Raw genomic sequence first — 114,981 nt, 5'->3', positions numbered from 1 at the left:
CTCTCCTCCTCCAAAAAAGACCGCGGTAAAGGCGCGCTGATTGGCGCAGCGGCAGGCGCAGCGCTCGGCGGCGGCGTGGGTTATTACATGGATGTGCAGGAAGCGAAGCTGCGCGACAAAATGAAAGGCACAGGCGTGAGCGTCACGCGCAGCGGTGACAACATCATCCTGAATATGCCTAACAACGTGACCTTCGACAGCAGCAGCGCAACGCTGAAACCTGCCGGTGCGAATACCCTGACCGGCGTGGCGATGGTGCTAAAAGAGTACAACAAGACCGCCGTGAATGTGATTGGCTACACCGACAGCACCGGCAGCCAGGAGCTGAACATGCGTCTGTCTCAGCAGCGTGCGGATTCCGTGGCCAGCTCGCTGATCACCCAGGGCGTTGAAGCGAACCGTATCCGCACCAGCGGTATGGGCCCGGCAAACCCTATCGCCAGCAACAGCACGGCGGAAGGCAAAGCGCAGAACCGCCGCGTTGAGATTACGTTGAGTCCTGTGCAGTAGGTGGAAGCAAAACGGCAACATTCGTTGCCGTTTTTAGTGTTTGCGCCCTCTCCCGTGGGAGAGGGTTAGGGTGAGGGCATCAAGCAGCACCTTCCATAATGAACCACTTGCCATCGTTGATTTTCCCGCTAAGGTATTCTCACTAAAGTCAGGGAATTCAGTGATGAGCAAACCAACGCGGGCCACCATCAGCGACGTGGCGAAAGCAGCCAGAACCGGTAAAACCAGTATTTCACGCTATCTCAACGGCGAGAAACACCTGCTTTCCGATGCGCTGCTGGCACGTATTGAGCAGGCCATTGCCGATCTCGACTACCGCCCCAGCATCATGGCGCGCGGACTTAAACGTGGCCGTACCCGCCTTATCGGGCTTATCATCGCCGATATTACCAACCCCTACTCGGTAAACGTGCTGAGCGGTATCGAAGCCGCCTGTCGCGAGAAAGGTTTTACCCCGCTGGTCTGTAACACCAACAATGAGGTGGACCAGGAGCTGCATTATCTCGATCTGCTGCGCAGCTACCAGGTGGAAGGTATCGTGGTCAATGCCGTGGGTATGCGTGAGGAAGGGTTAAACCGGCTGCAACAGTCTTCCCTGCCGATGGTGCTCATCGATCGTAAAATCCCCGAATTCGCCTGCGACGTCGTCGGGCTGGATAATACCCAGGCGGCCACGACTGCAACCGAGCATCTGATCGAACAGGGCTTCGAAGCAATTCTGTTCCTGAGCGAGCCGCTGGGCATGGTGAATACCCGTCGCGAGCGCCTGAACGCATTTCGTGCCACCCTGGAGCGTTATCCCGGTGTGATCGCCGAAAATGCCGAAACTCCGCTTCATGAAGCCGACCAGCTCGACAATACCCTGCGTCAGTTCCACACGCGCCATCGCGGGATGCGCAAAGCTGTGATTTCTGCCAACGGGGCGCTGACGCTTCAGGTCGCCCGATCGCTCAAACGCATTGGCCTGCACTGGGGCAGCGATATCGGTCTGCTGGGCTTCGATGAACTGGAGTGGGCAGAACTGGCCGGGGTTGGCATCACCACGCTCAAACAGCCGACCTGGCAAATCGGCTATGCCGCTGTTGAACAAGTGGTTCGTCGCATTGAAGGGATCAGCGATGCCGTACGCGAGCAGGTCTTTTCCGGCGAGCTGATTGTCCGCGGCTCCACCGCCCGTTAATTTCCCCTTGTGATGACGATCATAAATTCAACATCCTGAACTTTTCTTTGGAACCGGTTCCATCTAGCGTAATAGTATCGATGTACGTTTGATGGAGTTCCTGAATGGGCAGAAAAATAATGGTGGTCACCGCCGCGTATGGTGCGGATCAGGTGCGACAGGCTGGCGGCCAACGGGCGATGCTGCCCGTAATTGCCGGTGCGGGTGCCGATGGCGTAGAGATCCGCCGGGAGCTGTTCAACAGCGAAGAGCTACAGGCGCTGCCTGCGCTGGGAGAATCCATTGAGCTGCTGGGCCTGCTGGCGTGTTATTCCGCCCCCGCCCCCCTGTTTATGCCCGACGGTGCCCTCAACCCCGACCTTCCCCGCTACCTTTCCGAAGCCAGCACGCTCAACGCGCTGTGGCTGAAGGTATCCCTGGGACATTTCAGCGGCACCCGGCCGCTTACCGCCCTGCGCACTTTGCTCAATGAGAGCGGCATGGCACTGGTGGTTGAAAACGACCAGACCGACTGCGGCCAGCTTGCGCCGATGCTGCGTTTCCAGGCCGCCTGCCGGGAAATGGCGCTCCCCGTCACGCTGACCTTCGACATGGGTAACTGGCTGTGGGTCGGCGACTCACCGGAAGAAGCGGCAACCCGTCTGGCTCCGGCGGTCAGCTATATCCATGTGAAAGCCGCCGTACCGCATAAAGCGCAGTTCCGCGCCGTCGCGCCGGATCGCGCCGATGCGCGCTGGCTGGCCCTGCTCAGTCAGTTGCCTGCCGATGCCCCACGCGGGATCGAGTTCCCGCTGGAAGGGGCGGACTTAACCGCTGTCACCCGGCATTACGTTAACCTGCTGCGCGAGGAGTAAACCATGCACAAGACACTGGATGTGATCACTATCGGTGAAGCCATGGCGATGTTTGTCGCTACCGAGACCGGTGAGCTGAGCACGGTTGAGCACTTTATCAAACGCGTGGCAGGCGCAGAGCTGAATGTGGCAACGGGGCTGGCACGCCTCGGCCTGAAAACAGGCTGGGTCAGCCGCGTGGGTGACGACAGCTTTGGTCACTTCGTTCTTGATACGCTGAAAAAAGAGGGGATTGATGCCGCAGGCGTGACGCTCGATGGCCGCTTCCCGACCGGCTTTCAGCTTAAATCTAAAGTCGAAAATGGAACCGATCCCATCGTGGAATACTTCCGCAAAGGGTCGGCGGCAAGCCATCTCTCGGTGGAAGATTATCACGCCGACTACTTTGCGAGTGCACGCCATCTGCACCTGAGTGGTGTGGCAGCCGCGTTGTCAGCCAGCTCGTATGAGCTGCTCGATCATGCCGCGACCACCATGAAGGCTCAGGGGAAAACGATCTCTTTCGATCCTAACCTGCGCCCGGTGTTGTGGAAAAGCGAGGCGGAGATGGTCGAGAAGCTGAACCGTCTGGCATTCCAGGCGGACTGGGTTCTGCCGGGGGTGAAAGAAGGCGTGATCCTCACCGGTGAAAATACGCCGGAAGGGATTGCCGATTTTTACCTGAATAAAGGGGTAAAAGCGGTGGTACTGAAAACCGGTGCCGATGGCGCATGGTTTAAAACCGCGGATGGTGAACAGGGCGCGGTCGCGGCCGTGAAGGTTGAGAACGTAGTCGATACCGTCGGCGCGGGCGATGGCTTTGCTGTCGGGGTCATTAGCGCCCTGCTGGAAGGCAAACCGCTGCCGCAGGCCATCGCCCGGGGCAATTGGATCGGCTCGCTGGCCATTCAGGTGCAGGGCGACAGTGAAGGATTGCCGACGCGCGCGCAGCTTAACGAATAAATCCCTTCTCCCGTGGGAGAGGACCAGGGTGAGGGCAACGACCCGCACATATAATTAAACCACCGTGTACCCTACAGACAACGGCGGTAACCACCTCAACAACAGAGGCAAGCCTATGAACAGTTCGACCAATGCAGTAAAACGCTGGTGGTACATCATGCCAATCGTGTTTATCACGTACAGCCTGGCGTACCTTGATCGTGCCAACTTCAGTTTCGCATCCGCCGCGGGGATCACCGAAGACCTCGGGATCACCAAAGGTATTTCATCTCTGCTGGGTGCCCTTTTCTTCCTGGGCTACTTCTTCTTCCAGATCCCCGGCGCGATCTACGCCGAACGCCGCAGCGTGCGTAAGCTGATCTTCGTCTGTCTGATCCTGTGGGGCGCCTGCGCGTCGCTTACCGGCGTGGTCAATAATATCCCTGCCCTGGCCGCTATTCGCTTTATCCTTGGGGTAGTTGAGGCGGCGGTGATGCCCGCAATGCTGATCTACATCAGCAACTGGTTTACCAAATCTGAACGTTCCCGTGCGAACACCTTCCTGATCCTCGGTAACCCGGTCACCGTACTGTGGATGTCAGTGGTGTCCGGCTACCTGATCCAGTCTTTCGGCTGGCGTGAGATGTTTATCATCGAAGGGGTGCCGGCAATCATCTGGGCCTTCTGCTGGTGGGTGCTGGTAAAAGATAAGCCTGCTCAGGCGAAATGGCTCTCCGAAGATGAAAAAGCCGCACTGCAGGCGCAGCTGGATAAAGAGCAGCAAGGGCTGAAGGCGGTGCGTAACTATGGCGAAGCCTTCCGCTCCCGCAACGTGATCCTGCTGTGCGCGCAGTATTTTACCTGGAGTATTGGCGTGTACGGTTTCGTACTGTGGTTGCCGTCAATTATCCGCAGCGGCGGGGAAAATCTCGGTATGGTGGAAGTCGGCTGGCTCTCCTCCGTGCCCTATCTGGCGGCAACTATCGCGATGATCATCGTCTCCTGGGCATCGGACAAACTGCAAAATCGTAAGCTGTTTGTCTGGCCACTGCTGCTGATCGCTGCCTTTGCTTTCATCGGCTCCTGGGCCGTGGGCGCAAACCACTTCTGGGTCTCCTATACGCTGCTGGTGATTGCCGGTGCGGCGATGTACGCCCCGTATGGTCCCTTCTTCGCCATCATCCCGGAGATGCTGCCGCGTAATGTGGCAGGCGGCGCGATGGCACTGATTAACAGTATGGGTGCGCTCGGTTCGTTCTGCGGCTCCTGGTTCGTCGGTTACCTTAACGGTGCAACCGGCAGCCCGTCAGCCTCATACATCTTTATGGGAGTGGCACTTTTCGCCTCAGTATGGCTTACTCTGATTGTTAAGCCTGCTAATAATCAACAACTCCCCGTCGGCGCACGCCACGCCTGAATCATTAAAAATCAACGGAGATAAGCATGAAGCCGTCCGTCATTTTGTATAAAGCACTGCCTGATGATCTGCAAAAACGCCTGGAAGAACACTTCGCCGTCACGCAGGTGAAGAACCTAAGCCCGGAGACGGTGGCACAACACGCCGGGGCGTTCGCCCGGGCCGAAGGCCTGCTGGGTTCAAGCGAAAAAGTGGATGTCGCGTTGCTGGAAAAAATGCCGAAGCTTCGTGCTACCTCAACCGTTTCCGTGGGTTACGACAATTTTGACGTGGACGCCCTCAACGCGCGCAACATTCTGCTGATGCATACGCCACATGCCCTGACGGAGACCGTGGCCGACACGCTGATGGCGCTGATGCTCAGCACTGCCCGCCGCGTGGTGGAGGTGGCCGAGCGCGTCAAAGCGGGCGAGTGGACAAAAAGCATCGGCCCGGACTGGTTCGGTGTGGATGTTCATGGCAAAACGCTGGGGATTGTTGGCATGGGCCGGATCGGCCTGGCGCTGGCGCAGCGTGCGCATTTCGGTTTTAACATGCCGATTCTGTATAACGCGCGTCGCCATCACAGCGAAGCCGAAGAACGCTTCAACGCCCGCTATTGCGAGTTGGATACGCTGTTGCAGGAAGCGGATTTTGTCTGTCTGATCCTGCCTCTGACGGACGAAACCCGGCATCTGATTGGCAAAGCGGCGTTTGAAAAGATGAAGAAATCCGCCATTTTCATCAATGCGGGTCGTGGCCCGGTCGTGGATGAGAAGGCGTTAATTGAGGCGCTACAAAACGGTGAGATCCATGCGGCCGGTCTGGACGTGTTTGAACAGGAGCCGCTGCCGGTGGATTCGCCGCTGCTTTCGCTGCCTAACGTGGTCGCGCTGCCCCATATTGGTTCTGCGACGCACGAGACGCGTTACAACATGGCGGCCACCGCGGTGGATAATCTGATCGCCGCGCTGAACGGAAACGTGGAGAAAAACTGCGTCAATCCACAGGTCCAACAGTAGAAACGAAAAAACCCGCCAGAAGGCGGGTTTTTAAATTCTTTGCTACTGGGTTGGAAGCTTACAGGCTTACAACGTTACCAGCTGCTGGGCCTTTAGCGCCGCTTTCGATGGTGAAGGACACTTTCTGACCTTCGTCCAGAGATTTGTAGCCATCGTTCTGGATAGCAGAGAAGTGTACGAACACGTCTTTAGAGCCATCGTCAGGAGTGATGAAGCCGAAACCTTTATCAGCGTTGAACCATTTTACCAGACCAGTCATTTTAGCAGACATAGAATTACCTTAATTAACAAATATATTGTGCCTTCCGGCTTGATGGGTTGCGTTACAGATTTTTAAGCGATGAAGGAAGGGTCACTACGAAGGGTATCTATGGATAACAATCTGGACTGCTTTACTAAACTGCTTTAGGTCTGTGTAACAAACCGACGCGAACAGTTATACCGATGTGGTAGAGGAATGACAAGCGTTATTTTAGTCATAAGTAAAAAACCCCGCCTGAAGCGGGGTTTTTTCGGTTTATTCTGTGGCAGCGACGGCTGCGCTCCACGCCTGGCTAAAGGCCTGGTGCTGGGAGGCCAGCGGCCCAATCAGCGTATTGTACTGACTCGCCTGCTGCGAGGTTGGGAACTGAATACCGTTGGCAACAAAGCTCACCTGCGTTCCCTGCTGGGAGATAAAATCCCCTACCTGAACCAGTTGCTGCGTGAAGATCTGCGCGGCGGGGATCAGCGGTTGCAGGGCATCCGAAGGTTTGGTCACCACTTTCTCATACACTTTGTCGAAGACCGGTTTGAGATCGTCGCCCTGTTTCAGCGCGGAACGTGACGCGTCAGCCTGCATTTTCGCGTTCTGCAATTGCTGGCTCAGCACGCCGAGCGCACCGTTAGACTGGCGAAGCGGTTCACGTTGGGTGACATAATCCTGCGGGACACGGATGGCGTTAACGCTATCCACAACCGGACGAATGCCGGAGTCCATCGCCTGGCTTACCTGCTGTGAATAACCATACAGAATGGCGTAATCAGACACGAAGGGGCCAAACTGTTTTTTCTGATCCGCAGTCAGCGTCGGCAAACGCTCGCCGCTGCGCATCACTGTATTCTGCAGAAAATCGATAAACGCTTTGCGCTGATCGCCTTCTTTATCAAAACACCCACTCAGGCTAACAACCATCAACAACGCCGCAATAGGCGCAAACCAGCGAGAGCAGGACTTTCCTGTCGCCATTTCATTACTCCTTTCACCCAAAAAAGCGCACATCGGCACACGCGTGCCCAACGCTGACAAGGATAGTCCAGGTCAGCGCTGCAAGATACTCTTTTCATGCAAAACGGCTATTGCCATTTTATTTCTTACTCTTTACAAAAAAATACCTGGCGAAGCCGACATATGGTTAATCAGGTAATTAGCATAACTATCCGCATAGCTGAAACGGATAAAGCGATCGTTACCGCACGATTAATCACAAGCGTGATGATCCTTCGTTTGTATTAGGGACTATTCTTAATGGGCTCTCTGATGTTCTTGATCCCGGTGTGTGATTTAAGAGGAGTTCTCAATGGAATATAAAGATCCTGAGTTTGAGCTGCTGAGCAGCCTGGAACAGATTATTTTTAAAGATGTACCGCAGACAGTGACCCTGCAACAGAAATCCAATCCCTTTACAGAATATGAGCAATTGCGCAAAGGGACAGGTTTAAAAACAGATGAATTCGCCAGAGCGATGGGTGTCAGCGTAGCGATGGTGCTGGAGTGGGAGTCGAAACGAGAGAAACCCACGCCAACCGAGTTAAAGCTGATGCGCCTGATTCAGGCCAACCCTGCACTCAGCAAACAGATAGCGTGATGCAGTACCGTGAATTACCGCCCCCGCTTCTGCGGGGGTTTGTGTTTTAAAGGCCTTCACAATGCCAGCCCGTCTCCTCCCACACCAGTTCATGCGTTAACGCCAACCCTTGCAGAAAGCTTTCATCATGGGACACCACCAGCAGTGCTCCGGGGAAACCGGCCAGCGCCGCTTCAATCGCCTGGACCGATGCCAGGTCCAGATGGTTGGTCGGTTCATCAAGCAGTAAAAGCTGCGTGGCGTGCTCGCGCCACAACACGCAGGCCAGGGCGGCTTTCAGACGCTCACCTCCGCTCAACTCTGCCAGCGGCAGTGAGACTTTATCCGCCCCCAGTTGAAGCTGTGCCAGGCGGGTACGCAACATCCCCTCTTCCAGCGGCGTATTGCTCAGATTGAGATGTGCCATCACCGACTGCGTCAGATCCAGCTGCGACAGGTGCTGATCGAGATACGCACACGTCACCGATACCTTACAACTGCCTGCACGGGGTGCGGTTTCACCGAGGATAACTTTTAACAGCGTTGATTTACCGCAGCCATTGGGCCCCCTGAGCGCCACGCGCATCGGGCCGTCCATCCGCCAGTTCATAGGTGGAAGTGAAACATGCGGCAATTGCAGTTCCTCCAGCACCAGCACCTGTTTTCCCTCAGCAATCTGGCTTCCCGGCAGGGTAAACATGATCGGGGCGTCTTCTTCAACCCGTTCCCGCGCCTTGTTTACCGCGGCATTCAGCGCATCGTTTTGATCGCTGTGCTGTTTTTTCCACGAGCCGATACGCTCTTTTGCCGCCGCTTTATATTTGACCCGCTCAAACGACGCGATATTCAGGGTATCGACCGTGCGTATGGTCTTCGCCGAACGCCGCTGGCTGTCATCATGCTCTTTTTGCATTCGCGCGCGGGTGCGTTTGCGCTCCGTTGCCGCATGCTCCAGCGCCGCGCGGGCAGCCTGCTGTTCGGCATCCCGTTGCTGTTTATAGTCTGCATAATTGCCGCCGTAGCTGCGCAGCCCGGAGGCGCTCAGCTCAAGAATACGTGGCACCTGCGCCAGTAACTCACGATCGTGAGAGGCAACCAGCACGCCGCCCTGATAATGGCTCAACTGGTCGTAAAACCACGCCCGGCCTTGTCGATCCAGATGGTTGGTGGGTTCATCCAGCAACAGGAAATTCGCCTCAGCCGTAAATGCACCGCACAACAGGGCACGGATCCGCTCGCCACCGCTGAATTCGGCGGCAGGTTTATCGGGGTCAAACGGTGGCAGTTTCGCCTGGAGAAACGCCTCGTTCAGGCGTTCTGCTAAATCCCAGTAGCCGTCGAGCATCTCCAGATCGTCAGGCTGGTAATCGCCGCGATCGATGCGCTTACGCGCTGCAAAAATCGCCTCATAACCAAGCAGTTCAGCAAGCGTTGTCTGTGGGGAGATATCCTGCTGTTGTGCCACATAGACATGTGAGGCAAAACGCTCAATATGACCACTGGCAGGTTCATCCAGCCCCGCCAGCATGCGCAGCAGACGCGTTTTCCCGCTGCCATTACGACCAACGAGCGCACACAGGGATGTCTCCAGAGAGAGGTTCAGCGGGCCAAAAAGAATATTGCCCGTCGCAAACTGACAGGTGACCTGATGCAAAATAAAAGAAGGGGACTGCGCAAAATGAGCCATAAGCACTCCTGAATGAAATCAAAACATCCCCTGCCGACGCGATCGCGTTTAGCAAGGATCGAAATTCATCAGTCGTGTTTGTTCATTTTCGGAATGCGCTCCTGAGGGAGAAAGTTAACGCCGATAAGGATAGCGGTAATATGTTGACCATTTCAAGATTAAATTTTCACCCGCACGCCATAAAAAAACCCGCCGAAGCGGGTTTTTAGCCTGTACATGCCCGGCGGGCACATTACTGCAGCAGCGAGATATCCGCCACGCGCAGGAACAGCTCACGCAGTTTTTCGAGCATAGAGAGACGGTTAATACGCAGATCTTTATCTTCCACGTTGACCATCACTTTCTCGAAAAAGGCGTCGATAACGTCACGCAGTTCCGCCAGTTCTACCAGCGCTTCCTGATAACGGCCTTCTGCGAAGTATGGCTCCAGCTTGTCACGCAGCACCACAACCTGCATCGCCAGGGCGATCTCTTCCGGCTCTTTCAGCGTCGCGGCGTTCACACGCTCGTTCAGCGTTTCGTCAGATTTCGCCAGAATGTTGGAGACACGCTTGTTCGCCGCCGCCAGGGCAGATGCCGCTTCCAGCGTACGGAAGTGAGAAACCGCCTTCATACGCGCATCGAAGTCAGCCGGACGCGTTGGACGACGCGCCAGCACCGCCTGAATGGTATCCACGGTGTAACCTTCGTCCTGATACCACGCGCGGAAGCGACCGAGCATAAAGTCGATCACGTCATCCACCACGTTGGCATTGGTCAGTTTGTCACCGTACAGACGCACCGCTTCTTCAGTCAGAGTCTGCAGATCGAGGTTCAGGTTCTTCTCAACGACGATACGCAGCACGCCCAGCGCCGCACGACGCAGCGCGAACGGGTCTTTGTCGCCTTTTGGATGCTGGCCGATACCGAAGATCCCCGCCAGGGTATCCATTTTATCGGCAATCGCGACCGCACAGGCAACCGGGTTAGACGGCAGTTCATCGCCAGCAAAGCGCGGCTGATACTGTTCGTTCAGGGCGACCGCCACATCTTCCGCTTCGCCATCGTGACGCGCGTAGTGCATACCCATTACGCCCTGGGTGTCGGTAAACTCAAAGACCATGTTGGTCATCAGGTCGCACTTGGAGAGCAGACCCGCACGGGTGGCATGGTTAACGTCCGCGCCAATTTCACGGGCGATCCAGCCGGACAGCTCCGCGATACGGTCGGTCTTGTCGCGCAGCGTACCCAACTGCTGCTGGAACAGCACGGTCTGCAGACGCGGCAGGTTATCTTCCAGACGCTTTTTACGGTCGGTATTGAAGAAGAACTCCGCATCCGCCAGACGTGGACGCACCACTTTCTCGTTACCGGAGATAATCTGCTGCGGATCTTTCGATTCGATGTTCGCCACGAAGATAAAGTTTGGCAGCAGCTTGCCGTCGTTGGCATAAACCGGGAAGTATTTCTGGTCACCCTTCATGGTGTATACCAGCGCTTCTGCCGGAACCGCGAGGAATTTCTCTTCAAACTTCGCGGTCAGCACAACCGGCCATTCCACCAGCGAGGTGACTTCTTCCAGCAGGCTGTCGCTCAGGTCAGCGTTACCGCCAATCTTGCGCGCCGCTTCTTCTGCGTCCGCTTTAATTTTGGCTTTACGCTGTTCGTAGTCAGCAATGACTTTACCGCGCTCCAGCAGGATCTGCGGATACTGGTCGGCATTGTCGATGGTGAACTCTGGCTCGCCCATAAAGCGGTGGCCGCGAATGACGCGATCGGACGCCACGCCCAGAATGGTCGCCGGAATAACGGTGTTGCCCAGCAGCAGGGTCACGGTGTGTACCGGACGCACGAAGTGTACGTCGGACGCGCCCCAGCGCATCAGCTTAGGAATGGGCAGCTTAGCCAGCGAAGTGGCGATCATGTTTGGCAGCAGTGCTTCTGCGCGTTCACCTTTTACGTGAGCGCGATACAGCAGCCATTCGCCTTTGTCAGTGGTCAGACGCTCGGCCTGGTCAACGGTAATACCGCAACCGCGCGCCCAGCCTTCTGCCGCTTTGCTTGGCTTGCCTTCCGCGTCGAACGCCTGGGCAATCGCCGGGCCACGTTTTTCCACTTCACGATCCGGCTGAGACGCCGCCAGGTTCGCCACCTTCAGCGCCAGACGACGCGGAGCAGCAAACCACTCAATTTTACCGTGCGCCAGGCCAGCGTTATCCAGCTCGGCAGTCACGTTCGCAGCAAAAGATTCAGCCAGGCTGCGCAGGGCTTTTGGTGGCAGCTCTTCGGTGCCAATTTCCACCAGGAAAGTTTTCTCAGACATGGCCGCCTCTTATTTGTTTCGGTTGCACATCGGGAAGCCAAGGGCTTCACGGGACGCGTAGTAAGCTTCTGCAACGGCTTTGGTCAGGGTACGAATACGCAGAATGTAGCGCTGACGTTCAGTCACGGAGATCGCTTTGCGGGCGTCCAGCAGGTTGAAGCTGTGGGCGGCCTTCAGAATACGCTCGTAGGCAGGCAGCGGCAGCGGAGTCTCCAGCGCCAGCAGTTGCTGCGCTTCTTTCTCGTACTGCTCGAAGCAGGTGAACAGGAAGTCCACATCCGCGTATTCGAAGTTATAGGTGGATTGTTCCACTTCGTTCTGATGGAACACGTCGCCGTAAGTGGTTTTACCCAGCGGGCCGTCGCTCCAGACCAGGTCGTAAACGCTATCTACGCCCTGAATGTACATTGCCAGACGTTCCAGACCATAGGTGATTTCACCGGTGATCGGCTTACATTCCAGACCGCCAACCTGCTGGAAGTAGGTGAACTGCGTCACTTCCATACCGTTAAGCCACACTTCCCAACCCAGACCCCAGGCACCCAGCGTTGGGTTTTCCCAGTTATCTTCCACGAAACGAATGTCGTGAATGGTCGGATCCATACCCAGCTCTTTCAGTGACCCAAGGTACAGTTCCTGAATATTGTCTGGCGATGGCTTAATTACCACCTGGAACTGATAGTAGTGCTGCAGACGGTTTGGGTTTTCGCCGTAACGACCATCGGTCGGACGACGGGAAGGCTGCACATAAGCAGTCGCCATTGGCTCTGGCCCCAACGCGCGTAAGCTGGTCATCGGGTGTGAGGTGCCTGCGCCGACTTCCATGTCCAAAGGTTGAACAATGGTGCAGCCCTGGCGAGCCCAGTAATCCTGTAAGGTCAGGATCAGGCCCTGGAAGGTCTTGGTATCAAACTTTTGCATAGTATTTCGTGCTGGATACGTGTGGTTTTAAATGGAAGGGACCAGTATACCCGCTGGCTGCAAGATATACAGTACGAAACGGGGTTGTTTAGGGAAAATTGGGAAATAAGCGTTCGAGCCAGAACGCGGCGAGCGTCTGGCTGTCGATTATGCGAGCAGATTAGCGCATGGAGAGATGTAAAAACTGGCCGTCCGCATCAAACGAGCAGACAAAGTCCTCTTTACGAGAGGTATGGCCCCGAAGCTCATAGCTGCCCTGAAAACGCTCAAAGCCGGTGACATCAATTTTCTGAGTATCCAGGTTATAGCGGTGAGCCGCCTGATCTTTACACAGCTGTTCCATATTCAGCGAACGTTCCGGGCTCATTTTGCCCTGCTGCGCTTTTTGCGCAGGTGCTTCCTGAGGCGTACTGCATCCGGCCAGTACCACCAGCAGAAAGAGTGACCCCACACGCTTCATCATCATTTTTATTACCGACCCGGTCAGTGGCTGTTATTTTTAGTAGCAAAGCTTTTATAGATTACGGTCTGGCATTCTGCGAATCTCGCGATGGCCAGACAAGTCCGCGTTATAAAACTCAGATTTTTCCAAGGAAAGACTTTTACACAATAGCAGTCACACTCTATTTACAGGGAAAAAGAGGAACTGATGCAGTCAAAAATTAGCTGGATTGATAACCTGCGAGGAATAGCGTGTCTGATGGTGGTGATGATCCACACGACGACCTGGTATGTTACGAACGCACACAGTATCAGCCCTGTTAACTGGGATGTCGCGAATATTCTCAACTCCGCGTCGCGTGTCAGCGTTCCGCTGTTCTTTATGATTTCCGGCTTTCTCTTTTTTGGCGAGCGTAGCGCACAACCGCGACATTTTATTCGTATCGCCGCGTGTCTCGGCTTTTATAGCGCCGTCGCGCTGATTTACATCACGCTGTTTACCTCCATCAGCCCCGGCCTGTCACTCAAATATCTGCTGCAAAAGCCGGTGTTTTACCACCTGTGGTTTTTCTTCGCCATTATCGTTATCTACCTGGTATCACCGTTGATTCAGGTAAAAAACGTCAGCGGAAAGATGCTCCTGGCGCTGATGGTGGTGATTGGCATCATCGCCAACCCGAATACCGTCTCACAGAAAATCGACGGTTTTGAGTGGCTACCGGTAAACCTCTACATCAATGGCGATACGTTTTACTACGTGCTCTACGGCATGCTGGGGCGCGCCATCGGGATGATGGATACCCAAAAGCGGGGTATCAGCTGGCTATGTGGCGCGTTGTTTATCATCGGGGTGATTATCATTTCACGCGGGACGCTGCATGAGCTGCAATGGCGCGGCAATTTTGCCGATACATGGTACCTGTACTGCGGGCCGATGGTCTTCATTTGTGCCGTTTCCCTGCTGACGCTCGTTAAAAACACCCTGAATGCGCGCCCTCTTCCCGTGCTGGGTTTTATCTCGCGGCACTCGCTGGGGATTTATGGTTTTCACGCGCTGGTGATCCACGCACTACGCACGAGAGGCGTTGAACTCAAAAGCTGGCCAGTGCTGGATATCGTCTGGATTTTCTCCGTCACACTGGTCGTGAGCCTGTTGCTGTCGATGCTGCTACAGAAGCTAGACACCCGCCGCTTCGTCAGTTAACGATGCGCTGTCGGGCCCGATGAAACTGGCGCGGGGAGGAAAACCCTGCCGCCAGTGAGGCCTGCTCCACGCCGCGCCCCTGCAATAGCCACTGCTCCGCCACCGCCAGACGCAACTGCTCCAGGTAATCGCGAACGCTTATCCCCAAATGCGTCTGGAAAAGACGGGTTAAATGGCGCGGGCTGACATGCGCCAGCGCGGCAATATCCGGCACGTTCCACGCTTTTTGCGGGTCTGCGGTTAGCGCATCCTGAGCACGGTGGATAGCCGGATGAAGATGATTGCGATAGCGTAACCATGGCGATAGCTGCGGATCGTCCCCGGACCGGCGGAACCAGACCACCATCTCGCGTGCCACGGCCAGCGCCTTTTCTGGCCCGCACAGACGGTTAATCATATGCAGCGCCAGGTCGATACCCGAGGTGATCCCTGCGCTGGTCCAGACATTCTCATCCTGCACGAATATCCGGTTCTCTTTGATCGTCGCCGTGGGGGCGGCAACGCGTAAACGGCCGATAACCTCATGATGCGTTGTGCACTGCCGGTTGTTCAGCAGCCCTGATTTTGCTGCCAGCAAAGCCCCTGAGCAGACGCACATCACGGTGATATCCTGACGCTGAATAGCCAGCTGCAGGCGCATCAGCCAGTGCTGGATCTGCATCGCCTGCGGCGTAGAAAACTGAACGCGGGAGTCGCTTACACCAGGCAGAACCAGCAGGCTCCCTTCCGGAAGCCTTTCCGGTAATGGCGCGATACCGCTCATCATCAAACCAATCGACGTTTGCACCTCAGGTTGCGGACCAATGTAATGCAGACAAAACGCATCGCCTGCCAGGACAAAGGTTTCTGCCGGGCCAGTCATGTCTAATGACAACACCCCGGGCAACATAACGAACCAAACGTCGATGCGCATTACAGTGACTCCAGCGTCTCCGCTACCGTTTTAATCGCGGCAAATCGCCCTGACAGTACCGTTTCGGTACGATGACGAATTTCCGCAGCGCTAAGGGTTATGCCCTTGTACGTCATAGGAAACGTGAGCATTGCCTCGCTAACAAAGGTCACAGCATAACCCAGATCGGATGCCACCCGTGCGGTGGTTTCGCAGCACTGTTCAGTGCGAATACCGCATAGGATCAGCTGGTTGATATCACGCTCGCGCAGCCAGCGATCCAGGCCCGTATCCGTGAAGGCATTATGAACGTGTTTCTGGAAAACCACATCCGGCTGATGACGTAAAAAGGCCATCGGTTTGACATAGCCGCTTTGCAGTGAGAAAGGGCCTTTTTCATCCACATGGAAAATATCGACGACGGGAATACCGCGAGACTGACAGCCTTCTGTCAGCCCCAGCATTGCCTGCTGAAAGGCCGGAACATCTTGCTCCTGCCAGTAATCGCGGTGATGAAAAGACTGTTGGGTATCGATGTTGATTAATGCAATACGTGACATGATGGTGCTCCTCGCCAGTGGGTATAAATACATACTGGCGAGGAAACAGGCACGCGGACAGACCAAAAAAGGACATCCTCATGCCTCTGACAGACAATCACGCTTATGACATCAGCGGCAGCAACTGCTGATAAATTTTGCGGAACACATCGCGCCTTTCAGCATATCGCGCGTGGCGAGTTGCGTCGGGCAGATGAGCCTGTTCCAGCGTGAGCTGTGGCAACAGTTGCGAAAGCGGTTTGTCCGGGTTCATGGCTATCTGCGCCAGCCGCGCGGCACCCAGCGCCGGGCCCACATCGCCCCCGGTACGATAGTCCAGCTGCAATCCACTGATATCAGAGAGCATCTGGCGCCAGTAGCTGCTGCGTGCGCCGCCGCCGATCAGGGTGATGCTTGCTGGTTTCAGGCCGCAGTCATGCACCACGTCCATTCCATCCGCCAGCGCATAGCCCACGCCTTCCAGAACCGCACGCGCCAGTTCCGCAGGACCGTGCTGATGGGTTAAGCCAAAAAATACCCCTTTCGCTTCCGGGTTGTTGTGCGGTGTACGCTCACCGGAGAGATACGGTAAAAACCAGACGGTACCAGCGTTTTCATCCGCCTGCTGTGCTGCGGTAATCAATGCCGGAACATCGGCCATCCCGGTCAGCTTCGCCGCCCAGTCCAGGCAAGAAGCTGCACTGAGCATCACCGACATCAAATGCCATTTTCCTGGCAGCGCATGGCAAAAACTGTGCACCGCACTTTCCGGGTTGCTGCGATATCCGTCGCTGACGGCAAAATAGACGCCAGAGGTGCCGAGAGACAGCATGGCCTGGCCCGCATCAACCATGCCGACACCCACGGCGCCCGCCGCGTTATCCCCGCCGCCAGCCACCACCGGCACAGCAGGCATGTTCCAGCGTTCCGCTATGGCGGACTGTAAGGTGCCGGTAATTTCGCTGCCTTCAAAGAGTGCGGGCATATGCTCACGGGTGAGATGACAGGCATCCAGCATCGCCTCGCTCCAGTCGCGTTTCGCCACGTCGAGCCACATGGTGCCAGCGGCGTCGGACATGTCGCTGGCAAAATCCCCCGTCATGCGAAAACGCAGATAATCTTTTGGCAGTAAGACCTTCGCCACCTGACGGAAAATCTCCGGCTCATGGCGTTGCACCCAGAGAAGCTTCGGCGCGGTGAAGCCGGGCATCATCAGGTTGCCGGTGATGTCACGGGACGCTGGCACTCGCTCTTCCAGGAGCGCGCACTCTTCCGCACAGCGGCCATCGTTCCAGAGGATCGCAGGGCGCAGCACACGATGCTGGCTGTCCAGCAGCGTAGCGCCGTGCATCTGTCCGGCGATACCCAGCGCGGTGACCTCACGCAAACTGTGCTGTTCACCTAACCCCTTGATTGCGCGATCCGTCGCTTGCCACCACTGCTCCGGATCCTGTTCCGACCATAACGGATGCGGACGCGAAACCTGCAGTTTTTCAGTCTGCGTTGCCAACACGTCACCCTGCTCGCTTAAGAGGATGGCTTTCACACCCGATGTGCCAAGATCAATCCCGATATACATTGTGGTGGCTCCTTTGACAGAAATGCCCGGTGGCGCTTCCGCTTACCGGGCCTATGTTTTTACTTGTCGAACAAATAGTGATTGACCAGATTTTCCAGCAGTTCCTGGTGTCCGCTCTGATGCTGCGGCGCCAGCTGATGTTGTTCAGCGTACTTCGCGATTTCCGCAAGCGATAACTGGCCTTTCAAAATTTGCTGGCCCAGCTCACTGTTCCAGCCGCTATAACGCTTCGCGACACGTTTATCCAGCTCACCGTCTTCAATCATGCGCGCAGCGACTTTCAGCGCCAGCGCCATGGTATCCATCGCGCCAATGTGGCCGTAGAACAGATCGTATTTATCGGTGCTCTGACGACGCACTTTGGCGTCAAAGTTCAGGCCGCCGGTAGTGAAACCACCCGCTTTGATGATTTCATACATCACCAGCGCATTCTCTTCCACGCTGTTCGGGAACTGGTCGGTATCCCAGCCCAGCTGCGCATCACCACGGTTAGCATCGACCGATCCGAAGATGCCCAGCGCAATGGCAGACGCAATTTCGTGATGGAAAGAGTGGCCCGCCAGGGTGGCATGGTTGGCTTCAATGTTAACTTTAATCTCTTTTTCCAGGCCGAACTGCTTCAGGAAGCCGTACACGGTCGCGACGTCGTAATCGTACTGGTGCTTGGTTGGTTCCTGTGGCTTCGGTTCAATCAGCAGCGTGCCGCGGAAACCGATTTTATGCTTATGCTCAACCACCATCTGCATGAAGCGGCCAATCTGCTCGCGCTCCTGACGCAGATCGGTATTCAGCAGGGTTTCATAACCCTCACGGCCGCCCCACAGAACATAGTTCTCGCCGCCCAACTGATGCGTTGCATTCATTGCGGTCACGACCTGCGTGGCCGCCCAGCTAAACACTTCTGGATCCGGGTTAGTTGCTGCCCCGGCACCATAGCGAGGGTTCGTGAAGCAGTTAGCCGTGCCCCACAGCAGCTTCACGCCACTTTGCTGCTGCTTCGCCGCCAGCACATCCACCATCTGCGCAAAGTTGTTCAGGTACTCTTTCAGCGATGCGCCTTCCGGCGACACATCCACGTCATGGAAGCAGTAATACGGCACGTTCAGCTTGTGGAAGAATTCAAATGCCACATCCGCTTTGCGCTTCGCCAGCTCGATAGCCTCTCCCGGCTGTTGCCACGGGCGGTCAAAGGAACCCACACCGAACATATCGGCGCCGTTCCAGCAGAAGGTATGCCAGTAACAGGCGGCAAAGCGCAGATGATCTTCCATGCGCTTACCCAGCACCAGCTCATCCGGGTTGTAGTGACGAAATGCTAAAGGATTGGTCGTTTTCGGGCCTTCGTAACGAACACGATCGAGTTGGTCGAAATAAGCTTGCATATTGAGCTCCATAATCAGGGTATGCGGCGAGTCGTTGATACAGGAGTAATAGTGAATAGACATTTTGGGTTGCTCAATTACGTTATTTCACACTGCTATTGAGAGAATGCGCAACTGTGCGCTGGCTCGCAAAATAATGCGCAAGCAAACTATTTTTCGGCGCAGATTCCATAATCAAATGTAATTAAGACCTTACGTATTTTAAAATCCGATCGCGGTCATAAATTCAGAAATAAACCAAATATCGTAATGAGAAGATAAAAATCTGTAATTGCCAGCCCGCCTTTCCGCGTTAAAAATTTGCTGCGTCTAAGCAGTGAATGTTTCTTTTATCTCAGCAACACATACCCCTACAAAAGGCCTAATAATTATGAAGATAAAGAACCTGACCCTAACGCTCTGCACTACTCTCCTCCTTGCAAGCTTTGCAGGACATGCCAAAGAGGTCAAAATTGGCATGGCGATTGACGACCTGCGTCTGGAGCGCTGGCAAAAAGATCGCGATATTTTTGTTAAAAAAGCGGAATCACTTGGCGCAAGTGTGTTTGTGCAGTCTGCAAATGGCAACGAAGAAACGCAGATGTCGCAAATTGAGAATATGATTAACCGTGGCGTTGATGTACTGGTCATTATCCCTTATAACGGCCAGGTATTAAGTAACGTCGTGAAAGAAGCGAAGCAAGAAGGGATTAAAGTTCTGGCGTATGATCGCATGATTAATAATGCGGACATTGATTATTATATTTCGTTCGACAATGAAAAAGTGGGTGAACTGCAGGCAAAAAGCCTGGTCGATAAAGTGCCGCAGGGCAATTATTTCCTGATGGGCGGCTCACCGGTGGATAACAACGCCAAACTGTTCCGTGAAGGCCAGATGAAAGTCCTCAAGCCGTATATCGACAGCGGCAAGATTAAAGTGGTTGGCGATCAGTGGGCGGACGGCTGGTTGCCTGAAAACGCGCTGAAAATTATGGAAAACGCGCTAACCGCGAATAACAACAAAATTGATGCCGTCGTCGCCTCCAACGACGCCACCGCCGGGGGTGCCATTCAGGCGCTGAGCGCGCAGGGGCTGGCCGGGAAAGTGGCCATTTCAGGCCAAGATGCGGATCTCGCCGGTGTAAAACGCATCATTGCGGGCACCCAGACCATGACGGTGTATAAGCCCATCACTGAACTGGCCAACACGGCTGCAGAGATCGCCGTAGAGCTGGGGAACGGTAAACAACCGAAAGCCGACGCGACGCTGAACAACGGTCTGAAAGATGTGCCGGCACGCCTGCTCACGCCAATTGAAGTCAATAAAGAGAACATTGACGCCACCGTTATCAAAGACGGTTTCCACAAGAAGAGTGAACTGTAATCCAGCGCAGCCCCTGCCCTGCGGGGGCGCATCGACTTGTACTGTTTTTACCTCGGGTCATGTGGAGCAGTTATGCCTTATTTACTTGAAATGAAGAGCATCACCAAGCGTTTTGGCGCGGTGAAAGCGGTCGATAACGTGAGCCTGCGGCTAAATCCTGGTGAAGTGGTTTCGCTCTGCGGCGAAAACGGTTCGGGTAAGTCGACGCTGATGAAAGTGTTGTGCGGGATCTATCCGCATGGCAGCTACGAAGGTGAAATTGTCTTTGCCGGCGAGGTCATTCAGGCCACCCACATTCGCGATACTGAACGTAAGGGTATCGCCATCATTCACCAGGAGCTGGCGCTGGTGAAGCATCTCACCGTGCTGGAGAACATTTTCCTCGGGGCCGAAATTTCGCGCCACGGCGTGCTGGATTACGACACCATGACGCTACGCTGTGAAAAACTGCTGGCGCAGGTCAGTCTGGCCATTTCGCCGGATACCCGCGTGGGAGACCTGGGCCTGGGGCAGCAACAGCTGGTTGAAATCGCTAAGGCGCTGAACAAACAGGTCAGGCTGCTGATCCTCGACGAACCCACAGCCTCTCTCACCGAACAGGAAACGGCCGTCCTGCTGGATATCATCCGCGATCTGCAAAATCACGGTATCGCCTGCATCTACATTTCTCACAAACTCAACGAGGTCAAAGCCATTTCGGACACCATCTGCGTGATCCGCGATGGTCAACACATCGGCACACGCGAAGCCGAAGGCATGAGCGAGGATGACATCATCACCATGATGGTGGGCCGCGAACTGACGGCGCTCTACCCGAATGAACCTCACACAACGGGTGATGAAGTGTTACGCGTAGAAAACCTGACAGCGTGGCACCCGGTAAATCGCCATATCAAACGCGTAAACAACATCTCCTTTTCCCTGCACCGGGGTGAAATTCTCGGTGTTGCCGGGCTCGTCGGCGCCGGACGTACTGAAGCCGTGCAGTGCCTGTTCGGCGTCTGGCCAGGGCGCTGGGAAGGCACGGTTTATATTGATGGCAAGCCGGTGAAAATCGACAACTGCCAGCAGGCAATTGCCCACGGAATTGCCATGGTGCCGGAAGACCGCAAAAAAGACGGCATCGTGCCGGTAATGGCGGTGGGTAAAAACATCACGCTCGCGGCACTCGATCAGTTCTCCGGCGCGCTGAGCAGCCTTGATGATGCCGCAGAGCAGCAGTGCATTTTGCAATCTCTCGCCCGCCTCAAAGTGAAAACATCCTCACCGGAACTGGCCATTGGACGCCTGAGCGGAGGCAACCAGCAAAAAGCCATTCTGGCGCGCTGTCTGCTCCTCAATCCACGCATCTTGATCCTGGATGAGCCGACGCGCGGCATTGATATCGGTGCGAAGTACGAAATCTACAAACTGATTAATCAGCTTGTACAGCAAGGGATCGCCGTCATTGTCATCTCCTCTGAATTACCCGAAGTGCTCGGCCTGAGCGACCGTGTGCTGGTCATGCACGAGGGCAAACTGAAAGCCAATCTGATTAACCAGAACCTGACGCAGGAGCAGGTGATGGAAGCCGCTTTAAGGAGCGAACGTCATGTCGAAAAGCAATCCGTCTGATATCAAAGTCGCTGTTCAGACGCCCGGCGCATTCGCGGGGTTAAAAGCGCTGAACCTGCAGGTATTCGTGATGATCGCGGCAATTATCGCCATCATGCTGTTTTTTACCTGGATGACCGATGGCTCCTACCTGAGCGCGCGTAACGTCTCTAACCTGCTGCGCCAGACTGCCATCACCGGCATTCTGGCCGTGGGCATGGTCTTCGTCATTATTTCGGCGGAAATCGACCTGTCGGTGGGGTCGATGATGGGCCTGCTCGGCGGCGTCGCGGCCATTTTTGACGTCTGGCTCGGCTGGCCGCTGCCGCTGACCGTGGCGGTGACGCTGGTATTAGGTCTGGTGCTGGGTGCCTGGAACGGCTGGTGGGTTGCCTACCGGAAGGTCCCGTCGTTCATTGTTACTCTGGCAGGAATGCTGGCCTTCCGCGGCGTATTGATTGGCATCACCAACGGCACCACCGTCTCTCCCACCAGCGCCGCCATGTCGCAGATTGGTCAGAGCTACCTCTCCGACAGCATGGGCTTTACCATCGGCGTGGTCGGGCTGCTGGCGTTCGTGGTCTGGCAGTGGCGTGGCCGTATGCGCCGTCAGTCGCTGGGGCTGGCCTCCTCCCCATCAACATCCGTGGTGGGACGTCAGGCACTGACTGCGGTGATCGTGCTCGGCGCGATTTGGCTCCTGAATGACTATCGCGGCGTGCCTACGCCAGTTCTCCTGCTGGCCCTCCTGCTGCTGGGCGGCATGTTTATGGCCACGCGCACCGCGTTTGGCCGCCGTATTTACGCCATCGGCGGTAACCTTGAGGCCGCCCGTCTGTCAGGCATTAACGTAGAGCGCACCAAACTGGCGGTCTTTGCCATCAACGGCCTGATGGTTGCTATCGCCGGGTTGATCCTCAGCTCGCGTCTCGGAGCGGGTTCCCCGTCTGCCGGAAACATTGCCGAGCTGGATGCTATCGCCGCCTGCGTCATTGGCGGTACCAGCCTCGCAGGCGGTGTCGGCAGCGTGGCGGGCGCGGTGATGGGGGCATTTATCATGGCTTCGTTGGATAACGGGATGAGTATGATGGACGTCCCGACGTTTTGGCAGTATATCGTCAAGGGGGCCATTCTTTTGCTGGCAGTCTGGATGGACTCTGCCACCAAGCGGCGTACCTGATAACCGTATTGTGACTTATTTGGGAAGCGAGCCATGTTTGAAAAGCGTCACCGCATTACGTTGTTATTCAATGCCAACAAAGCTTACGACCGACAGGTGGTAGAGGGCGTTGGTGAATATTTGCAGGCGTCGCAATCTGAGTGGGATATCTTTATCGAAGAGGATTTCCGCACCCGACTCGAGAACATCAAAGACTGGCTGGGCGATGGCGTCATCGCTGACTATGACGACCCGGTCATTGAGCAGTTACTGACTGACGTCGACGTCCCGATTGTGGGCGTCGGCGGCTCTTACCATTCGCCCGAACACTATCCTCCCGTCCACTATATCGCCACCGATAACCATGCGCTGGTCGAAAGCGCGTTTCTGCATTTAAAGGAGAAAGGCGTCCATCGCTTTGCGTTCTATGGTTTACCAGCCTCCAGCGGCAAACGCTGGGCCGTTGAGCGCGAACACGCCTTTTGTCAGCTAGTCGCCCAGGAGAAGTACCGCGGCGTGGTCTATCAGGGGCTGGAAACCGCGCCGGAAAACTGGCAGCACGCGCAAAACCGTCTGGCTGACTGGCTGCAGACGCTGCCGCCGCAAACCGGCATTATTGCCGTGACGGACGCCCGTGCGCGCCATGTATTGCAGGTCTGCGAACATTTGCACATTCCGGTGCCGGAGAAACTGTGCGTGATTGGCATCGATAACGAAGAGCTTACCCGCTACCTTTCTCGCGTGGCCCTTTCCTCAGTGGCGCAGGGCACCCGACAGATGGGGTATCAGGCCGCAAAATTACTGCATCGTCTGCTGGATAACGAATCCCTGCCGCTTCAGCGCCTGCTGGTTCCCCCGGTTCGCGTGGTAGAACGTCGCTCAACGGATTACCGCTCCTTAAACGACCCGGCAGTCATTCAGGCGATGCACTTTATCCGCAACCACGCCTGCAAAGGTATCAAGGTCGATCAGGTGCTGGATTCGGTGGGTATTTCCCGTTCAAATCTGGAGAAGCGTTTTAAAGAGGAAGTGGGCGAAACCATTCATGCGGTCATTCACGCAGAGAAGCTGGAGAAAGCGCGCAGTTTGCTCATCTCCACGTCGCTGTCGATCAACGAAATCTCGCAGATGTGCGGCTACCCGTCGCTGCAGTATTTTTATTCGGTGTTTCGTAAAGAGTATGACAACACGCCGAAAGAGTATCGGGAACGCCACAGCGAAGTCATGATGTAGAAAAGAAAACGCCTTCCAGTTGAAGGCGTTATTGGGATTACATATGGGCGGCGATAAGTCGCTGGTTATCCTGGTACATCGCAAACAGATAGTTGTTATAGCGCTGACCTTGGGTGGAATAACCTTTCAGCTTGTGGATCATCGTACTGGCCGTTACTTCCTGATCCGCTTTACGCAGCTGTGCGCGTGACTTACGGAACGACGAGTAGGCCGGATGGGTGTTCAGGTTTACCACATAGGCATTTACTGAGTCTTTCACCGATTCAAACTGCGAGTAGCCCTTCACCTTGCCCGGCGCATTTTTACAACGCCCCTTCACACACTTCATGCCGAAGAGGTTGTTGTTGTTGCGCGCCAGCTTCGAGGTGCCCCAGCCACTTTCGGCTGCAGCCATTGTCGCAACCATGCTGCCCGGGATGATGTCGACACGCTCAAGGAGCGAGTTCCACGGCACACGACGGGTGTTACCGTTCCAGCTTACCTTGTAGCGCTTTGCGATATCTTTCAGGCGCGCGCGCTCGGACGGCGTCCAGCGGCTATCGTACTGTTTGGCGATCAACCAGTTACGATCTGCCGTAATCGCGGCGTTTTGACTTGTGATGTAAGGCATTACTGTCCGGAGAAACGCTTTTTTCCTTGGTGTTCCGGAAGGGTATTTTCGCAAATCAGGAAGTGAACTACTCTTTGCACTATTGCGAGAATACTCTTGTTTACTGCTAACCTTACTGCTTGTCGTCTTTATTACGTGGGCTTTCTTACTCGTTGTATCCGTGTGCGTCTTTGCAAGCACCCCACCCGAAAATGTCGTGGTGAGTAACATGAGTATCGCGGCCCCATATCGTCGAATGGGAGTCGATATCATTAGGTCTCCTGGTCGGATATAAACATTCCAACACCTTATTTTTTTCACAAATTTGAGAGCGGAATCTCAAATCATATCAAAAATAGACTTCAAGAGCACGTATAGAAATAGTCCAATTCCGAAACTATGTCACCTGAAACGTGCTCACTTAAGCATCAATTCTGAAAATTTGTGTGCGATCTCGCAGATAACTGCCTAATTTTGCGCGGGATCACTCATCCTCTCGCGTCATCCTTGTAGAAAGCGCCGGGGGATGAGTTTTTACGCCTCACCTGATGGCACACTGGTCAAAAATGCCGCGACAGGAAGATGGAATGAAACGCACCGCCGTAGCTTTTCTGATGTTACCCGCACTGGCACACGCTGACTGGTCATCGCCGGGATTTAACGCGTTCAGCGCCGAAGGCACCGGAATGTTCACCAGCCAGGCAAAGCTTGCGAAGGGTACGCGTCCTTTAACAGTGAGTTTTGACAACACGTGCTGGCAGCCAACAGAAGCGATAAAACTCAACGAGATGCTGTCGCTCAAACCGTGTGACGGCACGCCGCCGCAGTGGCGTCTGTTCCGCGACGGAGAATACCAGATGCGTGTCGATACCCGTTCCGGCACGCCAACCCTGATGCTGACCATCAAGAGCGCAGCAGAACAACCGGTGGCAAACGTTATCCGCCAGTGCCCAAAATGGGATGGAAAACCCCTGACGCTGGAGGTGGGAAACACCTTCCCGGAAGGCTCCGTGGTGCGAGATTTCTACAGCAAACAAACCGCGACGGTGCAGCAGGGAAAAATTACCCTTCAGCCTGCCGCCAACAGCAACGGCCTGCTGCTGCTTGAGCGCGCCGAAACCGACAAACCCGCGCCGTTTAGCTGGCAAAACGCTACGGTCTATTTCGTGCTGACCGACCGCTTCGTGAATGGTGACCCCACGAATGACAATAGCTATGGCCGCCACAAAGACGGCATGCAGGAGATTGGCACTTTCCACGGCGGCGATCTGAAAGGGCTTGCGAGCAAGCTTGATTATCTGCAGCAACTGGGGGTAAACGCGCTCTGGATAAGCTCCCCGCTTGAGCAGATCCATGGCTGGGTCGGCGGTGGCACCAAAGGCGATTTCCCCCACTACGCCTACCATGGTTACTACACGCAGGACTGGACCAGGCTTGATGCCAACATGGGCACCGAAGATGATTTACGTCATCTCGTCGATGAAGCGCACAAGCGCGGCATCCGCATTCTGTTCGATATCGTCATGAACCATGTGGGCTACGCAACGCTTGCCGACATGCAGGAGTACCAGTTTGGCGCACTCTATCTGCAAGGTGATGAGCTGAAGAAAACGCTGGGTGCACGCTGGACCGACTGGAAGCCGGGCACGGGACAAAGCTGGCACAGCTTTAATGATTACATCAACTTCAGCGATAAAGCCGCATGGGAAAAATGGTGGGGTAAAAAATGGATCCGCACCGATATTGGCGATTACGACAACCCGGGCTTTGACGACCTGACCATGTCACTGGCGTTTTTACCCGACCTGAAAACGGAATCCACCACGCCGTCCGGTTTGCCAAACTTTTATCAGCACAAGCCCGATACCCAGGCAAAAGCTATCCCGGGATACACCCCGCGCGATTACCTGACCCACTGGCTCAGCCAGTGGGTACGCGAGTATGGCATTGACGGTTTCCGTGTTGATACGGCAAAACACGTGGAACTGGCGGCCTGGCAGCAGTTGAAGGACCAGGCAAGCCAGGCGCTGGCGGCCTGGAAAGGTGCTCACCCGGACAAAAAACTCGACAATGCGCCGTTCTGGATGACGGGTGAATCCTGGGGCCACGGGGTCATGCAGAGCGATTATTACCGCCACGGCTTCGATGCGATGATTAACTTCGATTATCAGGAGCAGGCGGCAAAAGCGGTGAACTGCCTGGCCGATATCGATCTGACCTGGCAGCAGATGGCGGAAAAACTGCAAAGCTTTAACGTCCTGAGCTATCTCTCCTCGCATGACACCCGCCTGTTCCGCGAAGGGGGCCAGCGCGCGGCAGAACTGCTGCTGTTAGCGCCAGGCAGCGTACAAATCTATTATGGGGATGAATCAGAGCGTCCGTTCGGGCCGACGGGTTCCGACCCTCTGCAGGGAACACGCTCGGATATGAACTGGCAGGATGTAACGGGCAAACAGGCGTTAACCGTCGCCCACTGGCAAACGCTGGGTCAGTTCCGCGCCCGCCATCCGGCGATAGGTGAAGGCAAGCAAACCACGCTTTCGCTGAAAGAGGGGTATGGATTCGTACGTGAACATGATGGCGATAAAGTCATGGTCGTCTGGGCGGGGAACCAATAGCCCCCTCATCGCGGTTTTCTCCCTCTCCCACCGGGAGAGGGCCGGGGTGAGGGGCACTCACCAGAACTATTCACTACAAAAATCCACACCCGCCACATAAAACCACAAATCCGACCACACCAGCCGATTTGCACCCGCACGGTGCTAGCGTTATGGTTACCCACTTTCAAAACAAGCTCGACAGATCACCTGCTATGACGTTTTCACTTTTCGGCGACAAATTTACCCGCCATTCAGGCATTACCCGCCTGATGGAGGACCTCAACGACGGGCTGCGCACACCGGGCGCCATCATGCTCGGCGGCGGAAACCCGGCTCAAATCCCGGAGATGAATACCTATTTCCAGACGCTGCTCGCTCAGATGCTGGAAAACGGCAAAGCAACCGATGCGCTTTGCAATTACGACGGCCCTCAGGGTAAAACCGAACTGCTGAAACTCCTCGCCGACATGCTGCGTGAAGAGCTGGGTTGGGATATCGAACCGCAGAATATTGCACTGACAAACGGCAGTCAGAGCGCGTTTTTCTACTTGTTTAACCTTTTCGCAGGACGTCGCGCCGACGGCACCACCAAAAAAGTATTGTTCCCGCTGGCACCGGAGTATATCGGCTACGCCGATTCCGGTCTGGAAGAGGATCTGTTCGTCTCCGCGCGCCCGAATATTGAGCTGCTGCCGGAAGGTCAGTTCAAATACCACGTCGATTTTGAACATCTGCACATTGGTGAAGAGACGGGCATGATCTGCGTATCACGTCCAACCAACCCAACGGGCAACGTCATCACCGACGACGAGCTGATGAAACTGGATGCGCTGGCAAATCAGCATGGCATCCCGCTGGTGATCGATAACGCCTATGGCGTGCCGTTCCCGGGTATTATCTTCAGCGAAGCACGGCCGCTGTGGAACCCGAACATCGTCCTGTGTATGAGCCTCTCCAAGCTCGGCCTGCCGGGCAGCCGCTGCGGGATCATCATCGCCAATGAAAAAATCATCACCGCCATTACCAACATGAACGGCATTATCAGCCTTTCTCCTGGCGGTATTGGCCCGGCGATGATGTGCGAAATGATTAAACGCAACGATCTGCTGCGCCTGTCTAATGACGTGATTAAGCCGTTCTACTATCAGCGTGTTCAGGAAACAATTGCCATACTTCGCCGCTATTTACCGGAAGAACGCTGCCTGATCCACAAACCTGAAGGGGCAATTTTCCTGTGGCTGTGGTTTAAAGATCTGCCGATCACCACCGAGCTGCTTTATCAGCGCCTGAAGAAGCGAGGCGTATTGATGGTGCCGGGAGATTACTTCTTCCCGGGGCTGGACAAGCCGTGGCCGCATACGCATCAATGTATGCGCATGAACTACGTGCCCGATCCGGAAAAAATCGAAGCCGGGGTAAAAATTCTCGCCGAAGAGATCGAATTCGCCTGGCGCGAAGACGCCCAGTAAGAACCTACGCCAGATGACGCAACCGCTCGGTGCGTAATCTGGCGGGATCGACACAGCTCAGCGCGTGGGTCGGGCAGGCTTCCACACAGGCCGGTCCGTCCGCGCGGTGCGCGCATAAATCGCATTTCAGCGCCTGAAGCGTATCTCCTGCCCACTGCACCTGCATCGCCCCAAACGGGCACGCCACCATACAGCGTTTACACCCAATACACCGCGCCTGCTCAACCTGCCAGGCTCCCTCGCCACGGCGAATCGCCTGCGTTGGGCAGACATTCGCGCAAGGGGCATCTTCACACTGATGGCAACCCACCGCCGTGGTGAAAGCGTCCCCTTTGACTACCCGAATGCGGGGCGTAAAGGCGTCTGTTGAGATGGCGTCCTGATGCGACACGACACACGCCACTTCGCAGGTGCGACAGCCGATGCATTTTGCCGAATCCGCCATGATGAACCGGTTCATCTGTTATCCCTCGCGCACGTTAAAACCCAGCTCTCTGGAGATCGCGTCCGCCGTTTCACGCAGAGGTGTAAGCAGATTTTTTTCGCCAATCTGCTTCATGCGGGAGGTCGACAGCGAAATTGAGATCGCATACGGCACGCGGCCATGAATATCAAACACCGGCACCGCGATACAGGAGACCCCCAGCTCGTTCTCTTCTTTGTCCATCGCCATGCTGTGCTCGCGGATTTCCGCCAGCTCGTCATACATCGCGCTCAGTTCAGTGATGGTATTGCGGGTCAGCGGCTGGATCTGATCCCGGTGGCTTTCCCAGTAGCTCGCCACATAGTCCTGGTGACCGAATGCCATGTAGATCTTGCCCATTGCCGAGCAGTAAAGCGGCATATGCTGGCCGATATAGGCACGCGTGCGCAGCATACCGGTGGTCGGCTCAAGCTTATAAATCAGGATCGCGTGATCGTCTTCGCGGCTGGAGAAGTTCACCGTCTCGCCGGTGGCGATATTCAGCGACTCAAGATGCGGAGCAGCCACGTGGATGATATTCAGCGACGACAGCGCCTTTTGCCCGACGGCGATAAATTTGGTGGTCAGGCGATAGCTGCCCGCCGCCGGTGCCGGGGTGACGTACCCGCACGACTGCAATCCCTGCAGTAACCGGTGCACGGTGCTTTTATTCAGCCCGGCCAGTTCCGATAAATGGGCCAGAGGACAGCCGTTCGGATAGTTACTGAGGATCTCAATCAGCATCAGACCGCGAAACAAGCTCTGGCTACCTGCTGGCCTCTCTTTTTCTTGCGTCATGTCGCTCTCTTTCATGCTCATCCCATGGCTCCTTTTTATCGCGCCCTGATGGTAGCGCAAAGTGTGGTTCAGTTCACGATCTCAAAAGAAAAAACACAACCGGTTGATTTTAATCGATTTTGAAAATCATGAATGTCGTTGATCTGGCAAAATTTGATCGCTATATTTGAAATCAGATTTCGCATAGTGAAATTTAGCGATAAAAAAGCACTCGCACTTGCCCCTACGAAGAACAGGAGAACAGGGATGAAAGTGACATTCGAAGAGTTAAAAGCAGCGTTCAATCGGGTTCTGCTCGATCGCGGTGTAAAAGCAGAAACGGCGGATGCCTGCGCGGAGATGTTTGCCCGCACCACGGAATCTGGCGTCTATTCCCACGGCGTGAACCGCTTCCCGCGTTTTATTCAGCAACTGGACGCGGGCGACATCATTCCTGATGCCCAGCCAAAACGGGTGACCACATTAGGGGCCATCGAACAGTGGGATGCCCAACGCGCCATCGGTAACCTGACGGCGAAAAAAATGATGGATCGTGCCACCGAACTGGCCTCCGATCACGGTATCGGTCTGGTTGCGCTGCGTAACGCTAACCACTGGATGCGCGGAGGGAGCTATGGCTGGCAAGCCGCAGAGAAGGGCTACATCGGGATCTGCTGGACCAACTCCATTGCGGTGATGCCCGCGTGGGGGTCAAAAGAATGTTGCATCGGCACCAACCCGCTGATCGTGGCGATCCCCTCCTCCCCAATCACCATGGTCGATATGTCGATGTCGATGTTCTCCTACGGCATGCTGGAAGTGAACCGACTGGCCGGACGCACGTTACCGGTCGACGGCGGATTCGACGACGAGGGCAATCTGACCAAAGAGCCTGGCGTGATTGAGAAAAATCGCCGTATTCTGCCGATGGGCTACTGGAAAGGTTCCGGCTTATCGATTGTGCTCGACATGATCGCCACCCTGCTCTCTAACGGCTCCTCCGTGGCGGAAGTTACCCAGGACAACAGCGACGAGTATGGCGTGTCACAGATCTTTATCGCCATCGAGGTCGACCGCCTGATCGACGGCCCAACCCGCGATGCCAAACTGCAGCGTATTATGGACTTTATCACCACCGCCGAGCGGGCAGACGAAAACGTCGCTGTCCGTCTGCCGGGGCATGAATTTACGCGACTGCTTGAAGAGAACCGCCGCAACGGCATCACCATTGACGACAGCGTGTGGGCGAAAATCCAGGCGCTGTAAGGAGTGGGCCATGATATTCGGACATATTTCACAGCCAAATCCGTGTCGCCTGCCGCGGGCGATTGAAAAAGCATTAGATTTTCTGCGTACCACGGATTTCAGCATGCTAAAGCCGGGTGTCGTTGAAATTGAGGGACACAACATCTTTGCCCAGGTGCTTGATCTCACCACCCGGGAACAGCACGAAAATCGCCCCGAAGTGCATCGCCGCTATCTTGATATTCAATTTCTGGCGTGGGGTGAAGAAAAAATCGGTATTGCTATCGATACCGGAAATAACAACATCAGCGAATCATTACTGGAACAACGGGAGATTATTTTTTATCACAACAGTGAAAATGAATCGTTTATCGAAATGATACCCGGCAGTTACGCCATATTTTTCCCGCAGGATGTACACCGTCCTGCCTGTATTAAAAACAAGGAAACTGCAATTCGCAAAATTGTGGTGAAAGTGGCAATCAGCGAATTAGATTAATTTTCTGATATACCCTAAATAATTCGAGTTGCAGGAAGGCGGCAAGAGAGTGAATCTCCAGGAGCTTACATAAGTAAGTGACTGGGGTGAACGAGCGCAGCCAACGCACATGCAACTTGAAGTATGACGGGTATAAATACAGGAACGCGAAATGACCAATACCGGTTTTATTATTGGTGCGTACCCCTGCGCACCCTCGTTTCACCAGAAAGGGGAACAAGAAGAACAAACCTTCTGGCGGGAACTTTCTGACACGCCACACATTCGCGGGCTGGAACAACCCTGCCTTGAACATCTCCATCCTTATGGGGATGAATGGCTGTTCCGCCATACGCCTGGAGACTGGCAAATCGTCGTCACGGCAGTGATGGAAACCATGCGTCGCCGTGGCACAAACGGTGCGTTTGGGCTGGCGTCTGCTGACGAAGAACAGCGTAAAGCGTGTGTGGAATATTACCGCCATCTGCAGCAGAAGATTGCTGCGGTTAACGCCCGTTTTCCCGGGAAAGTCATTGCCCTGGAGATGCAGGCCGCACCGCAGGCGGGCAATGCTTCTGTCGAGCAGGCTATCGAGGCGTTCGCCCGTTCCATTCGTGAAATCGCGGGCTGGGACTGGTCCTGCGATCTGGTGCTTGAACACTGCGATGCCATGACCGGTCCCGCACCGCGTAAGGGATTTTTACCCTTAGAGCAGGTGCTGGAGGTGATAAAAGAGACAGATATCAGCATCTGTATTAACTGGGCGCGCTCAGCCATTGAAGGGCGCAACACCACGCTTCCGGTTGAGCACGTTCAGACCGCCCTTCAGGCCGGAAAACTGGCCGCGCTGATGTTCTCCGGCACCACCATCCGCGGAGAGTACGGTGAATGGCAGGATCTGCACGCACCGTTTTCATCGTACTGTGCCGACAGTTTGATGACCACTGAACATGCAAAAGCACTCTTTACTGCGGCGAGCGCCGCAACATTGAAATTTTCCGGTATTAAATTACTGGAAATAAATGCTAATGCTGATATCAGCCATCGCATCGCTATTTTGCACGACGGCATTAGCCAAATGAAAAAAGCAACGCAATAACAATAAAAAAATCTTATTCCGGTTACCTACACTGAGATATTAAATATGAATACGTCTACTCAAGCTTTACATGCGGACATTCCGCGCCAGCGCTGGCTAAGAATTATTCCCCCGATTCTTATCGCCTGCATTATTTCTTATATGGACCGTGTGAATATTGCTTTTGCCATGCCCGGCGGTATGGATGAAGAGTTAGGTATTTCTGCCACCATGGCAGGCCTGGCGGGTGGGATCTTCTTTATTGGCTATCTGTTTTTGCAGGTGCCTGGCGGCAAGATTGCCGTTCATGGCAGCGGGAAGAAATTTATCGGCTGGTCGCTGGTCGCCTGGGCGGTGATTTCGGTCCTGACCGGGCTCGTCACCAGCCAGTATCAACTGCTGGTGCTGCGTTTCTTACTCGGGGTAGCAGAAGGCGGGATGCTGCCGGTTGTGCTGACGATGATCAGTAACTGGTTCCCTGACGCCGAACGCGGTCGTGCCAATGCGATTGTAATTATGTTCGTCCCCATTGCCGGGATCATCACCGCGCCCCTGTCGGGCTGGATTATTACCGCACTCGACTGGCGTTGGTTGTTCATCATTGAAGGGCTGATGTCCATCGTTGTACTGGTGCTGTGGGCCTTCACGGTGTACGACCGCCCGCAGGAAGCACGCTGGATTTCTGAAGCGGAAAAAAACTATCTGGTCAAAACCCTGGCCGCAGAACAGCAGGCCATTGCCGGTAAAGAGGTGAAAAACGCCTCGCTGAGCGCGGTGCTGTCCGACAAAACCATGTGGCAGCTGATTGCCCTGAACTTCTTCTACCAGACCGGCATTTACGGTTACACCCTCTGGCTACCCACCATTCTCAAAGAGCTCACGCACACCAGCATCGGCCAGGTAGGCCTGCTCGCGATCCTGCCTTATATCGGGGCCATTGCGGGTATGTTCCTCTTCTCTTCGCTCTCTGACCGTACCGGTAAACGCAAGCTGTTTGTCTCCCTGCCGCTGATTGGTTTTGCGCTCTGCATGTTCCTCTCCGTGGCGCTGAAAGAGCATACCTGGCTGGCCTACGCCGCGCTGGTGGGGTGTGGGTTCTTCCTGCAGTCGGCGGCGGGCGTGTTCTGGACCATTCCGGCACGCCTGTTCAGCGCGGAGATGGCAGGCGGTGCACGGGGGGTAATTAACGCCCTGGGCAACCTCGGCGGGTTCTGTGGCCCTTATGCGGTCGGCGTGCTGATCACCTTGTACAGCAAAGATGCGGGAGTTTACTGCCTGGCGGTGTCACTGGCACTGGCCTCTCTGCTGGCCCTGCTTCTACCGGCGAAGTGCGATGCCGGTGCGGAGCCTAATCCTACGGTGAATCCGCATAAGCGTGCGGCCTGATGCCCTCACCCCAGCCCTCTCCCACAGGGAGAGGGAGCAAGACGAGAACCCCCGCCCTCTCCCACGGGGAGAGGAAGCAAGACGAGAGAGTCAAAGATGAGTGAAAAAGAACCCTTCTGGCTGGGTATCGATTGTGGCGGTACTTATCTGAAAGCCGGTTTATACACCCGCGAGGGCAAAGAGGTCTGTATTGAACGCCGCACGGTTGCCACGCTCAGCCCGCGAGCAGGCTATGCGGAGCGGGACATGAACCAGCTGTGGCAGCAGTGTCACACCACCGTCGCTCTTCTGCTCAACAACGCCCGGGTTAGCGGCGAGCAGATCAAAGGCGTGGGCATTTCAGCGCAGGGCAAGGGGCTGTTTCTTCTCGATAAACAGGATCGTCCCCTGGGCAATGCGATGCTCTCCTCAGACCGTCGGGCACTGGACATCGTGCAGCGCTGGCAGCAGGACGGTATTCCCGAAAAGCTCTATCCGCACACGCGACAGACGCTCTGGACCGGGCATCCGGCCTCTCTTCTGCGCTGGGTCAAAGAGAATGAGCCACAACGCTATCAGCAGATTGGCTGCGTGATGATGGCACACGACTACCTGCGCTGGTGCCTCACCGGCGTAAAAGGCTGCGAAGAGAGCAACATCTCTGAATCCAATCTCTACAACATGAACACCGGCCAGTACGATCCGCAGATCACACGCTGGCTGGGTATCAGTGAAATCGACAACGCTCTGCCGCCCGTTGTCGGTTCAGCAGAAATCTGCGGGGAAATCACCGCTCAGGCTGCCGCACTTACCGGTCTCGCGACGGGAACCCCCGTCGTTGGTGGGCTGTTTGATGTGGTTTCCACCGCGATCTGTGCCGGACTGCACGACGAACATACGCTGAACGCCGTCATGGGCACCTGGGCCGTCACCAGCGGGATTGCCAATGCGCTTCGGGACAACGAACCGCATCCCTATGTCTATGGGCGTTACGTCCACCCGCAGCAGTACATTGTCCACGAAGCCAGCCCCACCTCTTCCGGCAACCTTGAGTGGTTGACCGCCCAGTGGGGAGAAATGTCTTTCAGCGAGATCAACCGCGCCGTGGCCAGCCTGCCGAAAGCCGAAAGCGATCTGTTCTTTCTGCCGTTTCTCTATGGCAGCAACGCCGGGCTGGAGATGACGAGCGGCTTCTACGGCATGCAGGCGCTGCATACTCGCGCGCATCTTTTACAGGCAGTTTACGAAGGTGTGGTGTTCAGCCATATGACCCATCTCAACCGCATGCTCGAACGCTTTACCGACGTACAGGCACTACGCGTCACCGGCGGCCCGACCCACTCTGACGTATGGATGCAGATGCTGGCGGATGTCAGCGGTCTGGCGATTGCGCTCCCGCAGGTGGAAGAGACTGGCTGTTCCGGCGCGGCGCTGGCCGCCCTGGTCGGCACCGGCGTTTATCCCGATTTTTACGCAGCGCAGCACGCGCTCAGACACGACATTCGGGTCATTGAACCCGACATGCACGCCCATGCGGCCTATCAGCGCAAGTATCAGCGCTACCAGTTACTGATTTCAGCACTACAGGGTTATCACGCCCGTGTTAAGGAGCACGACCTATGAGCCGACCATTACTGCAGCTGGCGCTCGACCACACCTCACTTCAGGCTGCCCAGCGCGATGTCGCCAGGCTTTCCGATCACGTCGATATTATCGAAGCGGGCACCATTTTATGTCTGACCGAAGGGCTTAACGCCGTGCGTGCGCTGCGCGAGCAGTGTCCAGGGAAAACCCTCGTGGCGGACTGGAAGGTGGCCGATGCCGGAGAAACGCTGGCAGAGCAGGCGTTTGGCGCAGGCGCGAACTGGATGACCATCATCTGCGCTGCGCCGCTGGCCACGGTTGAAAAAGGTCACGCAGTGGCGCTGCGCTGCGGTGGGGAAATTCAGATGGAGCTGTTTGGCTACTGGACGCTGGACGATGCCCGCGCCTGGCACCGCATCGGCGTGAAGCAGGCCATCTACCATCGGGGACGCGACGCGCAGGCCAGCGGCCAGCAGTGGGGTGAGGCAGATCTCGCCCGAATGAAAGCGCTCTCCGACATCGGTTTGCAGCTTTCCGTCACCGGCGGCATCACCCCGGCCGACCTGCCGCTGTTTAAGCAGATCAACGTCAAAGCCTTTATCGCCGGTCGCGCACTGGCAGACGCTGCCAATCCACCGCAGGTGGCCGAGGCCTTCCATTCGCAAATCCGTGACATCTGGGGAGCGTAATCATGCGTCAGCATCCGTTAGGTATTTACGAAAAAGCGCTGCCGAAATCCCTCACCTGGCCGGAGCGCCTGGTGCTGGCAAAAAGCTGTGGCTTTGATTTTGTTGAAATGTCGGTAGATGAAACGGACGAACGCCTGTCGCGCCTGGCGTGGAGCACCACACAGCGTGCATCGCTGGTGGAAGCGATGCTGGAGACCGGTGTGTCGATCCCCTCCATGTGCCTGTCTGCCCACCGCCGCTTCCCGTTTGGCAGTCGGGATGAAACCGTGCGCGCCCGCGCCCGCGAGATCATGTCCAGCGCCATTAAACTGGCGCGTGATTTGGGTATTCGCACCATCCAGCTGGCCGGGTATGACGTGTATTACGAAGAGCATGATGAAGGCACCCGGCAACGCTTCGCCGAAGGGCTGGCATGGGCGGTCGAGCAGGCCGCCGCCGCGCAGGTGATGGTGGCCGTTGAGATCATGGACACCGCGTTTATGAACTCCATCAGCAAATGGAAAAAGTGGGACGAGATGCTGGCCTCGCCGTGGTTTAGCGTTTACCCGGATGTCGGCAACCTCAGCGCGTGGGGTAACGATGTGGCCGCCGAACTGACGCTGGGCATTGACCGCATCGCGGCAATTCACCTGAAAGATACCCAGCCCGTCACGGCACAAAGCCCAGGACAGTTCCGCGACGTGCCGTTTGGCGAGGGCTGCGTCGATTTCGTTGGCGTGTTTAATACGCTCAATAAGCTGAACTACCGCGGCGCGTTTCTGATTGAAATGTGGACCGAAAAAGCAAAAGAGCCGGTGCTGGAGATTATCCAGGCGCGCCGCTGGATTGAAGCCCGTATGCAGGAAGGAGGCATGACATGTTAGAACAACTCAAAGCCGAGGTGCTGGCAGCCAACCTGGCACTGCCCGCCCACCAGCTGGTGACCTTCACCTGGGGTAACGTCAGCGCGGTGGATCGCGACAGCGGTCTGATGGTGATCAAACCGTCCGGCGTGGAGTATGACGTGATGACGGCGGAGGATATGGTGGTGGTGAATATCGCCACCGGTGAGGTGGTCGAGGGCAGCATGAAACCGTCGTCAGACACGCCTACCCATCTTGCGCTGTACCGTCGCTACCCGGAAATTGGCGGCATCGTCCATACCCATTCCCGCCATGCCACCATCTGGTCTCAGGCAGGTCAGGATCTGCCCGCATGGGGCACGACGCACGCGGACTACTTCTACGGCGCGATCCCCTGCACGCGGCGGATGACCACGGCGGAGATCGCAGGAGACTACGAGTATCAGACCGGTGAAGTGATCATCAAAACCTTTGAAGAGCGCGACATCAGCCCCATGCAGATCCCGGCAGTGCTGGTGCACTCCCACGGACCGTTTGCCTGGGGTAAAGATGCCGCCGATGCGGTACACAACGCCGTGGTGCTGGAAGAGTGCGCGTACATGGGCCTGTTTTCGCGCCAGCTTGCGCCGCAGCTTCCGGTTATGCAGCAGGAACTGCTCGACAAACATTATCTGCGCAAGCACGGTGCGCATGCCTATTACGGGCAGTGATCAACCGGAATTAATGTGTTCTTTACAGTACCGCCGTTTCCAGACGGCGGGTGTTAACCCGGTATGCTTCGAAAATATCTGCCGGAAATACCCCACGTCGTTAAAACCGCAGCGGGTGGCCACTTCCGTTAATGACGCTGAGTCATTCAGCAGCATTTTTTCTGCCGCCCTGACGCGCTGGCGATGAATCGCCTCCGTCAGGGTTAAATGAAATGTCCGACGAAACACGCGCCCCAGGTAATCGGCATTACAGTGCAGCGATTTTGCCAGCAGCGAGGTGGAGAGCGGTAAATGAAACTGCGTGCGAATAAGCTGTTTTGCCTTCCAGGCCAGTGCTGCACCGGCCTCATCGGGGCGGTCCTCATACCCTGCTGAGAGGGATATTTGCTGCAAAATCAGTAGTAAAAGCATTTCCAGCGCCACGCTGCGCTGTAATTTTTCCTGCTCGCTGAGGAACTGGCGAAAAAGCGCAATCACCGACGGGACATCCCTCACGCAGCAATGTTGTTCAATGGTCAGCGGAGAAGCCTCCGGCAAAGCGGAAGGCCCAGGTTTCACCTCAAAATGCAGCCAGTAAAATCGCAGATCGGCCGGAAAATCTTCTGTACCCACATGCCGCCGCTTCGGCCAGAGCAATAAACTCTCCCCCGCCTTCACCTCAAAAAGACGGTTCTCCTCCTGGATCGTTAATGTCCCCTTTTCGACGAAAATGATTTCCCACGACGTTAATTTACGCGCCGGGTGGCGACCCACGCCCCGCGAAATAAACAATCCGCCGTTTTGCACTTTAATCGGAAGCACTATGGATAATTCGAGCATGGATATTCACCATTCCGCTTTTATTGCCGCATTTAATTGACTTATCCATTGATTATTAACAATTAACATTATAGCTGCCCGATCAAACTCACACTTTCTTCATCAGGTCGGAATCGTCATCTTTTTATACTTTTCCCTTCCCTTGTTGCCCTTTGCGTTCAGTGCAGAATGAATGAGGTACCTTGCACAAATACGATAAAAATCGATTACCGAGGAGTTATCTCATGACTTCCACACCGATTACCGAGTCTGACGTTGCACAACGGGTGAGAGAAGAACGTTTGTCCGTTCGCGAGAAAATTGGCTACGGCCTGGGCGACGCGGGCGGCACGGTCATTACCTGCCTGATAATGAATTTCCTGACCTTTTTCTATACCGATATTTTTGGCCTGACCCCGGCGCTTGTCGGCACGCTGTTTATTGCCCTGCGCGTATTTGACGCGATTTCTGACCCCGTCATGGGCGTGATTGCCGACCGCACCCAAAGCCGATGGGGGCGCTTTCGTCCCTGGCAGCTGTGGGTGGCATTCCCTATTGGCATCATCGGGGTGCTAACCTTCACCGTACCTGAAGCCAGCATGGGCGTGAAAATTGCGTGGGCATTCGGCACCTACCTGCTGCTGTCCGTCGGCTATACCGCCATCAACGTGCCCTACTGCGCGCTGATCAACACCATGACCACCCGCCACAGCGAGGTTATTTCCTGCCAGTCATGGCGCTTTGTGCTGTGCGGCGTTGCGGGATTTTTGGTCTCCGTCGGCCTGCCGTGGCTGGTGGCAGCGCTGGGGCAAGGCAACGCCGCCCGGGGTTATCAGCTGGGCGTTGGCGTCCTGTGCACCCTCGCCGTGGTGATGTTTCTCTGCTGCTTCTTCTGGGTCCGTGAACGCGTCCCACTGGCGCTGATGGGTAAATTCACCCTGCGCGAACACCTGGCAGGGCTGCGTAAAAATGACCAGCTGCTGCTGATGCTGGTGATGTCGTTTTTGCTGATCAACGTCTTCAATATCCGTGGCGGCGGATACATGTACTTCATCACCTATGTGCTTCAGGGCAGTACCGCCTACACCTCGCTGTTTTTCACCATGGTGACCTTCGCAGCGATCCTCGGGGCGGTGATCGTCAGCCCCCTCTCTCGCCGTGTTGATACGGTCAAACTCTACTACTACACCAACCTGGTGCTCGCCGCGATCGCGGCTGGCATGTGGTTCCTGCCCGGCGGCCCGGCGCATCAGACGCTCTGGCTGATCGTAATTCTGAGTAACGGCGTCATCCTGGGCTTTACCCTGCCGCTGCACTTCTCGCTGATGGCTTTTGCCGACGACTACGGCGAGTGGAAGACCGGCGTGCGATCGTCGGGCATGAACTTCGCCTTCAACCTGTTTTTCATCAAGCTGGCGTGGGCCTCCAGCGCCGGGATCATCAGCCTGGTGTTTATCGCCGTCGCCTATCAGCCGGGAGCGGGTAACCAGACGCCCGCCTCGCTGCAGGGCATTACCGCCATGGAGACGCTGCTCCCTGCCCTTTTCCACCTGCTGCTGGCGGTCTCAATCCGCTGGTGCAGACTCAACAATCCGATGATGTCGCGCATTGCCACCGATTTGCGCCAGCGTCATGTACCGTCCTGAGGAGAACGTGATGTCCATAATGGAAGCCGACCTGCATAACCTGAAAATCAACGATCCGTTTCTTGGCCAGTATCAGCGGCTGGTGCGTGATGTGGTCATCCCCTATCAGTGGGATGCGCTCAACGATCGCGTGGCAGAAGCCGAGCCCAGTCATGCCATCACCAACTTCCGCATTGCGGCAGGTCTTGAAGAAGGTGAGTTCTACGGCATGGTATTTCAGGACAGTGACGTGGCGAAATGGCTGGAAGCCGTGGCGTGGTCGCTGTGTCAGAAACCCGATGCTGAACTGGAAAAAACCGCCGATGAGGTGATTGAACTGATCGCCGCGGCGCAGTGTGAAGATGGTTATCTCAATACGTACTTCACCGTCAAAGCGCCCGACGAACGCTGGACAAATCTGGCCGAGTGCCACGAGCTTTACTGCGCCGGGCATATGATCGAAGCTGGCGTGGCGTATTTTCAGGGCACCGGAAAACGCCGACTGCTGGAGGTGGTGTGTAAACTGGCAGATCATATCGACACCGTTTTCGGCCCCCGGGAAGGCCAGCTTCACGGCTATCCGGGACACCCGGAAATCGAGCTGGCCCTGATGCGGCTGTACGACGTTACTGAGGAGCCACGCTACCTGAACCTGGTGAAATACTTCATCGAGGCGCGCGGTACGCAGCCTCACTTCTATGATATCGAATACGAGAAGCGCGGCAGAACATCGTACTGGCACACCTACGGCCCGGCATGGATGGTCAAGGACAAAGCTTACAGCCAGGCGCATCAACCGCTTGCTGAACAACAAACAGCGATTGGCCATGCGGTGCGTTTTGTCTACCTGATGGCGGGTATGGCACACCTGGCTCGTCTGAGCAAAGACGACGCAAAACGTCAGGACTGCTTACGCCTGTGGAGCAACATGGCGCAGCGCCAGCTGTACATTACCGGCGGGATTGGTTCGCAAAGTAGCGGTGAAGCCTTCAGCAGCGATTACGATCTGCCCAACGATACGGTGTATGCCGAAAGCTGCGCCTCGATTGGCCTGATGATGTTTGCCCGTCGGATGCTGGAGATGGAAGCGGATAGCCGCTACGCCGACGTGATGGAGCGCGCCCTGTACAACACGGTGCTGGGCGGCATGGCGCTGGACGGTAAACATTTCTTCTATGTTAACCCGCTGGAAGTGCACCCCAGGACGCTGGCCTTTAACCACATCTATGACCATGTCAAACCGGTTCGTCAGCGCTGGTTCGGCTGCGCCTGTTGCCCGCCGAATATCGCCCGCGTGCTGACGTCGCTGGGGCATTACATTTACACCGTTCGCCCGGATGCGCTTTTCATTAATCTCTACGTAGGGAATGAGGTCACCATCCCGGTGGGCGATGAGACGCTTAAGCTGCGGATCAGCGGTAATTATCCGTGGCAGGAAGAGGTCAACATTGAGATCGCCTCGCCCGTACCGGTGACGCACACCCTGGCCCTGCGACTGCCGGACTGGTGCGCAAATCCTCACGTGTCGCTGAATGGAGAAGGCATGACGGGCGAGGTATCACGGGGCTATCTTCACCTCACCCGTCGCTGGCAGGAGGGCGATACGCTCACGCTAACCTTACCGATGCCGGTCCGCCGCGTGTACGGTCACCCACAGGTTCGTCAGCAGGCCGGAAAGGTCGCGCTGCAGCGCGGTCCGCTGGTCTACTGCCTGGAAGAAGCCGACAATGGCGCCAACCTGCATAATCTTGCCCTGCCTGCCGACAGTGAATTCCGGGTTTTCGAGGGTAAAGGAATTTTCGCTCATAAGATGCTGATTCAGGCGGAAGGTGTCACGCATGACGCCGCAGAAGCGGGATCGGAGGCGTTATGGCAATACGACCGTCCTGCGGTGCAACGTCAACCCAAAACGTTGACCTTTATTCCGTGGTTTAGCTGGGCTAACCGGGGAGAAGGGGAAATGCGCATTTGGGTGGATGAGGACTGAATATCTGCGGCCTGATGCCCTCACCCCAACCCTCTCCCACGGGAGAGGGATCGTTAAGGCAGCACGCGACGCGCTGCCTCAGCAAGAAAAGCGCTTCGGTTACTAAACTGCGGATGCTCATTCACAAAAGAATCAATTTTCACCAGCAATCGACGAGGCAGGGTGATATTGATACGCTCGGCCTTACCGTCGAATTGCTTCATATTGATATCTACAAGCAACCATTGTCCGCCGATAAAATCACCCGGTGTGGCTTCAAGATGTGCTTCAACATTGCCAGGGAGAGGTAACTCTTCATCCATTTCAAATAGCGCTTCGAAGTGAGCTGTCAGTGCATCACGTGCATCCTGAAAAGCATCATCCAGAGAATTGCCGGCAAAAAAACAACCAGGAACGTCAGGAAAAAAACCGCTGGCGCTACCGTCGGGATCAGAATGAATGTAAGCCGGATAAAACATAACTACTCCTGATATCAGTGTTTGATTCCCGCCTGCCGCCAGATTTGCGCGAGGGTGCCGGGTTTTATGTCCTTTTTGGGATGTGGAACGGTCACCAACCCCGCATGTACTGGGTGGCGAAACTGATGATGGCTTCCTTTCGTTCTTACACATTTCCAGCCATGCCTGACCAGAACAGTAATGACATCCGCACTTTTCACATTCCAATCCTTCCATGATTATACACATCATACACACCATCGCTACTGGTGCAGATGACAATAGACGAAAGGAAATGCAAACGCAGCCGGGTTTTGTCTGAACAGGAAGGAGCAACGCAAAAAGAAAGGCGGAACAGGTAAATTGCAGATCAAAATACAGGCGCTATCACAACGCCGGGTAAGGCGAAGCCGCCACCCGGCTTTACAGCATCAGAAGCGCCAGCTCAGCCCGGTCATCAGCGCGAAGCTGTCGTCGCGGTCGATCATCGGGCTGTTCTTCACGTCGTCAGGCAATACGGTATAAACCGCGCTGGCGTTAAGGAACAGGTTCTGGGTTAACTGATATTTTGCCGCCAGACCCACGTATGGCGTCCAGCTGTCACCTGCGGCGTATTCATTGAGACCTGAGCGGCGAGACTCGCTGCCGGAAACCCCGTAGTAGTAGTCGTTATAGCTCTCGTCACTGTAGAAAATGCCCACAGATGGCGTCAGCGTGAGGCGTTCCATGCGGATGGGGCGGAAGTACGAAATCTCACCGACTACGCCACCGCTTTCATCCATCGCATCGCCGGAAACGGCCACTTTCAGCGAGCCCCAGTTTTCATGGCGGTAATAGGCGCCACCCAGGAAAGCAGACGCTTTACGCTCATCCAGATGTTTCATCTGAGGGTCGTCGTTATCGTCGGGATCAAAATGCAGCGGCATCCACGACGCGGTCAGGCTAAATTCATTTTTTTCGTCTTTCCACAGGATCCATCCACCTGTGGTCTGGCGCACATAGAATCGGTCACCTTCATAGCTAATTAACGGAACCGCGGTGGTATTTTCATTATACCCTTTATAAGGTGACTCATTAAATACAGCCCCCGCGCCAAGTGAAAAGTCACCGGCCATTGCGGATGAGGTCGCAAATAACGTGGCAGCGATGAGTAAATTGTTTTTAATAGTCATTCCATGTAATCCATTTAAACGCCGAACAAGCGAGGCGAATAATAATGGTTACAAATTTGCGTATGCAACGCCGCTGTTTATATAATATTATATATAAAATCATATAGATGGGTGGGCATGATGAATAAATTACAACTAAAACCCCGTGAATTAAAAATAATTTCCGTCATCGCCGCTACCCACAGCATTGGCGACGCCGCCGCCCTGCTGGGCATGGCACAGGCCAACGTCAGTAAATATCTCTCTGATTTTGAAACACGAGTCGGTCTCAAGGTCTTTGAGCGCACCACCCGTCAGCTTGCGCTAACGCAGTTTGGTGAGGCCTTGCTTCCTTACGTGAACGCCACGCTGGATAAAAATAGTCAGCTTATTAATTTTATTGCCGATTATAAGCATGAAAAGCGTGGAAAGGTGACGATTTACGCCCCGACAGGCATCGTGACCTATCTCTCTCGTCATGTGATCCACCAGATAAAAGATATAGGCGATATTCGTATTTCGCTGAAAACATACAATCTGGATCGCAATGAATTTTCTGAGGGGGTGACCTTTCCGGATGACTGCGATATTTTAATTACCTATGCTCAGCCGAAAGATGAAAGTCTGGTCGCAAGTGTATTAACCCAATATTCCGTTACCGCCTTCGCGACCGAAGAGTATTTAAATCAGCACCCGTTAAACGGCCCGGAAGATTTAATTCATCACTCCTGTATTTTAATCGACTCCATGCTGGTGGATGATGCTAACATCTGGCGGTTCCGCGTTCATGGCAGTGATGATGTACAGGATTACCGGGTTACCGGGAATTATATTTGCGACAATACGCAAACTGCCCTGGAGCTGGCGAGGAATAATCTCGGTATCGTCTTTGCGCCGAAAGAGAGCCTGAGAAAAGAGTTAAAAAACGGTTCACTTGTTCCCTGCTTCCCGCATCAGGAAGAGTGGTGGCTGGATCTGACGGCCATCTTCCGCAAGCGTGAATACCAGCCATGGCGCGTGCAATATGTTCTGGATGGCGTCCTGAATAATCTTCGCCAGCAAATAGCTCAGGCCGCCCACGGACGGCCTGAGCTGGATGACTAGAACAGCCCCAGCGGTTTATCGGAGTAGCTGACCAGCAGGCATTTCGTCTGCTGATAATGCTCCAGCATCATCTTGTGCGTTTCACGCCCGATGCCTGACTGCTTATAGCCCCCAAAGGCCGCGTGCGCCGGGTAGGCGTGATAACAGTTGGTCCATACGCGTCCGGCCTGGATCCCCCGGCCCATTTTATACGCCAGATTGCCGTTGCGGCTCCAGACGCCTGCCCCCAGGCCATACGGCGTATCGTTGGCAATCTCCAGCGCCTCCTCCAGCGTTTTGAAGGTGGTCACGGCCAGCACCGGTCCAAAAATTTCCTCCTGGAAAACGCGCATATTGTTTTTGCCAGACAGAATGGTCGGCTCAAGGTAATACCCTTCCTGCAGATCGCCGCCGAGCACTTTACGGCGTCCACCGGTGAGGACATCCGCCCCTTCTTTTTTGCCGATATCAATGTAATTAAGGATGGTTTCCAGCTGTCCATGCGACACCTGCGCGCCCATCTGCGTCACGTTATCTAGCGGGTTACCGCTGCGGATCGACTCCACGCGGCGAATGGCCCGTTCCATAAAGCGCTCATAGATGGACTCCTGCACCAGCGCGCGGCTTGGACAGGTGCAGACTTCGCCCTGGTTAAAGGCAAACAGCGCAAACCCTTCCAGCGCTTTATCGAAGAAGGCGTCCTCTTCCGCCATCACGTCCTCGAAGAAGATGTTCGGGGATTTTCCGCCCAGCTCCAGCGTCACCGGAATGATGTTCTGGGTGGCGTACTGCATGATCTGCTGACCCACTTCCGTCGAGCCGGTAAACGCCACTTTGGCGATGCGTTTTGAGGTCGCCAGATATTCCCCAATCTCCCCCCCGGCCCCGTTGACCACGTTAATCACCCCCGGGGGCAGCAGGTCACCGATAATGTCCATCAGCAGCAGTACTGAAAGCGGCGTTAAGCGGGCCGGTTTCAGCACAATGCAGTTCCCGGCCGCCAGCGCGGGCGCCATTTTCCAGCTCGCCATCAGCAGCGGGAAGTTCCACGGGATAATCTGCCCCACCACGCCCAGCGGCTCGTGGAAGTGATACGCCACGGTGTCGCTATCGACTTCACTGATTCCCCCCTCCTGAGCACGAATACAGGAGGCAAAATAGCGGAAGTGGTCAATCGCCAGCGGCACATCCGCCGCCATCGTTTCACGGATCGGCTTGCCGTTATCCCAGGTTTCTGCCGTCGCCAGCAGCTCAAGATTTTGCTCCATCCGGTCGGCAATTTTGAACAGGATCGCCGCCCTGTCCTGCACGGAAGTCTGTCCCCATTTATCTTTGGCTTTATGCGCCGCATCCAGCGCCAGATCGATATCGCGCTTGCCTGAGCTGGCTATCTCACACAGCGGCTGGCCGGTGACGGGGGTCAGGTTGGAATAGTATTCGCCGTCGACGGGTGCCACCCAGTCGCCGCCAATAAAGTTGTCATAACGGGGTTTTAGCTTAAGAGGGAAACCGTACTCGCCTGGCTGAATGCGTGAAGAGGGAGGATTGTTTGTCATGACCGTCTCCTTGCTGTTGGTGTACAACAAGGGTAGTACCGGCTGGTGATTTTATCGCCAGCCGGGAGTGGTGTTTACGACAGGGGTCACGCTGTTTCTGGAAAGAGCAACGAATCCCGTAATAAATGGTCGTTACCGCGACGGCGGGTAAAACCGATGCGGTTGAAATATTCCAGGATCTGAATGGCAAGCTTTCGCCCCACGTTCAGACGATCGCGGAAATCAGCCGCACAGGTGGAGCCTCGCGCCTGATCCAGTTCGCGGATCAGACTGGCAAACGCGACGATACGATCGTTGCGGTAATAACGATCTTTCACGATCGCAACGATGATCCCCTGCTGTGCGGCATGGCGCAATACCTGGCGCATCACCTGCTCGTCGGTATTCGTTTCACGGGCGAGATCGCGAACCCACCAGGGCTCATCGCCAAACAGAGGGGCCGCTTTTTGCCAGATTGCCTCTTGCTCTGCGGTGAACCCGGCTTTGTGATCCGGCAGATGCAGCCAGCCGTGGTGGCTTTTGATCACGCCGCTTTCACGCATGTTTTCTATCAGCAACAGCACCAGCGCATCGTCTTCCATTGGCAGCGCCATACGACGCAGGCGCTCGCGCCCCGGGCCAGGTTCATCCTGATGCTGTTCATGGTAGGTGGCGAGCGTGTTTAACACCTTTCGCTGCCAGCACGCCGCAACCGGCGCGTTCAGCAGGTTATTACCGGCCTGGATAAATCCCGGCTGCTGGGTCAGCGGGAGGAGGCCTTCGTTGCTGAGCTGTCGTGCCCAGGCGAAGTCGGTCAGGTTCACCGCACCGCGTTCAAGATGCACCTCCAGCGCAGCCTTATCGTTACTGGCCTGCGCCAGTGCCGACAGCCACTGCAAATACTCCGGTTTACGCTTCCCGCGACGCGACGGGTTGAGCGTCACCACCCGCGCCCCGGCCAGCGTTTCTCGCGCCGAAATATCACGCAGCACCAGACGGTCATTATCTGCCAGCCAGAGTGGCGTATCGAAAACCAGTTCAGCGAGATCGTTTTCCAACAGCGACACGCGCCCGGTGATATGGCTGGCCGCATGGTGGATATGCAGCGGCTGCCACTGACTGAGCGGGATATGCGTCTGCAGGGAGACAATCACCCGCTCAGACGGTTCTGGTGGCGCCTCAGACAGCAGCCAGTCGCCGCGGTTTAGCTGCGCTTTCTCCGCATCGCCGGCAATATTGAGGGCGATACGCTGCCCGGCATGGGCATGATCAACGGGCTGGTTTTGTGCATGCAACCCGCGCACCCGCATCGGCTTGTTAATACCCGTCAGCCATACGGTATCGCCCACCTTCACTTCCCCACTCAGGGCAGTACCGGTCACCACCAGACCCGCACCTTTAACGGTAAACGCCCTGTCGATGGCCAGACGAAAGCGATGATGGCTGGCATGTTCCCGCGACGAAAGCTGCTGCAAATGGTGGCGAAGTGCGTCGATCCCGCGCCCTTCTGTGGCGACTGTTTCAAACAGCGCAGCATCGGTAAAGCCATATTCGCGCAACGTGGCCTCCACCGCCTCGCGCACCTCGTTAATACGCGTCGCGTCCACACGATCGGCTTTGGTCAGCGCCACGGTTAACTGTGGGTTGCCCGTCAACTGCAGGATCGCCAGGTGTTCACGCGTTTGCGCCATAACGCCGTCATCACATGCCACCACCAGCAGGGCATGGTCAATACCTCCGACCCCCGCCAGCATGTTGGAAAGAAACTTTTCGTGTCCGGGGACGTCAATAAAGCCCAGCACGCGGCCATCGGGCTGCGGCCAGTAGGCATAACCCAGATCGATGGTCATACCGCGCTTTTTCTCTTCCGGCAGGCGATCGGCATTCACGCCCGTGATGGCCTGCAACAAGGTGGTTTTTCCGTGGTCAACATGACCGGCGGTGGCAATAATCATTTCAACAGCATCTCCAGAAATCGCTCTTCATCTTCAAGACAGCGTAGATCCAGCCACATTCGGCCATCGTAAATTCGCCCGATAACCGGCGTAGGCAGAGCACGCCAGCGCGCAGAGAGCGCATCAAGCCTGCTGCCGCGGCCATCGCGCGGGGTGAAGGTCAGGGCCGCGCTGGGCAGCCGATCCACCGGTAACGAGCCACTGCCAATTTGCGACTGGCAGGACTCAATGCGCACGTCGAAATCGGCGTAATGCGACGCGACATTCGGCAACAGTAACTCGGCCTGCGCGCGAATCGAGGCGGCATCACGCGTTAACAGACGCAGCGTTGGCAGGCGTTCCGCCAGTTTCTCCGGGTGGAGATAGAGCCGCAGTGTCGCGTCCAGCGCAGCAAGCGTCATTTTATCGGCACGCAGGGCGCGCTTCAGCGGATGCTGCTGCAGTTTCGCAATCAATTCACGCTTACCGACGATGATCCCGGCCTGCGGCCCGCCCAGCAGCTTATCACCAGAAAAACTGACCAGGCTAACGCCCGCCGCAATCATCTCCTGCACCATCGGCTCTTTCGGCAGACCATACTGGCTCAGATCCACCAGCGAGCCGCTGCCGAGATCGGCAACGACCGGCACATTCAGCTCCTGGCCTATCGCCGCCAGCTCGGCCTCTTCAACGGCTTTAGTGAACCCTTCGATATGATAATTACTGGTGTGGACCTTCATCAGCAGGGCGGTGTTTTCATTAACCGCCGCACGATAATCTTTCGCATGGGTCCGGTTAGTGGTACCCACCTCATGCAGGGTACAGCCCGCCTGGCGCATCACGTCCGGGATGCGAAACGCGCCGCCAATCTCCACCAGTTCGCCGCGCGAGACGACCACCTCTTTGCCGCTGGCGGTCGCTGCCAGCATCAACAGGACCGCCGCCGCGTTGTTATTCACAATGCAGGCATCTTCAGCACCGGTGAGCTGGCAAAGCAGATCCGCCAGGGCCCGATCACGATGCCCGCGTCCTGCTCCGTCGAGATCGTATTCCAGCGTGACAGGCGAACGCATGGCCTGCGTTACGGCATCTACCGCCTCTTCCGCCTGTTGCGCACGCCCGAGATTGGTATGCAGGACGGTCCCCGTCAGGTTAATCACCGGGCGCAACGCGCTTTGCCCTTTCTCAACCAGCCTCTGTTCCAGCTCCTGCTCCCACGCCACGCACCAGCCGGGCAAGGCATTTTCTGCCTGAATATGGCGCCGGGCCTCGTCCTGAAGCAGACGTAACATCTCAACCGTCGCGGTATGGCCGAACCGCTCGACAGCGGAATGAATAAGGGGTTCACGAAGGAGTCGGTCGGTAGCGGGGATCTGGCTGTACAGGGAGTGATGAGTAGTCATGAAAGCGCCTGGCGAGTAAATATCATCCCCCCTCCCGACGGGAGAGGGAGTTAACATGTGGAGGGATTGTACCGCCTCCTGACGCGAAGTGTTATAACCCGCGTCAAGCCTTTGGCGGTTCGGTACGGGCGAAGCTCTCGCGCTGGAAGAGCGTTTCGGCGAGCTTCACCAGCAGCGGACGGTCGACGCACCAGCCAGGGGAGACGCGACGAAAGTTGAGATAACCAATGGCGCAGGCGATAGCGATCGTCGCCAGATTCAGGCTATCCGTTGCTATTTTGCCCTCCTGGATGAGCTGCTCGCACCTGTCCAGGCTGCGGCTGATTTTCTCACGCTGGCGCAGCAGCTCCGTTTCCGACTGCTGAGCAACGGGCCTTGCCTGCTCGCGCACGGAAGTTAACGCCGCATCCATGATGCCATCGGCCAGCGCTTCAATTTGCTTCACTGCCAGGGCCGCCTTCGGATCTGCCGGTAACATGGCTGGCGCAACGCCGAGCAGCTCGATGTACTCAGCGATAATCGGGGAATCAAACCAGTATTCGCCCTCGTCCGTTACCAGCGCCGGGACTTTCCCCAGCGGGTTGTACTGCGCAACGCCGTTTTCGGCGTTATAGGGCTGTTCATTAACGAATTCAAATTCAATCCCTTTCTCCAGCAGGAGAATCGAGATCTTTCGCACGAAGGGACTGGTGTAGCTGCCGATGAGTTTCATTGCCTGATCCTTGATGCCAGAAAAAGTCAGTATGGATCAAGCGCTGAAAAAAGGGCAGGTATGCATGTCGCATTCCTGCCCGGCGAGGATTAATGATCAAGATAGAGATAGTGCATCCAGCTGGTCATGCGCAGCAGGACTTTACGCATCACCGAGACGTGCGCGAAATGGTCGGAATAGACCGCCACCTGCGCGTAAATACCGTCCGGCAACGCATCAACGTCGGCGTTAGGCTCCAGTTCTATCAGCGCCTGCACGCCATCCGTTCCCGGTGTTACCGTTAGCGATTGCAGTGCCCCCTGCGCCTGATACGAGCCCCCTGGCACCACCGGCAGAATGCTGGTGAGCTTGCCGGAGAAGACCTGTCCCGGCAGAGCGTTAAACACCACTTCCGCTTCATCGCCCGGCTTCAGACGCAGCAGCGAGTTCTGACGGAACTGGGCCACAATCTGGCGTTTCTGTTCAGGAATAAAGACCATGACCGGGCGCAGCGGCAGCGCGGCGGCATACGTCCCCGGGCGAATCAGCACCTGGGTGATGTAGCCATTACTCGGCGCACGCACCACGGTCTGATCCAGGTTGTATTTGGCTTCGGCCAGCTGGGCGCGTAAAGAGGCAATCTGCGACTGTTCGCCGTTCACCATGCTGTCTAACTGGCTTTTGATCTGCGTCTGTTCCGCCACTGAGCCTTTTACCAGCGCGTCCTGAGCCAGATAGTTCTGCCGCGCGTTGTCGATATCGCTTTCAGAGAACGGGTTTACCTTCGCCTGGCTGCCTTTGAGATAGCGCTGGTAATCTTTATACAGACGGTCCCGCTCGGCGGACACGCGCGTGGTGTTGGCTACTGCTTCCGACAACTGCGCTTTGAGCACGTCGATATTGTGCGTCGCGGTCACCAGGTCGGCCTGCAGTCTGTCGACCCGTGCCTGATAGCGGCCCGGGTCAAGTTTAAATAACACTTCGCCTTTTTTAATAAGCTGGTTATTTTTATCAGTGACTTCGCTGACCACGCCGGTCACCTGCGGCGTAATCGGGATTGAAATAACCGCTTTTTGCGCCGTAAACGTATACGGGGGGTTATAGTTCATTAATAAAATAAGGCCCGCCACAATAAATACCCCACCTAATGTGGCGGTGGCGAGCGTCCACTGGTTGACCGGAATACGGAATATTTTAAAAATCGCCCAGGCAAACGCCACGTAGGTCAAAATAATCAACAGATCCATAATTAGCGCTCCAGCGTTTTCGTATCAGCAGTGGGCTGTACCGCTGCCAGCTTTTGTTCTAATTCGGCCACGCGTTTGGCCAGCGCATCCATACCCGGCACCTCATCAGGTTTGGTGATGTGGTTTTGCATGCCCCAACCGCGATCTTCCCGGTACAGCGTGGCCCAGATCCACAGGAACGGCCAGATGGCATGGAGCGTAAACAGGCTAATCCAGCCCGCCGTGTGGATTGCATCGGCATGGGGATGATTACGCTTTTTGGCCATGTTATAGGGGATGTCATGAATGGCGATGATTCCGTAAAACAGAACCAGAAAAACAAAAATCAATACGCCCAGCGCAAAATAGTTGAGAAACATATTCTCCTCACTTAAACAACGTCAACTCATTAAATTAATAAAACAGTACGCAACCTAATTAATTTATTTTTAAACATAAAAGGTAGACTGGTTATTTCAGAGCCGGGGAGTATCGGTTTTTATAATATCTCCATGCAAGTTTATAAACGTGTCAAAATATATCCTGAATAATAATATACTTAACCTTACATTATGAGCGTAATCCACGTTTTCGCTTTTCGCCATACCACACATGAAAAGTGGTTTTTTAGCTTTGCGTGTTGCCCAGAACCATCGTGACGCTCATTCGTCAGGCAGAATTTGCCGCCGATCACAGCCGGAGAAATCCGTATAAAAATTTTTTGTGAATTAAATCACAACTCAGAAACAAACTCGCGACAACTAAATGTGATACATCTCACAAAAACAGGGGTGTTTTGCCGATTTCCTCCCCATTGTGTTTTTTTTAGACTGTGGTTTTGTGATTCAGATCACCTCATTTCCCGCCACACCCCCTGCATTTACGTGATTGTGATCACACAATTTTTCGCTGTCTGGACAGTTGAACGATTCAGTGCCAGATTTCACAGCATCAGAACAGGGCCCGGCTACCTCTGCCGCCTCATTAACAATAAACCTCGGGCCGCAAGCCTAAGCGTAAACAGAAGAAGGGGTGTTTTATGTCATCCGATTTCAAGATCAAAGTTCAAAGCTTTGGTCGTTTCCTCAGCAATATGGTGATGCCAAATATCGGCGCGTTTATCGCGTGGGGTATCATCACTGCATTATTCATTCCGACAGGGTGGTTGCCTAACGAAACGCTGGCGAAACTTGTTGGCCCAATGATTACTTACCTGCTGCCGCTGCTCATCGGTTATACCGGTGGTCGTCTGGTGGGCGGTGACCGTGGTGGCGTAGTGGGTGCCATCACAACCATGGGTGTTATCGTCGGTGCGGATATGCCGATGTTTCTCGGTGCGATGATCGCCGGTCCTCTGGGTGGCTGGGCGATTAAGAAATTCGACGTTTGGGTTGATGGCAAAATCAAATCCGGCTTCGAGATGCTGGTGAACAACTTCTCTGCGGGCATCATCGGGATGATCCTCGCGATTCTGGCGTTCCTCGGCATTGGCCCGGCAGTTGAAGTCCTGTCCAAGATTCTGGCGGCGGGCGTTAACTTCATGGTGGCGCACGACATGCTGCCGCTGGCGTCTATCTTTGTTGAACCGGCGAAAATCCTGTTCCTGAACAACGCCATCAACCACGGTATCTTCTCACCGCTGGGTATTCAGCAGTCTCATGACCTCGGCAAGTCCATCTTCTTCCTGATTGAAGCGAACCCGGGTCCGGGTATGGGCGTTCTGCTGGCGTACATGTTCTTTGGTCGCGGCAGCGCGAAGCAGTCTGCTGGCGGTGCGGCTATCATTCACTTCCTGGGCGGTATTCACGAAATTTACTTCCCGTACGTGCTGATGAACCCACGTCTGATCCTGGCCGTTATCCTCGGCGGTATGACCGGTGTGTTCACTCTGAGCGTGCTGAACGGTGGTCTGGTTTCTCCGGCGTCTCCGGGCTCTATCCTGGCGGTACTGGCGATGACGCCGAAAGGTGCCTATTTTGCTAACATCGCGGCTATCTGTGCGGCAATGGCGGTCTCCTTCGTGGTCGCTTCTATCCTGCTGAAAACCAGCAAAGTGAAAGAAGATGACGATATCGAAGCGGCCACCCGTCGTATGCACGACATGAAAGCCGAGTCCAAAGGCGCAACGCCGCTGTCAGCGGGTGATGTTTCTAACGACCTGAGCCACGTGCGTAAAATCATCGTTGCCTGTGATGCCGGTATGGGTTCCAGCGCAATGGGTGCCGGCGTGCTGCGTAAGAAAGTGCAGGATGCAGGCCTGACCAATATCTCAGTGACCAACAGCGCCATTAACAGCCTGCCACCGGATGTTGACCTGGTGATTACGCACCGTGACCTGACCGAACGCGCCATGCGCCAGGTACCGCAGGCACAGCATATTTCGCTGACCAACTTCCTCGACAGCGGCCTGTACACCAGCCTGACTGAACGTCTGGTGGCCGCACAGCGTCACGAAGACAACGAAGTGAAAGTGCGGACCAGCCTGCAGGATAGCTTTGACGAGAGCAATGCTCACCTGTTTAAGCTGGGCGCGGAGAACATCTTCCTCGGCCGTACCGCGAGCACCAAAGAAGAGGCAATTCGCTTTGCCGGTGAGCAGCTGGTGAAAGGCGGCTACGTTCAGCCTGAATATGTCGACGCGATGCTGGAACGCGAAAAACTGACGCCAACCTACCTGGGCGAATCCATCGCGGTACCGCACGGTACGGTGGAAGCGAAAGACCGCGTGCTCAAAACCGGCGTGGTGTTCTGCCAGTATCCTGATGGCGTGCGCTTCGGTGAAGAAGAAGACGACATTGCCCGCCTGGTGATTGGTATCGCCGCTCGCAATAACGAGCACATCCAGGTGATTACCAGCCTGACCAACGCGCTGGATGATGAGTCCGTCATCGAGCGTCTGGCACAGACTGAAAGCGTTGAAGAAGTGCTGGCACTCCTCAACAAATAACAGCGTATCTTCCCTCTCCCCTTAGGGGAGAGGGCTAGGGTGAGGGGTAAACGTTCCTCACCCCAGCCCTCTCGGGTAAAAACATTGATAAAGGTTAACACTATGAAAGCATTACATTTTGGCGCAGGTAATATCGGTCGTGGCTTTATCGGCAAACTGCTGGCAGACGCGGGCATTACGCTGACATTCGCCGATGTGAATCAGGTCGTTCTGGATGCCCTGAATGCCCGTCATAGCTACCAGGTACACGTGGTGGGAGAAAACGAGCAGGTTGAAACGGTCTCTGGCGTCAACGCGGTAAGCAGTATTGGCGACGATGTTATCGACCTCATCGCCAGCGTTGACCTGGTGACCACCGCGGTGGGCCCGGTGGTACTTGAGCGCATCGCGCCTGCGGTCGCAAAAGGCCTGGCAAAACGTAAAGCGCAGGGCATCGATACCCCGCTGAACATCATTGCCTGTGAAAATATGGTGCGTGGCACCACGCAGCTGAAAGGCCACGTTCTGGCCGCCGTTGCGGACGAAGACAAAGCCTGGGTTGAAGCGCACGTTGGCTTCGTGGATTCTGCCGTTGACCGTATCGTTCCGCCGTCAGAATCTGCAACTAACGACCCGCTGGAAGTGACGGTAGAAACCTTCAGCGAGTGGATCGTGGACAAAACCCAGTTTAAAGGCGCGCTGCCGACCATTCCAGGTATGGAATTAACTGATAACCTGATGGCATTTGTGGAACGTAAACTCTTCACGCTGAACACGGGTCATGCTATAACCGCGTACCTCGGAAAATTGGCCGGTCATCAGACTATTCGTGATGCGATCCTCGACGAGAAGATCCGCGCGGTGGTAAAAGGGGCAATGGAAGAGAGCGGCGCGGTGCTGATCAAACGCTACGGTTTTGATGCTGATAAACACGCAGCATACATCCAGAAAATCCTCGGTCGTTTTGAAAACCCGTATCTGAAAGATGACGTTGAGCGCGTGGGCCGCCAGCCATTGCGTAAGCTGAGCGCGGGCGATCGCCTGATCAAGCCGCTGCTGGGTACGCTGGAATACGGCCTGCCGCACGCCAACCTGGTGAAAGGGATTGCCGCCGCGATGCACTACCGCAGCGAGCAGGATCCGCAGGCGCAGGAGCTGGCTCAGCTGATTGATGACCAGGGCGCACAGGCTGCGCTGGCGCAGATTTCCGGTCTGGACGCCAACAGCGACGTGGTTGCGGAGGCGGTTAACGCATATAACGCAACCAAATGATGCACAGTGAGGCGCAGGTGATCCTGCCGCCCTGATTACAGATTGTCAGATATGCAGGCAATAATGGAACAAACCCAGGCCTTTGAAAATCGTGTGCTTGAGCGTCTGAATGCTGGCAAAACCGTACGAAGTTTCCTGATTACCGCCGTCGAGTTGTTAACCGAGGCGGTGAATATCCTGGTACTTCAGGTGTTTCGCAAAGACGACTACGCGGTAAAATATGCTGTAGAACCGTTACTGGACGGCGACGGACCGCTGGGCGATTTATCCGTGCGTCTGAAGCTGATTTATGGTCTTGGCGTGCTGAACCGGCAAGAGTATGAAGATGCGGAGCTGTTGATGGCGCTGCGCGAAGAGCTCAATCATGACGGTAATGAGTACACCTTTACCGATGACGAGATCCTTGGCCCCTTCGGCGAGCTACATTGCGTTACCGCGCTCCCCCCTGCCCCCCATTTTGATAACAGCGACCCGGAACTGTACGCCATGCAAAAGCTGCGTTATCAACAGGTTGTCCGTTCCACGATGGTTCTTTCCCTGACTGAGCTGATTTCCCGAATCAGCTTAAAAAAAGCGTTTCAGAAGTAAGCCTGCTCACATTGGTGTATCCTTCCCTCTAAATTCCCCGTTTTCAGAGTTATTTGTCATGAAAGAAGTCGAAAAGAACGAAATTAAACGCCTGAGCGACCGCCTGGATCTGATCCGCCATCAGATGGCCGGTCTCTCGCTGGTAGACTCCGCCGAGAAGTACGCCGAGCTGGAGAAAGAGACCGCGAAGCTGGAAGCGGAGATCGAGCGCCTGCGCGAAGTGAAAAGCCAGAAGCTGAGTAAAGAAGCGCAGAAGCTGATGAATATGCCGCACCGCCGCGCCATTACCAAAAAAGAGCAGGCCGATATGGGCAAGCTGAAGAAAAGCGTACGGGGTCTGGTGGTGGTCCACCCGATGACCGAGCTTGGCCGCGAGATGGGTCTGAAAGAGATGACGGGTTTTTGTAAGACGGCGTTCTGATCGGTCTCCCCTGCCGCAGCGGCAGGGGAACACTCAGTTGTAAATCAGGTTAAACGTGGCCATCGCATCCGCTTTTCCCGCCGTCACGTTCTCTTCTGTCTGAATATAATGCGCATCAAACCAGAAGGTCTGCGTCTGGTTATCTCCCACCTGCCCAAGCGCCGACACCTGCGGGGTATTCCACGGCACCACCTGCCCCTGAACCGAGCCGGTATTGTCGCCATAAAGCAGTTCGATCCCGACGCCGCTGGCGCTATCCTGCTGCTTCGTTAACGCCAGCGCCCGATCGTTGCCCGGCGTGGTATCGCCGAAAAAGCCCATCTTCACCGTCGTGTTATTTTCACAGGTCACCGGAATGCTGAAGCGTCCGCCACCGGCGCGGGAGCCTGTGCCGTGAAATTCACGCTGGCTTACGGTTCCCATCGGCACCAGAATGCTGCGGGAACCAACGGAACAGCTGGTATGCCTGACCGTGAAGCTGGCGAGACGGATCTGCACCGGTGTCGCGACGCTGGTCGCGCTGGCTTTGTTTTCTCCCGCCTGTAATATCAGCGATCCGACGTTTTGCTCCTGGGAGTTGGCGTTATCATCAGGCATGGCGCTGGACGTCGGTATTTTGTAAAACACCACCCAGAACTGCATCTTATAGGTTGAGGCGCTGGCAAAAGCAGGATTCTGTGAGGCGTCGCAGATACGGCGTGACTCGTTGCCGTCCACCGGGCTGGTGCCGTCAATATACCGCACGGCATCCGCACCACAGTACTGCTGCTCGCGGAACCCGAGCGCGTAGCCGATGCCTTCAATCTGGGTTTTGTAGACGTGCCGCGACGCACCGTCTTCCCCCACCACGGTGCCGACGGGATTATCCATCTCGACAAATCCGATACTTCGCCAGGCGTCATTTCCGCCATCGCAGCTGTAAAAATCCGCCCCGGTAGACTGTATCGGCGCGGAAACCGGCGTCCAGTCCGCTGTGCCAGGAGCATATCCAATGGCGTAGGGTACCTGGACAACCCACTGATTGCGCGTGGTGTGGCAGGGCGAGGCCTGAGCGTGCGCATGAAAACTCAGCATGCCAAAAAGAGAAAGTAGACTGAGGTAGAAAACCCATTGAATAAAGTGACGCATAATATTCCTCTAGTGGCACTCAAGAGACAGAGTAGCGATGCCGGGAGCCATATGAACCGCCCCCAGTTTGAACGGCGTCTGGCACTGACGCGGCTCTCCGTCTTCATACCAGGTTACGCGCAGCGTGCCGCGCTCCGGTACTCCGCTCAGGTAAGCCTGACCGCCGTCAGCCACCATGCTTCGGTTGGCTGAACGACGTTTTTGCTCCACCACCTCGGCCTGGGCGCCAAATGGCAATGGCTCGCCGTGGTATCGCAGGGAGAACAGCACGCGATAGCCAATGTGCGTTGCGTAATTAGCAAGCACCACCGCGCCGCTGGTGGGAACGAGCGTCAGACCGCTCTGCTCAACGTCGACGTTTTCGCCAAGCGTCGCCGTATCAAGATTGACGGTATTCTTACGATAGGCCGAAAGCGCGGGCATAACCGCGTAGCCGCGACTGTCGGTATGGATGCCGCTGTAGCCCTCCGGCTCAACGTTCGCCGCGCCAGGCACGCGCAGCAGGGCGACGCTATCGCCCAGCGGCTGGCTGAGCGTGACGCCATACTGCGTGGCGATAACGCCCCCGGCGAGGCCGAGACTGGCATTATCGCCGTTTCGGCTGCGATCATAACCGAGGCTTACGTTGCCGTAGCCGCCGTTATATTGCAGCGCCAGACTGGTGCTGTCGGCTTGTCCCTCGCTGGCTTTACTCTGCTGAACGCTATAGTTGAGGTTGCGGTTCGCCAGCGCGCTGCCGTTGAGTGACACCTGCTGCGTGGACATCCCACGGTTATTTTTATTGATGAAGTAACTCACCGAGCTGTCCGGTAGCCAGTTACCGAGCGGAATATTGATATTAAACGACACGGTGCGATCGGGATGTTGCTCACGTGCTGAGTCGGTATAGTCATACCCCGCTCCCCATGAAATGCCCCGCCAGCTGGTGTACCAGCCAAGGTGTATGGTTTTATCCTGCCCGGAGGTGTGCCAGTAATCCTGCATCCACGCCGAAACGCTAAGACTGCCGAACTGCCCCAGCGTCTGTGAGAAGGTTATTTGCGAGCGGCTACGGCGGTTATTGAGCCGTAACTGCTGGCTGTCAGACTGATTCAGCTCGCTAAACTCATAAAAATTGCGCGAAGCATAACGATAGCTCGCCAGATTGAAGGCGGTGCCGGTGGTATTAAAATCCTTCTGATACTGAACGCGCCACGCCTGCCCTATTACGCTTTTGCCGTCAGATAAACGGCTTTTTGCCAGCGTATCGTCAACGCCCAGCGAGCCGAACGCGCCAAACCCTCTGCCCACGCCAATGGCGCCGGCCTGGTAGTTATTCGCGGTACGAAAGCCGCCGTATACCGTCATACTGGAGAACAAGCCGTAGAAAAAAGCGCCTTCAACAAAGTCCGGCGACCGGGCATCGCTGGAGCCGGAGTGAAAGCGTCCGGCGTTGAGGCTGTATTTCAGGCTGCCCTGGCGCCGCATAAACGGTACCGCAGAATAAGGCTGGGTAAATACGCGTTTCGAGCCGTCGCTTTCCGTGATGGTCACTTGCAAATCGCCGCTTTGCGCGCCGGGGAACAGATCGTTAATAACAAACGGCCCGGCGGCAACCCAGGTTTCATAAATGACATAGCCATTTTGCGAAACAGAAACCCTGGCATAGCTGTGCGCGACGCCGCGAATTGTCGGCGCGAAGCCGCGCTGGCTGTCGGGTAACATACTCTCGCTGGATGAGAGCTGAACCCCGCGAAACGCCACGCTATCGAACAGGTCGCCGGCAGTCCAGGCATCGCCGATCCGCAGTTGGCTGTTCAGGCTGCGAATATCCCTGCTCAGCCAGCTGCTTTGTGACTGAAAACGATTGCCGCCCGCGTTGCTGTAACTCCAGGCCGACGTATTACGCAGCCGCCACGGTCCCAGGTTTACGCCGTTACGCAGGCTAAGGTAGCTTGACGTCGTGTCGCCGTTTTGATGATGAGCCTGCCCCCCCGTGAGGCTGTAATCAACAAATGCCGCCGGAATACCATCATCCCACTGCGAGGGGGGCACATAGCCACGGCTGCGGTGCGTCATCGCCGCCTGCGGCAGGCTGAGAAACAGGCGCTGCTGGTTAAAATCATAGGAGGTCCGCGCCGCCGGGATAAAATCGGCGATATGCGTGAAGGTCTCTCCCTCCTGCAACCGGGAAAGCGCCGGGATCGCCCCCACATTCACCCCGAGCGTCTCCAGCAGCGGTACGCTAAACACGGGCTGCAGGCTGCCTTTCTCATTGACGAAGGTAATCTCCTGATGCCGTTCCTCGCGTCCGTTAACCTCAATCGTTACGAGCCACGTGCCGGGCATCTGCCCGCCCTTTTCGGAGAAATAGTGCAGATCCGCCGTTTTCTGTTCGGCAGAAGAAAGCTCCAGCGCGGCGGGATCAAAATAATCCTCGGCCCATCCTGTGCGGCTTATGCTGAGCAGCAGCACCGAAAGTGGCGCATAATGAAACAGGCGAGAAGGCATGGTTTAAAGAGGCTGCGACCGGGTCGCGGTAATAGCGCCAAAATCAATAATAGCCGACCAGGTAACGCTGCCGGAGGCTGCCACAGGCCATTCGCGGGTTTCGCCTGGGCCGATCATGCCCGGTTGCTCAATGCTGTGCCCCGAGACGCTGAGGCGATAAAAAGAGACGTAATACGGCGTCGGGTTGGTGGCCTCAAGCCCTTTCTGCGTCGTTGAGAACCTCACCTTTTGCCAGGCGGTTGCAGCATCGCCTTTCAGGTTTTCAGGGCGGTAGAAAATTTTAAATTTCGATTTAATGTTAATTTGTAATTCGTTGCTGCTCTCTTTTGGCTTTGGCGCAATGGCCTTAATATCGAGCCAAAATACGGATTCACGATCTGCGGGCAGCGGCGCGCCGGTATATTGAATACGAAGCGTATTGGTCTGATCCGGATCAAGCCTGAATAGTGGCGGCGTGACGATAAATGGCGCGGCGCGGTTTTTCCCTTCAGCGTCATTCTCAACCCACGACTGAATCAGATAGGGAACTGCACTTTCCATATTAGATACAGAAAATGCCACCTCCTTACTGTTTTGCGGGTATACGATCCGTGTTCCCCCCATTACTACGCCTGCGGAAACTGACGCAGAGCTAACCATTAATGCAGTGAGCATAATATACGACAAACGTTTCATCTCTATTATCTCTGGAGGTGGCTAAAAATAATCAGTTATAAACCATCAGGAAATTGGACACAGCGTTGACATCACCCGCTTTGATTTCCGTTCCATCTTTGTCCAGTGCGGCAAAGAACGTTAATTCTGCATTGCCTTGAGCATCTGGTGCGGTGGTTTTTGAAACCGTACCCGGCTTAATAACCGTGCTGCGATCGCTGTTATAAAGCTTCACCCCGACGCCCGTCGCCATACCCGTGCCTGGCGTAACCTGCAACAGCGAGTCATCAACCGCATCTTTATTACCGTCAAACAGCACCGCCACAGATTTAACCGTTTCCGGGCATTTTTCGACGTTGATTTTGAACTCACGCGGCGTTGTTTCAACGTGTTCATCGAAGTAGCTTTTCGCCCACGCCCCAAGATCTACCGTTTTGGTTTTTGATGCCGTAGTAATGTTACAGGAAATAAGGGTAATCTTGCCGGTGAAGTTGATTGTACCGCCTGTGCTCTGTGTACCTGCGTCTGTATTCAGGCTAGTATTAACGCCTGAATTACTGCTTGCCAGCACCGCCTGAGAAGATAACAGAAACCCCGCCGTGGCAAATGCCAGCGCCACATTTTTGATTTTCATTAGGAACACTTTCCCCTCTGTAAATTAAACAGATATTGATTTGTTGTACCAGGTACAATAATTTCTATAAGGATTTTAAAACCGTCACCCAAAGGGTACTAACAGAATTGGTGACGCGACCTCAAAGAATAAATCAGGGTCCATCCCAGAGTGACAATCCGTATATTTTCTGCAAACCCTTTCGCTATATCCTACAGTTTTGGAAAACTCGTCAGGCCGCAAATAACAATGATTAGTGTGTAGTTAAAATTTAATTTAGCATCTTCTGTAACGTTGTATCTCAATAAATAGTAAATCAAATGTCTTTTAACGTCTACGCACTTAAAAGCGCTCAGCAGGCCTGTTTCACATTTCATATTTAACAGCCAGATAACATATTTAACGCATTTCCATAGCCCTGAGAATTATTAACTACCTCCTAATACCGAAGCTAAATTATTTTACTTACACAACTGATCATTGTTTGATCAATTTTTTTAAGAATATTATTAGAAGAAATTATTAGCATCGTCCGAAAAACATCGTTTTTATACTGGTCAGGTGCGCTTATAAAGGATATTTTATCATTGATCAGCAAATGATCGTTTGTAATAAGCTGTTAAATCCTATATGTGAAATTTACCTTAAATGTAATTTTTTGCTAAACATGATATTCCGCATTTTTACCTAAAAAAAATTTTTATTTTTAGGTAAAAAATCACACCCTTAACACGCAAGACACCCAACACAAACCAGAATAAAACATAAATCTCTCCTAAAGTTAACATGATTGCGGTACTTGCTTCTCTTTATCCCCTTCGCTACGCACCGCGCCTGACTGAATGACACGATTTTGACCCGGTTCCTGCTCAACCCTGAACATTGTGGATTTGGTCCTACCAATGGGTTTTAAAGCTATCCTTCGTTCACAGTTTCAATGATTCACGTCACAAATATATTGCCGAATAGCAACAGTTGATTAACCATTCATTGTCATTACCCCTACAACACAATATTGGCAGGACCACTTTTACACAGACTGTGACGCAGAGATGAGCGGAGACTCACCCGCAGCATAGGCTGTCTGGTCCCCAGGAGACCTGCATGAGCCTCTGGCAACAAAACTACGACCCGGCCGGAAATATCTGGCTGTCTAGCCTGATCGCATCGCTGCCGATCCTGTTCTTCTTCTTTGCGCTGATTAAGCTCAAGCTGAAGGGCTACCTCGCCGCGACGTACACCGTCGCCATCGCGCTGCTGGTGGCGCTGTTCTTCTACAAAATGCCGATCGATCGCGCGCTGGCATCCGTTGTCTACGGTTTCTTCTATGGCCTGTGGCCGATTGCGTGGATCATCATTGCCGCAGTCTTCGTCTATAAAATCTCAGTCAAAACCGGGCAGTTCGACATCATTCGCTCGTCGATTCTCTCCATCACGCCGGACCAGCGCCTGCAGATGCTGATTGTCGGCTTCTCCTTCGGGGCGTTTCTGGAAGGGGCGGCAGGGTTTGGTGCGCCGGTGGCAATCACCGCCGCGCTGCTGGTGGGGCTGGGCTTTAACCCGCTCTATGCCGCCGGTCTTTGCCTGATCGTCAACACCGCGCCGGTGGCGTTTGGTGCGATGGGTATTCCGATTCTGGTCGCAGGCCAGGTGACTGGCCTGGACAGCTTCGAGATTGGTCAGATGGTTGGCCGCCAGCTGCCGTTCCTGACCATTATCGTGCTGTTCTGGATCATGGCGATTATGGACGGCTGGCGCGGCGTGAAGGAGACCTGGCCTGCGGTGATGGTGGCGGGCGGTTCGTTCGCGATTGCCCAGTATCTCAGCTCCAACTTCCTTGGCCCGGAGCTGCCGGACATTATCTCTTCCCTGGTGTCGCTGGTCTGTCTGACGCTGTTCCTGAAACACTGGCAGCCTGTGCGCATCTTCCGCTTTGCCGATATGGGCGCGTCGCACGTGGATCAGACGCTCGCCCGCACGGGCTATACCGCCGGGCAGATCGTTCGCGCCTGGTCACCGTTCCTGTTCCTGACCGCCACCGTAACGCTGTGGAGCATCCCGCCGTTTAAGGCCCTGTTCGCCCCGGGCGGTGCGCTGTACGACATGGTGATTAACATCTCCGTGCCGTTCCTCGACAAGATGGTCGCCCGTATGCCGCCAGTGGTGCACGACGCCACGCCGTACGCGGCGGTATTTAAGTTTGACTGGTTCTCCGCCACCGGCACGGCCATCCTGTTTGCCGCACTCCTTTCTGTGGTGTGGCTGCGCATGAAACCGGCCGCCGCGGTACAGACCTTTGCGGCGACCATTAAAGAATTGATGCTGCCGATCTACTCCATCGGCATGGTGCTGGCGTTCGCGTTTATCTCGAACTACTCCGGCCTGTCATCAACGCTGGCACTGGCGCTGGCCCATACCGGCCACGCCTTCACCTTCTTCTCGCCGTTCCTCGGCTGGCTGGGGGTGTTCCTGACCGGTTCAGATACCTCGTCTAACGCCCTGTTCGCCGCCCTGCAGGCGACGGCGGCTCAGCAGATTGGCGTCTCTGACGTACTGCTGGTGGCCGCGAATACCACCGGCGGCGTGACCGGGAAGATGATCTCTCCACAGTCCATCGCCATTGCCTGTGCGGCAGTAGGGCTGGTGGGTAAAGAGTCGGATCTGTTCCGTTTTACCATGAAACACAGCCTGATATTCACCTGCATGGTCGGGGTGATCACCACCCTGCAGGCCTATGTCTTAACCTGGATGATCCCATGATAGTCATGCCCAGACGCCTGTCCGACGAGATTGCCTCTCGCGTGCGGGCGCTGATTGAAGAACAACAGCTGGAAGCGGGCATGAAATTGCCCGCCGAACGTCAACTCGCCGCCCAGCTTGGCGTGTCACGCAATTCCCTGCGTGAAGCGCTGGCGACGCTGGTCAGCGAAGGGGTACTTGTAAGCCGTCGCGGCGGCGGCACCTTTGTGCGCTGGCAACATGACGACTGGTCCGAGCAAAACATCGTCCAGCCGCTCAAAACACTGATGGAGAATGACCCGGACTACAGCTTCGACATCCTCGAAGCCCGTCACGCCATCGAAACCAGTACCGCCTGGCATGCGGCCATGCGGGCAACCGAAGCCGACAAAGAGAAGCTCAGGGCCTGCTTCGACGCCACGCAAAGCAGCGACCCGGATATCGCTTCGCAGGCGGATGTCCGCTTTCACCTGGCGATTGCCGAGGCATCACACAACGTGGTGCTGCTCCAGACCATGCGCGGTTTTTTCGACCTGCTGCAATCCTCCGTGAAGCAGAGCCGCCAGCGCATGTATCTGGTCCCGCCGGTCTTTGCTCAACTGACCGAACAGCACGAGGCGGTGCTCAACGCCATTCTGGCCGGTGATGCCGAGGCCGCACGCAAGGCGATGATGGCGCATCTGGGCTTCGTCCACACCACCATTAAACGATTTGATGAAGATCAGGCCCGACAGGCGCGTATTACCCGTCTGCCTGGCGACAGTGATATATCCAGGGAGAACAAAGCATGATTATTTCAGCAGCCAGTGACTACCGCGCCGCGGCGCAGCGTATTTTGCCGCCGTTCCTGTTCCACTATATCGACGGCGGGGCCTATGCCGAATATACCCTGCGCCGTAACGTGGAAGATCTGTCGGAGGTGGCTCTGCGTCAGCGCGTGCTGAAGAATATGTCGGATCTGAGCCTTGAGACGAAACTGTTTAACGAAACGCTCTCCATGCCGGTAGCGCTTGCCCCGGTCGGGCTGTGCGGCATGTACGCCCGTCGCGGTGAAGTGCAGGCCGCTGCGGCGGCGGATGCCAAAGGCATCCCGTTTACCCTCTCCACCGTGTCTGTCTGCCCGATTGAAGAGGTGGCCCCGACCATCAAACGCCCGATGTGGTTCCAGCTGTACGTTCTGCGCGATCGCGGCTTTATGCGTAACGCGCTGGAGCGCGCCAAAGCGGCGGGCTGTTCCACGCTGGTCTTTACCGTTGATATGCCCACCCCCGGCGCGCGCTACCGTGATGCCCACTCCGGCATGAGCGGCCCGAATGCTGCTATGCGTCGTTACTGGCAGGCGGTAACACATCCGCAGTGGGCGTGGGACGTGGGCCTGAATGGCCGTCCACACGATCTGGGGAACATCTCGGCCTATCTCGGTAAGCCTACCGGGCTGGAAGATTATATCGGCTGGCTGGCGAACAATTTCGATCCGTCCATCTCCTGGAAAGACCTGGAGTGGATCCGCGAATTCTGGGACGGCCCAATGGTGATCAAAGGGATCCTCGACCCGGACGACGCCCGCGACGCGGTGCGTTTTGGCGCAGACGGGATAGTGGTCTCGAACCACGGCGGACGTCAGCTTGATGGCGTGCTCTCATCCGCACGCGCCCTTCCGGCGATTGCCGATGCGGTTAAAGGCGACATCGCTATCCTCGCCGATAGCGGTATTCGTAACGGGCTGGACGTGGTGCGTATGATTGCGCTCGGCGCCGACAGCGTACTTCTGGGACGCGCTTATCTTTACGCGCTGGCCACCAGCGGCCAGGCAGGGGTAGCAAACCTGCTCAACCTGATTGAGAAAGAGATGAAGGTTGCAATGACTCTCACCGGGGCGAAAACAATCGGCGAGATCAGCAAGGATTCTCTGGTGCAGGAGCTGAGCAAGATCCCTGCGGCACTGGCACCGCTTACCCACGGAGACGCGGCCTGACCCCCTCCCCTTAACCTACCTTACTCACGCGTCCGATCTCCTCCATCGGGCGCGTTTTTGTGTCGTAAATAACATCTAGATAACATATTAGATAAGAATATTTGACATCCCCCGCCACACGCAATTGTATAGACAAGCAAATACAAGAACACAAAAACAACATCACATCAGAGAGGAGCGTATGGCCTATTCAGGTAAGGTGGATATTCAGCAGGTAATCGACGACAGTTCCTTTTCATGGTTTCACTGGCTACTCATTGTGCTGGGCTTTCTGGTGCTGGCAATCGATGGTTTCGATACAGCGGCAATGGGCTACATTGCCCCGACGCTCTCGGCAGAATGGGGGATCCACAAACAGGATCTGGGGCCGGTACTGAGTGCCGCGCTGCTGGGACTGTCGCTGGGTGCGCTGATCGCAGGTCCGGTATCGGACCGGATGGGCCGCAAGCGCGTACTGGTCTTTTCGTGTTTATTCTTTGGTCTTGCAAGCCTGGGCGCCGCCTGGGCGCAAACCCTGAACACCCTGACGCTGTGGCGATTTCTCACCGGCCTGGGTTTGGGTGCGGCAATGCCTAACTCCATCACGCTGATCTCAGAGTTTGCCCCTAAGCGCTGTCGCGCCATGGCGATCAATACCATGTACTGCGGTTTTCCTCTGGGCGCGGCGGGCGGTGGGGCAATCTCCTCCTGGCTGATTCCTCACCACGGCTGGCGAAGCGTACTGCTGACCGGCGCAATTGCCCCGCTGATCCTGACGCTGCTGCTGGCGCTGTTTTTGCCGGAGTCGGTGAAGTTTCTGGTACAGCGTGGAAGAGACATGATGCAGATCCGCCGTATCGCCAGCCGCTTCGCCCGCGACACGCTGGATGGCGTGACCGGCTTTTTCCTGGCGGAGGAGCGGGTCGCGTCTAAGAAAGGGAGCGTGGCACAGCTGTTTTCTATGCCCTGGCTGCCCGGCACCCTGATGCTGTGGGTGACCTACTTTATGGGGCTGGTGATTTATTACGTCCTGCTGAGCTGGATGCCGACGCTGATGCTGGGGATGGGTTATCCGCTGGCGGAATCTGCCTGGCTCACCTCGCTGTTCACCTTCGGCGGTACCGCAGGCATTCTTCTCGCCGGGTGGATGATGGACCGCTGGGAGGCGCACAGGGTGGTGGCAGGCGGATTTATCCTGACCATGGCGCTCATCCTGCTGCTCGGCATGGAGCATAATCACATCGCCCTGTTTGGCGGATTGATTTTCCTGATGGGGATCGCCATGAACGGCGCGCAATCAGGGATGCAAACTTTGGCCGCCATCTTCTACCCAACAGAATGCCGCGCGACGGGTATCGCGTGGATGCAGGGAATTGGCCGTTTTGGTGGCGTGGCGGGTACCATGACCAGCGCGCAGCTTCTCTCCATGCAGTGGCAGGCAGACAGTATATTGATGATCCTCAGCCTGCCCGCGCTGGTGGCTGCGGGTGCCACCGTCTATAAAATGCTGCGCTGCCGCCCACAGGAACCCGGCGTCGCGTAGTGCCCGTCATTTCTGCTATGCTGCCCCCGCAATTAAGGGGGCAGCATGCTTAACATCGTTTTATTCGAACCAGAAATTCCGCCTAATACCGGCAACATTATCCGCCTGTGCGCCAACACCGGGTTTCGCCTGCATATTATCGAGCCGATGGGCTTTACGTGGGATGACAAACGCCTGCGTCGTGCGGGGCTGGATTATCATGAATTTACCGCGGTGGTTCGCCATCATGATTACGCCGCGTTTCTGGAAAGCGAAAAGCCAGAGCGCATGTTTGCCCTGACGACCAAAGGCACGCCCGCGCACAGCGCCGTGAGCTACCAGGCAGGCGACTATCTGATGTTTGGTCCGGAAACCCGCGGCCTGCCGGCCACGATTCTGGACGCCCTGCCCGCTGAGCAGAAAATCCGTATTCCGATGATGCCGGACAGCCGCAGCATGAACCTGTCGAACGCGGTGTCCGTGGTGGTGTATGAAGCCTGGCGCCAGCTGGGGTATCCGGGCGCCATTCTCAGAAGTTAAATGCCGTCACCATACTCAAACGTATGGTGAATGCCGTTGAAGTGCTGATCCATGTCCATCGATGGTTTATCACTGTCTGGCTTACCGACGATGCGCGCCGGTACGCCAGCGGCGGTGGTGTGCGGCGGCACGGGCTGCAGCACCACAGAGCCCGCGCCGATTTTCGCGCCGCGGCCCACTTCGATATTGCCGAGGATTTTGGCACCCGCGCCAATCATCACCCCTTCACGAATTTTCGGATGGCGATCGCCGCTGGTTTTGCCGGTACCGCCCAGGGTAACCGACTGCAGGATCGACACGTCATCTTCAATGACCGCCGTCTCACCGACAACAATCCCGGTGGCATGGTCGAGCATGATCCCCCGGCCAATTTTGGCCGCCGGGTGAATATCAACCTGGAAGGTCACAGAAACCTGGTTTTGCAGAAAAATTGCCAGCGCGCGGCGGCCTTCCTTCCATAACCAGTGGCCGATGCGGTACGCCTGTAAGGCATGGAAACCCTTCAGGTACAGCAGCGGCGTAGAATATTTATCGACCGCCGGATCACGCGTGCGCACGGCCTGAATATCACAGGCGGCAGAGGCGATCATTTCCGGGTCTGCGGCGTAGGCCTCTTCCACCACTTCACGAATGGCGATGGCGGGCATGATTGAGGACGCCAGCTTGTTGGCGAGCATATAGCTCAGGGCACTACCGAGGTTTTCGTGCTTGAGTAACGTTGCATGGTAGAAACTGGCCAGCATCGGCTCACAGTCGGCCAACGCCCGGGCTTCGGCTTTAATATTATTCCAGACGATATCCAGTTCTTCACACGGCATTGCTTACTCCAGACGATAGTATAATGACCAGCCAGTTCTGCGCTGGCTGGGTCATTCAGGTGACAATGGTTCCGACTAGTTACTGCTGCGCTCGTCCTTGCGCGCACGGCCTAATAAGGTCAATGCTGCCTCGCGCGCATTTTTTCCGCAATACAATACCTGATAAATTTCCTCGGTTATTGGCATTTCGACACCAAAACGGTGCGCCAATTCGCGGACTTCTTTGGTATTGCGGTAGCCTTCAACCACCTGACCAATCTTCTCCTGCGCGCCTTTTACATCCATGCCCTGACCGAGCATCATGCCAAAGCGGCGGTTACGCGACTGGTTGTCGGTACAGGTCAGCACCAGATCGCCTAAACCCGCCATCCCCATAAAGGTGGCCGGATCGGCACCCAGTGCCGCCCCGAGACGGGACATCTCGGTTAACCCACGGGTAATCAGCGCAGTACGTGCATTGGCACCAAAGCCAATGCCGTCGGACATCCCGGCGCCAATGGCGATGACGTTCTTCACCGCACCGCCCAGCTGCACGCCGATAAAATCGGGGTTGCTGTACACGCGGAAGCTCTTGCCGCAGTGCAGCAGCTGCTGGAGATCGTCGGAGAAGGCCTGGTCGGTGGATGCCAGCGAAATCGCTGTCGGCAGGCCTGCGGCCAGCTCTTTGGCAAACGTTGGGCCGGAGATAACCGCCAGCGGGATCTCGGTACCCAGCACTTCGCGGGCAACGTCCTGCAACAGACGACCGGTTTCGGCTTCCAGCCCCTTCGTTGCCCACACAATGCGTGCATCCGGGCGCATCAGCGGCTTAATCTGCTGTAGCACGTCGCCAAACACATGGCTCGGCACCACAATCAAAATATTGCGGCTGGCTGCCAGCGCGGTCGCAAGGTCGCTTTCCAGGTGCAGGGAGTCAGGGAACGGAACGTCAGGAAGGAACGCCACGTTGCAGCGGTCGTGCTGCAGCGTTGCGATATGTTTTGGGTCGTGGCCCCACAGGACCACCTCGTGACCATTTCTTGCCAGCGTGATGGCAAGAGCGGTGCCGTAAGAGCCGGCACCGATCACAGTCATTGACGCATTAACAGTGCTCATCAGGCATCCTGATGTTGTTCAGCACCTTCGCCAGCCTGCTGCTGCAGATAGTTCATGAACAGCGCATCAAAGTTAACTGGCGCAAGGTTCAGTTGCGGGAATGTACCGCGAGAAACCAGGCTGGTGATGCATTCACGCGCATACGGGAACAGGATGTTCGGGCAGTATGCACCCAGGCAATGCGCCATCTGGTTGCCTTCAATACCACCGATGGAGAAGATACCGCCCTGCTGTACTTCACACAGGAATGCAGTTTCTTCGCCCAGAGAGGCGGTCACGGTCACACGCAGTACGACTTCATACACGTCATCAGCCAGCTGGGTTGATGCGGTATCCAGATCAAGTTTAACCTCTGGCTGCCAATCTTTCTGGAAAACATGTGGCGCATTTGGCGCTTCGAAAGAGACATCCTTGGTGTAGATACGCTGGATCTGGAAAGTCATTTCGGTGTTGTTTTGTTCTGACATGGAAAAACCCTTTTTAAATTGTCCTAAAGTCTCTTAGCTCAGCAGGGGATCGAGTCCACCACGGGCGTCGAGCGCATACAAGTCATCACAGCCGCCAATGTGCTGCGCATCAATAAAAATCTGCGGAACCGTCGTGCGACCACTACGTTGAATCATCTCTTCGCGTTTTATCGCGTCACCATCGATCGGCAGTTCCAGGAACGTTACGCCTTTGCTGTTCAGCAGCGCTTTCGCACGGTGACAGAACGGGCAGGTCGCTTTGGTGTAGATCTCGATATTGGCCATCACTGAACTCCTTATTTACCGCGCACCAAAGGAAGGTTTTCTCCGCTCCAGCCGGAAATGCCTTCTTTCAGTACAGAGACGTTTTCGAAGCCTGCTTTATGAAGCAGGCTAGCAGATTCCTGCGCCTGCATGCCGGTACCGTCAACAACGATAATCGGCTGGGCTTTATGCTTCTCAAGCTCGCCCACGTTGTTGGCTTTGATTTCAGCTGGCAGCAGGTTGATAGCGCCTGCAATGTGCCCTTTGCGGAAATCGTCACGCTGACGCAGATCGACCACGACGGCATCTTCTTTGTTAATCAGACGCGTCGCTTCACCACGGGTGATAACCTTAATCTTAGACGTCAGGCCCTTAAATGTGGTGAACAGCACAGCGGCCAGCAGGCCAATCCACGCGATGCTCAGAACCGGATGGCGGCTAACGAATTGCATAATTTCTTGCATGGAGGGTAACTACTCCCGACTTAGTGATTAAAAAAACCAGGACAGGAGTATACCTGTGCGTTGTGGCAAATACAGCCAGCGACCCTAAGCTAATCCATTTTCTGCGGCATGCCACCTAAAAAAATGCCTCAAAATGGTCGGAGAAGCATCTTGCCCCTGCCCTTTCTTTGATCTTCTGCGGCTATTTGAACGATTCAGCTGTAGTAAAATTACGCAAATTTTTGACTCTTGAGCATGAGGTTGTCGCAATGTCGGTTTCTAAAAAACCTATGGTACTGGTGATTCTGGATGGCTATGGCTACCGTGAAGATCAACAGGATAACGCCATTTTCAACGCTAAAACCCCGGTCATGGATGCGCTGTGGGCGAAACGTCCCCACACTCTGATTGACGCATCCGGCCTGGAAGTGGGTCTGCCGGACCGTCAGATGGGTAACTCTGAAGTCGGTCACGTCAACCTGGGCGCCGGGCGCATTGTCTATCAGGATCTGACGCGTCTGGATGTTGAAATCAAAGAACGCACCTTCTTCGCCAACCCTGTGCTGTGTGGTGCGGTGGATAAAGCCGTTGCCGCAGGCAAAGCCGTGCATATCATGGGTCTGCTGTCTGCCGGCGGCGTTCATAGTCATGAAGATCATATTATGGCGATGGTTGAACTGGCCGCTGAGCGCGGTGCGGAAAAAATCTACCTGCACGCGTTCCTGGATGGCCGCGATACGCCACCGCGTAGCGCTAAAGGTTCGCTGGAAGCCTTCGAAGAGAAATTTGCCGCACTGGGCAAAGGCCGCGTGGCATCTATTATTGGTCGCTACTACGCCATGGATCGCGATAATCGCTGGGATCGTGTGGAACAGGCCTATGACCTGATGACGCTGGCAAAAGGCGAGTTCCAGTTTGCGACTGCCGTTGAGGGCCTTGAAGCCGCGTACGCGCGCGATGAAAACGACGAATTCGTGAAAGCGACCGTCATTCGCGCAGAAGGCCAGGCTGATGCCGCCATGGAAGATGGCGACGCGCTGATCTTCATGAACTTCCGTGCTGACCGTGCGCGTGAAATCACCCGCGCATTCGTTAACAGCGATTTCGACGGTTTCGCCCGTAAGAAAGCGGTGAACATCAACTTCATCCAGTTGACCGAATACGCCGCAGACATCAACGCCCCATGCGCATACCCACCGGCTTCACTGGCCAACACCTTCGGTGAGTGGATGGCGAAAAACGATAAGACGCAGTTGCGTATCTCCGAAACCGAGAAATATGCCCACGTCACCTTCTTCTTTAACGGCGGTGTAGAAGAGCCGTTCAAAGGCGAAGATCGCATTCTGATTAATTCACCAAAAGTCGCTACCTATGACCTGCAGCCAGAGATGAGCTCTGCGGAACTGACCGAAAAACTGGTTGCGGCGATCGTTAGCGGCAAATACGACACCATCATCTGTAACTATCCGAACGGTGACATGGTGGGTCATACCGGGGTGATGGAAGCGGCTATTAAAGCGGTTGAAGCGCTGGATCACTGCGTTGAGCAGGTTGCCAAAGCGGTTGAATCCGTTGGCGGCCAGCTGCTGATTACCGCTGACCACGGTAACGCAGAGCAGATGCGCGACCCGGCAACCGGACAGGCGCATACGGCCCACACCAACCTGCCGGTTCCGCTGATTTATGTAGGTGATAAAGCACTGAAAGCAGTGGAAGGCGGCAAGCTTTCTGACATCGCGCCAACCATGTTGTCGCTGATGGGTATGCCGATCCCTGAAGAGATGACTGGTAAGCCGCTGTTCATCGTGGAATAATCGCTCCCCATGAGGGGAAAGGCGATTTTTTCAATCACATGGGTCGTGAAACCGCTTAGGTTATCAGTCAGACCTCTGTTTTACGCCAGCGCACTCAGCGCTGGCGTATTGCTGTGCGCCGCATCCGCCCACGCGGACGATCGCGACCAGCTGAAATCCATTCAGGCCGATATTGCCGCCAAAGAGCGTGCAGTACGTCAGCAGCAACAGCAACGCGCGTCGCTGCTTGCTCAGCTTAAGCAGCAGGAAGAGGCGATCTCCGCCGCCGCACGTAAGCTCCGCGAAACACAAAACACCCTCTCCCAGTTGAATAAACAGATCGATGAGATGAACGCGTCGATTGCCAAGCTGGAACGTCAGCGCGATGCGCAGGAACGTAATCTTGCGGCGCAACTTGATGCCGCATTCCGCCAGGGTGAACACACCGGCCTTCAGCTGATCCTCAGCGGTGAAGAGAGCCAGCGCGGTCAGCGCCTGCAGGCCTATTTCGGCTATCTGAACCAGGCGCGTCAGGAGACTATCGCGCAGCTAAAACAGACGCGCGAAGAGGTCAACACGCAAAAAGCCGAGCTGGAAGAGAAGCAGAGCCAGCAGCAGACGCTGCTCTACGAACAGCAGGCCCAGCAGGCAAAGCTCGAGCAGGCTCGCAACGAACGTAAGAAAACCCTTTCCGGGCTTGAATCCTCCATTCAGGCTGGTCAGAGCCAGTTGAGCGAAATGCGCGCCAACGAATCGAAGCTGCGTAACAGCATCGCCCGAGCGGAGGCCGCGGCAAAAGCCCGCGCCGAAAAAGAGGCTCGCGAGGCGCAGGCCGTTCGCGATAAGCAGCAGGAAGCCTCCCGTAAGGGCACGACCTATAAACCAAGCGAAAGCGAACGCTCATTGATGTCACGAACCGGTGGCCTGGGCTCCCCTCGCGGTCAGGCTTACTGGCCCGTTCGCGGTTCAATTCTGCATCGTTATGGCGAACAGCTGCAGGGTGAACTACGTTGGAAAGGGATAGTTATCGGTGCGTCTGAAGGTAGCGAAGTGAAAGCCATCGCCGATGGCCGCGTGATCTTGGCCGACTGGCTGCAGGGTTACGGGCTTGTGGTAGTAGTTGAGCACGGTAAAGGCGACATGAGCCTCTACGGTTACAACCAGAGCGCACTGGTCAGCGTTGGCACTCAGGTGCGCGCGGGTCAACCCATCGCCCTTGTGGGCAGCAGTGGCGGTCAGGGCCGCCCGTCACTCTATTTCGAAATTCGTCGCCAGGGTCAGGCGGTCAATCCACAGCCGTGGTTGGGAAGATAAGTTTTGCTTCAATTTCGTCGAATTGTTCTCTCCGTCGCCAGCGCACTGGCGCTGGTCGCACCGGTATACGCCGGTAAACTCGCCATTGTGATTGATGACTTCGGTTATCGTCCGCACTATGAAAATCAGGTGCTGGCGATGCCGGCAGCCATTTCTGTCGCCGTCCTCCCGAATGCGCCACACGCACGTGAGATGGCGACCAAGGCCCACAACAGCGGCCACCAGGTATTGATCCATCTGCCGATGGCCCCCATCAGCAAACAACCGCTGGAAAAAGATACGCTGCGCCCTGAGATGAGCAGCGATGAGATCGATCGCATTATCCGCGACGCTTACAACAAAGTGCCGTATGCCGTGGGGTTAAACAACCATATGGGCAGCGCGATGACATCCAGCCTGTACGGGATGCTCAAAGTGATGCAGGCGCTGGAGCGTTACAACCTCTACTTCCTCGACAGCATGACCATCGGCAACAGTCAGGCGATGCGTGCCGCGCAGGGAACGGGGGTGAAGGTGATTAAGCGCAAGGTGTTCCTTGACGATACGCAGAACGAAGCGGACATTCGCGTGCAGTTTAATCGCGCTGTGCAACTGGCCCGCCGCAATGGCTCCGCGATTGCCATCGGCCACCCGCATCCGTCGACCGTTCGCGTCCTGCAGCAAATGCTGCCGACCTTGCCTTCGGATATCACGCTGGTCCGCCCGAGCGATCTCCTGAACGAACCACAGGTTGATACGTCGACGCCGAACCAGGGGAAACCTGGGTCATCAACGCCGCGTAACCCGTTCCGCGGCGTAAAACGCTGTGTGCCGAAACAAGCCCCTGAACCGGTTTATGCGACCCGGTTCTTCTCTGTGATTGGTGAAAGCATGAGTCAGAGTACGCTGGTGCAATATTTTCAACATCAGTGGCAAGGCTGGGGTAAGAAAGCCTGATCGGCTAACGCTTATTCTGTAATGTGAGAGTCCGTTTGCTCTTTTGTAACGGGCTCTTTTCTTTCCTGATATTGATACCAGGCTTTGAAATACTTCAAAAAACTGTAGGCCGTGGCATACAAGCCTGTTGCTGCCCCCACTCTTCCCTGACGCCAGGCACCACTGAACAGATACCATTTGAAAAAGGCGCCGATGGCGCTGATCACACCTCGACCGATAGAGGGGCGTATCGTTTGATATTGAACCAGGCGGGTTGTATAACCATTCAATTTGCTAAAAAGTTCATGCAATGTGTGAAATGTATCATGTCTGACGTAACCGGGAATGCGTTCAGAGTGGCGAAAACCTTCTACCTTATCGTCTACGGGTCTGTTATTAAATCGTGCCTGCTTACGGTTAAAAAGTCGTACCGGGAAATCAGGAGAAGAGACAGGATATAATGTTCGGACTTTTTCGCCCAAAACATACCAGTGACGACATATCCGCCATGCCATTGCAGGATCGGGTTCGTCACCCCTTTTTAATTTTAAAATAGCATCAACAGTGTCTGAATCGAGAATTTCATCACTGTCGATGCACAGGACCCAGTCATGACTCGCTAATGACACGGCATGGTTCATCTGCTCGCCATGCCAGCCATATTTTTTGTATACTGGCGACAAACCATAACTCTGGCAAATATGTAGTGTATTATCTGTGCTTCCGGAATCAACAATGACGATTTCATCCGCTATTTTTAAAAGAGGCGGAATTACGTCACGTAACAACCTTTCTGAGTTGAAAGTTAATAAGCAGACCGTTATTTTAAACATTTTTCCACTCACTCAATAACAGCATAAATTTTTTCATTAATACTATCTAAATGAGAAGAGACGATTAAAGTCTTAAATCACACTTTTAAAATAATCGTGTTTGAAAATTTATCTTACAGAAAAAACTATCACAATAGAAAAATCTATTTTATTTCAGCAGATTCTTTATAATGCGGTCAGATCAAGGGTAGCACATGGATTCAGACATGCCGCAAAAACGTAAAATCCTCCTCCTGGACACAGGCAAAGAATGGGGGGGAGGCACCAACAGTATGCTTGAGCTTCTGAAGCGAATTGATCGCGACAAATTCGACATTACTTGTTGTTTTTACAACGATTATAGTCGTTCTGGTGGTCAAACCATAAGCCAGGTGCTAAACAGCATTGGGATCCCGCTGATCGTCATTCCTCAACATAAGCAACCGGCATGGGCAAAATTGTTGAAAGAAGCAGGACGTGGTCTGCTGTTTTTCTCGCGCAATGCCCGCAAAGCGTTTACGCGGCACGTCGATACTCTGTGGCGTATCAGGCCCAATGTCAGCAAAATCGAAACGCTTTTCTCGCATGGTGGTTTCGATACGCTCTATATGAATAACCAACCTGGCTCGAACGAGGAAGGTTATCTCGCGGCGGCGAAACTACAGGCGCGATTAATTCAGCACTGCCGTATTGAACCTGTTCTGTCCCCACCACTGGTGAAACTGGTCAATGCGCATGCCACAAAGATCATCGCGGTCTCGCATGGCGTTGAACAGGTGCTGCTGCAGCATGGTATTCGACCCGATCTCTGTACGACCGTTAACAATGCCATCGACATCTACCAGCCTTTACCGGATCGCCGCGCAATGCGTCAGCGACTGGGCATAGATGACGAGACCTTTGTGTTTGGCAGCATTGGCTCATTGATCCCACGTAAAGCTAACCACCATACGCTTGAAGCACTGGCGCAGTTCAGTCTGAAGCATCCTGAAGCGAAGTGGAAAATGGTGCTGGTCGGTGAAGGCCCTGAGCGTGATGCGTTAGCAGCACAGGCCCAAAACCTGGGTATTGCAAGTCACGTGATCTTCACTGGTTTTCAGAATACCCCTTTTGATTACCTCGCCACGTTTGACGCATTTATCCTCGCCTCTAAAAGTGAAGGCCTTCCTCGCGTAGTGCTGGAAGCGATGCTGCTCAATATCCCCGTTATTGGATCCCAGGTGACCGGCACAGCTGAACTCATTGACCATGCCTCTACCGGATTGCTTTTCCCCTGGAGCGATGTTTCACAACTAGCGCAACATCTGGATAGTATCTGGACGGATGCTGACCTGCGGGCTCGACTGGCTGCAGCAGCCAGGCAAAATGTTTGTCGTAACTATGCCATTGAAAAGTATGTCAGCGGTGTCGAAGCCGTGCTTGGCGCGCAATAAACTAACGAGATAAATATGTTTAAATTTCTTAACGCTCGCTATCGTCATATCACCGGGCGGCACAATATTCCTTACAGCTCTCTTCACCTGACGGGCGAACTGGCTACGGTTGATTCAATTGTCATTCCCTGTACCGGTGCAGATTTCGTCGAAGAAGCATTACTCTCTGCCACTTTCGCGGAGCGCTATGCCACCGGGATTAGCGAAATAGTCATCGTCAGCGATCAGCCAGAGTCAGCCTTTGGTACATTGCCGCCTAAAACCCGCGTAGTGACGCTTAGCCTTCCGGTCCGTGAGGAAAATTATCGTTATAAGCAGATCTACCTCAGCCGCCTGATGAAACTTAACGCCCCGCTACAGGCGCGCGGTGAAGGTGTATTGATGATCGATTCCGACCTCAATCTGCTAAAAATGCCAGAGATTAAAATCGCGGATATGCACCTTTACTCAAGCTTCCGCCAGGGGAAAATGATTGCCAAACTGGACGGTGCACCGGTTGAAAAAGTGCCGGCGTATTATAAAGATATGGTACGGCCGTATCTGGTTGACCATGTTAACAGTGCCTTCCTTGCGGCTACCAAAAAGACCTGGCGTCGTATTTGCCCATTGTGGCTGGCGCTATTTCAGGATACCTGGGAACTCATGGACGACAGTCAGCCCCCAACTGACCAGTTGCCACTCACTGCCCTACTGGACATGCTGGATTTAAAAACCGTCAACCTGGGGGACTGGGTAAACTGGCCTGTTTCCAAAAAAATTGGCGGACAGGAAGCCGTAATTCCAAAAGAGGTGATTGGCGCTCATGGCGGTTTCCCTCTCTCCGAATGGCAGAAATATATAAAGTCAGCAGATAATAAATTACTGTTCAAAGGTCAAGATTATACCCGCAAAGTGCGGTATTTGACTGACGAAGAGAAAAAGAACCAGTAAATAAAAGGGGCCTCAGGCCCCTTTTATTATTTTACGTCACCTTGATGTGCAGTAGATATCACACGTCCAGGCTAACGTATATTGCTCCAGTAATAGGTCTTACCTGTGGTATCCAGTACTGAGACATTCTTATCGTAACCGGCAAGCCATGAGTGTACCGACTGGACAGGTTGACCCTGACGATGGATCCCCAACCACAATTCAGCAAGCGTGTTCACATCATCAGCAGACCAGACGGTGTAATAGTCTCCTGTGTATTGCCTGGCTTTATCAACCTGTTGCCCATACCAGATAAACATAGGGATGTGCAGAGCCTCTCGTGGAGGGTTCACGTTTCCGTGAGAATAAACGACAGCGCGTTGCGGATCACGAATCAAACCATGATCGGAAAAATACATAACCGAAGAACGCGAGTTGGCCAGCATGCTAAACATCTTGCCCATCAATGTGTCTGTATACCGTACCGAGTTGTCATAACAGTCATCCGCCTCATTACTACCATGTAACACCGCCTGGTTTGCCGGAAAGCGCGTACAGGATGGTTCATGGCTGCCGTATAAATGCAAGACGATCACTTTTTTACCCGGGGTTTTTAATGCATTCTGCAGCAGAGGTAGAAGATCTTCATCGTAACCGCCTTCGAGCCATTTATGCTGTTTCGTATTCATCGCAATTCCGGTGATGACGTTGTTATGCGCCCCGCCTTTACCCTGATGACTAAACCAATAAGTTTCATAGCCCGCTTTATTGGCAATATTAATAACATTATCACCATATTTTTTCGGATCGCGAATATTCACTTTATCAGCGGTCATGGCCAACGGAACGGCCATAATCGTAACCGGTGCTGGCGCTACAGCATTACGGAACAGCAAGAGCTGCGATTTCTGCTTTTCCAGCTCTGGTGTAGTATCTCGTTGATAACCGTAGATGCCCATATTCGCCGCTCGCTCAGACTCACCGATAACCAGTACGTAGTTCTCAATACCGGTATCCGAAAGCGTGAGTTTGTAATTAGGAATGTTGTTACCGATATTGGCAATGACCGCGTTATCTTCAAAAGCCTGCATAAAAATTTTTGCCGTACTGACTGGTGTCGCCTGAACCACGCGCTGCGCCAGACTTTCGACGCTGCTTTTCCTGAGCTGGTGCTGTAGTGCCTGACCATAGAAAGCCAACAACGTCACGCCAAGCACAATGGCAGGCCAGCGACGAAATCGCGGTGCAACGGGCCATGCACCCGTATTTGCGGTATAAATAAAAAAAGCAGAGAGTGTGATAAAAATAATGCATTCACGCCAGTACACGCTGAGCATTGAACTTGCTTCATCCGGTGTGGAATGGATTATGCTCATTGCAAACCCATAACTAAACGCAGAATCGAAATTTCTCCATGCGTATAGCTGGAGAGAAATATCTGCCGCAACTGGAATGAGAAGTACAATCGCCAGTACATTGCGTATTAATTTATTGTCTATGCACTTGAGCATCAATAACATCAATAAAAAAACAAACGATCTGTTAATTACCAAATTATAGCGGGCATGTAAAATATTTACAGCCATAAGTATTAAAAGAGAAATCGCCAGATTTAAAAAAGAGGTAAACCGTGAAGTTGTATCAACCAGCTTCAGCGAAAGGTGCGTGGACATAATGTTTTGACAAGCCTGACAGTGTCTTCCTGACGTAATTATTATTAATAAACGCGTGGAGAAGAAAGGTTGGTATTTTATTGAAAATTAACAAGAAAATTCCGAAAAGTCAAACTACCAAAATTAGCACTGGCACCCGTTCACACGGGTGCCAGCTGGCGGGTTTAATCCCAGCTCAAAATAACTTTCCCGGACTGGCCCGAACGCATCGCGTCAAAGCCTTTCTGGAAATCATCAACGGAGAAACGATGTGTAATAATCGGGGACAGATCCAGGCCAGACTGAATTAATGCCGCCATCTTATACCAGGTTTCGAACATTTCACGGCCATAGATGCCTTTAATGAACAGCCCTTTGAAGATAACTTTATTCCAGTCGATAGACATATCCGACGGCGGAATACCCAGCATCGCAATACGACCGCCGTGGTTCATGGTATCCAACATAGTACGGAACGCCGGTGGTGCGCCGGACATCTCAAGACCCACGTCAAACCCTTCGGTCATGCCCAGCTCTTCCATCACATCGGCCAGGCTCTCTTTAGAGACATCCACCGCACGGGTGACGCCCATCTTGCGGGCCAGCGACAGACGGTATTCGTTCACGTCGGTAATCACTACATTACGCGCACCCACGTGCTTCGCCACCGCTGCGGCCATAATCCCGATAGGGCCCGCACCGGAGACCAGCACATCCTCGCCGACCAGGTCGAAAGAGAGCGCCGTATGTACCGCGTTGCCGAACGGGTCAAAGATCGAGGCCAGATCGTCAGAAATGTTGTCCGGAATTTTGAACGCGTTGAAAGCCGGGATCACCAGATATTCCGCGAAGCAACCCGGACGATTCACGCCCACGCCAATGGTATTACGGCACAGGTGCGTACGCCCACCGCGGCAGTTACGGCAGTGGCCGCAGGTGATGTGTCCTTCACCCGAGACGCGGTCGCCAATGTTAAAACCTTTCACTTCCTGACCAATCCCAACTACTTCACCAACGTATTCGTGGCCGACAACCATGGGTACCGGAATGGTTTTTTGCGACCACTGATCCCAGTTGTAGATATGAACGTCAGTGCCGCAAATGGCGGTTTTACGAATTTTGATCAGCAGATCGTTATGACCGACTTCCGGCTCCGGCACGTCGGTCATCCAAATCCCTTCTTCCGCTTTCAGTTTGGATAACGCTTTCATCACACGTCCTCAGGCAATTACGCCCAGCTGTTTACCGATGCGGGTAAAGGCTTCCACCGCACGTTCAATTTGTTCAGGCGAATGCGCCGCGGACATCTGGGTGCGGATACGCGCCTGGCCTTTTGGTACGACCGGGAAGAAGAACCCGGTCACGTAAATGCCTTCTTTTTGCAGCTCACGGGCAAAGTTCTGCGCCACGACGGCATCGCCCAGCATGACCGGGATAATGGCGTGGTCAGCACCGGCCAGGGTAAACCCTGCCGCACTCATTTTTTCGCGGAACAGGCGCGCGTTGGACCACAGACGGTCGCGCAGTTCAGCCCCGGATTCCACCATCTCCAGCACTTTGATGGAGGCGGCAACAATGGCCGGCGCGAGGGAGTTGGAGAACAGGTACGGACGGGAGCGCTGGCGCAGCCACTCCACCACCTCTTTACGCGCAGCGGTATAGCCGCCAGACGCGCCACCAAGCGCTTTGCCCAGCGTACCGGTGATGATGTCCACGCGGCCCATCACGTCACAGTATTCATGCGAGCCACGGCCGTTTTCACCCACAAAACCGACCGCGTGCGAGTCATCGACCATCACCAGCGCATCGTATTTATCCGCCAGGTCGCACACGCCCTTCAGGTTGGCGATCACGCCGTCCATAGAGAACACGCCGTCGGTGGCGATGAGCACATGGCGAGCACCCGCGTCACGCGCCTCTTTCAGGCGTGCTTCCAGTTCAACCATATCGTTGTTGGCATAGCGGAAACGCTTCGCTTTACACAGGCGCACACCATCAATGATGGAAGCGTGGTTAAGGGCGTCGGAGATAATGGCATCTTCTGCACCCAGCAGCGTCTCAAACAGACCGCCGTTGGCATCGAAGCAGGAGGAGTACAGAATTGCGTCTTCCATGCCTAAGAAGTTCGCCAGCTTTTTCTCAAGCTGCTTGTGACTGTCCTGCGTGCCGCAGATAAAGCGTACGGAGGCCATACCAAAACCATGGGTATCCATACCGCTTTTCGCCGCAGCAATCAGCTCAGGGTGATTCGCAAGACCCAGGTAGTTGTTCGCACAAAAGTTGATCACATGGCTGCCATCGGCAACGGTGATGTCCGCCTGCTGAGCAGACGTGATAATACGCTCTTCTTTAAACAACCCTTCCGCACGCGCGGTCTCAAGGTCGCTGTTTAACTGTTTGTAAAAATCACCACGCATTGCAATTCTCCAGACTCGGCAAATTTCGGCACATATTACCCAAACCTATAGTTCATGACGAGATGACACATTATCTCTTCTCGTTTTTGCAGCATAAATCACGTGTACCCTTGCGCTATGTCGGTGAATGGCTGAAGGGCAGCCATACTAATGATATGATAGAACCATTAGCGTCCGGGATTGTCCCCGGACTCCACACTTCAAAGGTTACAGTTATGATCATCGTTACCGGCGGCGCGGGCTTTATCGGCAGCAATATTGTTAAAGCTCTCAATGACAAAGGCATCACCGACATCCTGGTGGTTGACAACCTGAAAGACGGCACCAAGTTCGTCAACCTGGTGGATCTGAACATCGCTGACTACATGGATAAAGAAGACTTCCTTATCCAGATTATGGCAGGTGAAGAGTTCGGCGAGATCGAAGCCATCTTCCACGAAGGGGCATGCTCCTCCACCACAGAGTGGGACGGCAAGTACATGATGGACAACAACTATCAGTACTCTAAAGAGCTGCTTCACTACTGTCTGGAGCGTGAAATTCCGCTCCTGTATGCCTCTTCGGCGGCCACCTACGGCGGACGTACCTCTGATTTCATTGAATCCCGCCAATATGAGCAGCCGTTGAACGTTTACGGTTACTCCAAGTTCCTTTTCGACGAGTATGTGCGTCAGGTGTTGCCAGAAGCGAACTCCCAAATCGTTGGTTTCCGCTACTTCAACGTCTACGGGCCGCGCGAAGGCCACAAAGGCAGCATGGCGAGCGTGGCGTTCCATCTGAACACTCAGCTGAATAACGGCGAAAGTCCAAAACTGTTCGAAGGCAGCGACGGCTTTAAGCGTGACTTCGTCTACGTAGGCGACGTTGCCGCCGTGAACCTGTGGTTCTGGGAAAATGGGGTATCCGGTATTTTCAACCTTGGCACCGGCCGCGCGGAATCTTTCCAGGCCGTGGCTGACGCAACGCTGGCGTATCACAAGAAAGGCAGCATTGAGTACATTCCTTTCCCGGACAAACTGAAAGGCCGCTACCAGGCATTCACCCAGGCCGATCTGACTAACCTGCGCGCAGCGGGTTATGACAAGCCGTTCAAGACCGTTGCCGAAGGCGTAACGGAATATATGGCCTGGCTGAATCGCGACGCGTAAGTATGAGAATTCTGGTGATCGGCCCGTCATGGGTGGGCGACATGATGATGTCGCAAAGTCTCTATCGCACGCTCAAGGCGCGTTATCCCCAGGCGATAATCGACGTGATGGCACCCGCATGGTGCCGTCCGTTGTTATCGCGTATGCCGGAAGTGAATGAAGCCATCCCAATGCCGCTCGGCCATGGGGCGCTGGAAATTGGCGAACGTCGTAAACTCGGTCACAGTCTGCGCGAGAAGCGTTATGACCGCGCTTACGTGTTACCCAATTCGTTTAAATCCGCGCTTGTGCCCTTCTTCGCCGGTGTGCCGCACCGTACCGGCTGGCGCGGTGAGATGCGCTACGGTCTGCTTAATGACGCACGCGTGCTGGATAAAGAGGCCTGGCCATTAATGGTGGAGCGCTATGTGGCGCTGGCCTACGACAAAGGCGTGATGCGCAGCGCAAAAGACCTGCCGCAGCCGCTGCTATGGCCACAGCTACAGGTCAGCGAGGGTGAAAAATCCCAGACCTGTAACGCGTTTGGTCTTTCCTCTGAACGGCCAATGATTGGCTTCTGCCCGGGCGCAGAATTCGGCCCGGCAAAACGCTGGCCGCACTATCACTACGCAGAGCTGGCAAAGCAGTTGATTGACGAAGGTTATCAGATCGTTCTGTTCGGCTCGGCCAAAGACCACGAGGCGGGGAACGAAATCCTGGCAGCCCTCAGCACAGAACAGCAGGCCTGGTGCCGCAACCTGGCCGGGGAAACCCAGCTTGAGCAGGCGGTGATTTTACTTGCTGCCTGTAAAGCCGTAGTCACCAACGACTCCGGGCTGATGCACGTCGCCGCCGCGCTCAACCGCCCGCTGGTTGCGTTGTACGGTCCAAGTAGCCCGGACTTCACGCCGCCGCTCTCAAATAAAGCGCGCGTTATTCGTCTGATCACGGGTTACCATAAGGTGCGTAAAGGCGATGCCGCGGAAGGTTATCACCAGAGCCTGATCGACATCACGCCGCAGCGCGTTCTCGAAGAACTCAACGAACTGCTGCTGAGCGAAGAAGGATAACGAATGCGGGTATTGATCGTTAAAACCTCTTCGATGGGTGATGTGCTGCATACGCTTCCGTCGCTGACGGACGCCATGCGGGCCATTCCAGGCATTCGTTTTGACTGGGTGGTGGAAGAAGGCTTCGCGCAGATCCCTACCTGGCACGAAGCGGTCGACCGCGTGATCCCGGTGGCCATCCGCCGCTGGCGTAAAGCGTGGTTTTCCACACCGATTAAAGCCGAGCGCAAAGCCTTCCGCGATGCGGTGCAGGCGCAGCGTTACGACGCCATTATCGACGCGCAGGGGCTGGTCAAAAGCGCCGCGCTGGTAACGCGCCTGGCACACGGTGTAAAGCACGGCATGGACTGGCAAACCGCCCGCGAACCACTCGCCAGCCTGTTCTATAACCGCCGTCACCATATTGCAAAGCAGCAGCACGCAGTGGAACGCACCCGCGAGCTGTTCGCAAAAAGCCTCGGTTACACAAAGCCGGAAACGCAGGGTGATTACGCGATTTCGCAGCATTTTCTGCGTGATGCAGAGAAGCCTGCGCAGCCCTGGCTGGTCTTCCTGCATGCCACAACGCGCGATGATAAGCACTGGCCGGAAACGCACTGGCGAAGACTCATTGAACTAATGCAACCTGCCGGCATCCATATTAAACTGCCGTGGGGTGCTGAACATGAGCGCCAGCGTGCTGAACGTCTGGCAGCCGGTTTTTCGCACGTCGAGGTTTTACCTAAACTCACGCTGGCGCAAGTTGCTGCAGAGCTGGCCGGAGCTAAAGCTGTCGTTTCCGTTGATACGGGTTTAAGCCATTTAACTGCGGCGCTGGATCGTCCAAATATCACGATTTTTGGCCCGACCGATCCCGGTTTGATTGGGGGTTACGGTAAAAACCAGCATCAAATGGTCAGCCCGACTCAACAAACGAGGGACATTAGCGCAGATGCCATTTTTTCATTTTTACAGGACAGCCACTGGCTTTCCGACAGGGATATCTAACGAATGAGTTACGTATTTCTGCTGATTTTACTCCTTCCGGTGAAGCTTATCCGGAAGCTGTTCCGCAAAGATACAGGTAAAAACCTGGTCATTCAGACAGCCAAAATCGGTGATTTTGTTAATGCGACGCCCCTGCTGGCATACCTGCAAAAAAGTGATGTGCTTATCAGTCGCAGCGTAGGTGCGCTGGCGAAGCATGACGAAACGATCGAAGAGATTTTTTTTATCGAGCAGCATAAGCGTAGTCTGTGGCGTAAGCTCAGCTTTGCCTGCCGCATCATGAACCGCTACGACAACGTCTATCTTCTGCAACCCAACAGTGTAAATCTCTTTTTTGCCGCCGTCTGTAATGCCAAAAACAAACAATTTTTAAGCATTTACACCCGCAGATGGTATCACGGGATTTTCTATCTCACCGCCGACGGTACCGTTGAGCACGGCAAAAAAACGCTATCAGTGACCAATTACCTGAAGCTGGCCGACCGTTCGTTGACGTGGCAGGACTCGCCCAAGCACGCCACAAAGCCGCTGTTCAAACCAGCGACCTACCCGGCAATTCTCGACAAACCTGATGTGATCCGCATCGGCATCAGCATTGCCGCAGGTAATAAAGCCAAAACAGTGCCGCCGGTCATCTGGAAGCGAATTATTGATCGTCTCGCCGACCTGCCCTGCGAGTTTTATGTGTTTGGCGCCCCTGATGAACAGTCGTGGCTGGACGATATCACCCGTGCTTACGGTGACATTCCTAATGTCGTTAACCTCATCGGCAAAATCCCTCTCGAAGATCTTCCGTGGGCGATTTCCAGGATGGATTGTTATATCGCGTCTGATTCAGGCAATGTCTATATTGCCGATGCAGTAGATGTACCCGTAGTGCTGCTGTTTGGCCCATGCTGCCACTATGAACAACGCCCACTTGGAAATGTGATGCTGATAGGTAACGACGACAATATTTGTTCTTATGTTTTTGAGACTAAATACTATTTCTCGCAAGACAGGGAAGAACTCTTTGCTGTAACAGACGAATCCTTAAACGAACTCAAACGTTTCATTTGCGCGTTACCAAAAGCTACCGCAACCCCATATACCTTTGATGCCCTGGGAAACTAATTTTTTATGGCTTTTCTAAGCATCATTATTGCTGCACATAACGCCGAAGATACCCTTCACACAACGTTAGAAAGCCTGCACAATGCCATCGATAATGCGGGCGACGATGTTGAGGTGATTATCTTTAACGACAGCTCCGATGATTCCACGCAAGATATTATTGAGACGTGGTTGCCAGCGTTTCCGAATGTACACTCCCGGCACGTTCAGTTTCGTAATGTAGGCCTTGTTCGCAACAGCGCATTCTCTCTGGCATCAGGTGACTACATTACGATGCTGGATAGTGATGACCGACTGAAACCGGGTAGCATCAGGGACGCTGTAGCATTCCTCAAGACAGAGCGTCCTGATATGCTGCTGACGCGCCTGCTAGAAATTCGTGATATCAAAAAAATCACCCCCCACTGGCAAGGATTTTCTCCCGTTGCGTTGTCGCAACGGGAGGCTATAAAACGTTTCCTGCTGCATAAAGATTTTCAGGCACATCTCATTGGTCAATTCATTCATCGCAAGTTATACGAAAGTAATCCGATTCCTTCGATGGTGTGTTATGAGGATTTTGCGGTATTCCCTGGCATGTTGATGCAATCGAGTAAAATAGCCTATCAACGTCGCGGGCACTATTACTACATCAAGCGTAGCGACAGTTTGTCGAGCAAACTCGACGCGAGCAAAATCAAAACGCTTGTGGAATGCACATTGCTGATGGAAAAAATATTCCCGCAGCCGTTTCAACATCTCATAAATTGTCATTGGTTTGATATTTACAGTAATCATCGGCAACATCTAACCGACCAACATTTCCAGCTCGTTAAACAACGGGTAAAAGCACTTTATTCTCTCTCATTTTTCTTATCCAGCGATGTTCGCTTCAGCTATAAAAAAAGGGTTATTGAGGCATTATGGAAAAAGTAAAACTGCGGCTCTATCAGCTGACGCTGATTTTGAGTCTTATTTCGCTTGCGTTGGCGTTGCTCAGTTCAGGTAAGCAACGAGAGTTTTTCTATATTGCGATTTATGCCAGCATTATTGGCTTAGCTTGTGAATATAAAAAGATCACACTGCGTCCTTTTTCCATCGCATTGCCGATTTTATTAGTTGGGTTGCTTAATTTTGGCTGGTATATGACGTACGAATACCATAGCGAAGGCCTGAACGTTTATAGCGATTATCTTGGTGCAAGTAAAAAATTGATTCTGGCGAGTATCCTTATTTTCTACCTTGACAGATTTAAGTCGTACATTGATGAAGGATCCTTCCAGAACTATTTCTTTTATGCCTCAGGTGCAGGGTTTATTCTTGCCACTGGTTATGGCTTGTGGCAGGTAACACAGGGTATGGATAGAATCGAAATGGCTATTAATCGCGCCACTGTGTCAGCTTATGTCTACTCTGTTTTGTCACTCGCTTTTGTATACAGCCTTTATCTTCAGAAAAAATTAAAACTGTATTTTATCGCTGCTATTACGATTTTAATTTCTTGGTTAATCATATTGTTGACTGGTACACGTGCGGCGATGGGATTATATTTACTTCAGGCAATTGTACTCACGCTTTATCATTTTAGAAGGATTCATTTTAAATCGACGCTGATCATCTTATGTGTTGTAGCAGGTATTGTTATCATTAGTTACAAGCCATTAATTGAGCCGAAGATAAATCAAACTCAAGTTGAATTAGGTAATTATCAAAAAGGTTATGGCGCATCGTCACTCGGTGCGCGTTTTGCCATGTGGGGTGCTGGTATTCAAAATGGACTTGCCCACCCATTGGGGCAGTCAGTCGAAGAGAGAGAAGTATGGACACAGCAGTATGTGAAAAATGGACATCCGCATCTCGCAGCAGCCCTCGGTTTTGTTCGGGTGCATCTGCACAATGAGTTTATTGAAAAATATTCTCTGCAAGGTATCCCCGGGCTGGCAATATTATTATTTTTCTATATATCGATGCTCGCTTACGCGCTCAAAAACAGAAATGGTCTACTGCTAACGACCATGCTTCTTTTATTATTCTATGGTCTGACGGACGTCATATTACTTAGTTCAGAAGCCTTAATCTTCTTTGTTACCCTGTTTGCGTTGAGCACACCTTTTTCGCAAACAAGGCAACGTTAAAGATAATGCCCGCGATGCGGGCATTATCTTTTCTTGTATTGATAAAACTCCGCCAGCGTCATCCCTACCGTCTTGTCGGATAACCAGCTAAAGAGCACTTCCAGATCCTGATACAACCCTTCAATCGCCGCCTCATCTTTAAACGTAGGACTTCCGCCCGGCATAAATTCCGAGGAATGCAGCATAAACTCCACGTAGTCATGTCCCTGAGACAGGCATTGCTGTGCGACCTGAATCATCTGCGACGCATTACCACCGGACGGTCTCAACCAGTTTACGGACGGTGAACGATATTTACCGCGCAGGCGATCGTAGCCCTGTTTGACGGTGTTCAACCAGGCCGGATGCTTATACTGGATGCTCATCGGCACTTCGAGTAAGGGGCTATTGCCCGCTCGTGAGATATCGTCTGTATCAATAAAGTAGGCGTGGTCTGGAAAGTGCTGATAATTGGTTCCGCCATTCCCCTGCGGTGCGCCTTTCGCGTTACGCCAGTTCACGCGCGGCGTAACAGAGCAATCAACCTGGTAGCCCAGTTCGATCAGCAGTCTGGCGTAACGGCTATCAAAGGCCCAGCGCCCGGCGCGATGGCTTAACATTTTGGTCTGGAAGGTCTCTTCCAGCAGACGGGTCATGAACACTACTTTCTCGCGCATCACCTCATCTGAAAATTCAATCAAATACGGCTGCCAGCGCCAGTCATCTCCGGTGAGATCGTGTTCAGGAGGGCTATTCCACGCGTGAAGGTGCATCCCGACTTCACCCTGACCGCGGGCGATCACATCTTTGGCAAACTCAATGAAAACCGGCTCAATCGCCATCTCATAATTTGTCAGCCATACGGGTTTGAAACCGAAACGCTCACAAAGCGTCTGGAATCGCGCCAGATAGCGCGCATTCTCCGTTTTAATGACGCGGTGATTTTGCCAGAGATTATCGCCTTCAGTATCAATCGTGATGATAAACGCTGGTTTTTTCATAATGAGTCCGCAAGACAGGAAAGTTAGCGCTATGTTACGCACTCACCGAAGCATGAGTAAACCCTTCCAGGGAATTTCCTGAGATTATGGAGAAAGAGTGCAAGTCGCTATCAGGTCTATTAGAATTGCCAACAGTACAACGCCAATAAGATGATGATGAATAACTTACCTGACACGCCTGATTTGCGCATTTTACTTATCAAACTCCGCCATCATGGCGACATGTTACTGACCACTCCCGTCATTGATTCGTTACGTCAAAAATGGCCGCAGGCACAGATTGATGTGCTGTTGTATGAAGAAACCCGCGATATGCTCGCCGCACACCCGGCGATCGGTACTGTTTACGGGATCGACCGTAAATGGAAGCAGCTGGGCACGCTGAAACATCTGCAAAAAGAGTGGCAGTTGCTCTGTGCGTTAAGGAAACAGCATTATCACCTGGTGATTAATCTTGCCGATCAGTGGCGCAGCGCTATCGTTACCCGTTTCACCGGCGCACCGGTACGACTCGGGTTCGCTTTTAATAAGCGCAACAACGCATTCTGGCGGTTTTGCCATAGCGATTTGGTCTCTGTGGCCGGGCACAACGCGTTGCACACTGTCGAACAGAACCTCTCTATTTTGTCGCCATTACCGGTCACCGCTCAACCTGCCGTGACCATGGCCTACCATGCTAAAGACTGGCACGAGGCCCACCAAAAGTTGATGCAAAACGGTGTGGGAGACAACTACATCGTGATTCAGCCTACGTCGCGCTGGTTCTTTAAATGCTGGGACGAAGGCAAAATGGCGCAAACCATCACGGCGCTGCAGCAGGATGGCCACACTGTCGTCCTCACCGCCGGGCCGGATAAAAAAGAGCTGGCGATGATCGATCGCATTCTCGCCGCCTCGCCAGATACGGGGGTCGTCTCGCTGGCAGGTCAACTCACGTTGCGTCAACTGGCTTCGCTTATCGATCATGCGTCTCTGTTTATTGGCGTTGACTCCGTTCCGATGCATATGGCCGCTGCGCTTCAGACCCCCTGTGTGGCATTGTTTGGCCCATCAAAACTTACCTTCTGGTCACCCTGGCAGGTTAATGGGGAAGTCATCTGGGCAGGTGATTACGGCCCACTGCCCGATCCAGACGCCATTGATACCAAAACAAAAGAACGCTATCTCGACGCCATTCCCGTTGATGCTGTCGTCTCCGCCGCAAGGAGATATCTGTCATGAAACACCATCGCCTGGCGATTGTTCGCCAAAAGTATCGCCCGGATGGCGGGGCAGAACGCTTCGTGTCTCGCGCCCTTACCGCGCTGAGCAACCAAAATCTCGAGCTCAACGTCATCACGCGCGAGTGGCAGGGTGAGAAGCAGGACGACTGGCATATTCATATTTGCGATCCGCGCAAATGGGGCCGCATCAGCCGCGAGCGCGGGTTTGCGCATGCCGCACGTGCGCTCTGGCAGCAGCAGCAGTTTGATATTGTGCAAAGCCACGAGCGCATTCCGGGCTGTGACATTTATCGTGCAGGCGACGGCGTACACCGACGCTGGCTCCTGCAGCGCGCACGCATTCTGCCTGCCTGGCGTGCAAAACTGCTGATGCATGATCGCTATCACCGCTATGTGATGAATGCCGAACGTGAAATGTACCAGGCGCCGGAGTTAAAGGCGGTTATCTGTAATGCGGAGATGATCAAGCGCGAAATCGTCGAAGACTTTGATATTGACGCAAAAAAAATACATGTGATTTATAATTCAATTGACTCCACCCGTTTCGTTCCGGCAGAAGAGGCACAACGTATCGCATTGCGTCAGCAGTTTGGTTTGCCGACCGATGCCGTCATTTTCTGCTTCGTAGGGTCAGGATTTGAACGAAAAGGATTGGCCAGCGCTATACGCGCCGTTGCGGGTACTGCGGCATGGCTGATTGTGGTTGGGCAGGATAAAGCAGAACGTCGCTATCGCGACCTCGCCCGTTCATTAGGCTGCGAGGGGCAAATCCGTTTTCTGGGGATGCAAAAAGAGACGCTGCCATTTTATCAGCTATCTGATGGTTTACTGCTACCAACGCTGTATGATCCTTTCCCTAACGTCATTCTTGAAGCGATGGCCTGCGGTTTGCCGGTCATTACATCAGAGAGTTGCGGTGGGGCAGAATTTATTCAGCAAGGCCAGAACGGATTTTACTGTGACGCACTTGATATCAGCACCCTGAAGGAGGCGGTAGCGGCCACCCCTTCGCTGGAAAAAAATAACGATATGGGACGAGCGGCACGGGAACGTATAAAAGACGCCACCCCCGAAAAACTGTCAAGTCAGCTTATTTCGCTTTATCAAAAATTACTGGATTAAAAATGCGCATCCTAATGATTATTGATGGTTTACCCGGTGGAGGAGCTGAAAAAACGGTTCTTACACTCTCCAGCGGATTAACAGAGATGGGGCATCAGGTCTCTCTCTTCTCGCTGCGGAAAGTGTGCGACTACGCCATTCCGGAAGGCATCGATTATCAGGTCGTTCAGGATACCTGCAAAAAACCGTGGCGGAAGCTGACGGAGATCCCACGCCGCGCCAGGCTGCTGGATCAGGCTATCGAGCGGGCGGAGCGCAGCGGCAAATTTGATGTGGTGTTCTCGCATCTGCACAAAACTGACCGCATCGTGGCGCACTGCCGCGCCCTGGAGCGCGATAAAGTGTGGTTCTGCGTGCATGGCATGTTCTCATTCTCCTACCTTCGCCATCGCCGTGGGCTTTCACGCTGGTTTAAACACACTAAGATTCGCCATACCTACGAAAACCGCAACGTGGTCGCCGTCTCAGGCGCCGTGTTGAAAGATCTTTCAGAAACGCTGGCCCTGAATCTCCGACGCACGGCGGTAATCCATAATCCTTTTGATATTCCTGAAATCCAGCGTCTGGCGGACGCCCCCTTTGAGATGCAGGGAAAGGATTACATCATTCACGTCGGACGCTTCCATGAACACAAGCGTCACGATCGCCTGCTACGGGCGTTCGCGCTGAGTCAGCTCAATACCACGCTGGTTATGATGGGCAATGGCTCTGAGGCTAAAATTCAAAAGCTTAAGCAGCTTGCCCACGAACTGGGCATTGAAGACAAAACGGTTTTCCGTCCGTTCGAACCTAATCCTTATCCTTGGATTAAAGGGGCACGCCTTTTAGTGTTAAGTTCTGACTGCGAAGGTTTTGGTAATGTGCTGGTTGAATCCATTATCTGCCAGACGCCACCCGTCAGTACACATTGTCCAGGTGGCCCCGCCGAAATCCTCAAGGGAGACTTATCCCGCGGTCTGGCAGAGATGAATGACGAGTCTCTGGCAAAAACGCTGGCGGATATTTATACCTCTCCACCGGTCGTTGATCGCGCAACCATTGCATCGTTCGGTATCAAGGCCATTTGCCAGCAATATATTGCTTTGGTCGACAATCAAAAATAATCAGGTTTCTTATGCAAAATTCAGCGCCATTATTAAGCGTGGTGGTAGCCGTTTATAACGGTGAAGCGTTCCTGGATCAGTTCTTTACCTGCCTTGTGGATCAACGCATCGACAGCATGGAAGTCATCATCGTCAATGACGGCTCCACGGACCGTTCGATGCAGATCGTCGAAAACTGGCGCGAAAAGCTGCCGCAGATGCAGGTTATTGAGCAGCAAAATCAGGGCGTATCCATCGCGCGTAATACCGGTCTGGCCGTCGCGACGGGCCAATATCTCTCTTTCCCTGATATTGATGATGTCTTTAAACCCGGCATGTATCAGCACCTGCTTGATATGGCTGTTACGCAACGTCTTGATGTCGCTACCTGTAACGGCAACTACGTCTGGGAAAATAATAAGAAGCCTTCACGCCCTATTTTCCCTGAAGACAAACTGGCATCAACGAGCGTCATGTCCGGCCCTGCATGGCTCAAAATGGCGCTCGACTCCCGTAAGTTCCTGCACGTGACCTGGCTGAACATCTATCGTCATGACTTTATTCGCGAGCACGGTTTTCACTTTGAACCGGGGCTGCGCCATCAGGATATTCCGTGGACCACAGAAGTACTGCTGGCGGCGGAGCGGGTGCAGTACACCAGTGAACGTTACTACGACTACTACATTCACTCTGCGTCGGTGTCTCATATGCCGGACAATGACGACACGCTCATTCGCTCGGCGCGTCACTACATGAAAATCCTGCAGATGCTCGATGCCATTAATCAGCGCTACCCCGATAAAGTGAAAGGGATCCCTGCTTGCCACTGGCAAATTGCCAAAGAAGGGCTGGGCATCATTCATACTTTCGACAACATGAAAGATGAGCAGAAAAAGGCATTTATTATCAAAGAGTTTTTCGATAAAGGGATCTGGAAACTCATCTGGAAAAATGCAAAAAGTCCCCGACTGCGCTGGCGACTGGGCCGCCGTTACTTCCGTTTGAAGCGCTATGTGGCATAAGAGATAGCTTTACCTGGCCCAAATGCTTAGAATTTGCCCGCCGAAACTAAAAAGACGGATAATCGCTTGGAATTGTTGTATACCGCCCTGCTCTATATCATTCAGCCACTGGTGTGGCTGAGACTGCTGCTTCGTAGCCGTAAAGCGCCTGCGTACCGAAAACGCTGGGCTGAACGCTATGGCTTCTGTCGCAATAAAGTTGCCCCGGACGGTATTTTGCTGCATTCCGTTTCTGTTGGCGAAACGCTGGCAGCGATCCCGCTGGTTCGCGCCCTGCGTCACCGTTATCCGTCGCTACCGATCACCGTCACGACCATGACGCCGACCGGCTCTGAGCGCGTGATGTCCGCCTTCGGTAAAGACGTGCATCACGTCTATCTGCCCTACGACCTTCCCTGCGCCATGAACCGTTTTCTGGAAACCGTTCGCCCTAAACTGGTGATCGTGATGGAAACCGAGCTGTGGCCGAATATGATTTCCGCTCTGCATGCCCGTAAAATTCCACTGGTGATCGCTAACGCGCGTCTGTCTGAGCGGTCGGCGAAAGGCTACGGCAAACTGGGGAAATTTATGCGCCGCCTGCTCAGCAAAATCACACTGATTGCTGCGCAAAACGAAGAAGACGCAGCGCGCTTTATCTCGCTTGGCCTGAAACGCAACCAGCTGGCGGTGACAGGCAGCCTGAAATTCGATATCTCCGTCACGCCTGAACTTGCCGCCCGTGCTATCACGCTGCGCCGCCAGTGGGCACCGCGTCGCCAGGTCTGGATTGCGACCAGCACCCATGATGGCGAAGAGGCGATTATCCTGCAGGCGCATCGTAAGCTGCTGGAGAAATTCCCCGATTTGCTGCTGATTCTGGTGCCTCGCCATCCCGAGCGTTTTAAAGACGCCCGTGAAATGGTGCAAAAAGGCGGCTTCAGCTTCACCCTGCGCAGCAGCGGTGAGATCCCTTCCACCAGCACGCAGGTGGTTATTGGCGATACCATGGGTGAGCTGATGCTGCTGTATGGCATTGCTGACCTGGCCTTTGTTGGCGGCAGCCTGGTGGAGCGTGGTGGCCATAACCCGCTGGAGCCAGCGGCCCATGCCATTCCCGTGCTGATGGGTCCACATACCTTCAACTTCAAAGATATCTGTGCGAAATTGCAGCAAGCGGAAGGGCTAATTACCGTGACCGATGCGGATTCAGTGGTCAAAGAGGTCTCGACTCTGCTGACCGACGAAGATTACCGCCTGTGGTACGGCCGTCATGCCGTCGAAGTGCTGCATCAGAACCAGGGTGCCCTCACCCGTCTGCTGCAGCTTCTGCAACCTTATCTGCCGCAGCGGAGCCACTAATGTCAACGCGCCTGTCGGTCGTTCTGATCGCCAAAAACGCTGCCGACCTGCTTCCGGATTGCCTGGCCTCCGTTGCCTGGGCTGACGAAATTATCCTGCTCGACTCCGGCAGTGAAGACAACACGGCGGACGTTGCCCGCACAGCGGGTGCAAAAGTCTATACCAACACCGACTGGCAAGGGTATGGCATCCAGCGCCAGCGCGCGCAGGGATATGCCACCGGTGATTATGTACTGATGCTCGACACAGACGAGCGCATCACGCCGGAGCTGCGTCAGGCCATTCAGGCGGTACTCGCCGCACCAACGCCGGGCACGGTCTACAGCATTGCGCGTCGTAACTATTTCCTTGGCCGTTTTATGCGTCACAGCGGCTGGTACCCCGACCGGGTCACACGCCTCTACGAGCGCGAGCGGTATCAGTACAATGATAATCTGGTCCATGAATCCCTGGCCTGCGACAGTGCGCCTGTCGTCCCTCTGACGGGCGATCTCTTGCACCTGACCTGCCGGGATTTCGCCAGCTTCCAGCGTAAACAGCTCAACTATGCCACCGCCTGGGCACAGGAGCGCCATCAGCGCGGCAAGAAGGCCACGCTGACAGGTATCTTCACCCATACGCTGGGGGCGTTTCTGAAAACGCTGCTGCTGCGTGGTGGCGTGCTGGACGGTAAACAGGGCTGGTTACTGGCCGTGGTAAATGCCCAGTATACTTTCAACAAATACACCGAGCTGTGGGCGCTCAGCCGCGGCTACTCAGAGAAAACGTGAGCCATGAGCACAAAAGCGATTTATCCAGGTACCTTTGATCCGATCACCAATGGTCATCTTGATATCATCACCCGTGCGGCGTGCATGTTCGACAAGGTGATTCTGGCGATTGCTGCCAGCCCCAGTAAAAAACCGATGTTTGACCTGAACGAGCGTGTTGCGCTTGCCACCGAGGCCATTGCGCACCTGCCGAACGTTGAGGTGGTGGGCTTCAGCGATCTGATGGCCAACTTTGCCCGCGCTCAGCAGGCGACGATTCTGATCCGTGGCTTACGCGCGGTGGCAGACTTCGAGTATGAGATGCAGCTGGCGCATATGAATCGTCATTTGATGCCGGAGCTGGAAAGCGTATTTCTGATGCCATCCAAGGAGTGGTCGTTCATCTCTTCCACGCTGGTGAAAGAGGTGGCGCGTCATCACGGGGACGTTACCCATTTCCTGCCGGTTAACGTCCACCAGGCGTTAATGGACAAACTAAAGTAGCGCTATTTCTGGCACTGACGGCAATAGAATGTGGCGCGCTGGGCATGCTTTGTTGCGATGATCGGCGTTCCACACACTCTGCACGGCTCGCCTTTGCGGCCATACACCTGCAGCTCCTGAGCAAAATAGCCTGGCTTACCATCGCTTTGCAGGAAGTCCTTCAGCGTCGTTCCCCCCTGCTCAATTGAGCGAAGCAGCACCGCTTTAATCACCCGTACCAGCAGCTCACACTCCTGCGCCGACAGCGAAGAGGCCAACCGATCGGGATGGATCCCGGCTGCAAACAGCGATTCGCTGGCATAGATATTCCCCACGCCGACCACCAGCTTGTTATCCATCAGCCAGGGTTTAATCGGGGTTTTCTTTTTCGCACACTTCGCTTTCAGGTATTCCGCGTTAAACGCTTCTGAAAGCGGCTCTGGCCCCAGATGTGCCAGTACGCTATGTCCTTCCAGTTCTTTGGTCCACAACCATGCGCCAAAGCGGCGGGGATCGGTATAACGCAACACTTTGCCGTTACTCATCACCAGATCGACATGGTCATGCTTTTCCGCAGGCAGCTCTTCAGTGAGGATCCGCAGGCTGCCGGACATGCCAAGATGAATGATGATCCAGCCATCGGGCAGCTCCAGAAGCAGATATTTCGCGCGGCGCTGGACGCTGAGGATCGGTTTATCGCTTAACGCATGGATCTCATCAGAAACCGGCCAACGGAGGCGACCGTTACGCACGGTAGCATGAAGAATAGTCGCGCCGACCAGATGCGGCTCAATACCGCGGCGGCTGGTCTCCACCTCAGGTAATTCAGGCATGATTCCTCCGTAGTAAGATGCAGAATGCAAAAAACCCCGCAGTTGCGGGGTTTTGCAATACAAGGAGGCTAAAATTATTTGATTTTAGCTTCTTTGTACATTACGTGCTGGCGTACAACTGGATCGAATTTTTTCAGTTCCAGTTTTTCCGGCTTAGTACGTTTGTTCTTCGTGGTGGTGTAGAAGTGACCTGTACCAGCAGAAGAAACCAGCTTGATTTTCTCGCGAATACCTTTAGCCATGATTTATTTCCTCTTTAAGTACTTAGTACTTTTCGCCACGGGCACGCAGTTCGGACAGAACTGTATCGATGCCTTTCTTATCAATTACACGCATACCTTTAGCAGATACGCGCAGGGTGACAAAACGCTTCTCGCTCTCAACCCAGAAACGGTGAGAGTGCAGGTTCGGCAGGAAACGGCGTTTAGTCGCGTTCAGTGCGTGGGAACGGTTGTTACCGGTCACCGGACGCTTGCCAGTAACTTGGCAGACTCGGGACATGTCTATTCTCCAAAAATCAAATTAGCTCGAGCTTCGTATGGGGTATCGGCGCCTCGTCAGGCTTTACAGCCCGGTCATCGCATAGTTCTATTGAACTCTCGATTGCCAGGCCCAAATGCCAAACCCGAGATTCTCAAAGGTGGCGTAGTATACGCTGACTCGGCGGTGTGCTCAAGTCCCGAACAGACAAAGATCCCGATGGATCGCGAGAAATAGCCTAAATCCAGCCATGTTCTGCAAAAGAAAGGTACTCTCCGCGGCCAATTATCAGATGGTCCAGCACACGAATGTCCATGAATTGACAGCATTTGACAATGCGGTCGGTGATCTCTTTGTCAGCTCTGCTTGGTTCTGCACAGCCAGAAGGGTGATTATGCGCGAGTATCACGCCGGCTGCATTCAATTTTATTGCTTCGCGCACAATTTCACGCGGATGAACCTCTACATGGCTTAGCGTGCCCGAGAAAAGGTGGCTATGCTTGAGCACCCGGTTCCGGTTATCGAGAAAGATCACCATAAAGATCTCGCGTTCAATATCGGTTAACTGACTTTGCAGAAACTCGCGCGTCATCGCAGGAGTCAGTATCGGGTCCTCCTCCTGCATACGAACACACTGAAAACGGCGGGCCAGTTCGGCAATCCCCTTGAGCTGGGCATATTTCGCCACACCGATACCCTCCACATGCGCAAACTCCGCCAGTTCCGCCGTCATCAAACCGTAGAGTGAGCCAAAATGGCCTATCAGATCTTTTGCCAGCGTAAAGACCGTTTTACCGGGCGTACCGGTGCGCAAAAAAAGCGCCAGCAGTTCCTCATCTTTTAGCAAAGTAACGCCATAGCGCAGCAATTTTTCGCGCGGCAAGAGCAGTTCATCCTCGTCGTCCATGCTTTTTCTCCCTGTTTTTTGCCCATCTTGCCATAGGCTACTCAGGTACCTGACTCTCGCGTCTCGTTCTTGCGTAACGCCTCGCAAAGTGACCGAAGGACAAGATCACCCCGTTTTTGGGATTGTGATAAAATGCCCGCTCTCTGGTGAAACCCAACAGGAAAGAATCATGATGAGCCTGGCCGGTAAAAAAATCGTTCTTGGCGTTAGCGGCGGCATTGCAGCCTATAAAACGCCGGAACTGGTGCGCCGTCTGCGCGAGCGCGGGGCCGACGTACGGGTCGCGATAACCGAGGGCGGAAAAGCCTTTATCACTCCTCTGAGCCTGCAGGCCGTTTCAGGATACCCGGTATCTGACAGCCTGCTTGACCCTGCCGCAGAAGCCGCGATGGGCCATATTGAGCTTGGGAAATGGGCAGACCTGGTTATCCTTGCCCCCGCCACGGCCGATTTAATTGCCCGCGTTGCCGCCGGGATGGCGAACGATCTGGTTTCGACCATTTGTCTGGCTACGCCCGCCCCTGTTGCCGTTGTGCCGGCCATGAATCAGCAGATGTATCGCAATGCCGCGACCCAGCATAATCTACAGACGCTGGCCTCGCGCGGCCTGCTGATCTGGGGGCCGGACAGCGGGAGCCAGGCCTGTGGCGATGTCGGCCCAGGCCGTATGCTTGATCCATTGACTATTGTCGATATGGCCGCGGCCCATTTTTCGCCTGTCAACGACCTGCAACATCTCAACATCATGATTACAGCTGGCCCAACGCGCGAGCCGCTGGATCCGGTACGTTACATTACCAACCACAGCTCCGGTAAAATGGGCTTTGCGATTGCGGCCGCAGCGGCGAAACGCGGCGCGAACGTCACGCTGGTCAGTGGCCCGGTCTCGTTACCTACGCCGCCTTTTGTGCAGCGTATTGACGTCACCACCGCGCTGGAAATGGAGGCCGCGGTACAGGCCCGTGCGCAAAACCAGCAGATTTTTATCGGTTGTGCTGCCGTCGCGGACTACCGCGCAGAGACCATTTCTGATGCCAAAATCAAAAAGCAAGGCGATGAATTAACACTAAAAATGGTGAAAAACCCGGATATCGTTGCTGGTGTCGCCGCGCTGAAAACCCATCGTCCTTACGTTGTTGGGTTTGCCGCAGAAACAAATAATGTGGAAGAATATGCCCGGCAAAAACGTACCCGCAAAAACCTCGATTTGATTTGCGCGAATGACGTATCGCTGGCCACGCAAGGATTTAACAGCGACAGCAACGCACTGCACCTTTTCTGGCAGGATGGAGATAAAATCTTACCGCTTGAGCGCAAGGAACTCCTGGGCCAACAATTACTGGACGAGATCGTTACCCGTTATGATGAAAAAAATCGACGTTAAGATTCTGGACCCGCGTGTTGGCGAGCAATTCCCGCTGCCAACCTATGCCACCTCCGGCTCTGCCGGTCTTGACCTGCGCGCCTGTCTCGATGACGCCGTAGAACTGGCTCCGGGTGCGACCACCCTGATCCCAACGGGCCTGGCGATTCACATTGCTGACCCTTCACTGGCGGCGGTGATCCTGCCACGTTCAGGCCTGGGTCATAAGCATGGTGTCGTGCTGGGTAACCTGGTCGGCCTGATCGACTCTGACTACCAGGGCCAGCTGATGGTCTCCGTCTGGAACCGGGGTCAGGACAGCTTCACCATTGAACCGGGCGAGCGTATCGCGCAGATGGTCTTTGTACCTGTGGTGCAGGCAGAATTTAACCTGGTGGCAGACTTTGATGCCACCGACCGTGGCGAAGGCGGCTTCGGCCATTCCGGGCGCAAATAACCGCCCGACAGACACGCATCTCACAGCGCCATAATGTCATAACAAACCGCAAACGCCAGTTTGCGGTCGCTGTGTGGATGCCAGCCTGACAAGTGCTTATTTTCAGGGGTATTTTGCAACATGGCAGAAAAACAAACCGCGAAAAGGAACCGTCGCGAAGAAATACTTCAATCTCTGGCTCTGATGCTTGAATCCAGCGATGGCAGTCAACGCATCACCACCGCAAAACTGGCCGCCTCTGTAGGCGTGTCTGAAGCGGCGCTGTACCGTCATTTCCCGAGCAAAACCCGGATGTTCGACAGCCTGATCGAGTTTATCGAAGACAGTCTGATCACGCGCATCAACCTGATTCTGAAAGACGAAAAAGACACCACCGCGCGTCTGCGTCTGATTGTGCAGTTGATTCTGGGATTTGGAGAACGTAACCCGGGCCTGACCCGTATTCTGACTGGCCATGCGCTGATGTTTGAGCAGGACAGACTGCAGGGTCGCATCAACCAGCTATTCGAGCGTATTGAAGCGCAGCTGCGCCAGGTACTGCGTGAGAAGAAAATGCGTGAAGGCGAAGGTTACAGCACGGATGAAACGCTGCTGGCAAGCCAGATCCTGGCGTTTTGCGAAGGGATGCTCTCCCGTTTTGTACGCAGTGAGTTCAAATACAGCCCAACGGACGATTTCGACGCCCGTTGGCCATTAGTGGCGGCGCAGTTGCAGTAACGTCGTTGCCGGATGGCGGCTACGCCTTATCCGGCCCACAAATTGCGCAGGCCCGGCAAGCGACGCGCCACCGGGCAATTCCATTACACGCCAAACTCTTCGCGATATGCCCGCACCGCAGCCAGATGATCCGCCATCTCTGGCTTCTCTTCCAGATACGCAATCAGGTCTTTCAGATTGATGATTGACGTCACTTTACAGTTGTAATCACGTTCAACTTCCTGAATGGCCGAGATTTCACCACGACCCCGTTCCTGGCGGTCCAGAGAAATCAACACGCCAGCCAGCGTCGCGCCGTTGGCCTGGATAATCTCCATGGATTCGCGAATGGCGGTACCCGCGGTGATGACGTCGTCCACCAGCATCACGCGCCCCTGCAGTGGGCTGCCGACCAGGTTGCCGCCTTCACCGTGGGTTTTGGCCTCTTTACGGTTAAAGCAGTACGGCACGTCGCGGTCATGGTGTTCTGCCAGCGCAACCGCGGTGGTGGTCGCAATCGGAATGCCCTTATAGGCCGGGCCAAACAGCAGGTCGAAATCAATCCCTGAATCCACCAGCGCTTCGGCATAGAAACGGCCTAACAGCGCCAGATCGCGCCCGGTATTGAACAGCCCGGCATTGAAGAAATAGGGACTCTTGCGCCCGGATTTCAGCGTAAACTCGCCAAACTTGAGGACCTGCTTGTTAAGCGCAAACTCAATAAACTGGCGCTGATACGGTTTCATGGATTCGCTCCTTTGTCTTTTCTGTCTTACAGGCAAAAAAAAGGCGACTCATTGGTCGCCTTTAAAATCAATTTTCTAACGCCGCTTTCTGCGTCGTTACAATAGATTCAATTCCCCCTCGGGCCAGAGCCAGCAAGGTGAGAAGTTCTTCGTGGGTAAACGGTTCGCCTTCTGCGGTGCCCTGCACCTCGATGATACGTCCGTCTTCGGTCATCACCACGTTCATGTCAGTTTCGGCGGCGGAGTCTTCTACGTATTCCAGATCGCAAAGCGCTTCACCGTTAACGATACCGACGGACACCGCGGCAACCATCCCTTTCATTGGGTTTGTTTTCAGCTTACCGGCCGCAACCAGTTTATTCAGGGCATCCGCCAGCGCCACACAGGCACCGGTAATCGATGCAGTACGCGTGCCACCGTCAGCCTGAATGACGTCGCAGTCCAGGGTAATGGTGAATTCGCCCAGCGTTTTCAGATCAACAGCGGCGCGCAGCGCACGCGCGATGAGGCGCTGAATTTCCATGGTACGGCCGCCCTGCTTACCCTTTGCCGCTTCACGGGCATTACGGGTATGCGTTGCACGCGGCAGCATGCCGTATTCAGCCGTGATCCAGCCCTGGCCCTGACCTTTCAGGAAGCGCGGAACGCCTTCTTCAATGGAAGCCGTGCACAGCACTTTGGTGTCACCAAACTCAACCAGAACGGAGCCTTCAGCGTGTTTTGTATAGTTACGGGTCAGGGTGACGGGACGCACCTGATTGGCGCTACGACCTGCTGGACGCATGATGAATTCTCCGGCTTGAAACGAATGTGGCTGCGCATTATACGGATAAAGGACGCTTATTCCTATCCTGAGAAGCCCCTGAAAGCTATAATCCCCCCATCTCTCCTTTAAAAACGGGAATATCTATGATCCGCAGTATGACCGCCTACGCCCGGCGTGAAATCAAGGGTAGCTGGGGTAGCGCTACCTGGGAAATGCGTTCGGTAAACCAGCGCTATCTGGAAACCTATTTCCGTATGCCGGAGCAGTTCCGCAGCCTTGAGCCTGTGGTGCGTGAGCGTATCCGTACGCGTCTGACGCGCGGCAAAGTGGAATGTAACCTGCGTTTTGAGCCGGATGCCAGCGCGCAGGGCGAACTGATCCTCAACGAAAAACTGGCAAAACAGCTCGTCAATGCGGCGAACTGGGTCAAAATGCAAAGCGACGAAGGCGAAATTAATCCGGTTGATATTCTGCGCTGGCCTGGCGTCATGGCTGCCGGAGAGCAGGATCTGGATGCAATTGCCGCTGAAATCCTTGCCGCCCTCGACAGCACGCTGGATGACTTTATTGTTGCTCGCGAAACCGAAGGCCAGGCACTGAAAGCGATGATTGAACAGCGCCTTGAAGGCGTCAGCGCCGAAGTGGCAAAAGTACGTACCCATATGCCGGAAGTGCTGCAGTGGCAGCGCGAGCGTCTGGTTGCCAAACTGGAAGAAGCGGAAGTTCAGCTGGAAAATAACCGTCTGGAGCAAGAGCTGGTATTGATGGCGCAGCGCGTTGACGTGGCCGAAGAGCTGGACCGTCTGGAAGCACACGTTAAAGAGACCTACAACATTCTGAAGAAGAAAGAAGCCGTTGGGCGTCGTCTCGACTTTATGATGCAGGAATTCAACCGCGAGTCGAATACCCTGGCGTCTAAATCAATCAATGCTGACGTAACGAATTCCGCCATTGAGCTCAAGGTACTGATTGAGCAAATGCGCGAGCAGATCCAGAATATTGAGTAATACTATTCGGGTGGCGTCGACCGACGTCACCCATTACTATTTCTAATCCATTTTAACCCGTCTTTTCTCGCTTTGCCGCCACCAATCAACCTTCTCCACTATGGGTTGATAAAATTTTATAGGGCAAACCTGCTCACTTTAGAAAATCTCAATCGTGATCGTGCGCACAAAACGTTAACCTTCCCGGCTTCACACCGGAGGTTATATGCTGCTTCACACTCTTTATCTCATTGGCATCACTGCAGAAGCCATGACTGGCGCGCTTGCAGCCGGTCGTCGCCGAATGGATACCTTCGGCGTGATCATTATTGCCACAGCGACCGCGCTGGGCGGCGGTTCCGTGCGCGATATTCTGCTGGGCCATTACCCGCTGGGCTGGGTGAAAAACCCCGAGTACGTGATTATTGTGGCGACCGCCGCCGTAGTAACCACGATTGTCGCGCCCGTTATGACCCATCTGCGTCGCCTGTTTCTGGTGCTTGATGCGCTCGGGCTGATTGTCTTTTCCATCATTGGCGCACAAATCGCACTCGATATGGGCGAAGGGCCAGTTATCGCCACCATTGCCGCCGTGGTGACCGGGGTGTTTGGAGGCGTGCTGCGCGATATGTTCTGCAAGCGCATTCCTCTGGTCTTTCAAAAAGAGCTGTATGCCGGCATCTCCTTCGCCGCAGCGGTGCTCTATATTGCCCTGCAGCATTATGTTTCGAACCATGATGTGGTGGTCATCTCCACGCTGCTGTTCGGCTTTACGGCCCGCATGCTGGCGTTGCGACTGAAGCTCGGCCTGCCGGTGTTTCACTACAAACACAGCGCTCACTAATTTCAGAATCCCTTGATGTGCTGTTCAGCCAGCCACTTTGCCAGCACATCCACCTCCGGCGCGTGGAGCCAGTTAACGATTTGCCGCGCTTTCTCTTCTCCGGTCCCCGGCAAGGTCTGCCAGTCCATAGCGCTACGCTGGTGCATGGTCTGCCATGATAGCTCTCCGGCGGCTTTCAGAGTCGCCTGAGCCAGCGGAACACCCATCGCCATGATCCAACGAATAAAAGGCCGCTCGCGCACCAGATTAAACTGATGCCAGAGCGCCAGTCCGCGTGCAGCCGAAAACCCCGGCGTGGTTTGCAGCTGCGCCTGGGTTAACAACAGCCATGAGAAAATATGTTCAAAGCGATGTGCCTGCCAGAGCGACCGCCAGCCTGACTCGCCTAAACCGGCAATATCCAGCCCCTGCTTAGAACTGAGCCACGTCAGCCGGGCAAAGAACTGCTCCATACATTCCGGTGAAGCGTAAAAACAGCTGAGAGAATGGTACTGCGGGACTGGAGGTTCTGGTTTTTGCCGGTCGGTCCCTCGCCAGACGACTTTGTCGAATCGGGGGATCCCCTGCCCGGCCAGGCTTACCTGGATCTGGTCGCCCGGCGCGATATCCAGCCTTTGCCAGCGGCCAACGGACCCCATGCTAACCCGCTGCACCTGTTTATCATCCAGCCGTACCGGCTCCAGCGCCGCCACAACGGCAATTTTACCCGTACGGCCCACAGTGAAGTGAATATCCCGTACTTCAGCAACCTGCGCGACAGGGGGATATTTCCATGCAACAACCCAACTGCCCTCTCCCGGCAGCCAGTTTTCACCCGGCAGTTCATCCGCCGAGCGAACCACAATGCCGTCCGTGGCAAAGGGTAATGCTGCGGTGTGCCACGCTGAGCGCTGCTTTTCGACAGCCTCAATATGCTCTACGGGCAAGGTATAGCGCGCCGTCAGGGTAAACCCCGCGTCAGACAGTTCCGCCAGTGCGGTTTTCATCTCTTTTGGCCCGTCTGGCCAGGCCCAGATGAATACCCCAACCTCTCTCAAAAACGCGTTATCCTGCTGGCGCATCATCGCACCTGCGACTTTTGCGCGTGCATTCATTCCGCCCATCTGCTGCTGAATGTGATTTTCACGCTGCCAAAAAAGCTCCCCCTGTAACACGCTGTTCGCCAGCGCGCCGGAAAGGTGTTGTGGCACCGACGGTATTAAACGCACCTGCGATGTCCAGTCTTCACCTTTTAGCCCATCGCCACGGCTAATGGCCTGAGCCAATGTTCCCCCCCGATACACCAGCGTTACCGCTACACCGTCAACTTTGGGTTGCATCCAGAGATTGCGCCGGGCATGCATCCACTGGCCAAGCTCTTCTTTACTGCTCACCTTATGAACCCCTGTATGGGCGACAGGGTGTTTGATACGTCCCGTCAGGGCGGGAAGTGCTGCGTCAGGTGATGCATGCCCAAAACAGTGCTGCCACTGTTTTAACCGCCCGTTGAGCTGGTCATACACTTCATCGTTCACTTCGCTGATACCCTGCTGCCAGTAGGCGTCATCCCAGCGTTTGATTTGCGCACTTAACGTCGCAATCTCTTTCTCCGCCCTCGCCTGAGACCACACCGGGCACACCGCCGCCGCAGAACCACACCACAACAGCATGAAGCCGCTTATCCATCGCCACATTGCTACCCCTCCTTTACGTTGCTGGAGGTATAACCCGGCGACGAAAACTACGCTAATGGCAACATTGCGCTTTGCGAGGCGCTATCCAGAGTGAATTTATGTTGCTGCAAAACACAGGTAAAACCTGAAAACGACACGCAAAATGCAATAATCCAGGGGAAAAAGTGTGACAAAGGCTACGTCACACAGCGGCGACGTGTATAATAAGCCCGTATGTAGGACTTCTTCGTTAACACATACAAAAGACTCTCATGGCTCAAGGCACGCTTTATATTGTTTCTGCCCCTAGTGGCGCGGGTAAATCCAGCCTTATTCAGGCACTGTTAAAAACCCAACCGTTGTATGACACTCAGGTTTCTGTTTCACACACCACGCGTAAACCGCGTCCGGGTGAAGTGCACGGTGAACACTATTTCTTTGTCGATCACGACGAATTTAAAGCGATGATTGGCCGAGACGCGTTTCTTGAACACGCAGAAGTTTTCGGGAACTACTACGGTACTTCGCGTGAAACCATTGAGCAGGTTCTGGCAACCGGCGTGAATGTGTTCCTGGATATCGACTGGCAGGGCGCACAGCAAATTCGCAAGAAAATGCCTGATTCGCGCAGTATCTTTATTTTACCGCCGTCGAAAGATGAGCTGGATCGCCGCCTGCGTGGCCGCGGTCAGGACAGCGAAGAGGTCATTGCAAAGCGTATGGAACAGGCAGTTGCAGAAATGAGCCATTACGCCGAATATGATTACCTTATTGTGAATGATGATTTTGATGCCGCACTGAGCGATCTCAAAACCATCCTTCGCGCAGAACGTCTGCGTATGAGCCGCCAGAAGCAGCGACATGACGCATTAATCACCAAACTGTTGGCAGACTGAACCCACTTTCAGTATTATGCCCAGTCATTTCTTCACCTGTGGAGCATTTTAAGTATGGCACGCGTAACTGTTCAGGACGCTGTAGAGAAAATTGGTAACCGTTTTGACCTGGTGCTGGTCGCCGCGCGTCGCGCTCGTCAGATGCAGGTAGGCGGAAAAGATCCGCTGGTACCGGAAGAAAACGATAAAACCACCGTAATTGCACTTCGCGAAATCGAAGAAGGTCTGATCAACAACCAGATCCTCGACGTACGTGAGCGCCAGGAGCAGCAAGAGCAGGAAGCCGCAGAACTGCAGGCCGTAACCGCCATTGCTGAAGGTCGTCGTTAATTAAACCTGCGGGTCGCCCTTGTATCTGTTTGAAAGCCTGAATCAACTGATTCAAACTTACCTGCCTGAAGACCAGATTAAGCGTCTTCAGCAGGCTTATCTCGTTGCACGTGACGCTCACGAGGGCCAGACACGTTCAAGCGGTGAACCCTATATCACGCACCCGGTAGCGGTGGCCTGTATTCTGGCCGAGATGAAACTCGACTATGAAACGCTGATGGCCGCTCTGCTGCACGACGTGATCGAAGATACCCCTGCCACTTACCAGGATATGGAACAGCTGTTTGGCAAAAGCGTTGCCGAACTGGTGGAAGGGGTGTCCAAGCTTGATAAGCTGAACTTCCGCGACAAGAAAGAGGCGCAAGCCGAAAACTTTCGCAAGATGATTATGGCGATGGTGCAGGATATCCGCGTCATTCTCATCAAACTCGCTGACCGTACCCACAACATGCGCACGCTGGGCTCACTCCGCCCGGACAAACGTCGCCGCATTGCCCGTGAAACCCTCGAAATCTACAGTCCGCTGGCGCACCGTTTAGGTATCCATCATATTAAAACCGAGCTGGAAGAGCTGGGTTTTGAAGCGTTGTACCCGAACCGCTATCGCGTCATTAAAGAGGTGGTGAAAGCCGCCCGCGGTAACCGTAAAGAGATGATTCAAAAGATCCTCTCGGAAATTGAAGGACGTTTACAGGAAGCGGGCATTCCCTGCCGCGTGAGCGGTCGCGAAAAACACCTGTACTCTATTTACTGCAAAATGGTGCTCAAAGAGCAGCGTTTTCACTCGATAATGGATATCTACGCGTTCCGCGTGATCGTCCACGACGCCGATACCTGCTATCGCGTGCTGGGGCAGATGCACAGCCTCTACAAGCCGCGTCCAGGGCGCATGAAAGATTACATCGCCATACCAAAAGCGAACGGCTATCAATCTTTGCATACCTCGATGATCGGCCCGCATGGCGTCCCTGTTGAAGTGCAGATCCGCACAGAAGACATGGACCAGATGGCGGAGATGGGTGTCGCCGCACACTGGGCCTATAAAGAGCACGGTGGTGAAAGCAGCACCACGGCACAAATTCGCGCCCAGCGCTGGATGCAGAGCCTGCTGGAGCTGCAGCAGAGTGCGGGTAGCTCGTTTGAATTTATCGAGAGCGTAAAATCCGATCTCTTCCCGGATGAGATTTACGTTTTCACGCCTGAAGGGCGTATTGTCGAACTGCCTGCGGGCGCGACCCCGGTCGACTTCGCGTATGCCGTGCATACCGATATCGGCCACGCCTGCGTAGGCGCACGCGTTGACAGACAGCCTTATCCGCTGTCTCAACCGCTCGCCAGCGGCCAGACAGTCGAAATCATCACCGCACCGGGCGCACGTCCAAACGCGGCCTGGCTGAACTTTGTTGTGAGCTCCAAAGCGCGCGCCAAAATCCGTCAGCTGCTGAAAAACCTCAAGCGTGATGACTCCGTCAGCCTTGGGCGTCGTCTGCTCAACCATGCGTTGGGTGGCAGCCGTAAGCTGGCAGAGATCCCACCAGAACATATCCAGCGTGAACTCGACCGGATGAAGCTCACCTCTCTGGACGATCTGCTGGCGGAAATTGGGCTGGGTAACGCCATGAGCGTCGTGGTAGCCAAAAACCTGCAGCAGGGCGAAGCAATACCTTCCGCACCTGGCGCATCCGGTCACGCGCATCTGCCGATCAAAGGCGCGGACGGGGTGCTTATCACCTTTGCGAAGTGTTGCCGTCCAATTCCCGGCGATCCGATTATTGCGCATGTCAGCCCGGGCAAAGGGCTGGTTATCCACCATGAATCTTGTCGTAACATCCGCGGCTATCAAAAAGAGGCGGAGAAGTTTATGGCGGTCGAGTGGGATAAAGAGACGGCGCAGGAATTTATCACCGAAATTAAGGTGGATATGTTCAACCACCAGGGTGCCCTGGCGAACCTGACGGCAGCGATCAACACGGCTTCTTCCAACATTCAGAGCCTGAACACGGAAGAAAAAGATGGCCGCGTGTACAGCGCCTTTATTCGTCTGACCGCCCGCGACCGCGTGCATCTGGCAAATATTATGCGCAAGATCCGCGTCATGCCGGACGTCATTAAAGTCACCCGAAACCGAAACTAGTTTTATGAATGCACAACGTTATGCACGTATCTGCGAAATGCTCGCCAGGCGTCAGCCTGATCTGACGGTCTGCATGGAGCAGGTCCATAAACCTCATAACGTCTCTGCCATTGTCCGTACCGCAGACGCCGTCGGCGTGCATGAAGTGCACGCCGTCTGGCCCGGTGCCCGCATGCGCACCATGGCGTCGACAGCCGCAGGCAGTAACAGCTGGGTGTCCGTCAAAACCCATCAGACCATCGGAGAAGCCGTATCGCACCTGAAAGGTCGCGGTATGCAAATTCTTGCCACCAACCTGTCTGCCAAAGCGGTCGATTTCCGCGAGATCGACTACACCCGTCCGACCTGCATTTTGATGGGTCAGGAGAAAACCGGGATCACTCAGGAAGCGCTGGATCTGGCGGATCAGGACATCATCATCCCCATGATCGGCATGGTGCAGTCCCTGAATGTCTCTGTGGCCTCCGCGCTCATTCTGTATGAAGCCCAACGCCAGCGTCAGAACGCCGGGATGTACGAGCGCAGCAACAGCATGCTGCCGGAAGACGAACAGCAGCGCCTGCTGTTTGAAGGCGGCTATCCGGTGCTGGCTCGTGTTGCAAAGCAGAAAAAATTGCCTTACCCCCACGTCAACGCGCAGGGCGAAATTGAAGCCGATGCCGGGTGGTGGGCCACCATGCAGTACGCAGGGTAACCGATGAAAGGCCGCCTGCTGGATGCCATCCCGCTCAATAGCCTGACGGGCGTGGGCGCGGCGCAAAGCAGTAAACTGGGCAAAATTGGCCTGCACACCGTGCAGGATCTCCTGCTCCACCTCCCCCTGCGTTATGAAGACCGCACGCAACTTTATAAGATTGGCGATCTGCTGCCCGCGATTTACGCCACCGTTGAGGGTGAGGTGCTGAACTGCAATATCACCTTTGGCGGCCGCCGGATGATGACCTGCCAAATCAGCGACGGCACCGGCATTCTCACCATGCGCTTTTTCAACTTCAACGCGGCGATGAAAAACAGCCTTGCAACAGGCCGCCGGGTGCTGGCGTATGGCGAAGCCAAACGCGGGAAATATGGCGCAGAGATGATCCACCCGGAGTACCGCGTGCAGGGCGATCTCAGCACGCCGGAGCTGCAGGAGACGCTCACCCCGGTCTACCCGACAACGGAAGGTATCAAACAGGCGACGCTGCGTAAGCTCACCGACCAGGCCCTGGAATTACTCGATACCTGCGCCATCACCGAGCTGCTGCCGCCTGAGCTGGCGCAGGGAATGATGAGCCTGCCGGAAGCGCTGCGTACGCTGCATCGCCCGCCGCCCACGCTGCAGCTCAGCGATTTAGAAAGCGGCAAACACCCCGCCCAACGGCGTCTTATCCTTGAGGAATTACTGGCGCATAACCTGAGCATGCTGGCGCTGCGCGCCGGTGCGCAGCGTTTTCATGCCCAACCCTTAAGTCCGCGTGATGAGCTCAAGGATAAGCTGCTGGCCTCCCTGCCGTTTAAACCTACCGGTGCCCAGGCGCGCGTCACCGCCGAGATCGAACGCGATATGGCGCTTGATGTGCCCATGATGCGCCTGGTGCAGGGCGATGTAGGCTCAGGTAAAACGCTGGTTGCCGCCCTGGCAGCCCTGCGCGCCATTGCCCACGGCAAGCAGGTGGCGCTGATGGCGCCGACGGAACTGCTGGCGGAGCAGCACGCGAATAACTTCCGCGCCTGGTTCGCCCCGCTGGGCATTGAGGTGGGCTGGCTTGCCGGAAAACAAAAGGGCAAAGCGCGTCTTGCGCAACAGGACGCCATCGCTCGCGGTGAGGTGCAGATGATTGTCGGTACCCATGCCATCTTCCAGGAGCAGGTGCAGTTTAACGGCCTCGCGCTGGTGATCATCGACGAACAGCACCGCTTTGGCGTGCATCAGCGCCTGGCGCTGTGGGAAAAAGGGCTGCAGCAGGGCTTCCATCCGCACCAGCTGATCATGACCGCCACGCCTATTCCGCGAACCCTGGCGATGACCGCATACGCCGATCTGGACACCTCCACCATTGACGAGCTGCCGCCGGGCCGTACGCCGGTCACGACGGTGGCCATCCCGGATACCCGCCGCAGCGACATCATCGATCGCGTGCGCAACGCCTGCACCCATGAAGGACGTCAGGCGTACTGGGTCTGCACGCTGATTGAGGAGTCTGACCTGCTTGAAGCGCAGGCCGCAGAAGCAACGTGGGAAGAGCTGAAGCTGGCGCTACCGGAACTGAAGGTGGGCCTGGTGCATGGTCGCATGAAGCCCGCAGAAAAACAGGCCGTCATGCAATCCTTCAAACAGGGCGAGCTGCATTTGCTGGTCGCCACAACGGTGATTGAAGTGGGCGTGGATGTGCCAAACTCCAGTCTGATGATCATCGAAAACCCGGAGCGTCTGGGGCTTGCGCAGTTACACCAGTTGCGTGGCCGCGTGGGCCGTGGTGCGGTGGCCTCACATTGCGTTCTGCTCTACAAAGCCCCGCTCTCAAAAACCGCGCAGATGCGTTTGCAGGTACTGCGTGACAGCAACGACGGATTCGTCATTGCGCAAAAAGACCTGGAGATCCGTGGCCCGGGCGAGCTCCTGGGCACACGTCAGACCGGGAACGCTGAATTCAAAGTGGCAGATTTGCTGCGCGATCAGGCCATGATCCCTGAAGTTCAGCGCCTTGCCCGCCATATTCATGAACGCTACCCCGAACAGGCGGCAGCGTTAATTGAGCGCTGGATGCCGGAAACTGAGCGCTACTCCAACGCCTGATCTCAGGCGAACATCGGCAGCATCAGGTACAGCTTGATCACCAGCGCGTTGACGATATCAATAAAGAATGCCCCAACCATCGGTACCACCAGAAACGCCATGTGCGAAGGCCCGAAACGTTCGGTGATTGCCTGCATATTGGCGATTGCCGTTGGCGTGGCACCCAGACCAAACCCACAGTGCCCCGCCGCCAGCACCGCGGCATCGTAGTTTTTGCCCATCATGCGCCAGGTAACAAACATGGCATAGAGCGCCATAAACAGCGCCTGCACCGCCAGAATGGCTACCATCGGCAGCGCCAGCGACGCCAGCTCCCACAGCTTAAGGCTCATCAGGGCCATCGCCAGGAACAGCGACAGGCAGACGTTACCCAGCACCGAGACCGCACGTTCAAACACGCGATAGAAGCCCATCAGGGCCAGACCATTGCTCAGGATCACCCCGATAAACAGCACACAAACAAAGGTCGGCAGCTCAAAGGCCGTGCCCGCCAGCCATTGCGCAACCACTTTACCCAGCGTCAGACAGATGGCGATCATGGCGATGGTTTCAATCATCACCAGCGAGGTGATGGTGCGGCCAACGTCCGGCTTTTCGAACGCGGTGGGGACCAGTTCATCGTCCGGTCTGCCGTCCGGCGTGGTGGAGTGCTTCACCAGGTAGCGCGCTACCGGGCCGCCAATCAGACCGCCAAGCACCAGACCAAAGGTCGCGCAGGCCATCGCCACTTCCGTTGCGTTTTCAAAGCCATAGCGCTCGATAAACAGCTTACTCCACGCCGCCCCGGTACCGTGCCCGCCGGACAGAGTGATGGAGCCAGCCAGCAGACCCATCAGCGGATCCAGCCCCAGCAGAGACGCCATACCGATGCCGATGGCGTTTTGCATCAGCAGCAGACCAACCACGACAATCAGAAACACGCCCAGCACCTTACCGCCCGAGCGCAGGCTCGCCAGGTTGGCGTTCAGGCCGATAGTGGCAAAGAAGGCCAGCATCAGCGGATCTTTGAGGGACATATCGAAATCGATTTCCCAGCCCATGCTTTTTTTCAACACCAGCAGGGCCAGCGCCACCAGCAACCCACCGGCAACAGGTTCAGGAATGGTGTACTTTTTCAGAAAGGAAACACTGTGTACCAGCTTGCGACCAAGCAGAAGAACCAGCGTTGCGGCAACAAGGGTCGACAACGTATCGAGATGAATCATAAGAGGCTCCTGTTATGCGCGTGTTCCATACACACGCGGCGTTATCCTGGGCCGGCTTATGCTCGTCATGAGCTACCGGCGCGAAAAGTGTAATTTTTTTTTCCTCCACGTTGTAGAAAACCTGCTCATACCGGCAGATTTTCTCTCTTTTTTTTGCTGGCAATCGTTTGCTTTTACCAGGTGGTCAGATAAAATGCCCGCTTTTCCACCGTGGGATTATCGTCGATGTCCGTTAACAGCATAGAGTCTCCTGATGCGCAACCGATTGCGCAGAAGCAAAATAGCGAACTGATTTACCGTCTTGAAGACCGCCCACCGCTTCCGCAGACGCTCTTCGCTGCCTGCCAGCATCTTCTGGCCATGTTTGTTGCGGTGATCACCCCGGCGCTGTTGATCTGTCAGGCGCTGGGTTTACCGGCTCAGGATACGCAGCACATCATCAGCATGTCCCTCTTCGCCTCCGGCGTAGCCTCAATTATTCAAATTAAAGCCTGGGGTCCGGTGGGGTCTGGCTTGCTGTCGATTCAGGGTACCAGTTTTAACTTTGTGGCA

At 54.8% G+C, this 114,981-nt stretch carries 108 protein-coding genes (2 of these 108 cut by a window edge); 63 read left to right on the top strand and 45 right to left on the bottom strand.

Annotation, left to right across the window (positions count from 1 at the left end):
* From ACOTX3_RS04685 to ghrB, 6 genes are all read left to right on the top strand, one after another.
* Positions 1-510, top strand: the 3' portion of a protein-coding gene (locus tag ACOTX3_RS04685) for an OmpA family lipoprotein (RefSeq protein ID WP_023620074.1). It extends 153 nt beyond the left edge of the window; 510 of the gene's 663 nt are visible here — the last part of the coding sequence; its start codon lies off the left edge, out of view; its stop codon occupies positions 508-510.
* 163 nt (positions 511-673) lie between these two features.
* Positions 674-1,690 carry a LacI family DNA-binding transcriptional regulator gene (locus tag ACOTX3_RS04680; RefSeq protein ID WP_013094979.1) on the top strand — a complete coding sequence of 339 codons (1,017 nt, stop codon included), beginning with the start codon at positions 674-676 and terminating at the stop codon, positions 1,688-1,690.
* Between the two features lie 104 nt (positions 1,691-1,794).
* The gene (locus ACOTX3_RS04675; protein ID WP_058679186.1) at positions 1,795-2,544 is read left to right on the top strand and encodes a sugar phosphate isomerase/epimerase family protein; all 750 of its coding nucleotides are present in this window, start codon (positions 1,795-1,797) and stop codon (positions 2,542-2,544) included.
* 3 nt (positions 2,545-2,547) lie between these two features.
* The gene (locus ACOTX3_RS04670) at positions 2,548-3,486 is read left to right on the top strand and encodes a sugar kinase (RefSeq protein ID WP_029882717.1); all 939 of its coding nucleotides are present in this window, start codon (positions 2,548-2,550) and stop codon (positions 3,484-3,486) included.
* 115 nt (positions 3,487-3,601) lie between these two features.
* Positions 3,602-4,882, top strand: a complete 1,281-nt coding sequence (locus ACOTX3_RS04665; protein WP_013094976.1) for an MFS transporter — start codon at positions 3,602-3,604, stop codon at positions 4,880-4,882.
* A 26-nt stretch (positions 4,883-4,908) separates the two neighbouring features.
* On the top strand, positions 4,909-5,883 hold the full coding sequence (gene ghrB, locus ACOTX3_RS04660; protein WP_038418412.1) for a glyoxylate/hydroxypyruvate reductase GhrB: 975 nt from the start codon (positions 4,909-4,911) through the stop codon (positions 5,881-5,883).
* Positions 5,884-5,941: 58 nt separating this feature from the next.
* Here the strand turns inward: ghrB and cspE are convergent, their stop codons facing one another.
* Together cspE and ACOTX3_RS04650 are read right to left on the bottom strand one after the other, a co-directional pair.
* The gene (gene cspE / locus ACOTX3_RS04655; RefSeq protein ID WP_003860775.1) at positions 5,942-6,154 is read right to left on the bottom strand and encodes a transcription antiterminator/RNA stability regulator CspE; all 213 of its coding nucleotides are present in this window, start codon (positions 6,152-6,154) and stop codon (positions 5,942-5,944) included.
* Positions 6,155-6,400: 246 nt separating this feature from the next.
* Positions 6,401-7,111, bottom strand: a complete 711-nt coding sequence (locus ACOTX3_RS04650) for a DUF3053 domain-containing protein (protein ID WP_013094974.1) — start codon at positions 7,109-7,111, stop codon at positions 6,401-6,403.
* Between the two features lie 331 nt (positions 7,112-7,442).
* Here ACOTX3_RS04650 and ACOTX3_RS04645 point away from each other — a divergent pair, with 331 nt between their 5' ends.
* Positions 7,443-7,730 (top strand): HTH-type transcriptional regulator, encoded by a 288-nt coding sequence (locus ACOTX3_RS04645; protein WP_013094972.1) that lies wholly within the window; start codon positions 7,443-7,445, stop codon positions 7,728-7,730.
* A gap of 46 nt (positions 7,731-7,776) precedes the next feature.
* Here the strand turns inward: ACOTX3_RS04645 and ACOTX3_RS04640 are convergent, their stop codons facing one another.
* The 4 genes from ACOTX3_RS04640 to ACOTX3_RS04625 form a co-directional block, all read right to left on the bottom strand.
* Complete coding sequence (locus ACOTX3_RS04640) at positions 7,777-9,396, bottom strand: ABC-F family ATP-binding cassette domain-containing protein (protein ID WP_127869206.1); 1,620 nt, start codon at positions 9,394-9,396, stop codon at positions 7,777-7,779.
* A gap of 232 nt (positions 9,397-9,628) precedes the next feature.
* Positions 9,629-11,698: a glycine--tRNA ligase subunit beta gene (gene glyS / locus ACOTX3_RS04635; RefSeq protein WP_058679184.1), complete on the bottom strand. Its 2,070-nt coding sequence runs from the start codon at positions 11,696-11,698 to the stop codon at positions 9,629-9,631.
* A gap of 9 nt (positions 11,699-11,707) precedes the next feature.
* Positions 11,708-12,619 carry a glycine--tRNA ligase subunit alpha gene (gene glyQ, locus ACOTX3_RS04630; RefSeq protein ID WP_003860141.1) on the bottom strand — a complete coding sequence of 304 codons (912 nt, stop codon included), beginning with the start codon at positions 12,617-12,619 and terminating at the stop codon, positions 11,708-11,710.
* 160 nt (positions 12,620-12,779) lie between these two features.
* On the bottom strand, positions 12,780-13,085 hold the full coding sequence (locus ACOTX3_RS04625; RefSeq protein WP_058679183.1) for a YsaB family lipoprotein: 306 nt from the start codon (positions 13,083-13,085) through the stop codon (positions 12,780-12,782).
* Positions 13,086-13,268: 183 nt separating this feature from the next.
* Between ACOTX3_RS04625 and ACOTX3_RS04620 the strand changes: the two genes are divergently transcribed.
* A complete protein-coding gene (locus tag ACOTX3_RS04620; RefSeq protein WP_013094968.1) occupies positions 13,269-14,264 on the top strand; it encodes an acyltransferase in 996 nt (331 codons plus the stop codon).
* On the opposite strand, the gene ACOTX3_RS04615 is transcribed toward ACOTX3_RS04620, so the two are convergent.
* The 4 genes from ACOTX3_RS04615 to xylA form a co-directional block, all read right to left on the bottom strand.
* Entirely contained in the window at positions 14,257-15,177 is a 921-nt protein-coding gene (locus tag ACOTX3_RS04615) for a GlxA family transcriptional regulator (RefSeq protein WP_127869207.1), read from the bottom strand. The genes ACOTX3_RS04620 and ACOTX3_RS04615 overlap by 8 nt on opposite strands.
* On the bottom strand, positions 15,177-15,716 hold the full coding sequence (locus tag ACOTX3_RS04610) for an isochorismatase family protein (protein ID WP_058679181.1): 540 nt from the start codon (positions 15,714-15,716) through the stop codon (positions 15,177-15,179). Before ACOTX3_RS04610 ends, ACOTX3_RS04615 begins: the two co-directional genes overlap by 1 nt.
* Before the next feature lie 103 nt (positions 15,717-15,819).
* Positions 15,820-17,274, bottom strand: a complete 1,455-nt coding sequence (gene xylB, locus ACOTX3_RS04605) for a xylulokinase (RefSeq protein ID WP_038982531.1) — start codon at positions 17,272-17,274, stop codon at positions 15,820-15,822.
* Between the two features lie 59 nt (positions 17,275-17,333).
* Positions 17,334-18,656 carry a xylose isomerase gene (gene xylA / locus ACOTX3_RS04600; RefSeq protein ID WP_014830210.1) on the bottom strand — a complete coding sequence of 441 codons (1,323 nt, stop codon included), beginning with the start codon at positions 18,654-18,656 and terminating at the stop codon, positions 17,334-17,336.
* A 370-nt stretch (positions 18,657-19,026) separates the two neighbouring features.
* Here xylA and xylF point away from each other — a divergent pair, with 370 nt between their 5' ends.
* From xylF to xylR, 4 genes are all read left to right on the top strand, one after another.
* Entirely contained in the window at positions 19,027-20,019 is a 993-nt protein-coding gene (gene xylF / locus ACOTX3_RS04595) for a D-xylose ABC transporter substrate-binding protein (protein WP_013094963.1), read from the top strand.
* Positions 20,020-20,091: 72 nt separating this feature from the next.
* Complete coding sequence (locus tag ACOTX3_RS04590; RefSeq protein WP_013094962.1) at positions 20,092-21,633, top strand: xylose ABC transporter ATP-binding protein; 1,542 nt, start codon at positions 20,092-20,094, stop codon at positions 21,631-21,633.
* The gene (gene xylH, locus ACOTX3_RS04585; protein WP_013094961.1) at positions 21,611-22,792 is read left to right on the top strand and encodes a xylose ABC transporter permease XylH; all 1,182 of its coding nucleotides are present in this window, start codon (positions 21,611-21,613) and stop codon (positions 22,790-22,792) included. Before ACOTX3_RS04590 ends, xylH begins: the two co-directional genes overlap by 23 nt.
* A 33-nt stretch (positions 22,793-22,825) precedes the next feature.
* Complete coding sequence (xylR, locus tag ACOTX3_RS04580) at positions 22,826-24,004, top strand: D-xylose utilization transcriptional activator XylR (protein WP_014830205.1); 1,179 nt, start codon at positions 22,826-22,828, stop codon at positions 24,002-24,004.
* 37 nt (positions 24,005-24,041) lie between these two features.
* Here xylR and ACOTX3_RS04575 read toward each other — a convergent pair whose 3' ends face one another.
* The gene (locus ACOTX3_RS04575) at positions 24,042-24,866 is read right to left on the bottom strand and encodes a protein bax (protein ID WP_014830204.1); all 825 of its coding nucleotides are present in this window, start codon (positions 24,864-24,866) and stop codon (positions 24,042-24,044) included.
* 314 nt (positions 24,867-25,180) lie between these two features.
* Here ACOTX3_RS04575 and ACOTX3_RS04570 point away from each other — a divergent pair, with 314 nt between their 5' ends.
* Together ACOTX3_RS04570 and avtA are read left to right on the top strand one after the other, a co-directional pair.
* Positions 25,181-27,211 carry an alpha-amylase gene (locus tag ACOTX3_RS04570; RefSeq protein WP_058661798.1) on the top strand — a complete coding sequence of 677 codons (2,031 nt, stop codon included), beginning with the start codon at positions 25,181-25,183 and terminating at the stop codon, positions 27,209-27,211.
* A 194-nt stretch (positions 27,212-27,405) separates the two neighbouring features.
* The gene (gene avtA / locus ACOTX3_RS04565; RefSeq protein ID WP_058679180.1) at positions 27,406-28,662 is read left to right on the top strand and encodes a valine--pyruvate transaminase; all 1,257 of its coding nucleotides are present in this window, start codon (positions 27,406-27,408) and stop codon (positions 28,660-28,662) included.
* A gap of 4 nt (positions 28,663-28,666) precedes the next feature.
* Here avtA and ACOTX3_RS04560 read toward each other — a convergent pair whose 3' ends face one another.
* A complete protein-coding gene (locus ACOTX3_RS04560) occupies positions 28,667-29,122 on the bottom strand; it encodes a 4Fe-4S dicluster domain-containing protein (RefSeq protein WP_013094956.1) in 456 nt (151 codons plus the stop codon).
* 3 nt (positions 29,123-29,125) lie between these two features.
* The gene (gene yiaJ, locus ACOTX3_RS04555) at positions 29,126-29,944 is read right to left on the bottom strand and encodes an IclR family transcriptional regulator YiaJ (RefSeq protein WP_023621211.1); all 819 of its coding nucleotides are present in this window, start codon (positions 29,942-29,944) and stop codon (positions 29,126-29,128) included.
* 225 nt (positions 29,945-30,169) lie between these two features.
* Between yiaJ and yiaK the strand changes: the two genes are divergently transcribed.
* From yiaK to araD, 8 genes are all read left to right on the top strand, one after another.
* Positions 30,170-31,168: a 3-dehydro-L-gulonate 2-dehydrogenase gene (gene yiaK, locus ACOTX3_RS04550; RefSeq protein WP_013094954.1), complete on the top strand. Its 999-nt coding sequence runs from the start codon at positions 30,170-30,172 to the stop codon at positions 31,166-31,168.
* A gap of 10 nt (positions 31,169-31,178) precedes the next feature.
* The gene (locus tag ACOTX3_RS04545; RefSeq protein WP_127869208.1) at positions 31,179-31,646 is read left to right on the top strand and encodes a YhcH/YjgK/YiaL family protein; all 468 of its coding nucleotides are present in this window, start codon (positions 31,179-31,181) and stop codon (positions 31,644-31,646) included.
* Between the two features lie 151 nt (positions 31,647-31,797).
* On the top strand, positions 31,798-32,724 hold the full coding sequence (locus ACOTX3_RS04540) for a DUF4862 family protein (protein WP_058679179.1): 927 nt from the start codon (positions 31,798-31,800) through the stop codon (positions 32,722-32,724).
* A gap of 45 nt (positions 32,725-32,769) precedes the next feature.
* Positions 32,770-34,089 (top strand): MFS transporter, encoded by a 1,320-nt coding sequence (locus ACOTX3_RS04535; RefSeq protein ID WP_127869209.1) that lies wholly within the window; start codon positions 32,770-32,772, stop codon positions 34,087-34,089.
* Between the two features lie 96 nt (positions 34,090-34,185).
* Complete coding sequence (locus ACOTX3_RS04530) at positions 34,186-35,691, top strand: FGGY-family carbohydrate kinase (RefSeq protein ID WP_058679502.1); 1,506 nt, start codon at positions 34,186-34,188, stop codon at positions 35,689-35,691.
* Positions 35,688-36,341: a 3-keto-L-gulonate-6-phosphate decarboxylase UlaD gene (gene ulaD / locus ACOTX3_RS04525; RefSeq protein WP_013094949.1), complete on the top strand. Its 654-nt coding sequence runs from the start codon at positions 35,688-35,690 to the stop codon at positions 36,339-36,341. Before ACOTX3_RS04530 ends, ulaD begins: the two co-directional genes overlap by 4 nt.
* A 2-nt stretch (positions 36,342-36,343) precedes the next feature.
* A complete protein-coding gene (locus tag ACOTX3_RS04520; RefSeq protein WP_020686527.1) occupies positions 36,344-37,204 on the top strand; it encodes an L-ribulose-5-phosphate 3-epimerase in 861 nt (286 codons plus the stop codon).
* A complete protein-coding gene (gene araD, locus ACOTX3_RS04515) occupies positions 37,198-37,893 on the top strand; it encodes an L-ribulose-5-phosphate 4-epimerase (protein WP_048972676.1) in 696 nt (231 codons plus the stop codon). Before ACOTX3_RS04520 ends, araD begins: the two co-directional genes overlap by 7 nt.
* Here araD and ACOTX3_RS04510 read toward each other — a convergent pair whose 3' ends face one another.
* Positions 37,894-38,712: a helix-turn-helix domain-containing protein gene (locus tag ACOTX3_RS04510; protein ID WP_058661804.1), complete on the bottom strand. Its 819-nt coding sequence runs from the start codon at positions 38,710-38,712 to the stop codon at positions 37,894-37,896. It abuts the gene before it with no gap.
* Between the two features lie 224 nt (positions 38,713-38,936).
* Here ACOTX3_RS04510 and ACOTX3_RS04505 point away from each other — a divergent pair, with 224 nt between their 5' ends.
* Both ACOTX3_RS04505 and ACOTX3_RS04500 read left to right on the top strand, forming a co-directional pair.
* On the top strand, positions 38,937-40,337 hold the full coding sequence (locus ACOTX3_RS04505) for an MFS transporter (RefSeq protein WP_038982539.1): 1,401 nt from the start codon (positions 38,937-38,939) through the stop codon (positions 40,335-40,337).
* Between the two features lie 10 nt (positions 40,338-40,347).
* Positions 40,348-42,303, top strand: a complete 1,956-nt coding sequence (locus tag ACOTX3_RS04500; protein ID WP_013094944.1) for a glycoside hydrolase family 127 protein — start codon at positions 40,348-40,350, stop codon at positions 42,301-42,303.
* A 53-nt stretch (positions 42,304-42,356) separates the two neighbouring features.
* Here the strand turns inward: ACOTX3_RS04500 and ACOTX3_RS04495 are convergent, their stop codons facing one another.
* The 3 genes from ACOTX3_RS04495 to ACOTX3_RS04485 form a co-directional block, all read right to left on the bottom strand.
* Positions 42,357-42,761 carry a type II toxin-antitoxin system HicB family antitoxin gene (locus tag ACOTX3_RS04495; protein WP_013094943.1) on the bottom strand — a complete coding sequence of 135 codons (405 nt, stop codon included), beginning with the start codon at positions 42,759-42,761 and terminating at the stop codon, positions 42,357-42,359.
* A 14-nt stretch (positions 42,762-42,775) separates the two neighbouring features.
* On the bottom strand, positions 42,776-42,961 hold the full coding sequence (locus ACOTX3_RS04490; protein ID WP_071843252.1) for a type II toxin-antitoxin system HicA family toxin: 186 nt from the start codon (positions 42,959-42,961) through the stop codon (positions 42,776-42,778).
* A gap of 210 nt (positions 42,962-43,171) precedes the next feature.
* Positions 43,172-43,912: a MipA/OmpV family protein gene (locus ACOTX3_RS04485; protein ID WP_013094942.1), complete on the bottom strand. Its 741-nt coding sequence runs from the start codon at positions 43,910-43,912 to the stop codon at positions 43,172-43,174.
* A gap of 117 nt (positions 43,913-44,029) precedes the next feature.
* On the opposite strand from ACOTX3_RS04485, the gene ACOTX3_RS04480 reads away from it, so the two are divergent.
* Complete coding sequence (locus ACOTX3_RS04480; protein WP_061771396.1) at positions 44,030-44,995, top strand: LysR family transcriptional regulator; 966 nt, start codon at positions 44,030-44,032, stop codon at positions 44,993-44,995.
* Here the strand turns inward: ACOTX3_RS04480 and ACOTX3_RS04475 are convergent.
* From ACOTX3_RS04475 to ACOTX3_RS04450, 6 genes are all read right to left on the bottom strand, one after another.
* Positions 44,992-46,530, bottom strand: a complete 1,539-nt coding sequence (locus ACOTX3_RS04475) for an aldehyde dehydrogenase family protein (protein WP_013094940.1) — start codon at positions 46,528-46,530, stop codon at positions 44,992-44,994. The genes ACOTX3_RS04480 and ACOTX3_RS04475 overlap by 4 nt on opposite strands.
* 86 nt (positions 46,531-46,616) lie before the next feature.
* The gene (gene selB / locus ACOTX3_RS04470) at positions 46,617-48,464 is read right to left on the bottom strand and encodes a selenocysteine-specific translation elongation factor (protein ID WP_058679501.1); all 1,848 of its coding nucleotides are present in this window, start codon (positions 48,462-48,464) and stop codon (positions 46,617-46,619) included.
* On the bottom strand, positions 48,461-49,846 hold the full coding sequence (selA, locus tag ACOTX3_RS04465) for an L-seryl-tRNA(Sec) selenium transferase (protein WP_038982544.1): 1,386 nt from the start codon (positions 49,844-49,846) through the stop codon (positions 48,461-48,463). Before selA ends, selB begins: the two co-directional genes overlap by 4 nt.
* Positions 49,847-49,949: 103 nt before the next feature.
* Positions 49,950-50,558: a glutathione S-transferase gene (locus ACOTX3_RS04460; RefSeq protein ID WP_013094937.1), complete on the bottom strand. Its 609-nt coding sequence runs from the start codon at positions 50,556-50,558 to the stop codon at positions 49,950-49,952.
* 89 nt (positions 50,559-50,647) lie between these two features.
* Positions 50,648-51,784 carry an HlyD family secretion protein gene (locus ACOTX3_RS04455; protein WP_127869210.1) on the bottom strand — a complete coding sequence of 379 codons (1,137 nt, stop codon included), beginning with the start codon at positions 51,782-51,784 and terminating at the stop codon, positions 50,648-50,650.
* A gap of 2 nt (positions 51,785-51,786) precedes the next feature.
* Positions 51,787-52,143 carry a DUF3302 domain-containing protein gene (locus ACOTX3_RS04450; protein ID WP_013094935.1) on the bottom strand — a complete coding sequence of 119 codons (357 nt, stop codon included), beginning with the start codon at positions 52,141-52,143 and terminating at the stop codon, positions 51,787-51,789.
* Positions 52,144-52,802: 659 nt separating this feature from the next.
* On the opposite strand from ACOTX3_RS04450, the gene ACOTX3_RS04445 reads away from it, so the two are divergent.
* The 4 genes from ACOTX3_RS04445 (at position 52,803) to ACOTX3_RS04430 (ending at position 56,970) form a co-directional block, all read left to right on the top strand.
* Complete coding sequence (locus ACOTX3_RS04445) at positions 52,803-54,710, top strand: PTS mannitol transporter subunit IICBA (RefSeq protein WP_013094933.1); 1,908 nt, start codon at positions 52,803-52,805, stop codon at positions 54,708-54,710.
* Positions 54,711-54,812: 102 nt separating this feature from the next.
* Positions 54,813-55,961, top strand: a complete 1,149-nt coding sequence (mtlD, locus tag ACOTX3_RS04440) for a mannitol-1-phosphate 5-dehydrogenase (RefSeq protein ID WP_013094932.1) — start codon at positions 54,813-54,815, stop codon at positions 55,959-55,961.
* Between the two features lie 51 nt (positions 55,962-56,012).
* Positions 56,013-56,549, top strand: a complete 537-nt coding sequence (gene mtlR / locus ACOTX3_RS04435) for a mannitol operon repressor MtlR (RefSeq protein ID WP_421631600.1) — start codon at positions 56,013-56,015, stop codon at positions 56,547-56,549.
* A 58-nt stretch (positions 56,550-56,607) separates the two neighbouring features.
* Positions 56,608-56,970 (top strand): YibL family ribosome-associated protein, encoded by a 363-nt coding sequence (locus ACOTX3_RS04430; protein ID WP_023621173.1) that lies wholly within the window; start codon positions 56,608-56,610, stop codon positions 56,968-56,970.
* 33 nt (positions 56,971-57,003) lie between these two features.
* Here ACOTX3_RS04430 and ACOTX3_RS04425 read toward each other — a convergent pair whose 3' ends face one another.
* The 4 genes from ACOTX3_RS04425 to ACOTX3_RS04410 are packed head-to-tail and all read right to left on the bottom strand — an operon-like array spanning position 57,004 to position 61,876.
* Positions 57,004-58,098, bottom strand: coding sequence for a fimbrial protein (locus tag ACOTX3_RS04425; RefSeq protein WP_058678530.1), 1,095 nt, complete (start codon positions 58,096-58,098; stop codon positions 57,004-57,006).
* A 9-nt stretch (positions 58,099-58,107) separates the two neighbouring features.
* On the bottom strand, positions 58,108-60,588 hold the full coding sequence (locus ACOTX3_RS04420) for a fimbria/pilus outer membrane usher protein (RefSeq protein WP_058678531.1): 2,481 nt from the start codon (positions 60,586-60,588) through the stop codon (positions 58,108-58,110).
* Positions 60,589-60,591: 3 nt separating this feature from the next.
* Positions 60,592-61,263 carry a fimbrial biogenesis chaperone gene (locus tag ACOTX3_RS04415; RefSeq protein WP_127869211.1) on the bottom strand — a complete coding sequence of 224 codons (672 nt, stop codon included), beginning with the start codon at positions 61,261-61,263 and terminating at the stop codon, positions 60,592-60,594.
* A 31-nt stretch (positions 61,264-61,294) separates the two neighbouring features.
* Positions 61,295-61,876: a fimbrial protein gene (locus ACOTX3_RS04410; RefSeq protein ID WP_029881911.1), complete on the bottom strand. Its 582-nt coding sequence runs from the start codon at positions 61,874-61,876 to the stop codon at positions 61,295-61,297.
* Between the two features lie 1,083 nt (positions 61,877-62,959).
* On the opposite strand from ACOTX3_RS04410, the gene lldP reads away from it, so the two are divergent.
* From lldP to trmL, 5 genes are all read left to right on the top strand, one after another.
* The gene (gene lldP, locus ACOTX3_RS04405; protein ID WP_058678532.1) at positions 62,960-64,615 is read left to right on the top strand and encodes an L-lactate permease; all 1,656 of its coding nucleotides are present in this window, start codon (positions 62,960-62,962) and stop codon (positions 64,613-64,615) included.
* Positions 64,612-65,385, top strand: a complete 774-nt coding sequence (gene lldR / locus ACOTX3_RS04400) for a transcriptional regulator LldR (protein WP_020686511.1) — start codon at positions 64,612-64,614, stop codon at positions 65,383-65,385. Before lldP ends, lldR begins: the two co-directional genes overlap by 4 nt.
* Positions 65,382-66,569 (top strand): FMN-dependent L-lactate dehydrogenase LldD, encoded by a 1,188-nt coding sequence (gene lldD, locus ACOTX3_RS04395; protein ID WP_013094925.1) that lies wholly within the window; start codon positions 65,382-65,384, stop codon positions 66,567-66,569. Before lldR ends, lldD begins: the two co-directional genes overlap by 4 nt.
* Positions 66,570-66,750: 181 nt before the next feature.
* A complete protein-coding gene (locus tag ACOTX3_RS04390; RefSeq protein WP_127869212.1) occupies positions 66,751-68,091 on the top strand; it encodes an MFS transporter in 1,341 nt (446 codons plus the stop codon).
* 45 nt (positions 68,092-68,136) lie between these two features.
* A complete protein-coding gene (gene trmL / locus ACOTX3_RS04385; RefSeq protein WP_013094923.1) occupies positions 68,137-68,610 on the top strand; it encodes a tRNA (uridine(34)/cytosine(34)/5-carboxymethylaminomethyluridine(34)-2'-O)-methyltransferase TrmL in 474 nt (157 codons plus the stop codon).
* On the opposite strand, the gene cysE is transcribed toward trmL, so the two are convergent.
* The 5 genes from cysE to ACOTX3_RS04360 form a co-directional block, all read right to left on the bottom strand.
* On the bottom strand, positions 68,607-69,428 hold the full coding sequence (gene cysE, locus ACOTX3_RS04380) for a serine O-acetyltransferase (RefSeq protein WP_013094922.1): 822 nt from the start codon (positions 69,426-69,428) through the stop codon (positions 68,607-68,609). The two genes, trmL and cysE, sit on opposite strands and share 4 nt — an antisense overlap.
* A gap of 75 nt (positions 69,429-69,503) precedes the next feature.
* Positions 69,504-70,523: an NAD(P)H-dependent glycerol-3-phosphate dehydrogenase gene (gpsA, locus tag ACOTX3_RS04375; RefSeq protein WP_013094921.1), complete on the bottom strand. Its 1,020-nt coding sequence runs from the start codon at positions 70,521-70,523 to the stop codon at positions 69,504-69,506.
* Entirely contained in the window at positions 70,523-70,990 is a 468-nt protein-coding gene (gene secB, locus ACOTX3_RS04370; protein WP_003860835.1) for a protein-export chaperone SecB, read from the bottom strand. The genes gpsA and secB overlap by 1 nt, the downstream gene beginning before the upstream one ends.
* Before the next feature lie 33 nt (positions 70,991-71,023).
* Entirely contained in the window at positions 71,024-71,275 is a 252-nt protein-coding gene (gene grxC / locus ACOTX3_RS04365) for a glutaredoxin 3 (RefSeq protein ID WP_058678534.1), read from the bottom strand.
* Between the two features lie 11 nt (positions 71,276-71,286).
* Positions 71,287-71,718, bottom strand: a complete 432-nt coding sequence (locus tag ACOTX3_RS04360; protein ID WP_013094920.1) for a rhodanese-like domain-containing protein — start codon at positions 71,716-71,718, stop codon at positions 71,287-71,289.
* 248 nt (positions 71,719-71,966) lie between these two features.
* Between ACOTX3_RS04360 and gpmM the strand changes: the two genes are divergently transcribed.
* Genes gpmM through ACOTX3_RS04345 form a run of 3 tightly spaced genes read left to right on the top strand, consistent with a single transcriptional unit; the run spans position 71,967 to position 75,740 of the window.
* Entirely contained in the window at positions 71,967-73,511 is a 1,545-nt protein-coding gene (gene gpmM / locus ACOTX3_RS04355; RefSeq protein ID WP_058650592.1) for a 2,3-bisphosphoglycerate-independent phosphoglycerate mutase, read from the top strand.
* A gap of 33 nt (positions 73,512-73,544) precedes the next feature.
* Entirely contained in the window at positions 73,545-74,804 is a 1,260-nt protein-coding gene (envC, locus tag ACOTX3_RS04350) for a murein hydrolase activator EnvC (RefSeq protein WP_234355782.1), read from the top strand.
* Positions 74,805-74,807: 3 nt separating this feature from the next.
* A complete protein-coding gene (locus tag ACOTX3_RS04345; protein WP_058678536.1) occupies positions 74,808-75,740 on the top strand; it encodes a divergent polysaccharide deacetylase family protein in 933 nt (310 codons plus the stop codon).
* An 11-nt stretch (positions 75,741-75,751) separates the two neighbouring features.
* On the opposite strand, the gene ACOTX3_RS04340 is transcribed toward ACOTX3_RS04345, so the two are convergent.
* The gene (locus ACOTX3_RS04340; protein ID WP_058678537.1) at positions 75,752-76,552 is read right to left on the bottom strand and encodes a glycosyltransferase family 2 protein; all 801 of its coding nucleotides are present in this window, start codon (positions 76,550-76,552) and stop codon (positions 75,752-75,754) included.
* 206 nt (positions 76,553-76,758) lie between these two features.
* Here ACOTX3_RS04340 and ACOTX3_RS04335 point away from each other — a divergent pair, with 206 nt between their 5' ends.
* Positions 76,759-77,964, top strand: a complete 1,206-nt coding sequence (locus ACOTX3_RS04335; RefSeq protein ID WP_058678561.1) for a glycosyltransferase — start codon at positions 76,759-76,761, stop codon at positions 77,962-77,964.
* Positions 77,965-77,979: 15 nt separating this feature from the next.
* Positions 77,980-78,894, top strand: a complete 915-nt coding sequence (locus ACOTX3_RS04330) for a hypothetical protein (protein WP_038982551.1) — start codon at positions 77,980-77,982, stop codon at positions 78,892-78,894.
* Positions 78,895-78,965: 71 nt separating this feature from the next.
* On the opposite strand, the gene ACOTX3_RS04325 is transcribed toward ACOTX3_RS04330, so the two are convergent.
* From ACOTX3_RS04325 to kbl, 3 genes are all read right to left on the bottom strand, one after another.
* Entirely contained in the window at positions 78,966-80,546 is a 1,581-nt protein-coding gene (locus ACOTX3_RS04325; protein ID WP_058678538.1) for a phosphoethanolamine transferase, read from the bottom strand.
* 164 nt (positions 80,547-80,710) lie between these two features.
* Positions 80,711-81,736: an L-threonine 3-dehydrogenase gene (tdh, locus tag ACOTX3_RS04320; RefSeq protein WP_029881902.1), complete on the bottom strand. Its 1,026-nt coding sequence runs from the start codon at positions 81,734-81,736 to the stop codon at positions 80,711-80,713.
* Positions 81,737-81,745: 9 nt separating this feature from the next.
* The gene (gene kbl, locus ACOTX3_RS04315; protein WP_038418354.1) at positions 81,746-82,942 is read right to left on the bottom strand and encodes a glycine C-acetyltransferase; all 1,197 of its coding nucleotides are present in this window, start codon (positions 82,940-82,942) and stop codon (positions 81,746-81,748) included.
* A gap of 215 nt (positions 82,943-83,157) precedes the next feature.
* On the opposite strand from kbl, the gene rfaD reads away from it, so the two are divergent.
* The 6 genes from rfaD to ACOTX3_RS04285 are packed head-to-tail and all read left to right on the top strand — an operon-like array spanning position 83,158 to position 89,353.
* Positions 83,158-84,090 (top strand): ADP-glyceromanno-heptose 6-epimerase, encoded by a 933-nt coding sequence (rfaD, locus tag ACOTX3_RS04310; protein WP_058678539.1) that lies wholly within the window; start codon positions 83,158-83,160, stop codon positions 84,088-84,090.
* 2 nt (positions 84,091-84,092) lie between these two features.
* On the top strand, positions 84,093-85,139 hold the full coding sequence (rfaF, locus tag ACOTX3_RS04305; RefSeq protein WP_045294583.1) for an ADP-heptose--LPS heptosyltransferase RfaF: 1,047 nt from the start codon (positions 84,093-84,095) through the stop codon (positions 85,137-85,139).
* A 3-nt stretch (positions 85,140-85,142) separates the two neighbouring features.
* Positions 85,143-86,126, top strand: coding sequence for a lipopolysaccharide heptosyltransferase RfaC (gene rfaC / locus ACOTX3_RS04300; RefSeq protein WP_029881900.1), 984 nt, complete (start codon positions 85,143-85,145; stop codon positions 86,124-86,126).
* A gap of 3 nt (positions 86,127-86,129) precedes the next feature.
* Positions 86,130-87,239 (top strand): glycosyltransferase family 9 protein, encoded by a 1,110-nt coding sequence (locus ACOTX3_RS04295; RefSeq protein WP_038982555.1) that lies wholly within the window; start codon positions 86,130-86,132, stop codon positions 87,237-87,239.
* A 6-nt stretch (positions 87,240-87,245) separates the two neighbouring features.
* Positions 87,246-88,154, top strand: a complete 909-nt coding sequence (locus ACOTX3_RS04290) for a glycosyltransferase family 2 protein (protein ID WP_058678540.1) — start codon at positions 87,246-87,248, stop codon at positions 88,152-88,154.
* Positions 88,142-89,353, top strand: a complete 1,212-nt coding sequence (locus ACOTX3_RS04285; RefSeq protein WP_058678541.1) for an O-antigen ligase family protein — start codon at positions 88,142-88,144, stop codon at positions 89,351-89,353. Before ACOTX3_RS04290 ends, ACOTX3_RS04285 begins: the two co-directional genes overlap by 13 nt.
* A gap of 23 nt (positions 89,354-89,376) precedes the next feature.
* On the opposite strand, the gene ACOTX3_RS04280 is transcribed toward ACOTX3_RS04285, so the two are convergent.
* Positions 89,377-90,333: a polysaccharide deacetylase family protein gene (locus ACOTX3_RS04280; protein WP_058678542.1), complete on the bottom strand. Its 957-nt coding sequence runs from the start codon at positions 90,331-90,333 to the stop codon at positions 89,377-89,379.
* 150 nt (positions 90,334-90,483) lie between these two features.
* On the opposite strand from ACOTX3_RS04280, the gene rfaQ reads away from it, so the two are divergent.
* The 7 genes from rfaQ (at position 90,484) to coaD (ending at position 97,376) form a co-directional block, all read left to right on the top strand.
* The gene (gene rfaQ / locus ACOTX3_RS04275; protein ID WP_072205089.1) at positions 90,484-91,554 is read left to right on the top strand and encodes a putative lipopolysaccharide heptosyltransferase III; all 1,071 of its coding nucleotides are present in this window, start codon (positions 90,484-90,486) and stop codon (positions 91,552-91,554) included.
* A complete protein-coding gene (locus ACOTX3_RS04270; protein ID WP_127869213.1) occupies positions 91,551-92,678 on the top strand; it encodes a glycosyltransferase family 4 protein in 1,128 nt (375 codons plus the stop codon). Before rfaQ ends, ACOTX3_RS04270 begins: the two co-directional genes overlap by 4 nt.
* A 2-nt stretch (positions 92,679-92,680) precedes the next feature.
* On the top strand, positions 92,681-93,781 hold the full coding sequence (locus tag ACOTX3_RS04265; RefSeq protein WP_058678543.1) for a glycosyltransferase: 1,101 nt from the start codon (positions 92,681-92,683) through the stop codon (positions 93,779-93,781).
* Positions 93,782-93,792: 11 nt separating this feature from the next.
* Complete coding sequence (locus ACOTX3_RS04260; protein WP_058678544.1) at positions 93,793-94,782, top strand: glycosyltransferase; 990 nt, start codon at positions 93,793-93,795, stop codon at positions 94,780-94,782.
* A 66-nt stretch (positions 94,783-94,848) separates the two neighbouring features.
* Entirely contained in the window at positions 94,849-96,123 is a 1,275-nt protein-coding gene (waaA, locus tag ACOTX3_RS04255) for a lipid IV(A) 3-deoxy-D-manno-octulosonic acid transferase (protein ID WP_013094897.1), read from the top strand.
* The gene (locus ACOTX3_RS04250; protein ID WP_058678545.1) at positions 96,123-96,893 is read left to right on the top strand and encodes a glycosyltransferase family 2 protein; all 771 of its coding nucleotides are present in this window, start codon (positions 96,123-96,125) and stop codon (positions 96,891-96,893) included. The genes waaA and ACOTX3_RS04250 overlap by 1 nt, the downstream gene beginning before the upstream one ends.
* A 3-nt stretch (positions 96,894-96,896) precedes the next feature.
* Positions 96,897-97,376, top strand: a complete 480-nt coding sequence (gene coaD / locus ACOTX3_RS04245) for a pantetheine-phosphate adenylyltransferase (protein WP_013094895.1) — start codon at positions 96,897-96,899, stop codon at positions 97,374-97,376.
* A 2-nt stretch (positions 97,377-97,378) separates the two neighbouring features.
* Here the strand turns inward: coaD and mutM are convergent, their stop codons facing one another.
* From mutM to radC, 4 genes are all read right to left on the bottom strand, one after another.
* A complete protein-coding gene (gene mutM / locus ACOTX3_RS04240; protein ID WP_013094894.1) occupies positions 97,379-98,188 on the bottom strand; it encodes a bifunctional DNA-formamidopyrimidine glycosylase/DNA-(apurinic or apyrimidinic site) lyase in 810 nt (269 codons plus the stop codon).
* Between the two features lie 74 nt (positions 98,189-98,262).
* Entirely contained in the window at positions 98,263-98,430 is a 168-nt protein-coding gene (rpmG, locus tag ACOTX3_RS04235) for a 50S ribosomal protein L33 (RefSeq protein WP_013094893.1), read from the bottom strand.
* A gap of 22 nt (positions 98,431-98,452) precedes the next feature.
* Entirely contained in the window at positions 98,453-98,689 is a 237-nt protein-coding gene (gene rpmB / locus ACOTX3_RS04230; protein WP_002436699.1) for a 50S ribosomal protein L28, read from the bottom strand.
* A gap of 217 nt (positions 98,690-98,906) precedes the next feature.
* A complete protein-coding gene (gene radC / locus ACOTX3_RS04225; RefSeq protein WP_058678546.1) occupies positions 98,907-99,575 on the bottom strand; it encodes a RadC family protein in 669 nt (222 codons plus the stop codon).
* Between the two features lie 172 nt (positions 99,576-99,747).
* Between radC and coaBC the strand changes: the two genes are divergently transcribed.
* The 3 genes from coaBC to slmA all read left to right on the top strand — a co-directional run bounded on the left by coaBC (position 99,748) and on the right by slmA (position 102,112).
* Complete coding sequence (gene coaBC / locus ACOTX3_RS04220; protein ID WP_105826592.1) at positions 99,748-100,959, top strand: bifunctional phosphopantothenoylcysteine decarboxylase/phosphopantothenate--cysteine ligase CoaBC; 1,212 nt, start codon at positions 99,748-99,750, stop codon at positions 100,957-100,959.
* A complete protein-coding gene (dut, locus tag ACOTX3_RS04215) occupies positions 100,937-101,395 on the top strand; it encodes a dUTP diphosphatase (protein ID WP_015570042.1) in 459 nt (152 codons plus the stop codon). The genes coaBC and dut overlap by 23 nt, the downstream gene beginning before the upstream one ends.
* Before the next feature lie 120 nt (positions 101,396-101,515).
* The gene (gene slmA, locus ACOTX3_RS04210) at positions 101,516-102,112 is read left to right on the top strand and encodes a nucleoid occlusion factor SlmA (RefSeq protein ID WP_013094890.1); all 597 of its coding nucleotides are present in this window, start codon (positions 101,516-101,518) and stop codon (positions 102,110-102,112) included.
* A gap of 83 nt (positions 102,113-102,195) precedes the next feature.
* Here slmA and pyrE read toward each other — a convergent pair whose 3' ends face one another.
* Together pyrE and rph are read right to left on the bottom strand one after the other, a co-directional pair.
* A complete protein-coding gene (gene pyrE, locus ACOTX3_RS04205) occupies positions 102,196-102,837 on the bottom strand; it encodes an orotate phosphoribosyltransferase (protein WP_020686490.1) in 642 nt (213 codons plus the stop codon).
* 67 nt (positions 102,838-102,904) lie between these two features.
* Entirely contained in the window at positions 102,905-103,621 is a 717-nt protein-coding gene (gene rph / locus ACOTX3_RS04200) for a ribonuclease PH (RefSeq protein WP_013094888.1), read from the bottom strand.
* Positions 103,622-103,746: 125 nt separating this feature from the next.
* Here rph and ACOTX3_RS04195 point away from each other — a divergent pair, with 125 nt between their 5' ends.
* Both ACOTX3_RS04195 and ACOTX3_RS04190 read left to right on the top strand, forming a co-directional pair.
* Positions 103,747-104,610: a YicC/YloC family endoribonuclease gene (locus ACOTX3_RS04195; RefSeq protein WP_013094887.1), complete on the top strand. Its 864-nt coding sequence runs from the start codon at positions 103,747-103,749 to the stop codon at positions 104,608-104,610.
* A 205-nt stretch (positions 104,611-104,815) separates the two neighbouring features.
* Positions 104,816-105,433: a trimeric intracellular cation channel family protein gene (locus ACOTX3_RS04190; RefSeq protein ID WP_013094886.1), complete on the top strand. Its 618-nt coding sequence runs from the start codon at positions 104,816-104,818 to the stop codon at positions 105,431-105,433.
* Between the two features lie 2 nt (positions 105,434-105,435).
* Here the strand turns inward: ACOTX3_RS04190 and ligB are convergent, their stop codons facing one another.
* On the bottom strand, positions 105,436-107,106 hold the full coding sequence (gene ligB / locus ACOTX3_RS04185; protein ID WP_058678548.1) for an NAD-dependent DNA ligase LigB: 1,671 nt from the start codon (positions 107,104-107,106) through the stop codon (positions 105,436-105,438).
* Between the two features lie 251 nt (positions 107,107-107,357).
* Here ligB and gmk point away from each other — a divergent pair, with 251 nt between their 5' ends.
* From gmk to recG, 5 genes are read left to right on the top strand one after another with little or no spacing between them, the layout of a single operon-like run.
* Entirely contained in the window at positions 107,358-107,981 is a 624-nt protein-coding gene (gmk, locus tag ACOTX3_RS04180) for a guanylate kinase (RefSeq protein WP_013094883.1), read from the top strand.
* A gap of 54 nt (positions 107,982-108,035) precedes the next feature.
* Positions 108,036-108,311, top strand: coding sequence for a DNA-directed RNA polymerase subunit omega (gene rpoZ / locus ACOTX3_RS04175; protein WP_000135058.1), 276 nt, complete (start codon positions 108,036-108,038; stop codon positions 108,309-108,311).
* A 19-nt stretch (positions 108,312-108,330) separates the two neighbouring features.
* The gene (gene spoT / locus ACOTX3_RS04170; protein WP_013094882.1) at positions 108,331-110,445 is read left to right on the top strand and encodes a bifunctional GTP diphosphokinase/guanosine-3',5'-bis pyrophosphate 3'-pyrophosphohydrolase; all 2,115 of its coding nucleotides are present in this window, start codon (positions 108,331-108,333) and stop codon (positions 110,443-110,445) included.
* Between the two features lie 4 nt (positions 110,446-110,449).
* Positions 110,450-111,139 (top strand): tRNA (guanosine(18)-2'-O)-methyltransferase TrmH, encoded by a 690-nt coding sequence (gene trmH / locus ACOTX3_RS04165; RefSeq protein ID WP_020686483.1) that lies wholly within the window; start codon positions 110,450-110,452, stop codon positions 111,137-111,139.
* Between the two features lie 3 nt (positions 111,140-111,142).
* Entirely contained in the window at positions 111,143-113,224 is a 2,082-nt protein-coding gene (gene recG / locus ACOTX3_RS04160) for an ATP-dependent DNA helicase RecG (protein ID WP_014830141.1), read from the top strand.
* Positions 113,225-113,226: 2 nt separating this feature from the next.
* Here recG and gltS read toward each other — a convergent pair whose 3' ends face one another.
* On the bottom strand, positions 113,227-114,429 hold the full coding sequence (gene gltS / locus ACOTX3_RS04155; protein ID WP_013094878.1) for a sodium/glutamate symporter: 1,203 nt from the start codon (positions 114,427-114,429) through the stop codon (positions 113,227-113,229).
* A gap of 225 nt (positions 114,430-114,654) precedes the next feature.
* Between gltS and xanP the strand changes: the two genes are divergently transcribed.
* Positions 114,655-114,981, top strand: the start of a protein-coding gene (gene xanP, locus ACOTX3_RS04150) for a xanthine/proton symporter XanP (RefSeq protein WP_014830139.1). The gene runs 1,065 nt beyond the window's last position; only the first 327 of its 1,392 coding nucleotides appear in the window; its start codon is at positions 114,655-114,657; its stop codon lies beyond the right edge, outside the window.

Origin of the sequence: Enterobacter cloacae complex sp. IR5384, assembly GCF_049237265.1 — a bacterium.
GTDB classification, from domain to species: domain Bacteria; phylum Pseudomonadota; class Gammaproteobacteria; order Enterobacterales; family Enterobacteriaceae; genus Enterobacter; species Enterobacter cloacae.
This window is presented reverse-complemented; position numbering and strand designations above follow the sequence as displayed.

Bases quoted from the DNA above. Each gene is read 5' to 3' on its own strand.
- ulaD (WP_013094949.1), top strand. From the start codon at position 35,688: ATGAGCCGACCATTACTGCAGCTGGCGCTCGACCACACCTCACTTCAG.
- ACOTX3_RS04625 (WP_058679183.1), bottom strand. From the start codon at position 13,085: ATGATGATGAAGCGTGTGGGGTCACTCTTTCTGCTGGTGGTACTGGCC.
- xylR (WP_014830205.1), top strand. From the start codon at position 22,826: ATGTTTGAAAAGCGTCACCGCATTACGTTGTTATTCAATGCCAACAAA.
- recG (WP_014830141.1), top strand. From the start codon at position 111,143: ATGAAAGGCCGCCTGCTGGATGCCATCCCGCTCAATAGCCTGACGGGC.
- selA (WP_038982544.1), bottom strand. From the start codon at position 49,846: ATGACTACTCATCACTCCCTGTACAGCCAGATCCCCGCTACCGACCGA.
- ACOTX3_RS04430 (WP_023621173.1), top strand. From the start codon at position 56,608: ATGAAAGAAGTCGAAAAGAACGAAATTAAACGCCTGAGCGACCGCCTG.
- ACOTX3_RS04480 (WP_061771396.1), top strand. From the start codon at position 44,030: ATGATGAATAAATTACAACTAAAACCCCGTGAATTAAAAATAATTTCC.
- ACOTX3_RS04520 (WP_020686527.1), top strand. From the start codon at position 36,344: ATGCGTCAGCATCCGTTAGGTATTTACGAAAAAGCGCTGCCGAAATCC.
- ACOTX3_RS04640 (WP_127869206.1), bottom strand. From the start codon at position 9,396: ATGGCTCATTTTGCGCAGTCCCCTTCTTTTATTTTGCATCAGGTCACC.
- kbl (WP_038418354.1), bottom strand. From the start codon at position 82,942: ATGCGTGGTGATTTTTACAAACAGTTAAACAGCGACCTTGAGACCGCG.
- glyS (WP_058679184.1), bottom strand. From the start codon at position 11,698: ATGTCTGAGAAAACTTTCCTGGTGGAAATTGGCACCGAAGAGCTGCCA.
- ACOTX3_RS04330 (WP_038982551.1), top strand. From the start codon at position 77,980: ATGTTTAAATTTCTTAACGCTCGCTATCGTCATATCACCGGGCGGCAC.
- ACOTX3_RS04265 (WP_058678543.1), top strand. From the start codon at position 92,681: ATGCGCATCCTAATGATTATTGATGGTTTACCCGGTGGAGGAGCTGAA.
- yiaK (WP_013094954.1), top strand. From the start codon at position 30,170: ATGAAAGTGACATTCGAAGAGTTAAAAGCAGCGTTCAATCGGGTTCTG.
- ACOTX3_RS04500 (WP_013094944.1), top strand. From the start codon at position 40,348: ATGTCCATAATGGAAGCCGACCTGCATAACCTGAAAATCAACGATCCG.
- ACOTX3_RS04485 (WP_013094942.1), bottom strand. From the start codon at position 43,912: ATGACTATTAAAAACAATTTACTCATCGCTGCCACGTTATTTGCGACC.
- xylA (WP_014830210.1), bottom strand. From the start codon at position 18,656: ATGCAAGCTTATTTCGACCAACTCGATCGTGTTCGTTACGAAGGCCCG.
- araD (WP_048972676.1), top strand. From the start codon at position 37,198: ATGTTAGAACAACTCAAAGCCGAGGTGCTGGCAGCCAACCTGGCACTG.
- ACOTX3_RS04455 (WP_127869210.1), bottom strand. From the start codon at position 51,784: ATGGATCTGTTGATTATTTTGACCTACGTGGCGTTTGCCTGGGCGATT.
- ACOTX3_RS04190 (WP_013094886.1), top strand. From the start codon at position 104,816: ATGCTGCTTCACACTCTTTATCTCATTGGCATCACTGCAGAAGCCATG.
- mtlD (WP_013094932.1), top strand. From the start codon at position 54,813: ATGAAAGCATTACATTTTGGCGCAGGTAATATCGGTCGTGGCTTTATC.
- selB (WP_058679501.1), bottom strand. From the start codon at position 48,464: ATGATTATTGCCACCGCCGGTCATGTTGACCACGGAAAAACCACCTTG.
- lldD (WP_013094925.1), top strand. From the start codon at position 65,382: ATGATTATTTCAGCAGCCAGTGACTACCGCGCCGCGGCGCAGCGTATT.
- ACOTX3_RS04260 (WP_058678544.1), top strand. From the start codon at position 93,793: ATGCAAAATTCAGCGCCATTATTAAGCGTGGTGGTAGCCGTTTATAAC.
- ACOTX3_RS04615 (WP_127869207.1), bottom strand. From the start codon at position 15,177: ATGCGCATCGACGTTTGGTTCGTTATGTTGCCCGGGGTGTTGTCATTA.
- yiaJ (WP_023621211.1), bottom strand. From the start codon at position 29,944: ATGAGCATGAAAGAGAGCGACATGACGCAAGAAAAAGAGAGGCCAGCA.
- lldP (WP_058678532.1), top strand. From the start codon at position 62,960: ATGAGCCTCTGGCAACAAAACTACGACCCGGCCGGAAATATCTGGCTG.
- glyQ (WP_003860141.1), bottom strand. From the start codon at position 12,619: ATGCAAAAGTTTGATACCAAGACCTTCCAGGGCCTGATCCTGACCTTA.
- rfaC (WP_029881900.1), top strand. From the start codon at position 85,143: ATGCGGGTATTGATCGTTAAAACCTCTTCGATGGGTGATGTGCTGCAT.
- ACOTX3_RS04270 (WP_127869213.1), top strand. From the start codon at position 91,551: ATGAAACACCATCGCCTGGCGATTGTTCGCCAAAAGTATCGCCCGGAT.
- ACOTX3_RS04335 (WP_058678561.1), top strand. From the start codon at position 76,759: ATGCCGCAAAAACGTAAAATCCTCCTCCTGGACACAGGCAAAGAATGG.
- ACOTX3_RS04195 (WP_013094887.1), top strand. From the start codon at position 103,747: ATGATCCGCAGTATGACCGCCTACGCCCGGCGTGAAATCAAGGGTAGC.
- ACOTX3_RS04665 (WP_013094976.1), top strand. From the start codon at position 3,602: ATGAACAGTTCGACCAATGCAGTAAAACGCTGGTGGTACATCATGCCA.
- gpsA (WP_013094921.1), bottom strand. From the start codon at position 70,523: ATGAGCACTGTTAATGCGTCAATGACTGTGATCGGTGCCGGCTCTTAC.
- rfaF (WP_045294583.1), top strand. From the start codon at position 84,093: ATGAGAATTCTGGTGATCGGCCCGTCATGGGTGGGCGACATGATGATG.
- ACOTX3_RS04680 (WP_013094979.1), top strand. From the start codon at position 674: ATGAGCAAACCAACGCGGGCCACCATCAGCGACGTGGCGAAAGCAGCC.
- rfaQ (WP_072205089.1), top strand. From the start codon at position 90,484: ATGATGATGAATAACTTACCTGACACGCCTGATTTGCGCATTTTACTT.
- ACOTX3_RS04495 (WP_013094943.1), bottom strand. From the start codon at position 42,761: ATGTTTTATCCGGCTTACATTCATTCTGATCCCGACGGTAGCGCCAGC.
- ACOTX3_RS04415 (WP_127869211.1), bottom strand. From the start codon at position 61,263: ATGAAACGTTTGTCGTATATTATGCTCACTGCATTAATGGTTAGCTCT.
- ACOTX3_RS04285 (WP_058678541.1), top strand. From the start codon at position 88,142: ATGGAAAAAGTAAAACTGCGGCTCTATCAGCTGACGCTGATTTTGAGT.
- ACOTX3_RS04620 (WP_013094968.1), top strand. From the start codon at position 13,269: ATGCAGTCAAAAATTAGCTGGATTGATAACCTGCGAGGAATAGCGTGT.
- ACOTX3_RS04295 (WP_038982555.1), top strand. From the start codon at position 86,130: ATGAGTTACGTATTTCTGCTGATTTTACTCCTTCCGGTGAAGCTTATC.
- ACOTX3_RS04535 (WP_127869209.1), top strand. From the start codon at position 32,770: ATGAATACGTCTACTCAAGCTTTACATGCGGACATTCCGCGCCAGCGC.
- ACOTX3_RS04390 (WP_127869212.1), top strand. From the start codon at position 66,751: ATGGCCTATTCAGGTAAGGTGGATATTCAGCAGGTAATCGACGACAGT.
- ACOTX3_RS04290 (WP_058678540.1), top strand. From the start codon at position 87,246: ATGGCTTTTCTAAGCATCATTATTGCTGCACATAACGCCGAAGATACC.
- ACOTX3_RS04445 (WP_013094933.1), top strand. From the start codon at position 52,803: ATGTCATCCGATTTCAAGATCAAAGTTCAAAGCTTTGGTCGTTTCCTC.
- ACOTX3_RS04460 (WP_013094937.1), bottom strand. From the start codon at position 50,558: ATGAAACTCATCGGCAGCTACACCAGTCCCTTCGTGCGAAAGATCTCG.
- rpoZ (WP_000135058.1), top strand. From the start codon at position 108,036: ATGGCACGCGTAACTGTTCAGGACGCTGTAGAGAAAATTGGTAACCGT.
- ACOTX3_RS04545 (WP_127869208.1), top strand. From the start codon at position 31,179: ATGATATTCGGACATATTTCACAGCCAAATCCGTGTCGCCTGCCGCGG.
- ACOTX3_RS04280 (WP_058678542.1), bottom strand. From the start codon at position 90,333: ATGAAAAAACCAGCGTTTATCATCACGATTGATACTGAAGGCGATAAT.
- ACOTX3_RS04420 (WP_058678531.1), bottom strand. From the start codon at position 60,588: ATGCCTTCTCGCCTGTTTCATTATGCGCCACTTTCGGTGCTGCTGCTC.
- ACOTX3_RS04670 (WP_029882717.1), top strand. From the start codon at position 2,548: ATGCACAAGACACTGGATGTGATCACTATCGGTGAAGCCATGGCGATG.
- ACOTX3_RS04675 (WP_058679186.1), top strand. From the start codon at position 1,795: ATGGGCAGAAAAATAATGGTGGTCACCGCCGCGTATGGTGCGGATCAG.
- ligB (WP_058678548.1), bottom strand. From the start codon at position 107,106: ATGTGGCGATGGATAAGCGGCTTCATGCTGTTGTGGTGTGGTTCTGCG.
- coaBC (WP_105826592.1), top strand. From the start codon at position 99,748: ATGAGCCTGGCCGGTAAAAAAATCGTTCTTGGCGTTAGCGGCGGCATT.
- xylB (WP_038982531.1), bottom strand. From the start codon at position 17,274: ATGTATATCGGGATTGATCTTGGCACATCGGGTGTGAAAGCCATCCTC.
- gpmM (WP_058650592.1), top strand. From the start codon at position 71,967: ATGTCGGTTTCTAAAAAACCTATGGTACTGGTGATTCTGGATGGCTAT.
- ghrB (WP_038418412.1), top strand. From the start codon at position 4,909: ATGAAGCCGTCCGTCATTTTGTATAAAGCACTGCCTGATGATCTGCAA.
- rfaD (WP_058678539.1), top strand. From the start codon at position 83,158: ATGATCATCGTTACCGGCGGCGCGGGCTTTATCGGCAGCAATATTGTT.
- rpmB (WP_002436699.1), bottom strand. From the start codon at position 98,689: ATGTCCCGAGTCTGCCAAGTTACTGGCAAGCGTCCGGTGACCGGTAAC.
- ACOTX3_RS04540 (WP_058679179.1), top strand. From the start codon at position 31,798: ATGACCAATACCGGTTTTATTATTGGTGCGTACCCCTGCGCACCCTCG.
- ACOTX3_RS04650 (WP_013094974.1), bottom strand. From the start codon at position 7,111: ATGGCGACAGGAAAGTCCTGCTCTCGCTGGTTTGCGCCTATTGCGGCG.
- lldR (WP_020686511.1), top strand. From the start codon at position 64,612: ATGATAGTCATGCCCAGACGCCTGTCCGACGAGATTGCCTCTCGCGTG.
- xylH (WP_013094961.1), top strand. From the start codon at position 21,611: ATGTCGAAAAGCAATCCGTCTGATATCAAAGTCGCTGTTCAGACGCCC.
- ACOTX3_RS04530 (WP_058679502.1), top strand. From the start codon at position 34,186: ATGAGTGAAAAAGAACCCTTCTGGCTGGGTATCGATTGTGGCGGTACT.
- tdh (WP_029881902.1), bottom strand. From the start codon at position 81,736: ATGAAAGCGTTATCCAAACTGAAAGCGGAAGAAGGGATTTGGATGACC.
- trmH (WP_020686483.1), top strand. From the start codon at position 110,450: ATGAATGCACAACGTTATGCACGTATCTGCGAAATGCTCGCCAGGCGT.
- ACOTX3_RS04340 (WP_058678537.1), bottom strand. From the start codon at position 76,552: ATGTTTAAAATAACGGTCTGCTTATTAACTTTCAACTCAGAAAGGTTG.
- trmL (WP_013094923.1), top strand. From the start codon at position 68,137: ATGCTTAACATCGTTTTATTCGAACCAGAAATTCCGCCTAATACCGGC.
- ACOTX3_RS04570 (WP_058661798.1), top strand. From the start codon at position 25,181: ATGAAACGCACCGCCGTAGCTTTTCTGATGTTACCCGCACTGGCACAC.
- ACOTX3_RS04475 (WP_013094940.1), bottom strand. From the start codon at position 46,530: ATGACAAACAATCCTCCCTCTTCACGCATTCAGCCAGGCGAGTACGGT.
- ACOTX3_RS04560 (WP_013094956.1), bottom strand. From the start codon at position 29,122: ATGAACCGGTTCATCATGGCGGATTCGGCAAAATGCATCGGCTGTCGC.
- gltS (WP_013094878.1), bottom strand. From the start codon at position 114,429: ATGATTCATCTCGATACGTTGTCGACCCTTGTTGCCGCAACGCTGGTT.
- ACOTX3_RS04505 (WP_038982539.1), top strand. From the start codon at position 38,937: ATGACTTCCACACCGATTACCGAGTCTGACGTTGCACAACGGGTGAGA.
- ACOTX3_RS04645 (WP_013094972.1), top strand. From the start codon at position 7,443: ATGGAATATAAAGATCCTGAGTTTGAGCTGCTGAGCAGCCTGGAACAG.
- radC (WP_058678546.1), bottom strand. From the start codon at position 99,575: ATGGACGACGAGGATGAACTGCTCTTGCCGCGCGAAAAATTGCTGCGC.
- coaD (WP_013094895.1), top strand. From the start codon at position 96,897: ATGAGCACAAAAGCGATTTATCCAGGTACCTTTGATCCGATCACCAAT.
- ACOTX3_RS04410 (WP_029881911.1), bottom strand. From the start codon at position 61,876: ATGAAAATCAAAAATGTGGCGCTGGCATTTGCCACGGCGGGGTTTCTG.
- mutM (WP_013094894.1), bottom strand. From the start codon at position 98,188: ATGCCTGAATTACCTGAGGTGGAGACCAGCCGCCGCGGTATTGAGCCG.
- xylF (WP_013094963.1), top strand. From the start codon at position 19,027: ATGAAGATAAAGAACCTGACCCTAACGCTCTGCACTACTCTCCTCCTT.
- rpmG (WP_013094893.1), bottom strand. From the start codon at position 98,430: ATGGCTAAAGGTATTCGCGAGAAAATCAAGCTGGTTTCTTCTGCTGGT.
- ACOTX3_RS04590 (WP_013094962.1), top strand. From the start codon at position 20,092: ATGCCTTATTTACTTGAAATGAAGAGCATCACCAAGCGTTTTGGCGCG.
- avtA (WP_058679180.1), top strand. From the start codon at position 27,406: ATGACGTTTTCACTTTTCGGCGACAAATTTACCCGCCATTCAGGCATT.
- ACOTX3_RS04610 (WP_058679181.1), bottom strand. From the start codon at position 15,716: ATGTCACGTATTGCATTAATCAACATCGATACCCAACAGTCTTTTCAT.
- ACOTX3_RS04360 (WP_013094920.1), bottom strand. From the start codon at position 71,718: ATGCAAGAAATTATGCAATTCGTTAGCCGCCATCCGGTTCTGAGCATC.
- gmk (WP_013094883.1), top strand. From the start codon at position 107,358: ATGGCTCAAGGCACGCTTTATATTGTTTCTGCCCCTAGTGGCGCGGGT.
- cysE (WP_013094922.1), bottom strand. From the start codon at position 69,428: ATGCCGTGTGAAGAACTGGATATCGTCTGGAATAATATTAAAGCCGAA.
- secB (WP_003860835.1), bottom strand. From the start codon at position 70,990: ATGTCAGAACAAAACAACACCGAAATGACTTTCCAGATCCAGCGTATC.
- rph (WP_013094888.1), bottom strand. From the start codon at position 103,621: ATGCGTCCAGCAGGTCGTAGCGCCAATCAGGTGCGTCCCGTCACCCTG.
- ACOTX3_RS04425 (WP_058678530.1), bottom strand. From the start codon at position 58,098: ATGCGTCACTTTATTCAATGGGTTTTCTACCTCAGTCTACTTTCTCTT.
- slmA (WP_013094890.1), top strand. From the start codon at position 101,516: ATGGCAGAAAAACAAACCGCGAAAAGGAACCGTCGCGAAGAAATACTT.
- grxC (WP_058678534.1), bottom strand. From the start codon at position 71,275: ATGGCCAATATCGAGATCTACACCAAAGCGACCTGCCCGTTCTGTCAC.
- pyrE (WP_020686490.1), bottom strand. From the start codon at position 102,837: ATGAAACCGTATCAGCGCCAGTTTATTGAGTTTGCGCTTAACAAGCAG.
- cspE (WP_003860775.1), bottom strand. From the start codon at position 6,154: ATGTCTGCTAAAATGACTGGTCTGGTAAAATGGTTCAACGCTGATAAA.
- dut (WP_015570042.1), top strand. From the start codon at position 100,937: ATGATGAAAAAAATCGACGTTAAGATTCTGGACCCGCGTGTTGGCGAG.
- ACOTX3_RS04575 (WP_014830204.1), bottom strand. From the start codon at position 24,866: ATGATATCGACTCCCATTCGACGATATGGGGCCGCGATACTCATGTTA.
- ACOTX3_RS04510 (WP_058661804.1), bottom strand. From the start codon at position 38,712: ATGCTCGAATTATCCATAGTGCTTCCGATTAAAGTGCAAAACGGCGGA.
- ACOTX3_RS04250 (WP_058678545.1), top strand. From the start codon at position 96,123: ATGTCAACGCGCCTGTCGGTCGTTCTGATCGCCAAAAACGCTGCCGAC.
- mtlR (WP_421631600.1), top strand. From the start codon at position 56,013: ATGCAGGCAATAATGGAACAAACCCAGGCCTTTGAAAATCGTGTGCTT.
- ACOTX3_RS04450 (WP_013094935.1), bottom strand. From the start codon at position 52,143: ATGTTTCTCAACTATTTTGCGCTGGGCGTATTGATTTTTGTTTTTCTG.
- ACOTX3_RS04325 (WP_058678538.1), bottom strand. From the start codon at position 80,546: ATGTCCACGCACCTTTCGCTGAAGCTGGTTGATACAACTTCACGGTTT.